The organism is Methylosinus sp. DMC45, assembly GCF_056313885.1.
This window is the reverse complement of the sequence record NZ_JBQUZK010000052.1, coordinates 54,577-135,671: the sequence shown is the minus strand read 5'-3', so window position 1 is coordinate 135,671 and position 81,095 is coordinate 54,577. Positions and strand designations below refer to the sequence as shown.

The 81,095-nt window shown below is 65.3% G+C and carries 81 protein-coding genes and 3 tRNA genes (1 of these 84 running past the window's edge); 43 read left to right on the top strand and 41 right to left on the bottom strand.

Going from position 1 to position 81,095, the window contains the following annotated elements; translation table 11 throughout:
- The first annotated feature begins 411 nt into the window (after positions 1-411).
- The 4 genes from ACT53T_RS17715 (at position 412) to ACT53T_RS17700 (ending at position 4,255) form a co-directional block, all read left to right on the top strand.
- Entirely contained in the window at positions 412-1,026 is a 615-nt protein-coding gene (locus ACT53T_RS17715) for a hypothetical protein (protein ID WP_400767518.1), read from the top strand.
- A gap of 74 nt (positions 1,027-1,100) precedes the next feature.
- The gene (locus ACT53T_RS17710) at positions 1,101-1,466 is read left to right on the top strand and encodes a copper resistance CopC family protein (protein ID WP_476162224.1); all 366 of its coding nucleotides are present in this window, start codon (positions 1,101-1,103) and stop codon (positions 1,464-1,466) included.
- A gap of 94 nt (positions 1,467-1,560) precedes the next feature.
- Entirely contained in the window at positions 1,561-3,504 is a 1,944-nt protein-coding gene (locus ACT53T_RS17705) for a c-type cytochrome (RefSeq protein WP_476162223.1), read from the top strand.
- A 133-nt stretch (positions 3,505-3,637) separates the two neighbouring features.
- Positions 3,638-4,255: a copper chaperone PCu(A)C gene (locus tag ACT53T_RS17700; RefSeq protein ID WP_476162222.1), complete on the top strand. Its 618-nt coding sequence runs from the start codon at positions 3,638-3,640 to the stop codon at positions 4,253-4,255.
- Between the two features lie 43 nt (positions 4,256-4,298).
- On the opposite strand, the gene ACT53T_RS17695 is transcribed toward ACT53T_RS17700, so the two are convergent.
- Together ACT53T_RS17695 and ACT53T_RS17690 are read right to left on the bottom strand one after the other, a co-directional pair.
- A complete protein-coding gene (locus tag ACT53T_RS17695; RefSeq protein WP_026191267.1) occupies positions 4,299-4,538 on the bottom strand; it encodes a hypothetical protein in 240 nt (79 codons plus the stop codon).
- A 168-nt stretch (positions 4,539-4,706) separates the two neighbouring features.
- A complete protein-coding gene (locus tag ACT53T_RS17690; protein WP_476162221.1) occupies positions 4,707-5,930 on the bottom strand; it encodes a glycosyltransferase family 87 protein in 1,224 nt (407 codons plus the stop codon).
- Between the two features lie 177 nt (positions 5,931-6,107).
- Between ACT53T_RS17690 and ACT53T_RS17685 the strand changes: the two genes are divergently transcribed.
- The gene (locus ACT53T_RS17685; protein ID WP_400767525.1) at positions 6,108-7,310 is read left to right on the top strand and encodes a pyridoxal phosphate-dependent aminotransferase; all 1,203 of its coding nucleotides are present in this window, start codon (positions 6,108-6,110) and stop codon (positions 7,308-7,310) included.
- Positions 7,311-7,403: 93 nt separating this feature from the next.
- Positions 7,404-7,661 carry a coiled-coil domain-containing protein gene (locus tag ACT53T_RS17680; protein ID WP_476162220.1) on the top strand — a complete coding sequence of 86 codons (258 nt, stop codon included), beginning with the start codon at positions 7,404-7,406 and terminating at the stop codon, positions 7,659-7,661.
- 7 nt (positions 7,662-7,668) lie between these two features.
- Here the strand turns inward: ACT53T_RS17680 and ACT53T_RS17675 are convergent, their stop codons facing one another.
- From ACT53T_RS17675 to ACT53T_RS17665, 3 genes are all read right to left on the bottom strand, one after another.
- Positions 7,669-8,265: an imm11 family protein gene (locus tag ACT53T_RS17675; RefSeq protein ID WP_476162219.1), complete on the bottom strand. Its 597-nt coding sequence runs from the start codon at positions 8,263-8,265 to the stop codon at positions 7,669-7,671.
- 123 nt (positions 8,266-8,388) lie between these two features.
- Positions 8,389-8,988, bottom strand: a complete 600-nt coding sequence (locus tag ACT53T_RS17670) for a superoxide dismutase (protein ID WP_018265165.1) — start codon at positions 8,986-8,988, stop codon at positions 8,389-8,391.
- A gap of 187 nt (positions 8,989-9,175) precedes the next feature.
- Positions 9,176-9,814: a hypothetical protein gene (locus ACT53T_RS17665; RefSeq protein WP_476162218.1), complete on the bottom strand. Its 639-nt coding sequence runs from the start codon at positions 9,812-9,814 to the stop codon at positions 9,176-9,178.
- Between the two features lie 344 nt (positions 9,815-10,158).
- Here ACT53T_RS17665 and ACT53T_RS17660 point away from each other — a divergent pair, with 344 nt between their 5' ends.
- On the top strand, positions 10,159-10,686 hold the full coding sequence (locus ACT53T_RS17660) for a hypothetical protein (protein ID WP_476162217.1): 528 nt from the start codon (positions 10,159-10,161) through the stop codon (positions 10,684-10,686).
- 8 nt (positions 10,687-10,694) lie between these two features.
- Here the strand turns inward: ACT53T_RS17660 and xth are convergent, their stop codons facing one another.
- The 4 genes from xth to ACT53T_RS17640 all read right to left on the bottom strand — a co-directional run bounded on the left by xth (position 10,695) and on the right by ACT53T_RS17640 (position 15,313).
- A complete protein-coding gene (xth, locus tag ACT53T_RS17655; protein ID WP_476162216.1) occupies positions 10,695-11,495 on the bottom strand; it encodes an exodeoxyribonuclease III in 801 nt (266 codons plus the stop codon).
- 42 nt (positions 11,496-11,537) lie between these two features.
- Positions 11,538-12,617 (bottom strand): YcjF family protein, encoded by a 1,080-nt coding sequence (locus ACT53T_RS17650; RefSeq protein ID WP_400767536.1) that lies wholly within the window; start codon positions 12,615-12,617, stop codon positions 11,538-11,540.
- 144 nt (positions 12,618-12,761) lie between these two features.
- The gene (locus ACT53T_RS17645; protein WP_476162215.1) at positions 12,762-14,123 is read right to left on the bottom strand and encodes a WYL domain-containing protein; all 1,362 of its coding nucleotides are present in this window, start codon (positions 14,121-14,123) and stop codon (positions 12,762-12,764) included.
- A gap of 92 nt (positions 14,124-14,215) precedes the next feature.
- Positions 14,216-15,313: a helix-turn-helix transcriptional regulator gene (locus tag ACT53T_RS17640; protein ID WP_476162214.1), complete on the bottom strand. Its 1,098-nt coding sequence runs from the start codon at positions 15,311-15,313 to the stop codon at positions 14,216-14,218.
- Between the two features lie 161 nt (positions 15,314-15,474).
- Between ACT53T_RS17640 and plsY the strand changes: the two genes are divergently transcribed.
- A complete protein-coding gene (plsY, locus tag ACT53T_RS17635) occupies positions 15,475-16,104 on the top strand; it encodes a glycerol-3-phosphate 1-O-acyltransferase PlsY (RefSeq protein WP_476162213.1) in 630 nt (209 codons plus the stop codon).
- A complete protein-coding gene (gene dprA, locus ACT53T_RS17630; protein WP_476162212.1) occupies positions 16,101-17,345 on the top strand; it encodes a DNA-processing protein DprA in 1,245 nt (414 codons plus the stop codon). Before plsY ends, dprA begins: the two co-directional genes overlap by 4 nt.
- Before the next feature lie 9 nt (positions 17,346-17,354).
- On the opposite strand, the gene ACT53T_RS17625 is transcribed toward dprA, so the two are convergent.
- Positions 17,355-17,570, bottom strand: a complete 216-nt coding sequence (locus tag ACT53T_RS17625) for a hypothetical protein (protein WP_476162211.1) — start codon at positions 17,568-17,570, stop codon at positions 17,355-17,357.
- A gap of 564 nt (positions 17,571-18,134) precedes the next feature.
- On the opposite strand from ACT53T_RS17625, the gene ACT53T_RS17620 reads away from it, so the two are divergent.
- On the top strand, positions 18,135-18,617 hold the full coding sequence (locus ACT53T_RS17620; protein ID WP_476162210.1) for a hypothetical protein: 483 nt from the start codon (positions 18,135-18,137) through the stop codon (positions 18,615-18,617).
- A 10-nt stretch (positions 18,618-18,627) separates the two neighbouring features.
- Here ACT53T_RS17620 and ruvX read toward each other — a convergent pair whose 3' ends face one another.
- The gene (gene ruvX, locus ACT53T_RS17615) at positions 18,628-19,110 is read right to left on the bottom strand and encodes a Holliday junction resolvase RuvX (protein ID WP_018265177.1); all 483 of its coding nucleotides are present in this window, start codon (positions 19,108-19,110) and stop codon (positions 18,628-18,630) included.
- 137 nt (positions 19,111-19,247) lie between these two features.
- Between ruvX and gatC the strand changes: the two genes are divergently transcribed.
- The 5 genes from gatC to ACT53T_RS17590 all read left to right on the top strand — a co-directional run bounded on the left by gatC (position 19,248) and on the right by ACT53T_RS17590 (position 24,093).
- Positions 19,248-19,535: an Asp-tRNA(Asn)/Glu-tRNA(Gln) amidotransferase subunit GatC gene (gene gatC, locus ACT53T_RS17610; protein WP_024880148.1), complete on the top strand. Its 288-nt coding sequence runs from the start codon at positions 19,248-19,250 to the stop codon at positions 19,533-19,535.
- 75 nt (positions 19,536-19,610) lie between these two features.
- Positions 19,611-21,110: an Asp-tRNA(Asn)/Glu-tRNA(Gln) amidotransferase subunit GatA gene (gene gatA, locus ACT53T_RS17605; RefSeq protein WP_476162209.1), complete on the top strand. Its 1,500-nt coding sequence runs from the start codon at positions 19,611-19,613 to the stop codon at positions 21,108-21,110.
- A complete protein-coding gene (locus tag ACT53T_RS17600; RefSeq protein ID WP_026191271.1) occupies positions 21,107-21,448 on the top strand; it encodes a chorismate mutase in 342 nt (113 codons plus the stop codon). Before gatA ends, ACT53T_RS17600 begins: the two co-directional genes overlap by 4 nt.
- 145 nt (positions 21,449-21,593) lie before the next feature.
- Complete coding sequence (gatB, locus tag ACT53T_RS17595; protein WP_036290810.1) at positions 21,594-23,066, top strand: Asp-tRNA(Asn)/Glu-tRNA(Gln) amidotransferase subunit GatB; 1,473 nt, start codon at positions 21,594-21,596, stop codon at positions 23,064-23,066.
- Positions 23,067-23,727: 661 nt separating this feature from the next.
- Positions 23,728-24,093 (top strand): histone, encoded by a 366-nt coding sequence (locus tag ACT53T_RS17590; RefSeq protein ID WP_476162208.1) that lies wholly within the window; start codon positions 23,728-23,730, stop codon positions 24,091-24,093.
- A gap of 197 nt (positions 24,094-24,290) precedes the next feature.
- Here ACT53T_RS17590 and ACT53T_RS17585 read toward each other — a convergent pair whose 3' ends face one another.
- The gene (locus ACT53T_RS17585) at positions 24,291-24,689 is read right to left on the bottom strand and encodes a hypothetical protein (RefSeq protein ID WP_400767561.1); all 399 of its coding nucleotides are present in this window, start codon (positions 24,687-24,689) and stop codon (positions 24,291-24,293) included.
- A 196-nt stretch (positions 24,690-24,885) separates the two neighbouring features.
- Here ACT53T_RS17585 and hemB point away from each other — a divergent pair, with 196 nt between their 5' ends.
- Positions 24,886-25,911 (top strand): porphobilinogen synthase, encoded by a 1,026-nt coding sequence (hemB, locus tag ACT53T_RS17580; RefSeq protein WP_476162207.1) that lies wholly within the window; start codon positions 24,886-24,888, stop codon positions 25,909-25,911.
- Between the two features lie 97 nt (positions 25,912-26,008).
- On the opposite strand, the gene ACT53T_RS17575 is transcribed toward hemB, so the two are convergent.
- Entirely contained in the window at positions 26,009-28,528 is a 2,520-nt protein-coding gene (locus tag ACT53T_RS17575) for a hypothetical protein (RefSeq protein WP_476162206.1), read from the bottom strand.
- Positions 28,529-28,866: 338 nt separating this feature from the next.
- On the opposite strand from ACT53T_RS17575, the gene ACT53T_RS17570 reads away from it, so the two are divergent.
- Entirely contained in the window at positions 28,867-29,190 is a 324-nt protein-coding gene (locus ACT53T_RS17570; protein WP_371212320.1) for a DUF1036 domain-containing protein, read from the top strand.
- A 45-nt stretch (positions 29,191-29,235) separates the two neighbouring features.
- Positions 29,236-30,669, top strand: coding sequence for a pyruvate kinase (gene pyk / locus ACT53T_RS17565; RefSeq protein WP_026191275.1), 1,434 nt, complete (start codon positions 29,236-29,238; stop codon positions 30,667-30,669).
- Positions 30,670-30,693: 24 nt separating this feature from the next.
- Here the strand turns inward: pyk and ACT53T_RS17560 are convergent, their stop codons facing one another.
- Positions 30,694-31,182, bottom strand: a complete 489-nt coding sequence (locus tag ACT53T_RS17560; protein ID WP_476162205.1) for a GNAT family N-acetyltransferase — start codon at positions 31,180-31,182, stop codon at positions 30,694-30,696.
- Positions 31,179-31,976 (bottom strand): inositol monophosphatase family protein, encoded by a 798-nt coding sequence (locus ACT53T_RS17555; protein WP_476162204.1) that lies wholly within the window; start codon positions 31,974-31,976, stop codon positions 31,179-31,181. Before ACT53T_RS17555 ends, ACT53T_RS17560 begins: the two co-directional genes overlap by 4 nt.
- A 226-nt stretch (positions 31,977-32,202) precedes the next feature.
- Between ACT53T_RS17555 and ACT53T_RS17550 the strand changes: the two genes are divergently transcribed.
- Positions 32,203-32,472, top strand: coding sequence for a hypothetical protein (locus tag ACT53T_RS17550; RefSeq protein WP_476162203.1), 270 nt, complete (start codon positions 32,203-32,205; stop codon positions 32,470-32,472).
- Positions 32,473-32,811: 339 nt separating this feature from the next.
- Positions 32,812-33,348 (top strand): protease adaptor protein RcdA, encoded by a 537-nt coding sequence (gene rcdA / locus ACT53T_RS17545; protein ID WP_018265192.1) that lies wholly within the window; start codon positions 32,812-32,814, stop codon positions 33,346-33,348.
- An 81-nt stretch (positions 33,349-33,429) separates the two neighbouring features.
- Here the strand turns inward: rcdA and rpmE are convergent, their stop codons facing one another.
- Positions 33,430-33,660, bottom strand: a complete 231-nt coding sequence (gene rpmE / locus ACT53T_RS17540) for a 50S ribosomal protein L31 (protein ID WP_024880132.1) — start codon at positions 33,658-33,660, stop codon at positions 33,430-33,432.
- Between the two features lie 125 nt (positions 33,661-33,785).
- The gene (gene cpdR / locus ACT53T_RS17535; protein ID WP_018265194.1) at positions 33,786-34,160 is read right to left on the bottom strand and encodes a cell cycle two-component system response regulator CpdR; all 375 of its coding nucleotides are present in this window, start codon (positions 34,158-34,160) and stop codon (positions 33,786-33,788) included.
- Between the two features lie 215 nt (positions 34,161-34,375).
- Here cpdR and ACT53T_RS17530 point away from each other — a divergent pair, with 215 nt between their 5' ends.
- From ACT53T_RS17530 to hrpB, 5 genes are all read left to right on the top strand, one after another.
- Complete coding sequence (locus tag ACT53T_RS17530; RefSeq protein WP_476162225.1) at positions 34,376-35,296, top strand: N-formylglutamate amidohydrolase; 921 nt, start codon at positions 34,376-34,378, stop codon at positions 35,294-35,296.
- A gap of 117 nt (positions 35,297-35,413) precedes the next feature.
- Positions 35,414-36,250: a histidinol-phosphatase gene (gene hisN / locus ACT53T_RS17525; RefSeq protein WP_476162202.1), complete on the top strand. Its 837-nt coding sequence runs from the start codon at positions 35,414-35,416 to the stop codon at positions 36,248-36,250.
- A 13-nt stretch (positions 36,251-36,263) separates the two neighbouring features.
- Entirely contained in the window at positions 36,264-37,166 is a 903-nt protein-coding gene (locus tag ACT53T_RS17520; RefSeq protein ID WP_476162201.1) for a hypothetical protein, read from the top strand.
- Positions 37,167-37,241: 75 nt separating this feature from the next.
- Positions 37,242-37,634, top strand: a complete 393-nt coding sequence (locus tag ACT53T_RS17515; protein ID WP_400767572.1) for a ComEA family DNA-binding protein — start codon at positions 37,242-37,244, stop codon at positions 37,632-37,634.
- Positions 37,635-37,667: 33 nt separating this feature from the next.
- Entirely contained in the window at positions 37,668-40,142 is a 2,475-nt protein-coding gene (gene hrpB, locus ACT53T_RS17510; RefSeq protein ID WP_476162200.1) for an ATP-dependent helicase HrpB, read from the top strand.
- An 11-nt stretch (positions 40,143-40,153) separates the two neighbouring features.
- Here hrpB and ACT53T_RS17505 read toward each other — a convergent pair whose 3' ends face one another.
- Both ACT53T_RS17505 and ACT53T_RS17500 read right to left on the bottom strand, forming a co-directional pair.
- Positions 40,154-40,477: a type II toxin-antitoxin system HicB family antitoxin gene (locus tag ACT53T_RS17505; protein WP_476162199.1), complete on the bottom strand. Its 324-nt coding sequence runs from the start codon at positions 40,475-40,477 to the stop codon at positions 40,154-40,156.
- Positions 40,474-40,728 carry a type II toxin-antitoxin system HicA family toxin gene (locus tag ACT53T_RS17500; RefSeq protein WP_024880126.1) on the bottom strand — a complete coding sequence of 85 codons (255 nt, stop codon included), beginning with the start codon at positions 40,726-40,728 and terminating at the stop codon, positions 40,474-40,476. The genes ACT53T_RS17505 and ACT53T_RS17500 overlap by 4 nt, the downstream gene beginning before the upstream one ends.
- Positions 40,729-40,886: 158 nt before the next feature.
- On the opposite strand from ACT53T_RS17500, the gene ACT53T_RS17495 reads away from it, so the two are divergent.
- The 3 genes from ACT53T_RS17495 (at position 40,887) to ACT53T_RS17485 (ending at position 44,847) form a co-directional block, all read left to right on the top strand.
- Positions 40,887-42,281: an MmgE/PrpD family protein gene (locus tag ACT53T_RS17495; protein WP_476162198.1), complete on the top strand. Its 1,395-nt coding sequence runs from the start codon at positions 40,887-40,889 to the stop codon at positions 42,279-42,281.
- Positions 42,282-42,351: 70 nt separating this feature from the next.
- The gene (locus ACT53T_RS17490) at positions 42,352-43,173 is read left to right on the top strand and encodes a phosphosulfolactate synthase (protein WP_476162197.1); all 822 of its coding nucleotides are present in this window, start codon (positions 42,352-42,354) and stop codon (positions 43,171-43,173) included.
- A 201-nt stretch (positions 43,174-43,374) separates the two neighbouring features.
- Positions 43,375-44,847, top strand: a complete 1,473-nt coding sequence (locus ACT53T_RS17485; protein WP_476162196.1) for a Hint domain-containing protein — start codon at positions 43,375-43,377, stop codon at positions 44,845-44,847.
- 24 nt (positions 44,848-44,871) lie between these two features.
- On the opposite strand, the gene ACT53T_RS17480 is transcribed toward ACT53T_RS17485, so the two are convergent.
- The 3 genes from ACT53T_RS17480 to ACT53T_RS17470 form a co-directional block, all read right to left on the bottom strand.
- The gene (locus ACT53T_RS17480; RefSeq protein WP_476162195.1) at positions 44,872-45,258 is read right to left on the bottom strand and encodes a GtrA family protein; all 387 of its coding nucleotides are present in this window, start codon (positions 45,256-45,258) and stop codon (positions 44,872-44,874) included.
- Positions 45,259-45,324: 66 nt separating this feature from the next.
- Positions 45,325-45,879 (bottom strand): retropepsin-like aspartic protease family protein, encoded by a 555-nt coding sequence (locus tag ACT53T_RS17475; protein ID WP_400767587.1) that lies wholly within the window; start codon positions 45,877-45,879, stop codon positions 45,325-45,327.
- A gap of 103 nt (positions 45,880-45,982) precedes the next feature.
- Entirely contained in the window at positions 45,983-46,639 is a 657-nt protein-coding gene (locus tag ACT53T_RS17470) for a hypothetical protein (RefSeq protein ID WP_476162194.1), read from the bottom strand.
- A 191-nt stretch (positions 46,640-46,830) separates the two neighbouring features.
- Here ACT53T_RS17470 and purE point away from each other — a divergent pair, with 191 nt between their 5' ends.
- Genes purE through ACT53T_RS17450 form a run of 4 tightly spaced genes read left to right on the top strand, consistent with a single transcriptional unit; the run spans position 46,831 to position 48,893 of the window.
- Entirely contained in the window at positions 46,831-47,304 is a 474-nt protein-coding gene (gene purE / locus ACT53T_RS17465) for a 5-(carboxyamino)imidazole ribonucleotide mutase (RefSeq protein WP_043332243.1), read from the top strand.
- Complete coding sequence (locus tag ACT53T_RS17460; RefSeq protein ID WP_476162193.1) at positions 47,301-48,389, top strand: 5-(carboxyamino)imidazole ribonucleotide synthase; 1,089 nt, start codon at positions 47,301-47,303, stop codon at positions 48,387-48,389. The genes purE and ACT53T_RS17460 overlap by 4 nt, the downstream gene beginning before the upstream one ends.
- Before the next feature lie 43 nt (positions 48,390-48,432).
- A complete protein-coding gene (locus ACT53T_RS17455) occupies positions 48,433-48,624 on the top strand; it encodes a DUF4160 domain-containing protein (protein WP_476162192.1) in 192 nt (63 codons plus the stop codon).
- A gap of 23 nt (positions 48,625-48,647) precedes the next feature.
- A complete protein-coding gene (locus ACT53T_RS17450) occupies positions 48,648-48,893 on the top strand; it encodes a DUF2442 domain-containing protein (RefSeq protein ID WP_476162191.1) in 246 nt (81 codons plus the stop codon).
- A gap of 9 nt (positions 48,894-48,902) precedes the next feature.
- Here ACT53T_RS17450 and ACT53T_RS17445 read toward each other — a convergent pair whose 3' ends face one another.
- The 6 genes from ACT53T_RS17445 to ACT53T_RS17420 all read right to left on the bottom strand — a co-directional run bounded on the left by ACT53T_RS17445 (position 48,903) and on the right by ACT53T_RS17420 (position 57,134).
- A complete protein-coding gene (locus tag ACT53T_RS17445) occupies positions 48,903-49,616 on the bottom strand; it encodes an arylesterase (RefSeq protein WP_476162190.1) in 714 nt (237 codons plus the stop codon).
- 127 nt (positions 49,617-49,743) lie between these two features.
- Complete coding sequence (locus ACT53T_RS17440) at positions 49,744-52,200, bottom strand: TonB-dependent receptor (protein ID WP_476162189.1); 2,457 nt, start codon at positions 52,198-52,200, stop codon at positions 49,744-49,746.
- A 433-nt stretch (positions 52,201-52,633) separates the two neighbouring features.
- Positions 52,634-54,646, bottom strand: coding sequence for an acetyl-CoA carboxylase biotin carboxylase subunit (locus ACT53T_RS17435; RefSeq protein ID WP_476162188.1), 2,013 nt, complete (start codon positions 54,644-54,646; stop codon positions 52,634-52,636).
- A gap of 81 nt (positions 54,647-54,727) precedes the next feature.
- Complete coding sequence (locus ACT53T_RS17430; RefSeq protein ID WP_108918566.1) at positions 54,728-55,363, bottom strand: ATP-dependent Clp protease proteolytic subunit; 636 nt, start codon at positions 55,361-55,363, stop codon at positions 54,728-54,730.
- Between the two features lie 245 nt (positions 55,364-55,608).
- On the bottom strand, positions 55,609-56,973 hold the full coding sequence (tig, locus tag ACT53T_RS17425; RefSeq protein WP_476162187.1) for a trigger factor: 1,365 nt from the start codon (positions 56,971-56,973) through the stop codon (positions 55,609-55,611).
- A gap of 76 nt (positions 56,974-57,049) precedes the next feature.
- Positions 57,050-57,134, bottom strand: a tRNA-Leu gene (locus ACT53T_RS17420).
- 293 nt (positions 57,135-57,427) lie between these two features.
- Here ACT53T_RS17420 and ACT53T_RS17415 point away from each other — a divergent pair.
- The 3 genes from ACT53T_RS17415 (at position 57,428) to ACT53T_RS17405 (ending at position 62,302) form a co-directional block, all read left to right on the top strand.
- The gene (locus ACT53T_RS17415) at positions 57,428-58,786 is read left to right on the top strand and encodes a multicopper oxidase family protein (RefSeq protein ID WP_476162186.1); all 1,359 of its coding nucleotides are present in this window, start codon (positions 57,428-57,430) and stop codon (positions 58,784-58,786) included.
- Positions 58,787-59,054: 268 nt separating this feature from the next.
- Positions 59,055-59,954, top strand: a complete 900-nt coding sequence (locus tag ACT53T_RS17410; RefSeq protein WP_476162185.1) for a crotonase/enoyl-CoA hydratase family protein — start codon at positions 59,055-59,057, stop codon at positions 59,952-59,954.
- A gap of 44 nt (positions 59,955-59,998) precedes the next feature.
- The gene (locus ACT53T_RS17405; RefSeq protein ID WP_476162184.1) at positions 59,999-62,302 is read left to right on the top strand and encodes a putative bifunctional diguanylate cyclase/phosphodiesterase; all 2,304 of its coding nucleotides are present in this window, start codon (positions 59,999-60,001) and stop codon (positions 62,300-62,302) included.
- 67 nt (positions 62,303-62,369) lie between these two features.
- Here the strand turns inward: ACT53T_RS17405 and ACT53T_RS17400 are convergent, their stop codons facing one another.
- Positions 62,370-63,122: a Clp protease/crotonase-like domain-containing protein gene (locus ACT53T_RS17400; protein WP_400767600.1), complete on the bottom strand. Its 753-nt coding sequence runs from the start codon at positions 63,120-63,122 to the stop codon at positions 62,370-62,372.
- A gap of 458 nt (positions 63,123-63,580) precedes the next feature.
- Between ACT53T_RS17400 and ACT53T_RS17395 the strand changes: the two genes are divergently transcribed.
- Positions 63,581-64,150: a hypothetical protein gene (locus ACT53T_RS17395; RefSeq protein WP_026191280.1), complete on the top strand. Its 570-nt coding sequence runs from the start codon at positions 63,581-63,583 to the stop codon at positions 64,148-64,150.
- Between the two features lie 50 nt (positions 64,151-64,200).
- Here ACT53T_RS17395 and ACT53T_RS17390 read toward each other — a convergent pair whose 3' ends face one another.
- The gene (locus ACT53T_RS17390; protein WP_400767601.1) at positions 64,201-64,878 is read right to left on the bottom strand and encodes an ABC transporter ATP-binding protein; all 678 of its coding nucleotides are present in this window, start codon (positions 64,876-64,878) and stop codon (positions 64,201-64,203) included.
- Between the two features lie 5 nt (positions 64,879-64,883).
- Positions 64,884-66,185, bottom strand: coding sequence for a lipoprotein-releasing ABC transporter permease subunit (locus ACT53T_RS17385; protein WP_476162183.1), 1,302 nt, complete (start codon positions 66,183-66,185; stop codon positions 64,884-64,886).
- A gap of 235 nt (positions 66,186-66,420) precedes the next feature.
- Between ACT53T_RS17385 and ACT53T_RS17380 the strand changes: the two genes are divergently transcribed.
- Positions 66,421-66,747, top strand: a complete 327-nt coding sequence (locus ACT53T_RS17380) for a GNAT family N-acetyltransferase (protein WP_018265222.1) — start codon at positions 66,421-66,423, stop codon at positions 66,745-66,747.
- Between the two features lie 4 nt (positions 66,748-66,751).
- On the opposite strand, the gene ACT53T_RS17375 is transcribed toward ACT53T_RS17380, so the two are convergent.
- Positions 66,752-68,602: an ABC-F family ATP-binding cassette domain-containing protein gene (locus tag ACT53T_RS17375; protein ID WP_476162182.1), complete on the bottom strand. Its 1,851-nt coding sequence runs from the start codon at positions 68,600-68,602 to the stop codon at positions 66,752-66,754.
- 156 nt (positions 68,603-68,758) lie between these two features.
- On the opposite strand from ACT53T_RS17375, the gene ACT53T_RS17370 reads away from it, so the two are divergent.
- Positions 68,759-68,834, top strand: a tRNA-Glu gene (locus ACT53T_RS17370).
- A 373-nt stretch (positions 68,835-69,207) separates the two neighbouring features.
- Complete coding sequence (locus tag ACT53T_RS17365; protein ID WP_400767607.1) at positions 69,208-69,510, top strand: hypothetical protein; 303 nt, start codon at positions 69,208-69,210, stop codon at positions 69,508-69,510.
- Between the two features lie 199 nt (positions 69,511-69,709).
- On the opposite strand, the gene ACT53T_RS17360 is transcribed toward ACT53T_RS17365, so the two are convergent.
- Together ACT53T_RS17360 and ACT53T_RS17355 are read right to left on the bottom strand one after the other, a co-directional pair.
- Entirely contained in the window at positions 69,710-71,014 is a 1,305-nt protein-coding gene (locus ACT53T_RS17360; protein WP_476162181.1) for a glycosyltransferase family 2 protein, read from the bottom strand.
- Between the two features lie 165 nt (positions 71,015-71,179).
- Positions 71,180-72,328 (bottom strand): HupE/UreJ family protein, encoded by a 1,149-nt coding sequence (locus tag ACT53T_RS17355; protein ID WP_476162180.1) that lies wholly within the window; start codon positions 72,326-72,328, stop codon positions 71,180-71,182.
- A gap of 218 nt (positions 72,329-72,546) precedes the next feature.
- On the opposite strand from ACT53T_RS17355, the gene ACT53T_RS17350 reads away from it, so the two are divergent.
- Positions 72,547-72,966 (top strand): copper resistance CopC family protein, encoded by a 420-nt coding sequence (locus ACT53T_RS17350; protein WP_400767614.1) that lies wholly within the window; start codon positions 72,547-72,549, stop codon positions 72,964-72,966.
- Between the two features lie 40 nt (positions 72,967-73,006).
- Complete coding sequence (locus tag ACT53T_RS17345) at positions 73,007-73,576, top strand: hypothetical protein (protein ID WP_476162179.1); 570 nt, start codon at positions 73,007-73,009, stop codon at positions 73,574-73,576.
- 1 nt (position 73,577) lies between these two features.
- On the opposite strand, the gene ACT53T_RS17340 is transcribed toward ACT53T_RS17345, so the two are convergent.
- The 5 genes from ACT53T_RS17340 to ACT53T_RS17320 all read right to left on the bottom strand — a co-directional run bounded on the left by ACT53T_RS17340 (position 73,578) and on the right by ACT53T_RS17320 (position 77,876).
- Positions 73,578-74,723, bottom strand: coding sequence for a PepSY-associated TM helix domain-containing protein (locus ACT53T_RS17340; protein ID WP_476162178.1), 1,146 nt, complete (start codon positions 74,721-74,723; stop codon positions 73,578-73,580).
- Positions 74,724-75,166: 443 nt separating this feature from the next.
- Entirely contained in the window at positions 75,167-75,385 is a 219-nt protein-coding gene (locus tag ACT53T_RS17335) for a YdcH family protein (protein WP_018265231.1), read from the bottom strand.
- Between the two features lie 121 nt (positions 75,386-75,506).
- Positions 75,507-76,100 (bottom strand): hypothetical protein, encoded by a 594-nt coding sequence (locus ACT53T_RS17330; protein ID WP_476162177.1) that lies wholly within the window; start codon positions 76,098-76,100, stop codon positions 75,507-75,509.
- Between the two features lie 10 nt (positions 76,101-76,110).
- Positions 76,111-77,541, bottom strand: a complete 1,431-nt coding sequence (locus ACT53T_RS17325; RefSeq protein WP_476162176.1) for a protein adenylyltransferase SelO — start codon at positions 77,539-77,541, stop codon at positions 76,111-76,113.
- A gap of 155 nt (positions 77,542-77,696) precedes the next feature.
- Positions 77,697-77,876: a YdcH family protein gene (locus ACT53T_RS17320; RefSeq protein WP_024880096.1), complete on the bottom strand. Its 180-nt coding sequence runs from the start codon at positions 77,874-77,876 to the stop codon at positions 77,697-77,699.
- A gap of 265 nt (positions 77,877-78,141) precedes the next feature.
- Between ACT53T_RS17320 and ACT53T_RS17315 the strand changes: the two genes are divergently transcribed.
- A tRNA-Val gene (locus ACT53T_RS17315) sits at positions 78,142-78,216 on the top strand.
- A gap of 274 nt (positions 78,217-78,490) precedes the next feature.
- Positions 78,491-78,961 (top strand): Ros/MucR family transcriptional regulator, encoded by a 471-nt coding sequence (locus tag ACT53T_RS17310; protein ID WP_476162175.1) that lies wholly within the window; start codon positions 78,491-78,493, stop codon positions 78,959-78,961.
- A gap of 37 nt (positions 78,962-78,998) precedes the next feature.
- Here the strand turns inward: ACT53T_RS17310 and ACT53T_RS17305 are convergent, their stop codons facing one another.
- Entirely contained in the window at positions 78,999-81,023 is a 2,025-nt protein-coding gene (locus ACT53T_RS17305; RefSeq protein ID WP_476162174.1) for a GumC family protein, read from the bottom strand.
- 14 nt (positions 81,024-81,037) lie between these two features.
- Positions 81,038-81,095: the final stretch of a metallophosphoesterase family protein gene (locus ACT53T_RS17300; protein ID WP_476162173.1), read on the bottom strand. 692 nt of this gene lie beyond the right edge of the window; the window shows 58 of its 750 coding nt (coding positions 693-750); its start codon lies off the right edge, out of view — the gene reads right to left on this strand; it ends in the stop codon at positions 81,038-81,040.

Genomic DNA, 81,095 nt, shown 5'->3' with positions numbered 1-81,095 from the left:
TTCGTCGCCGGCGACATGCCCTGATCGAACTCTCTGAAGGCTGAAAATTCCGCCGGCCGGGCCTCGCGCCCGGCCGGCTTCTTTTTGCGGTCTCGATAGATTCGCCGGCCCGCAGCAAGAACGAGGCAATTATATCGGACTGCGACATATGCGGCGTTTGGACGCAGGAGAAATTGTCGCGTCTGCGCCCGAACGCGCATAGAATTTATCCATAGAGTCTCACGCCGGCAGTGGTCCGCAGGAGCGCAGCCACACTGCGGCCGATCGACGAAATAGCGATTTCAAATCGATTCCTTTTTGCACTAAGAAAAATCGGGACAAGCGAGGGCGAGGCGAGCTCGCTCTCTCGAAAGCTCGAAGAAAAAGCGCCGCGGCGACTGTGTGCGCGCGTGGTCGGGAGGAAGGAAGCCGATGATCGTTCGATCCGTGAGACCGTGCCTATTGGCGCTTGCGCTGCTCTTCGCGTCTTTTGCCGCTCCTCCGGCTCGCGCCGGCGGCGACGGCCCGGAAGCGATGGTCATGGACAATATGTGCATGGTCATGTTCGGCTATGACATGATCCACGTCACCGCCTATGAGGCGGAAGGCGCGCGCGAGCAATATTGCGACCATATTCCCTTCGTCGGCCGCGTCATCTTCACTTTCGACATCGCCAATCCCGATTTTCGTGATCTGCCGCTCGAGCTGCGCATCATTCGCGATCCGCTGACGCCGATTTCGGCCAATACGGATCTCGAGCCGCTCACCATCATTCATCTGCCGGCGAAGCTCTATAAGACCGGCACCTTCAACTTCGAGCACAGATTCACTGAAAAGGGCCATTTCATCGGCTATGTGACGCTCACCCGAGCGAATGGCGAGAAAGAGACCCAGCAGTTCAAATTCATGGTCGGTCAGACGCTGTGGTCCTTTGTGCCGCAGGCGCTCGGCGCCGTGCTGATCGCGCTGATGGTCGGCGTCTATTGGCGTCACAGCCACCCCAAGCCGAAGACCGCCGAGCCTGCGGACGCGCTGAAGTCATCGTGACCGCCGCCCGTCTTGAACGGGTGCGGCCGACAGACCAGATCATGATCTGATAATAAATAAGCGGAGGAGCGACGATGAAGGTGAAGTTCGGAGCCGGCCTCGTGGCGGCGTTTCTATGCATGAGCGCCGGAGCGGCGCTCGCGCATTCCTTTCTGGTCGACGCCTCTCCGTCGGCCAAGGATCATGTCGCCGCCTCGCCCAAATTCGTGAAGCTGCGCTTCGGCGGCGGCGTGGAGGCGGCCTATTCGACGATCGCCATCATCGGCGCCGACGGCAAGACCATCGTCGAAGGCGCGAAGGGCGCGCCCGACAAGCCACGCGAGCTGACGCTCGACGCGCCGGATCTCGCGGCGGGCAAATATGTCGTGAAATATCGCGTTCTCTCCTCGGATGGCCACATCGTCGAGGGGAAATACGAGTTCACGGTGGACGCTCACTAAGTCTGGCTCTCGAGCAACTTTAAAAAATAAAGCGGGCGGCGCCGATCGGCGGGGCGCCGCGCCGCGCTCGCGAGCGTAACGGAAGTCGAAATCAATGGAATTGGCGACGCTTCGCTTCGTGGAGAGCGTTCTTTCCGCTCTCGCCGTCGGACTATTGCTGCTGCCCCGCCTCATAGAGGAGGATGGCGCGCGCTTCAAGAAAGTGATCGCGGGCGCCGCGGTCCTGCGCCTGCTGTTCGGCTTCGGCCTCATCGTCGCGACGGCGCGCAACATCATCCCTGCGGGCCGTCCGGTCGATTCCGACGCGCTGCTGCAGTTCATCTCCGGCACGGTGATCGGCAAGGCCTGGGTGGCGACGCAGATTCTCGCGGCGGTTTTCGCCGGGGCGACGCTGGCGCGCTTGTGGGTCTCCAATCTCTGGCTCGATCGCGCGACGCTCGGGCTCGGGCTCGCCGTGCTCGCCGTCGTCTCCGTCACCGGCCATGCGGTGGACGACAGCCTGCCGATCTACACGCAGCTGAGCTTCCCCTTCCATACGCTGGCGGGCCTCACCTGGATCGGCGGCCTGCTCGGCCTCGTCTATTGGATGCTGACAGGCCGCGGCAAGCCGCCGGAGGTCGCTTGGCGACTCGCCGAGCGCTGGTCGCTCGTCGCCAAGGGCGCGATGGTCATCGTGCTGATCAGCGGCCTCATCCTCGCGTGGGAGACGGTCGGCAGCTTCGGCTTCATGCTGGCGACTCCCTATGGCCGTCTGCTCAGCGTCAAGCTGGCGCTGCTCTGCGCCGCTCTGCTGATGGCCCTCTCGCTGGCGCGCTATCTGACGCTCGGCTCCTCGAAGAAGGATTTCGATCTCGGCTGGTATGCGAAAATCGGCGGCTTCGAGGGCGGCTGCGCGCTCGGCCTCTTGTTCATCGCCGGCTGGATCGCCACCATCACGCCGGCGGCGCATGAGAACAATGTCTATTGGCCGCTGCCTTTCCGCGTCACCTATGCCGGCACATGGGGTCTCAAGGTCACGCCCTGGATCGATCCCACCTGGCAATGGGGCGTCGCCGGCGCGGCGCTGGCGGTGGCCGCGGCCTTGGCCTGGCTCGCGCCGGCGCTGGTCGCGGCCGTGGGCTTCACGCCTTTGCCGCAGCTACGCGATTGGCGAAAATATTCGACCTCCGCGCTGGCGCTGGCCGCGGCGATCTGCGGAACCGTCTCGCTCTCAGTGCAGGCCTATCCCGAGACCTACACGGATCCGCCCATCGCTTACACGGCGGCCTCTGTGAAGCGCGGCTTCGAGACCTTCCAGGCCAATTGCATCCCCTGTCACGGCGTGACCGGCGAAGGCAATGGACCCATGGCCAAGGATCTCAAGGTTCCGCCCGCCGATCTCACCGCGCCGCATGTCGCGACGCATACGCTCGGCGATATTTTCCACTGGCTGACCTATGGCGGGCAGAGCGGCGTCATGCCGCCTTTCGCCGACGCCATAGGTGAGGACGAGCGCTGGGATCTCATCAATTTTCTCACGGTTCTGTCCAACTCGAACCAGTCGCGCTTCTTGAGTCCCAAGGGCGTCATTCCTTGGCTGGTCGCGCCCAATTTCGCGCTGGAGGATCCAAAGGGCGAGATCGACGATCTCGAGAAGCTGCGCGGCGTGCCGACGCTCGTCTCCTTCGCGCGGTGCAAGCCGGAGGACGCCGATTTCGCCGATCGCGTCGCGAGCCTGAAGGCCGCGGCCGAGACGGCGAAGGCGATGGGCGCGCATCATGTCGCCGATTATTTCGGCGAATGCCCGGCCGATCCGAACGCGCTGACGCCGAGCCATCCCGACGCCACAGAGCTCACCTATTCGATCATCAACCATTATCTCGACGAGCCGGTCGTCAATGATATCCCGGAGGGGCATTTCCTCATCGATCGCTCCGGCTATGTGAGAGCCCGCTTCCGCCATTTCGGGACCGACGACGGCAATCTCGCTCTGCTGAAGGCGCAGATCGCGCTGACGGCGAAGGAGCCCGTCGTCTACGTCTCCCCGCATCAGCACTGAGCGGGCGAAGAAATGGCGCGCAATTCGTCGCATGGTCGCGATGCGGCGAAACGAGGCCGCTAGAGCCTCGCCGAGAAAAGAGCGACGAATGCAGCCGACGAGCTTTTCGTCGGGCTAGTTAGGGAGAACGCACATGATGATCAAGCGGCGTGATCTGTTGGCGGCGGGCGGCGCTCTATTGGGCGGCGCTGCGTTCGGCGCGTTGACTCCGATGCGCTCGGCGCAGGCTCATGAATATGAGCTCGGCAAGCTGACGATCGAGCATCCCTGGGTGCGCGCGCCCAAGGACGGCGAGACGACGGCGTATTTCTACGCCTTCATCCACAATAAGGGCGGCGCGGACAAGCTCATCGCGGTGAAGTCGCCGAATATCGGCAAGGTGACGCTGCATGCGGACGCCAAGCATACGGTCGCGGAAGGCGGCATCGCCATCGCGGCCGACAAGACGACGACGCTCTCGCCCGAAGGCGCGCATGTCGTGCTCGCCGAGGTGAAGAAGATCAATCCCGTCGGCTGGGGAATCGAGCTCGTTCTCGTCTTCGAGAAGGCGGGCGAGGTGACTGTCGACGCGGCGGTCGATGCGCCCGACGCCAAGCACGCGCATGACGCAGAGGCGATGCAGCGTTGGGAAAAGGCCCATCCAGAAGGCGGCGAGGCCAAGCCGGCCGAGCATGCCGGCCATGACCATGACCACCACGATCACGATCATCACGATCATGATCACCACGAAGAGCCGGCCAAGAAGCCGTAACCGCGCTCGGGGCGGAGCCGCGCCGCGCGCGGCTCCGTGGCCGTCAGTCGACGCCGACCAGCCGGCCGATATAGATATCGCCGGCGTCCGAGGAGATGGCGGGCGTCGGCGGCGAGCTCCGCGGCGCGTTCAGCGGCAGGGCGAAGCCCAGGATGAAGGCAGCGAGCGCCATTGCGGCGACGAGAATGAGTGAAACTCTGAACTGACGACGAGCCGATTCCGGGTCGAAGCTGCGCGTGAAAGCCGGCTCCATACGGTCTTCGAACTTATCCACCAACGACATGACGCACCCTCTCCGGGACGCTCCCCCGAACGTCCGACGCGTCGCGACCGCTCCCACGATCGTTCGGCGAAGAATAAACGGCGGCGCCGCCCAAAAAGTTTCATGCCTCGAGCAATGGGCGCCGATTTTTTTCGCGAAGTGAATTTTTTGTGGTCGTCCGGCCGTCGATCATAGCGATGGGGCGGCGCCCAGGTGGCGAAAACATGCGTCGCGCGAATTTGAGAGAATTATCGCGAACAACGCCGCCATCGTGACCGCGCCGAGAGGCAGCGCCGCCGCCGCCGCGATGGGACGCGCCGCGAGCGGAATGACGAAGGCCGCGGCGAGCGCGCTCTTCATATAAGGACCGAAGCCGCGTTCGAGCCCGCAGGAGACGAGCAGCGCGAGAGCGGGCGCGAGCGCCGTCATATCGTAGTCGAGACAATAGGGCGTCGTGAGGAATGTCGCGACGATCGCCCCTGCGGCCTTGGCGCGATAATCGGCGCCGCTGCGCCACAGCCACACCAGCGCGGCGAGGGTCGTCGTCGTGACCAGAGCCTGCGCCGCATAGGCCGTCCCAATGTCGGCGCCGAGCAGGCGCGCCGCCGCGAAGACGCTCTGGATTTTCGGAAAGCCGGCCGCGCCGCGCTCGACGACGAGATCGCGCGTGACGTCGAGATTTTGCGCGAAGGCGATCCAGCTCTCCGGCCCGAAGACGAGGAGGCTGGCGAGCGTCATCACGAGCAGCGCGGCGGCGGCCGAGGCGAGCGCGCGCCAATATCCGCCGACGATGAGCGCGATCGGCAACGCCAGCGCGAATTGCGGCTTATAGGCGAGCAGCGCGAAAGAGACGCCGGCGAGCGCCGGGCGCTGCGGCAGGGCGAGAAAGCCGAAGCCGAGCAGAGCGGCGGTCAGGAATCCGTTCTGCCCATGGCCGAGATTGACGAGCGTCGCCGGAAAGGCGAGCGCCAGCAGCGCGACGCGCCAGGGCGGCGCGGCGGAGCCGCGCATCAGCGCGAGCACGGCGACGAGATAGAGGGCGAGCGTCGCCATCTGCCAGACAGCGAGCGCCTCGAGATAGGGCAGACGCGCGAGCGCCGCCGCCGGCGCGAGGAAAAAGGGCGGGTAGTGCCAGCCATAGACGTCGCTGTCGGCGCCGAATTCGGCGCGTTGCGCGGCGATGTGGCGCTGCAGATCGAAAGGCGTCTCGGGATGGCCGCGCAAGGTCTCGAGGCCGGCGACCCACACTTGGCTGAAATCCGTGCCCAGCGGATGGCCATTGGCGTCGAAGCGGCCCTGCGCCGTCATCAGAACGGCGGCGATGCATCCAGCCGAGAGCAGCAGCAGCATCAGCGGATAGACGCGCAGACGCTCCGCGTCGAGCCAATCGCCGCTGCGCAGCTTCTCCCACATGTCGCGCTCTCCCTGGGCCCCGGCGCAAGCGGAGCGGGGCGACTCTAGAAGGGAGAGGTTAATCGCTTCGTTTCGACGCGGGCGCGGAGGCGGATTTTCGATTGCCGGGCGCCGCTGCGGCGTCTATCTTCGAGACCGCGATTGTGCAGCGCACACATGCCCAGAGGAGTTCCCCAAATGGCCTTTATCGCCGACGCTTTGTCACGCGTGAAACCTTCCGCCACGATCGCCGTGACGCAGAAGGCGCGTGACCTCAAAGCGCAGGGCAGGGAGGTCATCTCGCTCTCGGTGGGCGAGCCGGACTTCGACACGCCGACGCATATTTGCGACGCCGCCGTCGAGGCGATCCGCCGCGGCGAGACGCGCTATCCGCCGGTGCTCGGCATTCCGCAGCTGCGCGAGGCGGTGGCCAAGAAGTTCAAGCGCGAGAACGGCCTCGACTACAAGGCCTCGGACGTGATCGTCGCCACCGGCGGCAAGCACATTCTCTTCAACGCCTTTCTGGCGACGATCAATCCCGGCGACGAGGTGATCGTCCCGGCGCCCTATTGGGTCAGCTATCCCGAGATGGTCGCCATTTGCGGCGGAACCACCGTCTTCGTCGACACGACGATGGAGCATGGCTTCAAGCTGCAGGCGGCGGACCTCGAGCGCGCCATCACGCCGCGCACCAAATGGCTGGTGCTGAACTCGCCCTCCAACCCGTCCGGTGCCGCCTATACGCATGACGAGCTGAAACAGGTCGCCGAAGTGCTGCTGCGCCATCCGCAGGTGCATATTCTCACCGACGACATCTATGAGCATCTCGTCTATGGCGACTTCAAATTCGCGACCATCGCGCAGGTGGAGCCCGGCCTCTTCGACCGTACGCTGACGATGAACGGCGTCTCCAAAGCCTATGCGATGACCGGCTGGCGCATCGGCTTCGCCGCCGGCCCGGCCGCGCTCATCAAGGCGATGGACATGCTGCAGGGCCAGCAGACCTCGGGCGCCTGCTCTATCGCGCAATGGGCGGCGCTCGCGGCGCTGGAAGGTCCGCAGGACCATCTCGCCGTGTTCCGCAAGGCGTTTCAGGAGCGGCGCGATCTCGTCGTCTCCATGCTCGGTCAGGCGAAATATCTGCAATGCCCCTCGCCCGAGGGCGCCTTCTATGTCTTCCCCTCCTGCAAGGAGGCGATCGGCCGCAAGACGCCGGAGGGCAGGGTGATCGAGAGCGACGTGGATTTCGTCACCGCTCTCTTGGAGGCGGAAGGCGTCGCCGTGGTGCAGGGCTCGGCCTTCGGCACGGGACCGAATTTCCGCGTGTCCTATGCGGCGTCCAATGCGACGCTGGAGGACGCCTGCACGAAGATACAAAGATTCTGCGCGAGCTTGGTCTGACGAGAGAGCGTCGGAGACGACACCCGCCTCGCCACAGAGCGAGAACCGCGCTATTTGTAAGAGACATCTCGTCCTCGCGAGGAGCTTCTTTCTGTGAGCGTCGCATTCGACACGCTGAAATTCGTCGAAAAGCTCGAGGCGGGCGGGTTCACGCATGAGCAGGCGAAAGCGGCTGCCGAAGCCTTCGCCGAGGCGACGAGTCAGGAACTCGCCACCAAGACGGACATATTGGCGGTTCGCTCCGAAATTCGAGAATTGGAGCTACGCATGACCGTGAAGCTCGGCGGTCTGACTATCGTCGCAACCAGCATTATTCTAGCGGCGATACGGTACTTGCCGGGCGCGCATTGATTTGCATTCAGACCTCGTCTGCGACTCCGAGATCGAATTCCCCAAAGCCCGCTTCTTTTATCCGCCTATACAATTCATTGGATATAAATAGACACGAGTGAGTCGTCTGCTTGTCTCGCCAAAGATGAAATTTACGCGCGTTTTGCCGACGAATTTTTAATGGATGGAGTGAGCCTGCACGATAAAGGCAATCGCCGTTATTGAGAGTCGAATATCTTCCTTCCACGATCGCATCGACGAGCCGACAGGTATTGAGAATGTAGCGACTCGGCTCTCGGAGCGTTCCGTCGGCATCATAGATATCGACGGGGAAAAATTGATGCACGCCCGGCTCGAGCGCCTCGATGAGGTCGCGCACCTGGACGCTCAGACAAGGAGCCCCGCCGGAAACGAATGAAATATCGGGATTATGAGGTGAGAAGTCCTCTTCAGGGACATAGTCTGCGCGTAATATTGATTGCGGCTGCGCCTCCGGCCGAATGCGTTCGCCGACCACATTCTGCCATGTCACGAATTTTTGCCCCGTCGCTAATTCTTCACGCACCTCGCACCAAGGATAGGGCGATGGGTGCTGTTCGAGACTTGCGCTGATCACATATGCCACGGCGTTTGCTCCAGGCGATTTCAAACGGCTGGAGCTATGGTCTCGACTTCGTCGGCGAACGCAAGCGGCGATTTGGAAATTTGACGGCGGCGACGCATCGCGCCGCCGCCGTATGAAAACGTCTTACTTCGTCGCGGCCTCGTAGAGCTCCTCGACATATTCCCAATTCACGAGATGCTCGAGGAAGGCCTTGAGGAAGTCGGCGCGGCGGTTGCGGTAGTCGATGTAATAGGCGTGCTCCCACACATCGGCGACCAGCAGCGGCTTGGCGCCGAACACCAGCGGATTCTCGGCGTTCGGGGTCTTGCGCACGGCGAGCTTGCCGTCCTTGATCTCGAGCCACACCCAGCCCGAGCCGAACTGGCCGAGACCCTGGGTCTGGAACTCTTCCTTGAACTTGTCGACCGAGCCGAAGGACTCGACGATCGCCTTCTCGACCTTGGCGGGAATCGCGCCGCCGCCATTGGGCTTCAGCCACTTCCAATATTCGGAGTGGTTGTAGATCTGCGCCACATTGTTGAAGATCGGCACGTTCTTGCCGTAGGAGGCGACGATGACCTCCTCGATCGGCTTGCCCTCGAACTCGGTGCCTTTGATCAGATTATTGGCGTTGGTGACATAGGTCGCATGATGCTTGTCGTGGTGATACTCGAAGGATTCCTTCGACAAATAGGGCTGCAGCGCATCATAAGCGTAGGGAAGGTCGGGAAGGGTGAAGGTCATAATCCTTGCTCCTGACTGGGGTTCGCGAGCGCAGCATTCTCCGCTCGCCTCTACCTAGAACCCGGCAGGGCTCCAAGCAATCTCGCACGGCCGCAGTCTAACAATTTTCGTGCAAAGCTCGGACGACAAGCGCATTCCGGGCGCGAAAAAAACCCGCCCGATCGGATCGGGCGGGTAGGGAAGCCTGCTATTCCGCCTGATGCAGCGCGGCGCCATGCGCCGGCTCCGTCGGCCGCCGCCGCCAGGCGATCAGCCAGAGGCCGGCGGAAAGCCCGAGGAAGCCGATCCCATAGAGAACATATTCGATCGTGTTCCACAGGCTGAGCACGCCGACGCGGAAGGGAAAGCGCGAGCTCCATTCATGCCCGTCGCGATCGGCGACGGTGATGATGGCCACATAATTTCCCGCCTCCTTGAAGTCGTGCTCGAAGGTCATGGTCGCGTTGCGCTGTGTCTTCGGCGCCGCGTAGAATTGCGTCGCCGCCTCCATATCGGCTCCTTCGCCGCCCTCCTTGACGATGCGCACGCCGATGGCGATGTCGCGCACATCCACGGCCGGGGCGGGCGTCGCGGAAGACGGCGCCTGATTCTGCGCCATGTAGGAATCGGGCTGACGACCCAATTCTATGGCGGTCAGCGCGATCACCGTCGGACCCGTCTGGGCGATGTCGTCGCAGAATTCTTCCGGCTCGCCCTTTCGCTGATAGCCGATGAAATGCACTTTCACCGGCCCGACCGTTGTCACGCATTCGTCCTGCTCGAGCTTTACTCCTCCATGAGCGAAAGCACTTCCCGTCACCGCCGAAGCGAGCAGAAAGGTGAGCATAAATAAGCTACGCCTCGAAGAGCGCGTATCCATGGTTTCGACTCCCCTGAATTAGGCGGATCGTCGCCGCTTTCCGTCCGAGAGACGTTTGTCTCTACTTTTGATGTCTGTATTCATATCGTCGAATTCCATGTGGCGTTACGACGCATATATGTTGTTTTCTACGGGCTTGAATATTATGTGCAGGCGCCGGTCGGCGAGGGGCGCCGCGGGCCTCCACAATCGCGCCGGAATTGTCGCGCCGAATGCAGCGCGAAAACCGTCGGAGCGGCGCGCGAGCCGGCGTGCTAACAAGCGTCCGGCGGCGTGATCTTTGTCGCCATGTGAGATCGAAGAGGCGGAACATGCGGAGCGTCTGGTTCTTTCGGCTGACGCGTTGGGGCGTTTTCGGGCTCGGCGCGGCGCTCGCGGCGTGGGGCGTCGCGGCCATGTTCGAGGGCTGGGACAAAATCCAGATCGAGCGCGGCTGGAGCCTGTTCATCGCGGGCGCGGTGGCGCTCTCCGGCGGCGTGGTGACTGTGGCGATCGCCGCCGCTCTGTCGCGTCTCGACCGTGCGCTCGCGACATTCTCTCCGCAGGCGCCGCGCGTCGACGCTCCGGCGCCCGCTCCCGTGATATCGCAGCCGGCCCCAGCGCCGGAGATCGAGCCGCCGCCGGCGATGGCCCCGCCGACCGCCATGGCGCCGCCGCCGGGCTTCGAAGCCTATGCGCCCAAGCGCTATGTCGAGGCGGAGCCGGTCGAGGTCGACCGCTATGAGAATGGCGGCGCGCTTTATGTGATGTTTTCCGACGGCTCGGTCGAGATTCGCGGCGAGGGCCGCGTGCGGCGCTTCGCTTCGCTCTCCGAGCTGCGGGCGCAGGTCAACGCCTGACTCGGCGTTCAGACCGCCAGTGAGATCGTCACCGGCACATGGTCCGAGGGGCGCGTCCAATTGCGCGCCTCGCGCAGCACATGCATCTGCTGCAGCGTTTCGGAGAGCGCCTCGCTCGCCCAAATATGATCGAGCCGGCGGCCGCGGTCGGATTTCTCCCAATCCGAGGCGCGATAGCTCCACCACGTATAGAGCTTCTCCTCCTTGGGCACGAAGCGGCGCATCGCGTCGATCCAGCGTCCCGCGTCGATGACGCGGTCGAGCTTCTCCACCTCGATCGGCGTATGGCTCACCACTTGGAGCAGCGCCTTATGGCTCCAGACGTCCTGCTCCAGCGGCGCGATATTGAGGTCGCCGACCAGCACGACGCGGCCGTCGGTCACACGGTCGCGCGCGATCCATTCGGCCATCTCGTCCAGAAAATCGAGCTTATGGGCGAATTTCGGATTGATCTCGCGATTGGGCTCGTCGCCGCCGGCCGGCACGTAGAAATTATGGATCGTGACCGGCGTTCCGCCATTGGGGACGCCGACCGACACATGGCGCGCGTCGCCTTTCTCGCAGAAATCGCGCGTCTCCAGCAGCTCCAGCGGCTGCTTCGAGACGATGGCGACGCCGTGATAGCCCTTCTGGCCATTGATGGCGAAATGCTCATAGCCGAGCGCGCGAAAATCCGAATAGGGGAATTCGGCGTTGCGGCACTTGGTCTCCTGCAGGCAGATGACGTCCGGCGCATGCTCCTTCAAGAATTGCGCGACGATCGGCATGCGCAGGCGCACGGAATTGATGTTCCAGGTGGTGATCTTCATCCGTTTGTCTTCTCGAGAGGGAAAATCCGCGCCGCCATATCGTCAGCCGCCGCCGCCACGGTCGCCGAACAAGAAAGGCGCCACATCGGCGACGCCGGGAGCTTTTTCGGCGCTGAAGGGCATGGGCCGGCAGACGGCCATAGCCGAGAGGCCGACGCGCGCTGTCAATAGGCCGTTGAGCACGCCCTCGCCGAGCTTGGCGGAGAGCTTGGCGGCGATGCCGTGGCCGACCACCTGCTGCAGCAGCGAATCGCCGATGGCGAGGCCTCCGGTGATGGCGAGATGCGCGCCGACCGAGCGCGCGAGCTTGAAGAAGCCCAGCATTCCCGGCCGGCCGCCATAGATTTCCGCGATGCGGCGCATCAGCCGTATCGCTTGGGCGGCGACGAACAGAACGTCGAGCAGAGCGCGCGGGCTGACCGTGGTGACGATGGAGACGCGCTTGGAGGCGTCGGCGATCTCGCGCCGCGCCTGCGCGTCCAGCGGATGCGCGATATGGCGCTCGGCGAGATCGACGAGATCGCGCCCATCGATGATCTGCTGCGAGAATTCCAGCACCAGCGCCCGCGCGCGGCCGGTCTCGGGGCGATCCTCATAGAGCTTGCACAGCTCCTTCACATGCTCGCGCGCGGCTTTGATGTCGTCGCGAAGCCGCGCCTCGGCGAGGGCGATATGCAGCTTGGCGATGCGATTCTGCCGCGCGATGGCGGCGATCTCCTTGGCCAGCATCGCCGCTGCGGCGACGAGCGCCAGGCCGGCGAGCGCGAGCCCGACAGTTCCGAGCATGGCCGAATGCGCGAAGAGATCCTCGACGAGATTGGTGAGCCACATGCCGGCGGCCAGCGACAGCAGCCCCGCCACGGCCGAGACGAACAATCCGCCCCAGGAGACCAGCACGCTGCGCAGCACGCCGCGCTTCTGCGCGGCCTCGATCGCCTTCTCCTCCTCGACGAAACCGCGCGGGGCGGTCTCGGCCTCGAGCGCGAAGACGTCGATCTGCGCCTCGAAGACGCTGGGCTGGGCTCGTTCCGCCTCCTGCGGCTTCGCGCTCTTGGGGGGGACGATCTGCTCGCCGTCGAGGCGGAAGGCGCGCGGGCGCGGTCTGCGTTCTGGTTCCGTCATCTCTGTCGCTTCGATGGCGCTTTCGCCCCGCAGCTTTCTAGCGCATGGGGGGCGGCTCCGCTCGGGAAAATTGCCGTCCGCGCCGAGCTCTCGACAGAAAACATCGGAGGCGGGGCGTCTCGCCCCGCCGACCGCGCTCTGGTCTCAGGCGGGAGCCCATGCCTGCCGCGCGGCGAGCTTCTCATTGTGCTCGAGGGCGCGCAGCCGCGCCGGGCGATTCTCGAGGCCAGCCCAATAGGCCTCGAACTCCGGGAGCTTCTCCAGCACGCCGAAACGCATGCCGAAGCCGATCATCGAGCCGAGATAGACATCGGCCGCGCTGAAGGCCTCGCCGGCGATATAGCGCCGACCGGCCAGCGCTTTCGCCAGAGTGTCCAGCACGGCGGCGTAGGAGCCGTAGCCGAAGCTCCGCTGCCTTTCCGCGGCCGGGTCCCAGCCGACGGCGTGATTGCTCATCGCCGGCTCCACGCAGCCGGCGGCGAAGAACAGCCAGCGATAATAGGCGCTGCGCTCGGCCGTCGGCGGCGCGAGGCCGGCCTGCGGAAAGGCGTCGGCGAGATAGGCGCAAATGGCCGCGGCTTCCGTCACCACCTTGTCGCCATGGCGGATCGCCGGCACCTTGCCCATAGGGTTGATGGCGAGGAACTCGGGCGATTTGATCGTGGTCCCATAGTCCTGGATCTCGACGGAATAGGGCGTGCCGATCTCCTCGAGCAGCCAATGCACGATCATGCCGCGCGATTGCGGATTGGTGTAGAAAACGATCTTCGACATAGAATCTCCTTTCGCCGTCGGGGACGCGACACGTCCATAAGCCGACACGCTGTCAGATTCTGTCAGCATCGAGCGCCGCCACTCCTTTTGCAGCGTCTGGCGTCGGCGCGGCGGGCGCTCCTCCAGCATTTCCGCCGCCTCTATGCGATCGGCGCGGAAATGGCGAAAATCGCCTCTCAGCTCGCACCAGGCGACGAGCACACGGGCGGATTCGAAAAAGCCGAGCGCCACCGGCCAGACGACGCGCCGCGTGCGCGCGCCCTTGCCGTCGGCGTAGGAGATGGCGAGCTTGCGCTCCTCGCGCAGCGCGCGGCGCAGCAGCTTCAGCTCGGCGACATGCGCGCGCGACCAAGGCGGGCCGACGATCAGCGCGTCGTCCGACGTGCGCGACCGCCCTTGCGGGAGCACGGCGGAAATTTTCGCCATCGCGCTCTGCGCGGCGCGCGAAAGTCCGTCGTCGGTGCGCTGCGCCACCCATTTGGCGCCGAGTTCCAGCGCCTCGATCTCTTCCTCCGAGAACATCAGCGGCGGCATCAGAAAGCCGGGCCGCAGAACATAGCCGACGCCGGGCTCGCCCCCGATCTCCGCGCCCATGGCCTGCAGCGCGGCGATGTCGCGATAGAGCGTGCGCAAGGAGATTCCCGCGGCGCGCGCGAGCTCGGCGCCGCTGACCGGGCGTCTGTGCCCACGCAGGAGCTGCAAGAGTTCGAAGAGGCGGCCGGCGCGCGACATGGCGGCGAAGGTAGAGTGTTTTCGAGCGAAGTGGGAACCGGATCGTGTGAAGAAAGCACGCCGGAACGACTCTATTACGCGGAGCGGCGATCCTATTCCTTCGGCGGACGCGGCGGCTTGAGCTGGCTCGCCAGCAGCGCGACGAGGCTGGACTGCCGGCCGAAGCCGGTCTTGGCGAAGACGCTCTTGAGCTGGCTGCGAACCGTCGCGGGCGTCGTGCCTTGACGGCGGGCGATCTGTTCCGGCGACAGGCCCGAGACGATGCCGCTGGCGACGCAAGCCTCGGCGGCGGTGAGATCGAAGAGGCCGCGGATCACCGCCGCGTCGGGCGCTTGGCGGAGCGCGATGGGCGCGACCACCAGAAGGGCGCAGCCGCCGTCGAAAAGATCGCGCGATTCGCCCGCCATCGGAATGAGATGGACGACCGCCGCCGCGCCGTCGCGGCCGCGGGCGGGAAAGGAGCGCGCGGTCGTGGCCGCAGGGCTCGACACATCGGCGAGCGCGCGCCGCAGCAAGCCATTGGCGGCGGAGTCGGCGAGAGCGACGCGGTCGTCCGGCAGCCAAAGGACATGGGGCGTCATCGTCTCGATGAGCGAATTGGCGGCGAGGGCGCGCCCGCGCGCGTCGAGAGCGGCGGCGGGGAGTCCGATCAGCGCGAGCGCCTCGGTGGCGGCGCGCAGCCGCTCGAGCCGCCAGCGCGCCGCCAGAAAGCCGGCGCGCGCGAGATGCGGACGAAACGCGTCGAGACGCGCGATATCGGCGGGCGCGAAGGCGGGCTGGCCGATGCGTCGGCTGATATGAACCACCACGAAATCCTCTGTCGGCATGGGCATGGCCGTGGCGGCGGCGTGGCCCAAGCCATTGGGCGTTCCCCAATGCGTCATCACCGGATCGGCGAACCACTCCTCCGGCGTGAACACGGTCTCGGCGTCGATGAATCCCGCCCGGTCGGCGGCGAGCAGCCTTATGGGCGCCTCACTGCGCGCGCTGGCCGGCGACCGCAGATAGTCGTCGACGCCGACCATTGCGGGGGAATGGCGCCAGCCGACCCAGGAGTCGCTGCGCCGCGTGAGAATGATTCCGCCGGCGGAGTCCGCCGAGGCGGCGAGCTCGTGCATCGCGCGCGGCCAGAGATCGGGATCGGTGGCGGCGCGATAGATGAGCTCGACGAGGCTTTCGAAATCGATCATGGCCGGGCTCGAATATGAATTTTCGAAATGAGAAAACCAAGCTTGGGCGGACGTCGAAGCAGCTTTCGCGCCAGCGCGAGGCGTCTCGCTTTTCGGCGCCGCTGCGGGCTCGGCTTGCGGCGCGCGTCGGGCTCGACTAGTTTGCGCGCCGCGTTCGGCGAATGGCGCCGGCGGCGCGGCGCGGGTCTTTCTCCTTGGCGTTTTCTTCTTTTCCAGAGCTCGGCGCGCTGGCGGTCGGCTATCTGCTCGGCTCGATCCCCTTCGGCCTTCTGCTGACGCGGCTCGCGGGGACGACCGACATTCGCTCGATCGGCTCCGGCAATATAGGCGCGACCAATGTTCTGCGCACCGGCCGCAAGGATCTCGCCGCCGCCACTCTGCTGCTCGATGCGCTCAAAGGCGTCGCCGCCGCGCTCATCGGCGCGCAGATATCGCCGGACGGCGCCGTCATCGCCGCGGCGGCCGCCTTTGTCGGCCATATAGCGCCCGTCTGGCTGCGCTTTCGCGGCGGCAAGGGCGTCGCGACATTTTTGGGCGCGCTGTTCGGCATCAGCTGGCCGGCGGGCCTCGGCTTCGCGGCGGTGTGGCTGTCGATGGCGGCGCTGTTCCGCTACTCCTCGCTCTCCGCGCTGGCGGCGAGCCTCGCTTCGCCGCTGGTTCTCGCGGCGATGGGGCATGGCCGTGAGGCCATCGTCTTCGCCGCCATGGCGGCGCTGCTGTGGTGGAAGCATCGCGACAATATCCGCCGGCTTCTCTCCGGCAATGAGAGCCGCATCGGGCAGAAGGCATGAGCGCTTCCTCCTCCGCGACGCGATTGACGGAGGAGCAGCTCTTTCATTGGCTGCGGCTCATTCGTTCGGAGAATGTCGGGCCGCGCACCTTTCGCCAGCTCGTCAACAAATTCGGCGGCGCGCAGGCGGCGCTGGAGGCGCTGCCCGATCTGCTCGCGCGCTCCGCCCATGGGCGCATGATCCGCATCGCCGAGCCGGACGACGTGCGCGCCGAGATGGAGCGCTCCGCCAAGCTCGGCATTCGCTTCGTCTCGCTCGGCGACGCCGATTATCCGCAGGCGCTGCGCGCGATAGAGGCGGCGCCGCCGCTGCTGGCGTTGCGCGGCTCGGCGGAAATTCTGTCGCGTCCTTGCGTCGCCATCGTCGGCTCGCGCAACGCTTCTGCAGCGGGGCTCACCTTCGCCGAGCGTCTGGCGCAAGGCCTCGCGCGGGACAATTACGTCATCGTCTCCGGCCTCGCACGCGGCGTCGATTTCTCCGCGCATCGCGCCAGCCTGGCGGCGGGGACCATCGCCGTGCTCGCCGGCGGCCATGCGCGGCCCTATCCCAATGAGCATCGCCCCTTGATCGAGGAGATCATCGCGCGCGGCGGCGCCGTTGTGACGGAAATGCCGCTCGAATGGGAGCCGCGCGGGCGTGATTTTCCACGTCGCAATCGCATCGTCTCGGGCCTGTCGCGCGGCGTCGTGGTGGTGGAGGCGGCGCGCCGTTCCGGCTCGCTCATCACCGCGCGCTTCGCCATGGAGCAGGGCCGCGAGGTGTTCGCCGTCCCCGGCTCGCCGCTCGATCCGCGCGCCGAAGGAACCAATGATCTGCTGCGCCAGGGGGCCACTCTCTGCGCCGGCGCGGAGGATGTCACCCGCGCGCTCGCCGCCGGCGTCGGAAGGCAGGGCGATCTCTTCGGAGAAGGGGAGGGCGCGCCGAAGGACGAGCCCTTCTGGGAAGAGATGGATGATCTCTTCTCGCTGCAGGAGCCGGCGCCGAATTTCACGCATGAGCGCGCCGCTCCCATCGCGCCGCAGCCGGCGAGCGCGCCGATCGTCGCCGCGCCGGAGCGCGAGGCGGAGACGGGCGATCCGGTGGCGCGCGTCATGGCGCTGCTCGGGCCGGCGCCGGTCGCCATCGACGATCTCGTGCGCGCGGCGGGCCTGCCCGCGCGCGAGGTCAACGCCGCGCTGCTGGAGCTCGATCTCGCCGGGCGGCTCGCGCGTCACGGAGCCAATCTCGTCTCCTTGGCGTGATCCGAGGCTCTACGCGCGGCCGCGCTCCTCGACGGCGTGCTCGCGTGATTTCGCCTCGGCCTCGACGCGCGCCAGATTGAGGAAATAGGCGAGCATTGTGAGCTCGGACCGGTCGGCCATCGTCGCCAGCTCGCCCGCCATTTGCGCGATATAGACGGCGAGAGAAGCGGTCGACGCCTCCTGCGCGTTCATCTCGGCGGTCGTTGCTTTTGCGCTCTTCGACATCGGCTCCTCGCATCGGCGCAATGCGTGGCGCCGGCGATTCCAGAGTTCAACCTACGGTCGTAAAATGCCTCTTCGTCGACGGCTTGTCAACGCGACCGCAGCAATGGCGACGCGCTTTTCCCTTTGAAGGCCTCGCTCGGCGGCGGCTGCGGAAGCCCTCGAAATGCCGCTCGATACAACTAAAAGTTTTCATATCGAGGCGGCCATGGCGCGGCGGGAGCGTTAACGGAGGGTTTTTTTTTGACCCTCGATGGTCTGGACGGCCGGTAAGCGCGCCTTAGTTCCCCTTCACCTGGGCCGCGCTTCTCTCAGCGGAGCGACGGCATGTCGGGAATTTTTCAATGAGGCGCGAGTTCAGCGACCGATGAGTTGGGGGACTGATATGTGCGTTGGCTTCTCTTCACCGACCGCGCTCCTCCCTGCGCATCTGGTCGTCTGCGCCGTCGCGTCTGCCGTAACTGAATGCACGTCTGCGCCGGCGCGGATCGCGCCGTGACGAAAGGTTCCGGTCGCCCGCTGCGGGCGGCGGGAAAGGGGGGCGAGAGCCACGAGGAGGCTTGAGTCATGAGCAAGGTTGTGAAGTTGTCTCTGCTGGGCGCCGCTGGCGCCGTGATCGGCATCGCCGCGCCGGGCGTCGCTCTGGCCGGTCCGGTCGGAATGGCGAATGTGGCGTCCGTGTCGCTTCCGGCGGCGACGGACGAGGTCCATTATCGTCGCATTCATGCGGGCCGTTCCGCCCATTATTGCCCGCCGCGCCGCATCGAGCACCGCACGGTCTATGTGCGTCGCATCATCGAGCGTCGCACCGCCTACTATCCGTTGTATGAGCGTCGCACGGCCTATGTCGCGGCTCCGGTGGCGACGGCTGTCGCCGTGCCGGTCGTCGCGGCCAGCTACGCCTATCCCTCCTATGGATATGGCTATGGCTATGGCGGCCCGGGCATCATCGGCGCCGGCGCCGGTCTTCTCGGCGGCGCGCTGAACATCGGCTTCGGCGGCGGCGGCTGGGGCGGCGGTTGGGGCTGGGGACGTCGCGGCTGGTGGTGAGCCGGCTCGTCTAGCCTCCCGTAGCGAGGCGCCCCAGCCTGTCTAGGGCGCCTTGCAGAATATAGGCCGCGGCCATTCGATCCACGACCTCGGCCCGTTTCGCGCGCGAGACGTCCTGCGCCAGCAGCTCTCTGGTGACGGCGGCGGTGGAAAGCCGCTCGTCCCAAAAGGCGTAGGGCGTGCGGCGCATCGCGTCGAAATTGCGCATGAAGGCCCGCGTCGCTTGCGCGCGCGGGCCTTCAGAGCCGTCCATGTTGAGCGGCAGGCCGACGATCAGCGCGGCGATTTCATGCTGCGCGATCAAGGCGGCGAGCCGCTCGGCGTCCTTGGTGAATTTCACGCGGCGGATCGTCTCGAGCGGCGTCGCGAGGCGGCGCTCGACGTCCGACAGCGCGAGTCCCACGGTCTTCGTTCCGACATCGAGCCCGATCAGCCTGCTTTTTTGCGGCAGCAGAGCGGCGAGCTCCTCGAGCGTCTTTTGTCCGGCGGTCATGCCTATTCGCCTAGCACGACGCGCGGCTTTCTGGAAATCCGGCGCGCTCGTTGCATCACGGGCGGACGCGCGCATTGCGCCCTCGAAGCCGCGAGTGGTATAGCGCGCGGGACGAAGTCGGAACGGAGCTCCATAAAATGTCCGTCGATCAGGCGACTGTCCGCCGCATCGCCCATCTCGCGCGCATCGCCGTCGAGGACCAAGAGGTCGAGCGCCTCGGCGCGGAGCTCAACGCAATATTGGATTTCGTCGCCGAGCTTTCGAGCGTCGATGTCGCGGGCGTCGAGCCTTTGACCTCCGTTCTGCCCATGCAAATGAAGAAACGGCAGGACGTCGTCACCGACGGCGGCTTCGCCGACGCCATTCTGGCCAATGCGCCGGAAAAGGACGATCATTATTTCGTCGTGCCCAAGGTCGTGGAATAGACGCCTTCCGCAAAGACGAGCGACGCCTGCCACATGCGGGCCTTTGAATAAGACACGAACGAGCGAAACGCATTCATGTCCGATCCTACGCATTTGTCCCTCGCCGAGGCGCGCGACGCGCTCGCTGCGAAGAAGCTGTCGGCGACGGAGCTGACCAAGGCCCATATAGAGGCGATAGAGAAAGCGCGCGCGCTCAACGCTTTCCTCACCGAGACGCCCGAGCTCGCGCTCGCGGCCGCGCAGGACAGCGACGCGCGCATCGCCCGCGGCGAGGCGCGTCCGCTCGAGGGCCTGCCGCTCGGCATAAAGGATCTCTATTGCACCAAGGGCGTGCGCACCACGGCGGCGAGCCGCATCCTCGACGATTTCACGCCCACTTATGAATCGACCGTCTCCGCCAATCTGTGGCGCGACGGCGCGCTGATGCTGGGCAAGCTCAATCTCGACGAATTCGCCATGGGCTCCTCCAATGAGACCAGCGCCTTCGGCCCGGTCGTCTCGCCCTGGCGGCGCAAGAAGGGCGAGGGGTTCGACGACGCCAAGATCGTTCCCGGCGGCTCGTCGGGCGGCTCCTCCGCCGCCGTCGCGGCGCGTCTCGCGCTCGGCGCGACGGCGACCGACACGGGCGGCTCCATTCGCCAGCCGGCGGCTTTCACCGGCACAGTCGGCATAAAGCCGACCTATGGCCGCTGCTCGCGCTGGGGCATTGTCGCTTTCGCCTCATCGCTCGATCAGGCGGGGCCGATCACGCGCACGGTGCGCGACGCGGCGATCATGCTGCGCTCCATGGCCGGCCATGATCCCAAGGACACGACCAGCGTCGATGCGCCGGTTCCCGATTACGAGGCGGCGATCGGCGCCTCGGTGAAGGGCCGCCGCATTGGAATCCCCAAGGAATATCGCATCGGCGGCGGCGCCGAGATCAATGCGCTGTGGGACCAGGGCGTCGCCTGGCTGCGCGACGCCGGCGCCGAGATCGTCGAGATTTCCCTGCCGCATACGCGTTTCGCGCTGCCGGCCTATTACATCATTGCGCCGGCGGAGGCCTCTTCCAATCTCGCGCGCTATGACGGCGTGCGCTACGGCCTGCGCGAGAAGGGCCGCGACATCGCCGACATGTATGAGAAGACGCGCGCCAAAGGCTTCGGGGCCGAGGTGCGCCGCCGCGTGATGATCGGCGCCTATGTGCTCTCGCACGGCTATTACGACGCTTATTATGTGCGCGCGCAGAAGATCCGCAGCCTCATCAAGCGCGATTTCGACGAGGCTTTCGCGGCCGGCGTCGACGCCGTGCTGACGCCGGCGACGCCTTCCACCGCTTTCGCGCAAGGCGAGAAGGGCGCGGCCGATCCCGTCGAAATGTATCTGAACGACATTTTCACCGTGACGGTGAACATGGCCGGCCTGCCGGGCATTGCGGTGCCGGGCGGACTCGGCGCCGATGGATTGCCGCTCGGCCTGCAGCTCATCGGCCGCCCCTTCGACGAGGCGACCTTGTTCTCGCTCGCCGCCGCGCTGGAGAGCGCGGCGCCGAAGATCGATTTCCCGCAGCCCTGGTGGACAGACGCGAAATGACGCGCAGAGCAGAGGCCGCAAAGCGCGAACCGCGCGACGAAATGTCGGATGTGCGCGCCACCATAGACGCGCTCGACGACGAGCTCGTCGCTCTGCTCGCGCGCCGCCAGCGCCAGATCGAGCGCGCCGCGGCGGTGAAACCCTCGCTCGGCATTCCCGCGCGCGTGCCGGAGCGCGTCGACGAAGTGCTGGCGCGCGTCGCCGCGGCGTCCGAGCGCGAGGGGCTCGAGACCGAGCTGGGCCAAGCGCTGTGGCGCGCGCTGATCGAATGGTCGATCGGCTATGAAGAGCGGCTGATGGGCGATCGCGAGCAAAGCGAGACGCCGTCCGGCGCCTGAACCGTCATTGCTGGGAGCGGAGCGGCTACGACGCGATCGAGGGCCCATCGGTCCCTGGATTGCTTCGCCCTCGGCTCGCAATGACGAGCGTCGATCTTAGATGTAAGCTTCCCTCAACGATAGACACGGTTCGAGGACGAAAGACATGAACACGCGCGAGACGCAGCCGAGCAAGCTCCTCAAAGGCGCGACCGGCGACTGGGAAGTCGTCGTCGGCATGGAGATACACGCCCAGGTGACGAGCAAGGCCAAGCTCTTCTCCGGCGCTTCCGCGGAATATGGCGGCGAGCCCAACAACCATGTCTCGCTCGTCGACGCCGCCATGCCGGGCATGCTGCCGGTCATCAATGAGGAATGCGTCAAGCAGGCCATTCGCACCGGCCTCGGCCTGCAGGCGCAGATCAATCTGCGTTCCGTGTTCGATCGGAAAAATTATTTCTATCCCGATCTGCCGCAGGGCTATCAGATTTCCCAGTACAAGCATCCGATCGTCGGCGAGGGCGAAGTCATCGTCGATGTGACGCCCAGCGAGCGCATCACCGTCGGCATAGAGCGTCTGCATCTCGAGCAGGACGCCGGCAAGTCCATCCATGATCTCTCCGCCACCGAGAGCCATGTGGATTTGAACCGCTCCGGAGTCGCGCTGATGGAGATCGTCTCCAAGCCGGACATTCGCTCGGCGGAGGAGGCGCGCGCCTATGTCTCCAAGCTGCGCACCATTCTGCGCTATATCGGCTCCTGCGACGGCAATATGGAGCAGGGCTCGCTGCGCGCCGACGTGAACGTCTCCGTGCGCAAGCCCGGCGCGCCCTTCGGCACGCGCTGCGAGATCAAGAACGTCAACTCCATCCGCTTCATCGGCCAGGCGGTGGAGGTGGAGGCGCGCCGCCAGATCGGCATTCTCGAGGACGGCGGCGTCATCGCTCAGGAGACGCGCCTCTTCGATCCCGGCAAGGGCGAGACGCGCTCCATGCGCTCCAAGGAGGAGGCGCACGACTACCGCTATTTCCCGGACCCCGATCTGCTGCCGCTGGAATTCGATCAGGCCTATGTCGATGCGCTGAAGGTCGAACTGCCGGAGCTGCCGGATGAGAAGCGCGCGCGCTTCGTCGCCGATTACGGTCTGCCGCCCTATGACGCGGGCGTGCTCGTCGCCGAGCGCGCGAGCGCGGACTTCTTCGAGGAGGCGGCGAAGGGCCGCGACGCCAAGCTCGTCGCCAATTGGGTGATCAACGAGCTGTTCGGCCGCCTCAACAAGGAGGGGCTCGACATTACGCGCTCGCCCGTGTCCGCGCAGGCGATCGGCGCCATTGTCGATCTCATCTCCACCGGCGTCATCTCGGGCAAGATCGGCAAGGATCTGTTCGAGATCGTCTGGCAGGAGGGCGGCGATCCGCGCGAGATCGTCGAGACGCGCGGCTTGAAGCAGGTGACGGACACGGGCGCGATCGAGAAGGCCATCGATGAGATCATCGCCGCCAATCCCGACAAGGTCGCGCAAGCCAAGGCGAAGCCGACCATGCTCGGCTGGTTCGTCGGCCAGGTGATGAAGGCGACCGGCGGCAAAGCCAATCCGCAAGCCGTCAATGACTTGCTGAAGAGCCGTCTCGGCGTCTGAGACGCTTCCGACAGAGCCAAAACTCGAATCACCGGCGGCGTCGATTCGATCGAATCGACGCCGCGTCATGGCCGCAGCGCGGCTATCGCGAGACGCGGCGCGCACGCTGCGCACAATTTTTTTTCACATGGTCGGCAGCGCCGCGAGAGCGCGCGCGACGACATTCGCAGAGGCGGCGCCGGCGTCGTCGCGAGTGCGTCGAGACATGCGACGCGATCGTCTTCGAGCGTCGGCGACAGCGTGAAATGCAAGCGCGAAATCTCTCATCGTCATGCGCGCGGCTACGCGCCGATGCGTTGCGCGCAATTGCGCGCATCTCCTAGTCATTGAAGGAAAACAATAGATTGAATGCTCTCGTCGAGGGTCGCGCAGTCTGCGCCGACATCTCGGCGCGGCGGCGTCCGCGATGCGCGACGCGTCCTTCGAGCGCCGCTGAAATCGCATTCGACACGCGTCTTCCGCGCTGCCTCACGCGTCGTTTTCGACATGCGTTTTTCTGTTCATCGGCGCGCGCATTCGTCGCCGTCGCGCGCTATGCGACATCGCATTCGCGAGCAATTCGTGAAAGCGCCACTTGAACGACTATTTAACCACGTTACGCTATTGCGGCCTATTGTCGGTCATAGCGACATTCCGACGATATGGATCAAGGGGACTGAATATGGCGAAACCAACGACGAAGCGTAAGCCTGCGAAAAAGGCGACCGCGAAGAAGGGTGCTCGTAAGACTGCGACCAAGAAGGCGGCGACCAAGAAGGCCGCGACCAAGAAGGCCACCGCCAAGAAGGCTACGCGCAAGGCCGCTTCGAAGAAGGTCGCCCGCAAGAGCACGCGCAAGACGGCGACGAAGAAGCGCGTTGCGACGAAGAAGCGCGTCGCCACGAAGAAGCGCGTCGCGACGAAGAAGCGCACTGCGACGAAGAAGACCGCGACGAAGAAGGCCGTGCGCAAGGCGCCCGTCAAGCGTCGCGCTCCGCGCAAGGCCAAGGAAACTCCTCCGGCTCCCGAAAGCTCGGAAGCGGTCTGACGAAAGACCCGCGGCCCGAAACGCGTTCGCCATGCGCAGCCGATCCACCTCGCATCGTGAACGCGTTTCGCAGCATTTCTCGCCCGGGCCGGCTCGGCCCGCGCTCCCTGCTTCCGATCGGCTGTCTTGCTCTCGCGCTTTGCCGCCGGCCTCTATGCGAGGTCCGCGGCGGCGAGCGAGACGCCTCCGTCAGGCCGTCAACGGGTGAGGCATCTGGTCGCGAAATCGCGCCAGCTCGTTCCCGCCGTGCGGCCTTCCTGCCTTATCTTCATCCATTGTGTGGCGCATTGGCGCATGCGCTCGCGTGAGGCGCGCGGCAGCGAGGGCGGCGGCGTCGATGTGTCGAGCGGCGGCAGCTCCTGCGGCGTCGCGGGCGGCGTCTCCGCCGGCTGCGGCTGCGGCGCGCGCTGCTCCGGCGGCCGCTTCGGCGGCGCAGGCGCGCGCGGCGCGCGGCGCGCGGCGGCGTGCGGAGGACGATCGCTCGAAGGCTGTGGCTGAGGCGCTGCGACGACAGCGGTCGCGCAGAGCGAGGCGATGATCGCCGCAAACGCGCTCCGCGATGAAGAGAGAGCGCCGGAGTTCACGCGTTCCGCCATCGGCTCCCATTGCTCGTCGCGGGGCGTCCGCGGATGCGAGCGCGGCCTCGGAGGTGACGACGGCTCTAGACCGGAAGGCGGCAGGGCGTCAATGTTGGGACGTTTCGCAGTCTTCCCATTGCGGCGAGCGCCATGCTAGGCACGCTCCGCCGCCGCGCGCGCCTTTCTCGCCGCGGCCGCGCTGGAGGTCGCGCCAATGGATTCTCCCGTAAGCAAGCTCACCGCGGCGTCCGCGCGGCTCGCGCTCACCGCGCGCCCACGCCGCAATCGCAAGAGCGATTGGGCGCGCCGCCTCGTGCGCGAGACGCGGCTCTCCGCCGACGATCTCATCTGGCCGCTGTTTCTGCTCGATGGGGCAGGGCGCTGCGAGCCGATCGCATCCATGCCCGGCGTCTATCGCTATTCGATCGACACGGCGCTGGAGGCGATAGAGGAGGCGGCCTCGCTCGGCGTGCCGGCGGTGGCGCTGTTTCCCAACACTGATCCGGCGTTGCGCGATCCGCATGGCTCGGCCGCGCTCGATCCCGAAAATCTCGTCTGCCTCGCTTGTGGCGCGATCAAGAAGGCGGTTCCGGGCATAGGCATCATCACCGATGTCGCGCTCGACCCTTACACGAGCCATGGTCATGACGGTCTGCTCGTCGGTGATGAGATCGTCAATGACGAGACCGTCGCCGTGCTGACGGCGCAGGCGGTCAATCAGGCGCGCGCCGGCGCCGACGTCATCGCGCCATCAGATATGATGGACGGCCGCATCGGCGCGATCCGCGCCGCGCTCGACGCCGAAGGCTTCGAGAATGTGCAGATCATGAGCTACGCCGCCAAATACGCCTCGGCCTTCTATGGGCCGTTCCGCGACGCCATCGGCACCAATAAGACTCTGCGCGGCGACAAGCGCACCTATCAGATGGACCCCGCCAATAGCGACGAGGCGTTGCGCGAGGTGGCGCTCGATCTCGAGCAGGGCGCCGATATGGTGATGGTCAAGCCGGGCATGCCCTATCTCGACATCGTGCGGCGCGTGGTCGACGCTTTTCATGCGCCGACCTTCGCCTATCAGGTGTCGGGCGAATATGCGATGATCGAGGCCGCCGCCGCCAATGGCTGGCTCGACGGCGAGCGTGCGATGATGGAGAGCCTCACCGCCTTCAAGCGCGCGGGCGCGGCGGGCGTTCTCACCTATTACGCGCCGCGCACCGCCGCCTTGCTGCGCCGCGGCTGAAGCCGCGGGGCCGTCGTCGCGAGGAGCGAAGCGACGAAGCGATCCAGGGGCTACCCTATGGCCCTGGCTCGTTTCGCTTCGCTCGCAACGACAGTCGTCACCATTCGGCTTTCACCAGCGGCAGCTTCTGCTTCAGCCGCGTGATGAGATCGTGCAGGCTCTGGCGATTGGCCTTGTCGCAGAGCTGAGCGTCGAGATCGGCCTGCACCGATTGCGACAGCCACCAGCTCATCGACACTTTCGACATGGACAAGGTCTGGCCCTCGAAGCGCGCGCAGGTCGCGTCGAGCAGCGGATCGTCGCCGCCGTCTGCGACCAGCACGGGCGCGACGCGCACGCCGATCTGGAAGAAGCTCGCCGTCATGTCGCCGGCGTAGCGGTCGGTGTCGGCGTTCATCTCGACGAGGCTGCGCTGCGCGAGCGCCGCCTGCTCGGCCGCATGGCCGGCGCGCGTCGCCAGCAGAGCGTCCACGGGCGCGGCGACGAGGCCGAAAAGATCGGAGACGAAGCTCACTCCCGGCGCGCCCAGCCGCGGCGTGCCGGCCGCGCGCGGCGGCAACGTAGCGTCGGTGAGCGCGCCGACGGGATCGTTCTGCACCCACAGGATCAGTGGCGTGACGCCCTGGCCCTTCAGCGCGCGCGCCACATCGAGCGCAGAGGCGAGGCCGGCATTGTCGAAATAGCCGCCGTCGACGATGCGGTCGCCATGGGAGGCGTCGTCCTTGGCGCGCAGCGTTCCCGCCGGCGAGATCACGGGGAAGCGCGCGCTGAGCAGCGCCGCGGTGGAGAGAAGAATGTCCGGCCCGTCGCGCAGCGCCGCGACATCCTCGGCGCCATGCGCCGCGGCCGGGCACATGTCGCCCTGCGGCGTCTTGCAGGGCGTCGAGATCATCTCGAAGAAATCATAGGCGGCGGGATAGAGCGGCGCGCGTGAATTTGTCCCGGGCGCCGGGCGCGTCGAGATCAGATCGGTTCCAATGATGCGCGTTCCGCTGTCCACCGACGTGCCGTTGAGCAGCAGCAGCGGCGCCCATTTGCCCGCCGGCGTCGCGCGCGCATAGCCGAGGCGGCGGCACATGCCCGTCGCGGCGCCGCTCGCGCAGGGCTCGCCGGTCTGGATCAGCTCGCCGGTCCAATAGTCTTTCTTATAGGCGGGGTTGGTCACGAAGTCGTAATGACGCTCCCAGGATTTCTCGAGCAGAGCGGCGCGATCCTCCATCCAGCTCTCCTCGCCGAAGAAAAATTTGCGCGGCGAGAAATTGTCGCGAAAGCCGAGGCCGACGAAGGCTGGCGAGAGATAATCGCCGGCGACCAGCAATTGCAGGCAATCGCGCCAGCTCTTCGTCGGGTCGCGATGCTCATGCGCGCCGACCCAGACGCGCGCCGTATTGACGCAGGGCGGCGTCGGCGCATCCTTTTCCGCGGCGTCGGCGAGAGCGGCGCGGAAGATCGCCGAGCCGAAGGCGCCGCCGGAGACTCCCGAGAAGGCGAAGATGCGGCGGCCGGGCGAGCCGAGCTGCGGAGCATCGTGGAGATCGCCGTCGCGATCGATCAAATGGCCGATGACCGTGGCCGCCATATAGGCGGCGCGGCTGGCGCCGCCTTCGGCCGCGACGATCAGCGCCGGCGGACATTCCGTCTCGGTGCAGCCATTGGCCGTCTTCCAATTGCGCACCGCCTCGGCGATGTCGATCTGCCGATCCGCCTTCGAGGGCGCGCCGGAAGCCGCGGGCAGGGCGCGCACATCGTCGAGATGCGTGTTCGCCGCCGTTATGCTGGCCGCGAAGAGAATGGCGATCAGCAGCAGCGGGCGGCCGGTCTCATAGCCCTTGCGCACCAGCCAGCTCGCGCCGAGCACGAGGCTGCCGAGCAGAAAGGGCACCAGCACGGCGCGCGGCGCATGGTCGGACAGGAAGAAAGGCCAGATCAGCGCCGAGACGAACACCGCCATGGTGGCGTGCAGCGAGGCATAGGTCAGCCGGCGCAAATCCATGCTCGCGCCGATGAATTTGGCGATGCGCTGGCGCTTGGCCACGAAATAGACGAAAGCGACGGCCGTCGCCGCGTCCAGCGCCAGCAGCGCATAGATCTGGTCGCGCGTCGCCGTCGCCTCGGGAAGAATGGCGGCGTTTTCGATCGAGGCCAGCGCGCCGCGCAGCCCGAGCGCCACGGCGACGAAAGGGATCAGCCCGAGGAGGCGCGGCGTCCATAATATGACATGGCCGAAGCGTCGGCGCACATGGTCGCGGACCGAGCGTATGTCATTGTCGCGCATCTCGACGCGCAGCAGATAGGGGATCATCCAGGCCGAATCGGCGTCCTCGAGCACGCGGCGCGCGCCGTAATGGACCGGGAAGGCCCAGACCAGGAAGACAGAGGCGAAGACGAAGAGCCAATAATGCGCGCCGAAGAGCAGCGCGTCGAAGGAGCGGTCCGCGAACAGATTTTGGGCCTGATCGACGAGGCCGAAGAGGAGAAGCCCGGCGAGGGCGCTGACGACGCTCACGCGGCAGGCCCAGAGAATGCGCAATATCCAGTAGAAATCCGTCTTCCACTGTGGCGCGGGCGCTGTCACCTCCGCGTGAATCTCCGATTTCGTCTCGAGCAATTGCGACATGATGCTCTCCATTGAAAAGGGCGTGCCCGGACCGTCGCGGCCCGGCGGGAAAAGCTGTCTCGAAGTTTACGCTAGGTCACGACAGTGACAAGGCGGCCACGCCCGCGGCCAGATTGCGCGGCGCGAGGCGTCGTCGGGGTGGACAAAGCGGCCGTCCCGTGGTTTGGCTGTGCATCGCCGCTTCGGGCCGAAGGTCCGCGGCGCCGCTCTTCGACCCTCTCGCGACTGTTCCGCCCATGCCCGGCCGCATGACTCGCTTTGTGATTATTTCGTGTTGTCTTTGCGTTATATCCGGCGCTCGAGCGGATTTTCGCCTATGCAACAACACGACGAACAGGGTGAGCGTGTCCTTGGCCTATACGGACGGACGCAATTGGCTGTCGGAAGGGTGGTGGAATTTGCGCGCCTCCGCCTGCGAGACGCTGTTGCGCGGACCGCTCGCGGCGCAGTACTACTACGTATATGCGATGGACGAGCGCGGCGGAGAGTGGAAGGGCAAGGCGTTCATGTGCACGCGCGATCGCGAGTTCCGCATCGATGGGCGAGACGACTGCTTCGCGCGCGGCTTCGACCGCACGGGCTTCTTCGAGATCGACACGGGGCGCGACGCCAAGAACTGGACGGTGCAGCTCACAGATCCGACGCCGTCGTCGACTCAGTGACGAAGACGGCCGCGCGGCTCTGACAAAGAAGGATTGGGCGACAAAATGAGAAGGTTGCGGCGCGTGAAGATCATCGCGACGCTCGGTCCGGCGAGCGTCGAGAAGACCGTCGTGGCCGGCCTGTCCACGGCCGGCGCCGATGTGTTTCGGATCAATATGAGCCACACCGATCATGCCGGGCTCGCCGCCTATGTGCGCATGATCCGCGAGATCGAGGCCGAGACTGGCCGCGCCATCGGCATATTGGTCGATCTGCAGGGGCCGAAGCTCCGCATCGGCGCCTTCGCCGACGGGCCGGTGCATCTGCGCAAGGGCGATCATTTCGTCCTCGACGCCGATCCGACGCCCGGCGACGCCGTCCGCGTGCAGCTCCCGCATCCCGAGATTCTGCAGGCGCTGAAGATCGGCGACGCCATTCTGATCGATGACGGCAAGGTGCGGCTGCATGTGGTCGAGACCTCGGACGACATGGCCCGCGCCGTCGTCGACATCGGCGGCCGCGTGTCCAACCGCAAGGGCGTCAGCCTGCCGGACACGGATATTCCGATCACCTCCATGACGCCCAAGGACCGCGCCGATCTCGACGCGGCGCTGATCGAGGGCGTCGATTGGGTGGCGATCTCCTTCGTGCAGCGCGCCGAGGACGTGCTCGAGGTCAAGCGCGTCGTCGGCCCGCGCGCGCTGGTCATGGCCAAGATCGAGAAGCCGCAGGCCATCGCCCGGCTGGACGAGATCATCGAGCAATCCGATGCGCTGATGGTGGCGCGCGGCGATCTCGGCGTCGAGGTGCCGCTCGAGAAGGTGCCGAGCCTGCAAAAGCGCATCACCCGCGCCGCGCGCCGGCTCGGCAAGCCGGTCGTCGTGGCGACGCAAATGCTGGAATCGATGATTCTGGCCCCGCTTCCCACCCGCGCCGAAGTGTCGGACGTCGCCACCGCCGTCTATGAGGGCGCCGACGCCGTCATGCTCTCCGCGGAGAGCGCCGCCGGCCAGTTCCCGATCGAGGCCGTGGCCACGATGAGCCGCATCGCCGAGGAGGTGGAGACCGACGGCGTCTATCGCTCCATCCTCAACGCCCAGCGCAATGCGCCGCCCAATCCCACCGCCGCCGACGCCATCGCCGTCGCCGCGCGCGACGTCGCCGAGACGCTCGACTCCATGGCTATTTGCGCCTGGACGGCCTCCGGCGCCACGGCGCTGCGCATCGCCCGCGAGCGGCCGCGCCCGCCGATTTTGGCGCTGACGCCCAATCGCGACACGGCGCGCCGGCTGGCGCTGGTCTGGGGCGTCCATGCGCTGGAGACTCAGGACGCGCGCGATGTCGAGGATATGGTCGATCGCGCCAGCGTGAACTCGCTGGGCGAGGGCTTCGCCGCGCCGGGCGACCGCATCATCATCGTCGCCGGCATGCCCTTCGGCTCGCCGGGCGCGACCAATATGGTCCGGCTCGCGCTGGTCGGCGAGAAGAGCGGAGCTTGATGCTCGGCTCGGCCTCCGCGCGGCTCAGGCCGGCGTGGCGGCCGACGACCACTCCATGATAAGCGTCGGCCGGCCCGCGAGGCTCGGCCGGCCTTCTCCGATTCTCACGAATCCTTCACGCTCATAAAAAGCGATCGCGCGTTCATTGTCCTGATTGACGTCGAGCCGCAGCCGCGCGGGCGAGAGGCTGCGCGCCGCCTCGATCAGCGCCTCCGCCGCGCCGGAGCCGAAACGCTCTGGATGCACGCAGAGCTGATCGAGCCAATGCGACGCCGGATCGACGGTCACGAAGCCGACGAGAATCCGCCCGGCGCCTTCGAGCAGCAGCAAAGTGCGCGCGCCGCCATGCTCCAGCTGAACGATATGATTCTTCAGCCAGTCGCGGCGCGCCTCGAAATCGATGTCCGCGTAGGTCCGCCGCCAGGCCGCGACCCAGAGGTCGGTGAGCGCGGCCCAGTCCGAATCGCGGCGCGCGACGATGCGCGGGCCGGTTATCGGGCGGCCGCCTGTCACGCGCGCGCCTTGCGCACTGTGTCGAGCAGGAGGCGATGGATGGTCTCATTGCCGGCGCAGATCGCGCCCTTGGGCAGCATGTCGCCGCCGCCCTCGAGATCGCTGACGAAGCCGCCGGCCTCTCGCACCAGAACAATTCCGGCGGCGATGTCCCAGGGCTTGATGCCGCGCTCCCAATAGGCGTCGTAGCGGCCGGCGGCGACGCCGGCGAGATCGAGCGCGGCGGCCCCCATGCGGCGGATATTGCCGGTCTTGGCCATGACGGCGGTCAGCTCCGTCTGGAACAGCGCGTGGCGGTCTGCCGCGGCGAGCGGGGGGATTCCGCAGGCGATGAGCGAGTCGCCGAGCGACTTGCGCGAGGCGACGCGCATGCGCCGGTTGTTATGATAGGCGCCCTGGCCCTTCTCGGCGACGAACATATCGTCGGTCGCCGGATTATAGACGACGCCGGCGACCAGCTGGCCCTCCCGCTCGAGACCGATGGACACGGCGAAAATCGGGATTCCGTGCAGGAAGTTGGAGGTGCCGTCGAGCGGATCGATATGCCAGGTGTGGGTCTTGTCGCTGCCCTCGACGGCGCCGCCTTCCTCCATGAGAAAGCCATAGCCGGGACGGGCGCGCGACAATTCCTCGAACACGACCTTTTCGGCCCGGCGGTCGGCGGCGGAGACGAAATCGCCAGGGCCCTTTACGGACACCTGCAGATTCTCGACCTCGCCGAAGTCGCGCTTCAGGCTGCGCCCGGCCTTTATGGCGGCGGCAGTCATGACGTTCATCAATGCGGATCGGATCATGGAGTCCTGAAGAATGGCGCGTGTGGGGGGAGGTGGGGCGAGGCCTCAAATGACAGGCCGGCGGCGGGCGCGTCAAGCATTCACTCGCACGCCATCCGCATTCGCCGCGCCCCGGCGTTAACCGGAGATAAACCCTGACAGCGGCGTCCGTCGCGGCCTTCACCGTTTCGAAAGCGCCATTTGGCCAGAGTGAGGCCCTCGGCCCCCGTCTGTTGGAGAGTGTCCCGTGCCGTTCGATCCTGTGGAAATCGTCGAGACGAGAGGCGGCCGGCCCGCCGCGACCCTTCGCCGGAGCGACGCCGCGCCGAAAAACGGTCGCTCGATCGCGCTCCATGGCCGGCCGGCGGCGCCCGATCGCTGGCAATTGCTGCGCGTCGGCCTACTGCTGGCGATCGCCGCGCTCTGCGCCGGCGCTCTGAAGGCGGGCCTCGGCCGCACGGTCGCCGGCGCCGAGCGCACTGCGGGCGTGGAGCTCCAGCGCAACATCCAAGGCTGAGGCTGAGCTGCTCGGCTGGAAGGATATTCCGCGCCGTCGCGGCGGAATTTCGCGTCCTTCTTCGAGCGATGGTTAAAGCAGGCCGATAAAAGGCGACATTTCATTTGCTTAAAGCCGGTCGCTAATGCGTCGCATCGGCATCGGCCGGTCGGGGAGAGGCGGGCGCCGACCCGCACGGAGGCGGCTCGCGAGCCGTGACCTCGGGCGTAATACGTACGGATTCAAAGATTAAGGTTAAGCAAAACCTAATAAGGCGCGCCCCGCAAATTTGCGTTACATAGGTCTCATCGGAACGGCGCGGATCGAGCGCGACGTTCGAGCGTTCGAGAGCGTCGTATGATGGGGCAAGCGTCCGATTCGGTGGAAAGCATTCAGACTCCGGTCTCCTTCGTGGAGAAGCTGGCGGGGTCGGAAGCATTCGGGGCCATGTTTCGCGAGGGCATGGCGCTGGTGGAGGAGGCGGCGGCCTATCTCGACGGCGATGGCCGGGATGACGCCAAATCGCTGCCGCGATCCGAGGCTCTGGCCTATGCGGCCGAGAGCATGCGGCTGACGACGCGGCTGATGCAGATCGCCTCCTGGCTGCTGCTGCAGCGGGCGGTCAATCAGGGCGAGATCACACGCGCGCAGGCCGCCAGCGACAAGCACAAGGTGCGGCTGTCGCAGCAGGAGCTGGCGTCCAATCCAGACGTTTTCGCGCATCTGCCGCAGAAGCTGCGTGACCTTGCCATTCACTCGCTGCGCCTGCAGGCGCGGGTGATGCATCTCGATCAGCTGATCTATGGCTCGGACGCCGGCTATCCGCAGAATAGGGCGGAGAGCCCTGTCGAGGCCCAGCTGCAGAGGCTGCGCAACGCTTTCGCGCCGGGGCTGTGAGACGCTCCGCTTCGTGAGAAGAAACCAAAAAAGCCGCGCTCTCGAGCGCGGCTTTTTTTGGCGCCGGTAAAGACCGAACGCTTACTTCTTGCCGAAGGACAGATTGCCGAAGCGCGAGTTGAAGCGCGACAGGCGGCCGCCACGGTCGAGCAGCTGAGCGGAGCCGCCGGTCCAGGCCGGATGCGTTTTGGGGTCGATGTCGAGGTTGAGCGTGTCGCCCTCGGCGCCCCAGGTCGAGCGCGTGAAATACTCCGATCCGTCGGTCATCACGACCCTGATCGTGTGATAGTCGGGATGGATTTCCTTCTTCATCGTCATTCCTCGAAAAGAGAGCCGCGCCGACGCCGGCGTTTGGCGGCGCTCATAGCGCATGGCGCGCAAAGGAGCAAGGTCGCCCGAGCGGCGCCGCAATTCTAAACCGCGTCGCCCCGCTCCGGTCAGGCGGCGAGCAGGCGCTGCACCTCGTTGACGAGGTCCTTGAGGTGGAAGGGCTTCGAGAGAATTTTCGCCTGCCGCGGGGCCTGATTGTCGGGATTGAGGGCGACCGCCGCAAAGCCCGTGATGAACATCACCTTTATATCGGGATCGAGCTCCGTCGCGCGGCGCGCCAGCTCTATGCCGTCCATCTCCGGCATCACGATATCGGTGAGCAGCAGCTCGAAAGGCTCGACGCGGAGCTGGTCATAGGCGGAGAGGCCGTTGTCGAAGGAGGTGACGGCGAACCCGGCCGTCTGCAGCGCGCGCACCAGAAAGCGGCGCATGTCGGTATCATCCTCCGCCAGCAGGATTTTCGCGGCAATCTTGTCGGTCATATCGCTCCTCGCATGTTCTAGGACATAAGGGCGCAGTTTGGTAAAAATCGGGTGAAAATAAGGACCCGCTCACGCCCGCTCGTGAAATTCTGGCCCTTGTTTCGCATGAACCGAAATTTTCGGGAATATGCGCGCCGAAAGAGTCTATGCTGCCCCTCCGCGATATTCTCTCGAGGGGGCGATAGGAGAGTGAGAGCGATGAGGCGTCGACGATGATGGACGAGGAGCGGGCCGCGAGCCCGACGCCCGCCGATCCCGAGCTCCATGTTCCGTTCGAGCTGGTCGAGCCCGCCGAGCTCTCCTCGCCGCTCGTCTTCTCGTCCCCGCATTCGGGCGACATTTATCCGGCGAGCTTTCTCGCCAGCTCGCGGCTCGACATCGCCAATCTGCGCCGGTCCGAGGATGCGCATGTGCATGAGCTCTTCGCCCTCGCGCCGGCGATCGGCGCGCCGCTGCTCAAGGCGCATTTCCCGCGCGCTTTCCTGGACGTGAATCGCGAGCCCTACGAGCTCGACCCGCGCATGTTCGAGGATGCGTTGCCGGAATTCGCCAACACCCGCTCGCTGCGGGTGGCGGCCGGCCTCGGCACGATTCCCCGCGTCGTCGCCGACGCTCGCGAGATCTATTCCGGCCGGCTGCGCGTCGCCGAGGCGCTGCATCGCATAGAGAGCCTGCACAAGCCCTATCACGCCGCTCTGCGCGGGCTGATGGAGCGCGCGCGCCGCAAGTTCGGCGTCGCCCTGCTGGTCGATTGCCATTCCATGCCCTCCAGCGTCGCCAAGGAGAGCGCGACCGGCCGCGGCGATAAGCGCAAGCCGGATTTCGTGCTCGGCGATCGTTTCGGCGCGAGCTGCTCGGGCGACGTCGTCGAGGCCATCGAGGCGCGGCTGCGCCAATGGGGCTATCATGTGCAGCGCAATCGGCCCTATGCCGGCGGCTATATCACCGAGCATTACGGCAGGCCGGGCGCCGGCTGGCATGCGGTGCAGATCGAAATTTCACGAAATCTCTATATGAACGAGGTCGATCTGCGTCGCAGCGTCGATTTCGATCTGCTGGCCTCCCGGCTCGGCGAGATCGTGCGGCTGCTGACGCAAATCGTCGGCCCGCGCGAGCAGCGCGCCGCGGCCGAGTAAATCCACAGCGTTTCCAGCCGAAGTGGACGCCGGTTCGGCGTTGGAGACGAAACAAAAACCTAGCGTCTCTCCCCGGTTTCATTGAAACAGGGGAGAGACCTAGAGCCCGGAGAGGCAATGACCGCCGTCGATTTCGAGAAATTCGTCGAACGCCTCGCCGACGCCTCCGGCGAGGCGATCCTGCCCTTCTTCCGCACCAGCCTCGCGGCGGAGGACAAGGCCCCGGGCGGCGCCTTCGATCCGGTGACGGAGGCCGATCGCGCCGCCGAGATCGCCATGCGAAGGCTCATAGAGGCGACATTCCCGAGCCATGGAATCATCGGCGAGGAATTCGGCAATCTCCGCGCCGACGCCGAATATGTCTGGGTGCTCGATCCGATCGACGGCACCAAGAGCTTCATCTGCGGCCTGCCGCTATGGGGCACGCTCATCGGGCTCCAGCATCGCGGGCGACCCTGCTATGGGCTGATGCATCAGCCCTTCACGCGTGAGCGCTTCTCCGGCGACGGCGAGGCCGCCTACTGGCGCGGGCCGGCGCGGCATCATCGTGTCGAGCCCAGCTGGAAGGCGCAGCCGCCGGCGCCGACCGAGGAGCGTCGCAAGCTGCAGACGCGCCCCTGCGCGACGCTTGCCGAGGCGACTTTGATGACCACCTCGCCGAGGCTCATCGACGAGCGCCTGCGCGACGATTTTTTCCGAGTCGAGGCGCAGACGCGGCTCTCGCGCTATGGCGGCGACTGCTACGCCTATTGCGCGCTCGCCGCCGGCCATGTGGATTTGGTCATAGAGACCAATCTCAACCCGTACGACATCGTCGCGCTGATCCCGATCGTCGAAGGCGCGGGCGGAATCGTCACCACTTGGGACGGCGGCTCCGCCGCGCAGGGCGGCGCGATCATCGCGGCGGGCGACAAGCGCGTGCATGAGGCGGCGATGCGAATGTTGGTGGTTTAATGGGGAGCCGGTAATGGACCCTAACGACCTTTCTGATGAACAGCTTCTTTTCATCGTGGGGGAAACAGACAAAGAGCTTTTTCTTGCTGGGATGGATATAAAGCAGCGGTATATGGAAGTTCCACAGACTATAATGAAGAGATTTGGCTACATACGATATGTAATAGCTGGATCTATGACCCCAGATATTTTGAAAAGAATTTATGATATTTATTCATCTATTTATAGAAAGCATGATTTAGCTATAGGAGGACATATTGGAGTATTTATGTACAGAGACATATTTGCTCGAATTTCTGTTCCAGAGGGCTTTGGGATGATTGCCATAGAGCCGTTTAAATGCGTGGAGCTGACCCCAATCCAATTGCGAATAATACAGACAGAGCCGGATCAGATAGCATTATTTGTTGATCAATTTATCGATGTATTTGATATACAATGGGGAATAAATGAAATGAGGGTGCCGTTTAACACTATGGAACTCGTCCTCCGCTACATTGATAGAGCTCGTTTACACCTTCATGCTTCTGCCGCTATTGTTACCGGGGGCTACGATTATCGCGGAGCAGTACAAAACGCGCTTCTCGCTGTGGAACTCGCTTTGAAAGCCGCTGTCGCCTCGCAGGGCTTCAACGAAGACGAAATACGGGGAAAGTTTAAGCACTTTCTCTCGGCGCTTGTTGATCAAGTCTCACTTGCTTGGCCATCGTTTGACGCGTCTCGCGTTCACAGAGTGATAGCCTGCCAGCCGCATTACGTTGGCAATCGGTATGACCGTGAGCAGCCGGATCGGCGTACCGTCGGGCACACAATAATGGGAGCGCAGTTCACTGTTGCAGAAGTGGTAAGGCAGATGTCCGATCGTAACCTTCGGGCCGATTTATCCCCGCCGCCCGCGCGTCATTATCCAGCCTAGGTAATCGTTTGTATTTGTTTCGGATTGAAGGTCGCGCCATCTTGAACCTAGAGTGCTACCTTGCGAGGTTTCGTCATGCGGAATATTTTGCGCCTTTGCCTTCTCGCCTTCCTGTCCGTCTTCGCCGCCGCTGCGCTGGCGCAGGCGCCTGCGACCTCCATCGCCAAAGCGGGCAAGAGCGCGCCCGCCAAGCAGCAGCCGGCGACGCCGGCGCAGGACCCTTCCAAAGAATCGCCTTCCAAGGAGCCGCCCGCCAAGGAGGCCGCGCCGAAGCCGGCGGAGCTTCTCGACATAAACTCCGCGAGCAAGGAAGAGCTGGACGCGCTGCCCGGCATAGGCGAGGCGCGCTCCGTGGCGATCATCAAGGGGAGGCCCTATAAGGGCAAGGACGAGCTCTATCAAAAGAACATCCTCCCCAAAGGCGTCTATGAGAAGATCAAGGACAAGATCATCGCCAAGCAGAAGTGAGCGCGCCCCGCGCGTGAGAGCGTGGGCGCATCCTTGATCGCATTCGCCGACCGTCTGCCGATCGACGAGGTTCTGCCGCGCGTGACGGCGGCGCTCGCCGACAAGCGCAATCTCGTCGTCGTGGCGCCGCCCGGCGCCGGCAAGACGACGCGCATTCCGCTCGCTCTGCTGGACGCCGATTGGGCGACGGGCGGCAAGATCATTCTGCTGGAGCCGCGCCGTCTCGCCGCGCGCGCCGCCGCCGCGCGCATGGCCGCGAGCCTGCGCGAATCCGTCGGCGAGACGATCGGCCTGCGCATGCGGCTCGAGTCGAAAATCTCTGCGAAGACGCGCGTGGAGGTCGTCACCGAAGGCGTGTTCGCGCGCATGATCCTCGACGATCCCATGCTCGAGGGCGTCGTCGCCGTGCTCTTCGACGAATTTCACGAGCGCTCGCTCGACGCCGATGTCGGTCTCGCTCTGGCGCTCGACGCGCAAGCGGGGCTGCGCGACGATCTGCGCATCATCGCAATGTCGGCGACTCTCGATGGCGCGCGCGTCGCCGGCCTCATGGGCGGCGCGGAGGTCATCGAGAGCGAAGGCCGCGCCTTTCCTGTGGAGACGCGCTATCTCGGCCGCGACTCCAATGAGCGTCTGGAAGAGGCCGTCGTCCGCGCCGTGACGCGCGCGCTGGCGGAGGAGAAGGGCTCGATCCTGGTTTTCCTGCCGGGGCAGGGTGAGATTCAGCGCGTCGCCAATTTTCTCGGCGAGCGGCGCCTTCCTGCGGATGTCGATATCGCGCCGCTGTTCGGCGCGATGGATCGCAAGGAGCAGGACCTCGCCGTCGCGCCCGCCGCGCCGGGCCGCCGCAAGGTGACGCTCGCCACGTCCATCGCCGAGACCTCGCTGACCATAGAAGGCGTCCGCGTCGTCATCGACAGCGGGCTCTCGCGCGTCGCCGTCTTCGAGCCCGATCTCGGCCTCACGCGGCTCGAGACGGTGCGCGCCGCGCGCGCCAGCGTCGATCAGCGACGGGGCAGGGCGGGGCGCACGGAAGCGGGCGTTTGCTATCGCCTTTGGGACGAGGCCGCGACCGTCTCGCTGCCGGCTTTCGCCGCGCCGGAAATCCTCGCCGCCGATCTCTCCGGCCTCGCGCTCGATCTGCGCTCCTGGGGCCTCGACGATCCGAATAAGCTCGCCTGGCTCGATCCGCCGCCGGCGCCGGCCTGGAAGGAGGCGGTCGCTCTGCTGCGCGCGCTCGGCGCTCTCGATGAGACAGGCGCGCTCACCGCGACCGGCCGCGCGATCCGCTCGCTGCCGCTGGCTCCGCGCCTCGCGCGCATGATCTTGGAAGCCGCCCGCCATGGCGAGGCCGAACGCGCCGCCGATCTCGCTCTGCTGCTCTCCGAGCGCGGGCTCGGGGGAACGTCCAGCGATCTCTCCGATCGCCTCGATCGTTTCCGCTCCGACGGCTCGCGCCGCGCTCGCGACGCGCAGCGGCTTTCGGCGAGCTGGGCGAGCCAAGCGAAAGCCGCCGTCCGGCGAGAGGCGGAAGCCGACCTCTCCGATGGCGCGCTCATTTCCATGGCCTATCCCGATCGCATCGCCAAAGCGCGCGGCGCGGGCGGCGAATTTCTGATGGCCAATGGCCGCGCCGCCGCCACGCCGCCGCATGACGTTCTCGCCAAGGCGTCTTTTCTGGCGATTGCCGAGACTGCCGGCCGCGCCGCGCAGGCGCGCATTCTCGCCGCTTGCGCGCTCTCGGCCGAAGAGGTGGAGCGCATCGCCGCCGATCGCATAGAGACGCGCGACGAAACGATTTTCGACGCGCCGAGCGCGAGCCTGCGGCGACGACGGTTTCGTAGGCTCGGCGCGATCCGTCTCGCCGAGCAGAATCTCTCGGTCGAGGCCAGCGAGGAGAATGCGGCCATTCTCGCGCGCGGCGTCGCCGGCCTCGGCGTCGCGCGTCTGCCTTGGAGCAAGGCGCAGGAGCAATTGCGCGACCGCATCGCCTTTCTGCGCCGCGCCGAGGGCGACGATTGGCCGGACGTCAGCGACGAAGGCCTCGCGCAGAGCGTCGAGGATTGGCTCGCGCCTTTCATCCTCGGCCGCGCCAGCGTCGCCGCCATAACGGCCGATGATCTCGGCGCCGCGCTCTCGGCGCTGCTTCCCTATGAGCTGACGCGGCGGCTCGATCAGGAGGCGCCCGCCTTTTTCGAGACGCCCGCCGGCTCGCGCCATGCGCTCGATTACGCCGCCGCCAATGGGCCGCTCTTATCTGTGCGTGTGCAGGAGCTGTTCGGCCTTTCCACGCATCCGACGCTCGCCAAGGGCCGCGTTCCCTTGACGCTGGAGCTCTTGTCGCCGGCGCATCGGCCCATTCAGACGACGCGCGATTTGCCGGGCTTTTGGGCCGGCTCCTGGGCCGAGGTGAAGCGCGAGATGAAGGGCCGCTATCCGCGCCATCCATGGCCCGACGACCCCGCCGGCGCGGCGCCGACGACGCGGGCGAAGCCGCGAGGGACGTGAATTCGTCCAGCTCAGGCGACGTCCTCGAGCCGGTTGGCGATGAACTGGTTGATGCTCTCGCCGGCCTTGGCCGCTCGTTCCGCTATGCGCCTATGAAGCTCGGGAGCGATGCGCAGCGACAGCGTGCCGGAATAAGGCTTTTCCGGCTCGACGCCGCGCTCCTCGCACCACTCCCGATAATCGGCGATCGTCTCGGCGAAGGCTCGGCGCAGTTCCTCAATGTCCCGGCCGGCGAAATGAAGCGTGGCGCGGGCGTTGACGACGACGCCGTTCATCGACGCGTCGCCCTCTTCGTAGGACACTTCGGCGATATAGCCGTCATGCTTCAGGATCATGGCTTTACTCCCGCGCTCTCGAGGAAGCGGCGAACGGCGGCGACGGCGCCCTTGTCGGTTTCCGGTCTCGGATGCGGGCGGTGGAAAACCGCCTCGGAGCCGGCGAGCGAGAACCGGACGCGAGAGCCGCGCCCCTCGTAACGCTCTGCCCCGAGCGCAATCAGAAGGCTCTCGATCTCCGCCCATCGCAGATCCGGGGGGACGGGACGGGCGTAGATCGCTTCCAAAGTGCGCCGGTGCTTTGCGTTCATGAGCGTCGATACCAGAATATGGTATCGACCGCCAGACGGGCAAGCGGAGGCTCGCGCCGAAGACGCGGGGGCATGGAGCCATGACGGCTTGATTCCGCAAGCCGGGGCGACAGGTACTGCTGCTTGCCAGGCAAAGCGGCCTGCAAGGAATCTCGCCAATGACCGAGGTTCAGACGCTCGCGGAATTCGTCGATCGGGCGCGGCTCGAGGAGATGAGCGAGGCCGCGCTCGGCCAGCTGAAAATCCGCGTTCTCGACACGATCGGCGTCGCCTTGGGCGCGCTCGGCGCGGCGCCGATAGAGGCGATCCGCGAGATGACGCTGGCGCTCGGCGGCGCGCCGATCTCGACGCTCATCGGCGGCGGCAAGACCGCGCCCGATCGCGCCGCCTTCTACAATGGCGCGCTGTCGCGCTATCTCGATTTCATGGACAGCTATCTCGCGCCGGGGGAGACGTGCCATCCGTCCGACAATCTCGGCGCCGTTCTCGCGGCGGCGGAAATGCGTGACGCCAGCGGCGCGGAATTTTTGGCGGCGCTCGCCGTCGCTTATCAGGTGCAGACGCGCTTGAGCGATGCCGCGCCGGTGCGGGCGCGCGGCTTCGACCATACGGTGCAGGGCGCTTATGCCGCCGCCGCCGGCGTCGCCAAGGCGCTGCGTCTTTCGCCCGAACAGATCGCCAACGCCATCGCCATCAGCGGAACCGCGAACAACGCCTTGCGCGTGACGCGCACCGGCGCGCTCTCGCATTGGAAGGGCCTCGCCTATCCCAATACAGCAATGGCGGCGACGCATGCGGCGCTGCTCGCCGCGCATGGGATCACAGGGCCGCGGCAAGTCTTCGAAGGCAATAAGGGCTTTGAGGAGACGATCGCCGGACATTTCGAGATCGACTGGCTGCGTGAGGATTTGGAGAGCGTCACGCGCACGATTCTCAAGAAGCACAATGCCGAGATTCATTCGCAATCGGCGATCGACGCGGCGCTCGACATTCGCGCGCGGCCGGGGTTTTCCGCGGCGGCCGTGCGCGAGGCGCGGCTCGAGACTTTCGCCGTGGCCTTTCAGATCATCGGCGGCGGCGAGGAGGGCGACAAGCGCCTGGTGCGCAATAAGGAGGAGGCCGATCACAGCCTTCCCTATATGCTCGCCGTCGCGCTCATCGACGGCGAGGTGCAGCCGGAACAATATGCGCCGCAGCGCATTCTCGCCGAGGATGCGCAGACGCTGCTACGCAAGGTGACGATCGTCCCTTCGCCGGAGCTGACCGCTCTGTTTCCGAAATTTCTGCCGGCGCGGCTCGCGATCGAGCTCGATGATGGGCGCCTGCTCGCCTGCGCGCGCGACGATTATCACGGCTTCTATACCGATCCCTTCGATTGGGAGGCGGCGCGGCGCAAATTCGATCGCGTCACGCGCGAGAAGACGAGCGAGATCGAACGCGACGCCATCGCCAATGTGATCGAGACGCTCGAGCGGCGGCGCGTCGCGGAGCTGACGGGACTGCTCGGACGCATCGGCGGATCGGCGCAGGGAGAACGACGAATGCGGGCCTGAAGGCTCGCGGCAGGGACCGCGTTGGACCGCGAGCCTTCAGGCTCGCACTCGAGCACGCGAGGTGAACGCCATGGCCGAGACCACATTCTCCTTCATTCCCCGCGCCGCGCGCACGGCCAAGCCGCGCCAGCGCGGGCTCACCGAAATTCGCGGGCCTTATTACAGCGCCTATGGAAAACGCCATCTCGCCGATCTCTTCGAGACCATGGGCGCATGGATCGACGGCGTGAAATATGCCGGCGGCTCCTTCGCGCTGATGCCGCCCGAGGCGGTGCGGAGCTTCAACAAGACCGCGCATGACCATGGCGCCTATATCTCGACCGGCGGCTGGCTCGAGAATGTGATGCGCTTCGGCCCCGACGCCATCGGCCGCTATATCGAGGAAGCGAAATCGCTCGGCTTCGATGTGGTGGAAATATCGGCGGGCTTCGTCAGCCTGCCGACCGACAGCCTGCTGCGGCTGGTGCGCATGGTGAAGAAGGCGGGGCTGAAGGCCAAGCCCGAGGTCGGCATTCAATTCGGCGCCGGCGGCGATACGGCGGCGGCGGAATTGGAGGCGGAGGGAACGCGCGACGTCTCCTGGCTCATCGCGCAGGCCGAGCGCGCGCTCGACGCCGGCGCCGACATCATCATGATCGAGAGCGAAGGGATCACCGAAAATGTGACGCGCTGGCGCACAGATGTCGCGGCGCGCGTGATCGACAAGCTCGGGCTCGAGAAAGTGATGTTCGAGGCCGCCGATCCGCCGGTCTTCGAATGGTACGTCAAGAATTATGGCAATGAGGTCAATCTCTTCGTCGACCACTCGCAAATCGTGCAATTGGAGGCGCTGCGCCAGGGCATATGGGGCACCAAGAGCACATGGGGGCGCATTCAGAACATTGGCGGATGAGGGCGGGATCACGGCGCGACGGAGGCGACGTACGAGCTGCAACGGATTGATCGATTGCAACTTGCGGTTTATCAAAAGATTCAAATCAAGCGTTATTTCGATTATTGAAATTAAATCGAGGTTCAGGTCGAGATCGATATCTCCCATGCTTCTGATTTGAAATTGTTTTTTTCTGTGGTGTTGGTTCGTAAGGTGATCAAGATGGGCACTTCTACAGTAAATTATACAATTCCCGCCAATGCGGCGGATGGAACTCCCAAAATCGACGTCACGCTCAATCTGACATATTCCGATGCCCTGAATACCGACGGCTCGCACACTGTCACGAATGCGAGCGGGACCTATTCCGTGAATGGAACGGTCTACAATGTCACCGGCGTCGTCGATCCGAGCGGATCGACCGAGGGCGCGGACAATCATTTTTGGCCGAGCGGCAATGGCCCGAACGGCGCCTATGTCGACTACAACGGCCTCAATTTCGTGACTAATTATCCCGCCGCCAATGGCAATCAGACCGGCGGAAACGGCAGCTATGTCGGCCCCAATGTCGATCTCTACTATGATCCGCGTCAGCAAGCCTATCTTCAGGACACGGGCGTCCAGAAGAGTCCGCTCGCCGCGACCAATTTCAGCGCGACCGTGACCTGCTTCGTCACCGGCACGCTGATCCGCACGACGCGCGGCGATATCGCCGTCGAGAATTTGCGCATCGGCGATCTCGTCGTTACGTCAGAAGGGCGCGAGCGTCCGATCGTGTGGATCGGCCATCGCAAGATCGACTGCACGGCGCGCGCGACGCCGCGCGACGCTTGGCCGGTGCGCATCGCAGCCGGGGCTTTCGGCGAAAATCGCCCGGCGCGCGATCTCTATGTCTCGCCGGGGCATGGTCTCTGCGTCGATTGCGTCGGCGAGGCGCTGATCCATGCGCAGAGCCTCGTCAATGGCGCGACGATCGCGCGCGTCCCGGTCGAGACGGTCGATTACTGGCATGTCGAGCTCGAGAGCCACGATATTCTGATCGCCGAAAATCTTGCCTCGGAGAGCTACAGCGCGACCGGCGAGCGCGGCTTCTTCCTCGACATCCAAGGCTCGCCGGCGTCGGAGCGGCGTTTCGACTCCGACTTCTGCCGCCCCTTCGCTTCGGCGGCGATGATCGCGGCCGTGCGCGAGCAGCTCATGGCCCGGGCGGAGCGACTGGGCTATCAGCGCGAGCTCGATCCCTGCGTGCGCCTCCTGGTCGATGGAGCGGAGATCTCGCCGATCCGCGCCGAAGGCTCGGCGATATTCTCATTTCCGCATGACGCGCAGGACATTCGGCTGCTTTCGACGAGCTTTGTTCCGGCGGATGACACTGGCCTCTGCGCCGACATGCGCCGTCTCGGCCTCTCTCTGAGCGGCCTGGTGGCGACGGATGGCCGGGAGATCGCGCGAATTTCGCTCGATCATCCGCAGCTCGCCGAATCCTTCCATCCAGAGGAGGCGGGCGAGCATCGCCCCTGGCGCTGGACGCAGGGCGATGGTCTCGCGCTGCCGCGGTCTCTGTTCTCGCAATTGAACGGCGCGCAGATCATGCTGGTCGTCGCCTATAATTGCGACCAGATGCGCGGATGGGCGCCGCCGCCGTCGCGCCGCGGCGTCTGCGCCATAGACGTGGAGCGCCGCGAGGCGGCCTGACGAGAACAGCGCCGGGCGGGCCGCTCACGCCGGCCCGGCGCGGAAGGTCCACAGGCGATTGCCGAGAAAGGACCAGAAGAAGACGATTCCCGTGGTGACGATCTGCGCCGGCAGATAGGGCGCGCCCATGCTCTCCACGAAGAGGCGCATGAAGCCATAGGTGAGGCAGAAGCCGACGAAGGCGACGAGGGCGAAGCGCCATGTCGTCTCCTCATGCGGCCGCACGCTCTCGAAAGTGTGCCGGCGGTTGAGGATGTAGGAGACGACTCCGCCGGAGAGATAGCCGGCGAGCGCGCCGGGCACGGGCGTCCAGGCGGCGAGCTCGACGAGGCCGACGAGCACCGCATAATGGAGCGCTGTCGCAATGACGCCCACCAGGGCGAAGACGGAGAGCTGGCGGGGGAGCGACATGCGCGGACAATCGCATGTTTCCCGCTCCCGCGCGAGAGGGCCGAGCCCGCGGACGAGGCCTGACGCCTACTGACGCAGAACCAGCTTTCCGCTTCCCGCCTCGATATGGGACAGACGCGACAGAAAAGTCATGCCGAGCAGGCTGGCGCCCAGAGCGCTGCGCTCGGCGACATAGGCGTCGACGTCGCGCAGCACGACCTGGCCGAGCCGCGCCTCGCGCAGCTTCACGCGCGCCATGCGGGTGACGCCATTGGCGGTCTGGGCGGGATATTTGAAATCGGCGGGCGCCGGCAGATAGCCGATCGCGGCGGCGTCCTCATAGGACAGCACGACCGTGCTCGCGCCCGTGTCCACCAGCATGCGGATGCGCTGGCCCTCGATCTCGACATTGGCGGAATATTGGCCGAGCCGATCGGCGGCGATGGTCGTCTCGCCGGGCGCGGCGAGCGGGGCCGCCGGCGCGACAGGCGCGAAGCTCCGCATCGGAGCGGCGTAATCGGCCTGCTGGCGGTAGGGCGAGGTCTTGGCCTGCACCTGGGTGAGAATATGAACGAGCGACTGAGATGCGACGAGCGTGATGAACGCCCCGCCAATGGCGGTGCGGAGGATGGAGCTGGACATCGACATGGTCCCTTAATCCCGGCGACACACCGCCGGCCACGGAAGGCAGAGTAGCGAGGGGACCCTGATCAATACTTAAGGCGCGTCCTTAAACTCGGGCGTGTCAGCGCTTTTTGGAGAGGCTGCGCTGCTCCTGGGCGACATTCGGCTCGGGCGCGGGCTCGCGGACGATCGGCGCCGAGCCGAAGCCGGCGCTCACCACATGGACCAGCGCGGTTCGCACATCCCAGCCGTGGTCCGTCAATGTGATGTCGTAGCAGGCGCGCGGCTCGCCTATGTCGGACTTCTTGGCCGCCTTCGCCAGCTCGGCGGCCACTTTCGCCTTGATCTGCGGATTGTCGATGAGCGTCGCGAGGCCGCGATCCTGCAGATGATGATCGGTGCTGAAATCGTCGATCATCGAGGTCGTCGGCCTGTCGAACTCGCAGAGATTGGCCAGTAGGCCGACCTGCAGCAGCCGCAGCGCCATGCGCGGCTCCAGCGCGTTCAAATCGCGGGCGACGCGGCGGCGGTCCTTGGCGTCCAGCCGCTCGAACAGCACGGGCGGCACGCGCTGCTCGATCGCCGCCTCGCCGAAATCCAGCTTGACGCCCGCGATCTCCGCTCCGCGCAGCCCGCCGAAGCGATCCGCGAGAGCCGCGAGGCCGTCGCCGATCGCATTTGCGTTGACGATGGCGAAGCCGATCGCCAGAACGAGGCCGAAAGTTCCGATCAAGCTCTTCAGCGCCGCGAGCGCCTCCTGCACGCCTTTGATATCCATTTCGCCCCCGCAACCGCCCGCAATATTGCGCGATGATAGCGGAGGCCGGCGGGCTCCGCCATTCGGGGCGGCGGCGCGGAGGCGTGCATTCGCTTGCGCCCCGCCGCCGGTTCGGCTAAGGGGCTGTGCTTCATGCACTCCAGCCCGCCGGAAGAGCCGTGGCGCAGTCCAAGAAGCCTGTCGCGATCATCATGGGGTCCCAATCCGATTGGGCCACCATGCGGCATGGCGCCGAGACGCTCGATGCGCTCGGCGTCGGCTATGAGGCGCGCATCATATCCGCCCACCGCACGCCGGACCGGCTCAGCGCCTTCGCCAAAGGCGCCGAGGCGGAGGGATTCGAGGTCATCGTCGCCGGGGCCGGCGGCGCGGCGCATCTGCCCGGCATGACGGCGGCGCATACGACGCTTCCCGTGCTCGGCGTGCCGATCGAGAGCGCCGCGCTCTCCGGCATGGATTCGCTGCTCTCCATCGTGCAGATGCCGGGGGGCGTGCCGGTGGGCACTCTGGCCATCGGCAAGGCTGGCGCGATCAACGCCGCTCTGCTCGCTGCGTCGATTCTCGCCCGCGGCGACGCCGATCTCGACGCGCGCGTGAAGGAATGGCGGCGCCGACAGACGGAGCAGGTCGCCGAGACGCCGAGCGACGATGCGGGAGCCAAATGACCAGTCTACGCCCCGGCTCCACCATTGGAATATTGGGCGGCGGCCAGCTCGCCCGCATGCTGGCCAAGGCCGGCGCGCGGCTCGGCCTGCGCGCCCATGTCTATTCGCCCGTGGCGGATGATCCCGCCTTCGAGGTCTGCGCCGCGCGCACCATCGCCGCTTTCGAGGACGAGACGGCGCTCGCCGGCTTCGCCGCGGCCGTCGATGTGGTGACTTACGAATTCGAGAATGTGCCGTCGCAGACGGCGGCTTTTCTCGAGGCGCATTCGCTGGTGCGGCCCAATCCGCGCGTGCTGGCGTTGACGCAGGACCGGCTCACCGAGAAGAATTTCGTCCGCGGCCTCGGCATCGAGACCGCGCCTTTCGAGAATGTCGAGAGCGCCGACATGCTGGCGGCCGCCGCATCGCGCCTCGGCTCGCCCGCCATTTTGAAGACGCGGCGCTTCGGCTATGACGGCAAGGGCCAGATCATGCTGCGCGAGGGCGCCGATCTTTCCGCCGCTTTCGAGCAGCTCGGCCGCGCGCCTTGCGTCCTCGAGGGCTTCGTGCCCTTCGCGCGCGAGGTCTCCGTGGTGGCGGCGCGCGGCGCGGACGGCGCCTTCCGCGCCTATGACGTCTGCGAGAATGTCCATGAGCATCATATTCTCGCCCTGACCGTCGCGCCGGCGCGGATTTCGCCGCAGACGGGGGCGGCCGCTGTCGAAATGGCCCGCAAGATCGCCGAGGCGTCCGATTATGTCGGCGTGATCGCGGTGGAAATGTTCGTCGTCGAGGAGGCGGGCGGCGAGCGGCTCGTCGTCAATGAGATCGCGCCGCGCGTGCATAATTCCGGCCATTGGACGCTGGACGGCGCCGTGACCTCGCAATTCGAGCAGCATATGCGCGCCGTCGCCGGCTGGCCGCTCGGCGCGACGCGCCGCCATGGCGCGCGCGTCGAGATGCGCAATCTGATCGGCGATGAGGTCGACAAATGGCCGGATCTGCTGGCGGAGGAGGGGGCCTCGCTCCACCTCTACGGCAAGAAGGAGACGCGCCCCGGCCGCAAGATGGGGCATGTGACGCGGGTGTTCGCGGATCGAAATTGATTGTCGGTTTGTCTCGATAATTTTCTGCGAAGGATGACAAGACGTGCCCACGATTTTGCGTATTGGGTCTTTCCGATTCTTCTTCTACAGTTCCGAGAGCGGTGAGCGGCCCCATATCCATGTGGAGAGCAATGGCGGCTCCGCCAAGTTCTGGCTCGATCCGGTGGAGTTGGCGCGGTCTCATGGATTTCGTTCACAAGAGCTTCAACGACTGCGGCTGACAGATCGAGTATAGAAAGACATTCGAGGAGGCGTGGAATGCCTGGCACGGCCGCCAGACTAGATCCAGCTGCCGTCGACCTCGAGATCGACGACGCTACGCTTCGCGTTTTTCTCGCGGACGGGCGGGAAATCGCCGCGCCTCTCGAATGGTTTCCTCTCTTGCGCGACGCAGAACCCGAGCAGCGGCGCAATTGGCGGCTCATCGGTCGAGGCGAAGGCATTCATTGGCCAGATATTGACGAGGATGTCTCCGTCTATAATCTCCTGGGCTTACCGAGCTGACGCTCTGCCTCACCGCGCTTCCGCCACTCTGCGCCGGCCCGCCGCCGCGTCGAGATTGCGCTCCACCAGCGGCGCGATTCCTGCAACGATGCGGGCGACGCCCGCCGCATTGGGATGGATGTGGTCGTCCTGCATCAGCGCCGGATGGCCGAACACGCCGGCGAGAAAGAAGGGATAGAGCGAGGCGCCCCAACGCGCCGCGAGCTTCGGATAGATCTGATCGAAGGTCACATTATAGACGAAGCCGAGCTCTGGCTTGGACAGCATCCCGCCGATGACGATGCGGGTTCCGCGCTTTTTGTAGCCATCGAGAATCCAATCGAGATTGCGCGCCACGACCGGCGGATCGGTCTGCGTCAGCATGTCATTGCCGCCGAGCTCGACGATGACGACGTCGGCGTCATAGTCCTGCGGCGTCGAGGCGAGGCGCGTGGCGGCGTCGGCGGTGGTGTCGCCGGCCATCGAGCCATTGACGACATCGACATTGCGATAGCCGTCGGCGCGCAGGCGGCGCGCCAGCGCCGGGCCGAAGCCATAGCCTTCCGGCACGCCGAGGCCGGAGCTGAGGCTGTCGCCGAGAATGAGCAGCTTGAGCGGAGGAGAAGGCTGCGCCGCCGCCTCTGTCGCGGCGTGCGTGAAGGAGAGCAAGGACAGCGCCGAGGCCAGCGTGATGATGCTGCGGCCACGGCGGCGCTTCGTCGCGTCGAAAGGATAAGCTCGCAAGACGCACCTCGACAATACCAGATGAAATGTCGAGGCGCAGGATAGGCCGCGGCGCGTATGACCGAGGTGAAGAATTCCCGTCGGATTCGACGCGTCGCCAAATCCGCGGGCTTCAACTGTCGCCGCTCTACATGAGCTTGACGCGAAACGCCCCGCCGAAGGTCGCTGGCCAGCGTGTGAGCGAGACTCTCGCAGGATTGGAGGCGGAGCCCGTGTCCCAGGCGGTGTAGGGTCTCTCATCGCCGATATTCTTGGCCCAGAAGCTGAGGCTGTATTTGTCGTCGTCGGTGCGGATGCCGACGCCGACATTCACGATCGCATAGCTCCCCTGCCAATATTGCAGAATGGACCATGGATTGGTCAGCTGCGTCTTGTCCTGCCAGTTGACGTTGAAATAGCCGAAGGCGGTGATCGGCTTGGAGGTCCAGTCGTCGAGGCCGGCGAACTTTCCGAAGCCGCCGAGATCGGCGAACACGGCCCCGAGCGGCTGCTCGTAATTCGCGCCGATGTTGAAGGTCCACATCGGCACGCCCTGCCAGCGCGTGTTGGAGAGCGAGAGATATTGGGGCGCCTTCGGCGTTCCCGACGTCCATTGCCAATCGGTCGGCGGCGCGGCGTCGGGATAGGAAACCCATCGCGCATCGGAGAAGGCCGCGTTGACGCTGATCCACAGCCTGTCGATCGGGCTCCAGCGGCCATCCAGCTCTATTCCCCGCAGACGCGCATGGTCGGCGTTGCCGAGCGACGACACCGAGATCGGCGCGCCGAGCGCGTCGACGCGCGAGGAGTCGACGGTCGTGGTCTGAAAATTGTAGAAGTCGTTCCAATAGAAATTGGCGTTGAGCTGGAGCTTGTTGTCGAGCCAATTCGTCTTGACTCCGAGCTCATAATCCCAGGAGACCTCGGGCTTGGTGAAGAGCGGCGTCCAGGCGCTGAAGATTTTCTGCCCAGTCGCATTGGTCGAATAGGTCGGATTGCCGCTCGTGTTGACGGCGGCCGCCTTCTCGGCGCGACCGACAATTCCATAGAAGAGAATGTTCTCGTCCCATCGATATTGCGGATTGAAGATCGCCGTCACATGGTTGGAGCGCGTGGTCGCGCCGCCGCGGTCCGAAAGTCCGAAACCGCTCGCCGCGATGATCGCCTGATCCTGATCGACGATCGAGACGGTCGGATAATATCGGTTGAGATGGCTCACCGAGCCCTGGCGAATTTCGTAGCTGTTGCGAACGCCGAGGGTGAGCGCCAGCTGCTCGTCATAATGCCAGGTCGCCTGCCCATAGGCGGCGAACTGAATGTCGCGCGCTTTGGTGTACCACCAATCCTGCACGCCGGGCAGCGCTCCAGGCATGTTCAGCCATTTCGCGGCGTCGGAGCCGAACTCGACATGGTGCATCTGGTTGGCGGAGTCGTCGTTGAGGAAATAGAGGCCGGTCGTCCACGCCAGCTCTTGATCCTTCGGCGAGGTCAGACGGAACTCTTGCGACGCCTGACCGACATAAGTGTCCATGCCGTCGCGCCAGAGCTCCAGCAATTGCGTCTCTTCGAAATAGCGCTGCTCGTTTCGGTTGAACCCATAGGCCGAGATCGACGTGAAGATATTTTCGCCGATCCCTATGTTGAGCTCGTTGGTGGCGGTGATGGTTCTCACCGGGTCGACGCCCATGCGCGAGATGGACGGCTTATAGGGGTCCAATGACAGGATCGGCTTGCCGAGCTTCTTCCATACGTTCTGGACCCAGGTCGAGCTCGGGCGCGTGCCATTGGCGTAGACGAGGGTGGTGTCGGCGTAGGGCGCGCTGTTGTAGCCATTATATTCGTGAGACGTGCTGTAATTGAAAATGAGCCGGTCGGAGATATCGTCGCCGACATAGAGAAGCTGCCCGCGGACGCCCCAGCGGTCGGTGTTCTTATATCCGGCGCCGCTCACCTGATCGCGAATCCAGCCGTCGCCCTTGTCCATGAAGAAGCTCACGCGATAGGCGAGCGTGTCGTCGACGATCGGGCCCGTGACCGAGACTTTCTCGATGACGCGGTTGTAATTCGCGAAATTGGTCTCGACCGTCGCTCCTTGGGTGAAGGACGGCAGTCGCGTGTTGATGATCAGATTGCCGACCGCGGCGTTCTTTCCGCCCGCCGTGCCTTGCGGCCCATAGGCGATCTCGAATGATTTGAGATCGAAGAGGTCCATCCACTGGAAGCCCCAATATCTCCAGAAGACATTGTCGACGACATAGCCAGTCGGCGACTCTGTGCCGACGCCGGTGCCGGCGCCGATGCCGACCCATCGCATGGTTTGGCGCGAGGACTGCTGCGTGCCGCCGTTATTGGCGCGATAATTCGGGATCTTCTGCTGCAATTCGTCGGCGCGGTTGATGTTCTCCCGCTCGATGGTCTTCTCTTCGACGACGATGACGGAGCGCGCCTTTTTCTGCGCCTCCAGGACAGGACGCGATGTTTCGCCCCCATTATCCTCCTCGCCGGGGACCACGACATCGCCGACCTGGACATTGACAGAGCCCGGAGCCGGCGCGTCCTGGGCGAAAGACTCGCCTATTCGAGTAGACAGTGTGATTGCCGCCATGGCCAAATAGGCGACGCACGAAGCGCTGGATAGAAGATAAAACCTTGTCTTTGATGCGCCTCGAGGCTCTGAGCGGAACATGGATGAACCTTCTTTGTGTATTAATACTATCGAAAATATAGAGTATTATCCTGATGCGCTTGTCAAGCCGAGCTCGAGGCGAGGCGGCCGGCGAACAGTCGTGAGCACATGGAAAAGCGCATCCGAGCGCGCGCGCCCGCGCTTCGGCGCCGGGCGTTATCGCCCGCGCGTGACGCGTTCGTTCGCTTCGATGCTGGGCTGAGGATGGCGGAGCGAGAGACGGCGTCGGCTCCGCCTCCTTTTGCGGAGCGGAGCCGATCTGGTCGTCATAGGGACATCGCTCGGCGAGCCCCGGCGTTTCTGTCGCAGGGCCGCGAGCCGCGCCCTGGAGCGCTCTCGCGGCGCTAGGGCGCTACTCGGCGAACTCCATGATCACCGCATCGACGGCGAGGCTGTCGCCCGGCTTGGCGGCGATCTTCTTGATCGTCACGTCGCGCTCGGCGCGCAGCACATTCTCCATCTTCATGGCTTCCACCATGCAGAGCGGCTCGCCGGCCTTCACCTCCTGGCCCTCGACGACGTCGACCGTCTTGACGAGGCCGGGCATAGGGCAGAGCAGATGCTTGGAGACGCCGACATTCTTCTTCTTCGGCATCAGCGCGTTGAGCTCGGCCTCGCGCTTGGTGAAGACGCGCGCGTCCACCGCCACGCCCTGGTGCGAGAGCTGGAAGCCGTTGAGGATCGGCCGAATCTGCACATAGATGGCGGCGCCGTCTATGGTCCCCTCGAAGACGGGATCGCCCGGCCGCCAATGCGAGGAGATGCGGCGCGTGCGGCCGTCCTCCTCCTCGAAATGGACGATCAGCGCCTCGCCCTGCGTGTCCAGCGAGACATGGAACGACTGCTCGCCCAGCGCGCAGACGCGCTCGCGCTCGAACTCGAACGGCCGGCCGTGGCCGAGCTGTCCGCTGATCAATCGCTTGCGTTCGTTGCCGATGTGATCGACCAGCGCCGCCACCGTCGCCAACACATGGGCGACCTCGCCATCCGGCTGCGGCGCGGCGAAGCCGCCCGCATATTCCTCCGCGATGAAGCCGGTGGAGAGCTGGCCGGAGCGCCAGCGCTCATGCTGCATCAGCGAGGCGAGGAAGGGGATATTGTGGCGAATGCCGTCGATCACGAAACGATCCAGCGCGCTGCCCTGGGCGTCGATCGCCGCGAGGCGGTCGGGGCCATGGGTGACGAGCTTGGCGATCATCGGATCATAATGGATGGAAATCTCGCGGCCTTCCGCGACGCCCGTGTCGTTGCGCACGGTGATCGCGCCCTCGCGCTTCTCCTCCGGCGGGCGATATTTCACCAGACGGCCGATGGAGGGCAGGAAGTTGCGGGTCGGGTCCTCGGCGTAGATGCGGCTCTCCACCGCCCAGCCGTTGATCGTCACCTTCTCCTGGCGCAGCGACAGAGGCTCGCCGGCGGCGACGCGAATCATCTGCTCGACGAGATCGATGCCGGTGATGAGCTCCGTGACCGGATGCTCCACCTGCAGGCGAGTGTTCATCTCGAGGAAGTAGAAGCTCTTGTCCTGGCCGGCGACGAATTCCACCGTACCGGCGGAGTCGTAATCCACCGCCTTGGCGAGCGCGACGGCCTGCGCGCCCATCGCCGCGCGGGTCTCCTCGTCGAGGAGCGGCGAGGGGGCTTCCTCGATCACCTTCTGATTGCGGCGCTGAATGGAGCACTCGCGTTCGTTGAGGTGAATGACATTGCCATGCTTGTCGCCCAGCACCTGAATCTCGATATGGCGCGGGTTGACGATGAATTTCTCGATGAAGACGCGATCGTCGCCGAAGGAGGAGGCGGCCTCGGAACGGGCGCGATTGAAGCCCTCGACCACTTCCTCTGCCTTGAAGGCGACGCGCATGCCCTTGCCGCCGCCGCCGGCGGAGGCCTTCAGCATGACCGGATAGCCGATCTCATTGGCGATGCGGACCGCCTCTTCGCCGTCCTGAATGACGCCGAGATAGCCGGGAACGACATTCACCTTGGCGGCGGAGGCGAATTTCTTCGACTCGATCTTATCGCCCATCGCCTCGATCGCGCGGGGATTGGGGCCGATGAAGACGATTCCGGCCTCCGCCAGCGCAGTGGCGAAAGCGGCGCGCTCGGAGAGAAAGCCATAGCCCGGATGGACGGCCTCGGCGCCGGTCTCCTTGCAGGCCGCGACGATCTTGTCGATGAGCAGATAGGATTGCGCGGCAGGGGGCGGGCCGAGATGAATGGCCTCGTCGGCCATTTCGACATGAAGCGCGTCAGCGTCGGCGTCTGAATAGACTGCGACCGTCTTTATGCCCATGCGGCGGGCGGTCTTGATGATGCGGCAAGCGATCTCGCCACGATTGGCGATCAGAATTTTACGAAACATGCGCGCCCCGATACATGCGGAACGGCGCGCCTGCCTATCTCGACCAGCGAGAAAAGCGGGCGCGCCGGGATTTGATCTCGCTCAGGCCTTGGCCTCTGCCGGATCGTCGGGATGGTTGATCTCCACCCGGTCGACGATGCCGAACTCCTTGGCCTCCTCGGCGGACATGAAGTGATCGCGATCGAGCGTCTGCTCGATCGTGTCATAGTCCCTGCCGGTGTGCTTGACGTAGATTTCGTTGAGGCGCCGCTTGATCTTCATAATATCCTCCGCATGGCGGAGGATATCCGAGGCCTGGCCCTGGAAGCCGCCCGACGGCTGATGGACCATGATGCGGGCGTTGGGCAGAGCGATGCGGTTGCCGGCCTCGCCGGCGCAGAGCAGCAGCGAGCCCATGGAGGCCGCCTGGCCGATGCAGAGCGTCGCCACCTTGGGCTTGATGTATTGCATCGTGTCGTAGATGGCGAGACCGGAGGTCACGACGCCGCCCGGCGAGTTGATGTAGAGAAAAATCTCGCGCTTGGGATTTTCCGCCTCGAGGAAGAGGAGCTGAGCGATGATGACCGAGGCCATATGGTCCTCGACCTGACCGGTCAGAAAGATGATTCGCTCGCGCAGCAGGCGCGAATAGATATCGAAGCCGCGCTCTCCGCGGCTCGTGTTCTCGATCACCTGGGGGATCAGATATTGGTTGTAGACGTCGATCGGATCACGCATCTGTTTTGCGCCTTTTTTAGATTTGACTGGCCTGCGACCGAGGCTCCGCGCAGCGGGGCTCTGCGCTCCCGGCTTCGCGGCGGCCTCTTCGACCCGCCGTCTTTCCCCCACATGGAGTGAAAGCCACGAGCCAGCTTTTGGCTCGTTGGTAGCATATTGCGGCAAGCCGTCCAGACAGAAACCGCAAAAGGGGCGAGCGGAAACCCCGGGGCCGCCCTTAATCGGCCCCGGGTCGGCGCGCCGGATCAGGCCGCGGGCTGGGCCAGATCGTCGTCTTCCTCGGCGGCGAGCAGCTCTTCCTTGGTCACGGTCTTGTCGGTGACGCTGATCTTGGCGACCAGATGGTCGACGACCCGCTCCTCATAGAGGGGGGCGCGAATCTGGGCGAGCGCCTGGGGATTATTGCGGTAATAGTCCCAAACCTGCTTTTCGCGGCCCGGGAAGGCGCGCACGCGCTCGACCAGCGCGTCGGTCACGTCCTTGTCCTCGACGGTGACGCCGGCGCCCTGGCCGATCTCCGCCAGCACCAGGCCGAGACGCACGCGGCGCTCGGCGATCTTGCGATATTCCTCGCGCGCCGCCTCTTCCGTCGTGTTCTCGTCCTCGAAGCTCTTGCCGGAGCGCTTGCGCTCGGCCTCGAGCTGGTTCCAGATCGTGTCGAACTCCTGGGCGACGAGGCCCTCGGGCAGCTCGAAGCTGTATTTCTTGTCCAGAGCGTCGAGAAGCGAGCGCTTCAGCTTGGCGCGCGAGGCCTTGGCGTAATCCGCCTCGAGATTGCCGCGCACGGCGAAGGTCAGCTCGGCGAGCGATTCGAAGCCGTATTTGGTGGCGAAAGCGTCGTCGATCGGCAGCTCCTTCGGGCCGGCGACCGCCTTGACGGTCACGTCGAACTCGGCGTCGCGGCCGGCGAGCGTCGGCACGCCGTAATCCTCGGGGAACTTCACCTTGACGACGCGCTGCTCGTCCTTGGCGGCGCCCTCGAGCTGCTCCTCGAAGCCGGGGATGAAAGAGCCCGAGCCGAGCACGAGATTGACATCGCCGCCCGTTCCGCCCTCGAAGGGCTCGCCGTCGAGCTTGCCGGCGAAGTCTATGGTGACGCGGTCGCCCTTGGCGGCGGCGCCTTCCTTATCCTCATATTCGCGGATGCGGTCGGCGAGATCGGAGATCGCCTTCTGGACCTCTTCCTCCGAGACCTCGGCGATGGGACGCTCGATGGCGATGTCGTCGAAGCCGCCGAGCTCGATCGCCGGCAGCACCTCGAAGGCGACGGAATAGGAGAAGTCGCCCTCAGCCTCCAGCGCCTTCTCGACCTCGGCCTGATCGGTCGGGAAGTCGAGGCGCGGCTCCATGGCGACGCGCAGGCTATTGTCCTCGACAATCTTGCGATTGGCCTCGTTGACGGCCTCCTGCAGGACCTCGCTCATTATGCCTTTGCCGTAGATCTTCTTGAGATAGGAGATGGGCGCCTTGCCGGGGCGGAAGCCCTTGATCTGCGCCTTGCCGCGCAGCTCGACGAGCTGCGACTCGAGCTTGGCGGCGAGGTCGCCGGCCGGAAGCACCACTTTGAACTCGTGTTTCAAGCCCTGCGACAGGGTCTGCGTCACCTGCATGTCGTTTTCGCCTTCTCGAATCTCGACCAGTCCGGCGTGCGCCGGGAAAATATCTCTGCCGCCGGCGCGCGTCGGATGGTGCGGGCGGAGGGAGTCGAACCCCCACGACTTGCGTCACCGGAACCTAAATCCGGCGCGTCTACCAGTTCCGCCACGCCCGCGCCCCGACGCGCAAACGCCCGACGAGCCGCCGGCTCGCGGGCGAAACGCCAAAGGACCGAAGCCACGAGCCAACCGGCGTCGAAACGTCGCGGCGACAATCGAAACGCCGGCTTCGAAACGCCAGCGTCGACGCGCGAACGCCGCCGCGCGCCGGCTCGGGCGGGGGGCTCTATAGCACGACGCGCCGCCGGCGCTAAAGAAAATGTCACCTGTGGGGATGTAGGTTCGCGCCCTGTTGAAAGCCGCGCTCCGCTCGGGCCATATGCGGCGGCGAGGAGAAACCGGAGCCATCATGCCGTTCAACTGCTCACGCCGCGCTTTTGTGCGCGGAGTCGCTGCGACCCTCGTCTCTCTCGACGCCCGCGCCGAGCCGCCGGCCGCCGGCCCCAAAACGCTGACGGCGCGCAAAGGGACGGCGAATCTGCTGCCAGAGGCGGCCCATGCGACCGAGATTTGGGGATTCGAGGGGAAGGCTCCGGGGCCGCTGCTGCGCTACGCCCTGGGCGACGAGCTGGCGGTCGGCCTCGCCAATGGCCTCGAGAAGCCGCTCTCCATCCATTGGCACGGAATGCGCGGCGACAACGCCATGGACGGCGTCGCGCCGCTGACCCAGGCGGAGGTCGCGCCCGGCGGGCGATTCGACTATCGCCGCAAATTGGTCGACGCCGGTCTCTTCTGCTATCGGCCCTCTGTTTTCGGGGCGACGCCGGAACTCTGCGGCCGCGGGCTGAAGGGCCTCGTCGTCGTCGACGAGCCCAAGCCGCTGGAGGCCGACGCCGATCTTCTGCTCGTGCTCGACGATTGGCGGCTGGACAAGAATGGCGCGATCGAAGTCGATTTCGCCTCGCCGGCCGCGGCCGCCGGGGCAGGGCGCATCGGAACGCTGGTGGCGGTGGACGGCGCCCCGGCTCCGGCGCGCCGCGATTTCGCGCCGGGCGCGCGCATTCGCCTGCGCCTCGCCAATCTCGCCAATGCGCGAATCATGTTCGTCGGCTTCGACAATATTCAGCCCTTCGTCGTCGCGGTGGACAGCCAGCCCTGCGACGCCTTCGAGCCCGTGCGCCGCACCATTCCCGCCGCGCCCGGCGCCCGATTCGAATTGCTGTTCGATCTGCCGCGGGCCGAGAACGCCGCCGCAAAGCTGATTCTGCGCGGCATGGACGGCGAGCCCGACCGCGAGCTGGCGATCTTCACCACCCGCGGCGCCAAGGCGGCGTCGCGCCCGCCGATCGCATCGGCGGCGCAAAACCCCCTTTTGCCCATAGAGATAAAGCTGCAGGCGGCCAAGAAGGTCGATCTCACATTGGAGCCGCCCGCCGCTCCCGGCGCGCCTTGGCGCATCAATGGCGCGCCGAGCAAGTCCTATGGCGGGCCGCCTCTGTTCCAGGTGAAGCGCGGCGCGCCGGTGACGCTCGGCTTCGTCAATCGTTCCGATGTCGTCGCCGTGATGCATGTCCACGGACATTGCGTGCGGCTTCTGCACGACCTCGACGATGGCTGGGAGCCCTATTGGCGCAATGGCGTCGTGGTGCCGCCGGGCAAGACCAAGCATGTCGCCTTCGTCGCCGACAGCCCCGGCAAATGGGCCGTGCATGACGATATCCTCGAGCACGAGGCCGCGGGGCTCGCGGCGTGGTTCGAGGTGAAGTGACGGCGGCGGCGCGCGATTCTGGCTCGCAGTTGCGCGCTGCGGCGGCTGCGTGCAATATTCGCGAGATTTGTCGTCGTACGACATGACCCGATCAGCGCGCGCCGTTGCATGAGACTCTCGGCGGTCCGGGTAACTCTACGATAACCGAGGTCGAATAATAGTATGTAATCGCATCGATTTCGGGCTAGTTTTGCGACATGGGCTCCAGCCGGGGCGCGCTGACATCGACTTGCGAGATCGACTTGTGGCATCGACTCCCGGAGTGGCCATGGCGACGGTAGCCTTGGAGCATAAGCTTCAAAAACCGAATGAATTTCCTGATTGGGAATTCCAGAATCTCGAAGTCGCCTACGACGTCGAGAGCCGTTCGGTATGGATGAACTATAAGGTCGGCGCTCCGCATCATTATAGTCTCGCCATGCTGCTGGAGGCGGTCGAGATGCGCGAATCGCTGAAGGCGCTCGCGCGGTCGCCCTATGCCGAGCGCTGGCCGATCCGTTATTTCGTCATGAACTCGAACAAGCAGGGCGTGTTCAGCCTGGGCGGCGATCTGGCGACGTTTTCGTCCTCGGTCCGCAATCGGGACAGGGACAGCCTGCTGACTTACGCTCATGTCTGCATCGATGTGATGTTTGGCCTCACTTCAGCGTTCGGCCTGCCGCTCATCACTGTCTCGACTGTCCGAGGCCAATGCTTCGGCGGAGGCTTCGAGGGGGCTATGGCGACCGATTTCCTGATCGCCGAGGAGAGCGCCAAGCTCGGCGTTCCAGAGGTCGCCTTCAACACTTTTCCTGGCATGGGCGCCGTCACCTTTCTCAAGCGCCGCTTGGGCGTGGCGCTCGCGGAGCAGATCATCGCAACGGGCGCCGCCCATTCGGGATCGAAGATGCACGATCTCGGCGTCGTCGACGTGCTGGCTCCCGATGGCCGTCTGCGCGAAACTGCGCTCGAATGGATGTGCGAGGGCGGCGAGGAGCGTTGGGAGCGGCGGCGCGCGCTCGCCGATTTGCGTCGCAATTGCTTTCCGATCACGCGCGAGGAGCTGCTGCGCGTCGTCGAGCTGTGGGTGGATTGCTCGTTTTCGATCGGCGAGCCCGACTTGCGTCATATGGAGAGGCTGGTCGCCGCTCAAGGGCGGCTTTCTGGCCAACGGCCGAGATCGGCGTGACAATGCTGCGCCGGCCGGCGGCAGCGAACTGGAAAGACCGTTCCATGTCGTCGAACGTCAATGCGAGCGACATCGAGGATAGCGAGATCCGCGAGGAGATTTATCGCGATCTCGTCGAGACGCTGTTCGGCACGCCCGGATCCTTCGCCGCTGGACTCGTCGGCGGGATGATCGCGCCGCTGAGCGCTTGGATGATGACGCGGCACGACGTCTATCTCCTCCTGACGGCGGTGATGGCCTGCTTCGCCGCCTATCGTCTCTACGTGCTCTATGCCCACACCATGACGCCGCTCGAGGAGCGCCGGCGCGACGCGCGAAAATGGGAAATCCGCTATGCGGTCGGCGGCGTCGGCTTCATGACCGCGGTTGGTTTCAGCGTCGCGATCCTCTTCTCGGAGCATCACGACGAGATCGGCGGCTATTACGGCATCGTCATCATGATGAGCGGCGTCGGCATGCTCGCCGGACGCAATGCGGGAAGCCCCAGAATCGTCTATGCGCAAATGCTGGGTCTCTGCACGCCGCTGACTGTCGCTGCGCTGCTGCATGACGATCTGCGCTATTGGGGCCTCGCCTCCATATTCGTTCTCGTCATGGTCTCGTTGCGCTCGACGACGAAATTCCTGCATGGAAATCTCGAATCGGCGCTGCGCAACGGCCGTGACGCCAACATACAGCGCCGGCGCTTCAAATCGGCGCTGAACAGCATGAGCCATGGGCTCTGCATGGGCAAATGCGACAAGAGGCTGACTGTCGTCAATCGCCGCCTGCTCGAGTTTTTCGAGATAGACGAGGAGGGCGCGCCGACGACTCTCGCGGCGCTGGCGCGGCGGATCGCCGAAAAAGCTGCTATGCCGGAGTCCGACTGGCGCAGTTTCGCCGAGCAATGGGAGTCCCATTCCGCGCTGCCGCGCACCAGCATGTTCTCCCGCGAGATCGGCGATCGCATCTTCGATTTTCGCTGCGAGCCGGCCGACAATGGGGCCTTCGTCACCGTCGTCGAGGATGTGACCGAGCAGAGACGCGCGGCGCGCGAGATCGAGCGGATCGCGCATTTCGACACTTTGACCAGCCTCGCCAATCGGTTCCAGTTCCAGCAGCGGCTGGAGCGCGATCTGCGGCACATTCGCAAGCGCGGGCTCAGTCTCGCGCTTTTGTGCATCGACCTCGATCAGTTCAAGGAGGTCAATGACACGCTCGGACATACGATCGGCGACCGGCTTCTCTGCGCGGTCGCCGAGCGCCTGCGCGAATGCGTGCGCTCGGTCGATATGGTGGCGCGCTTCGGCGGCGACGAGTTCTGCATATTGATGCATCCGACGATCGAGACTCCGCCGGCCGACGCGCTGGCGCGCCGCGTCATCGAGGCGATCGGCCGTCCCTATGTGGTCGAGGGGCACACGATCGTCATCGGCGCCAGCGTCGGCCTCTGCATCGCGCCGCGGGACGCGGTCTCTGTCGAGGGGCTGCTGAAATGCGGCGATCTCGCAATGTATCATTCCAAGGCCGCCGGCCGCCGGCAGGCCATATGGTTCGAGACGTCGATGGAGGATGCGCTGGTCAGCAAGCGGCGCATCGAGCGCGAGCTGCGTGAGGCGCTCAGGACCGAGACGCTCGAGGTTCATTACCAGCCCATCTACGACGCGCGCGACCAATCCATCTCGACTTGCGAGGCGCTGACGCGCTGGCGCCATCCGCAATTGGGCTATGTGCCGCCTTCCTCCTTCATCCCGATCGCCGAAGAGACGGGGATGATCGTCGAGCTGGGCGAATGGGTGCTGCGCCGCGCCTGCCGCGACGCGCATCTGTGGCCTTCGGCGGCGCGGGTCGCCGTGAACTTCTCCTCGCGGCAGTTTCAGCAGCCGGACATGATCGATCGGGTGCGCAGCGCGCTCGACGCCGCGGGGCTGGAGCCGAGCCGGCTCGAGATCGAGATCACCGAATCGACGCTCATGCAGGACACGGAGGACGCCGCCGCCAAGATCGCCGGCCTGCGCGCGATCGGCGTGCGCCTGTCGCTCGATGATTTCGGAACCGGCTTCAGCAGCCTCGGCTATCTAAATCGTTTTCCCGTCGACAAGGTGAAGCTCGATCGCAGCTTCGTCTCGGAGCTCAGCGTCTCCAGCAAAACGCAGGCGATCGTCGGCGCGGTGTCGCTGCTGACCGCCGAGCTCGGCATAGATCTCGTCGCGGAGGGCGTCGAGACGCATGAGCAGCGCGCCTTGCTGCTCGCGAAGAATGTGCACCTGATGCAGGGCTTTCTCTACAGCATGGCGAAGCCGCAGGCGGAGCTGGCGCAGATGTTTTCCGGCGTCGCGCGCGGCGGCAAGCTGAAGGTCGTCGCCTGAGAGAAGCGCCCGACGCCCACCTTCCGCGGGCGTCGGGTGAAATTTCGTCTCGCGATATAATGCCGTTTCAGACCCGCCGGCTCGCGGCGGGGGCCGTCTCCACCCGGCGCACCGGCGGGGCGCTGATGCGCTGCGCGCGGAACATGCTGTAGGAGGCGTTGTAGCGGCGCCCGCATTGCCGCACATAGCTCTCCGCGCCCAGCAGGCCTTCGCCATTCTCGACGATATGCTTGACGAGGCAGAGCTCCTGCATCTGCTCGGCGGTGAGGATCTCGCCATTCTCCATCAGCCGCTCGGCTTTCACGAAGCCGAGCTTTTGCGCAAGCGCGCCATAGACGCCGATGGCCGAGGCGAGATCGGCCTCGAAGCAGAAGCGCGCATGGCGGTCGGCCACCATCATGGAGCAGGAGAGGGCGAAGTCGAGATCCGCTCCGTTCAGATAGGTCCTCGCCCATGCGATCGATATGACCGGCGCGTCGAGAATGAGCCGCGCGGTCGCGGACGCCAGCTCGTCGAAGCCTTCCGCGGCGACGGCCGTGGAATCGTCGCAGTGCGCGAAGTCGAAAACCAGATATTTGAGACCGGGCAGATGGCCTTCCGAAATTTTGCGCAGCAACAAGGTCAGGCCGTCGATGCTGTCGCGATCGAAACCGCAGGCGAGCTTGCTCACCAGGATCGTATCCAGATCATCCATGCGATGGATCTCCAGCGACGAACGCTGACGGATGAAATCCAGCGGATCCGAAAAGTCGGAAGGGGAAACATAAGTCTCAGCGGCGACAGCGGAGGTGATGTCGTTCTTCGAAACTACCGCATTCATGTTTCGTCTCCTATCTCGAATGGTTTCACAATTCTTACCGAGTTACTTAAATTTTTAAAGAAATTTCGGCCGCGTCTTCGCTCATGGTTAATTCCCGCAACAAAATTTACGTACGTAATCTCCCGATTCAGGCCGGCTGGACGGGTTGCGACTTTTTGCCGCTGGCGGATTTTGAAGGTCTGGAGCTGACCGCCCGAAAGTGTGGAAGCCAGCGGCGGAGCACGAGCTGTGGGCGATCGGGGCCTCATTCGCCAGCGGGCGAGGGCCGCGGCATTTCCGCGCCGGCTCGTTTGCGGGCGAAAACTTCGTCCCTATGTCGATAGGAGTGTGTGCTAAAAGCCGGGAGCGGAGATCGGCCCGGGAGGCCGAGTCGCATCGCGGTCATCGACGCCACGGTCGGCGAGAGTGCTGCAGCCGCTCATGAGAAGCGGCGACAAACATGGATAGGGAGAGAAAAGATGAATCTTCGACTTCTGGTCGCTCTTGCCATGGCGACGGCCGGACTGGTCGGCGAGGCCCATGCGCATGGCGGCGTGAGCTCCGACACCGGCCAGTGCATCATGAAGATCGGCCCCGACACGATGAACTTCACCGGCTATCAGCCGCTGAAGTCGCGCGAGATTTTCTGCGACGACATTCCCGATGTCGGCCCGACGATCATCGTGCTGGACGCGGTGCAGGACGAGCTGCGCGACATGGCGCTGGAGATCCGCATTCTCCGCAATGTCGGCCAGAGCGACGACAATGAGAATCTCGAGCAGAATACCGAGGTTTATCTGCCGCCGAAGAAATACCGCACCGGCACGCTCAACTTCGAATATAATTTCACCAAGAAGGGCAACTTCATCGGTCTCGTGAAGGCGAAGGCCGACGATGGACGCGAATATGTCTCGCGGTTCCCCTTCGCGGTCGGCACGACAGAGGACAAGAACACCATTATCGCCGTGTTCTTCGCCGCGCTCGGCCTCGTCGGCTTCGGCCTCTGGTATAAGAACAGCTTCATCGACAAGAAAAAGAAGTCGGCCTGATCTTTTTGGTCATGAATGCTCCGGCCGGGCGTGCGTCCGGCCGGAACGCGTCAGGCGAGCTCGACGAGACGGCCGTCGCTGAGCGTGACGCGGCGATCCATCTGAGCGGCGAGATCGAGATTATGCGTCGCCACCAGCGCGGCGAGGCCGGTGTTGCGCGCCAGCGTCATCAATGTCGCGAAGACATGCTCCGCGGTGCGCGGATCGAGATTGCCCGTCGGCTCGTCGGCGAGCAGAACATGCGGCGCATTGGCGACCGCGCGAGCGATGGCGACGCGCTGCTGCTCGCCGCCCGACAGCTGCGACGGCAAATGCCGCGCCCGGGCTCCGAGCCGCAGATAATCGAGCAATTCCGCAGCGCGCCGCTCCGCCTCGCGGCGATCCAGCCCGTTGATCGCCTGCGGCAGCGCGACATTCTCGAGCGCGGTGAACTCCGGCAGCAGATGGTGGAACTGATAGACGAAGCCGATCGTCGAGCGGCGCAGGCTGGTGCGCTCATTGTCGCTCATGTCGGAGGTCGCCAGCCCGGCGATGAGCACCTCGCCGTCGTCGGCGCGCTCCAGCAGGCCGGCGATATGCAGCAGAGTGGATTTGCCGGCGCCCGAAGGCGCGATCAGCGCCACTGTCTCGCCGGCCGCGAGCGTGAGATCGGCGCCGATGAGAATGTCCAGACGCCCGTCGCCTTCGCGATAATGGCGGGCGACGCCGGAAAGCTCGAGAACTGTCATGGGCCTCACTCGTGGCGCAGGGCGTCGATCGGATCGAGGCTCGCCGCTTTCCAGGCTGGATAGATGGAGGCGAGAATGGCGAGCGCGAGCGTCATGACGACGACGAGCGCCACCTCTCGCGGCTCGACGATAGAGGGCAGGCGCGACAGAAAATAAAGCTCCGCCGGAAACAGATTGGCGTGCATGAGCTTGTTGAGCAGCAGCCGGATCGCGTCGAGGTTCTTGGCGAGCGTCAGGCCCAGCAGAAAGCCGGCGATGTCGCCGACGACGCCGATCGACGCGCCGATGATGAGGAAGATGCGCAGCACCGCGCCGCGCGTCGCGCCCATGGTGCGCAGAATGGCGATGTCCGAGGATTTGTCCTTCACCAGCATGGTGAGGCCGGAGATGATGTTGAGCGCCGCCACCAGCACGATCAGCGTCAATATGATGAACATCACATTGCTCTCGACCTGCAGCGTGTCGAAGAAGGTCTTGTTGCGCTGCCGCCAGTCGGTGAGCATCATCGGCCGATCGATATTGGCGTCTATGTCGGCGCGGAACTTGTCCACGGCGTCCGGCGCGTCGAGAAAGACCTCGATCACCGTCGCCTCATTCTCGTGATTGAAGAACAATTGCGACTCGGCGAAGGGCATGTAGACGAAGACGCGGTCGTATTCCGACATGCCGATCTGGAAGATCGCCGTCACCGGATAGGCTTTTATGCGTGGCGCCACGCCGAAGGGCGTCGATGCGCCCTTGGCGATGAGAATGCTGATATTGTCGCCGACGCGCACGCCGAGCGACTCGGCGAGGCGCTGGCCGATGGCGACGCCGCCGGCGCTGTCGAAGCCCTGGAAGGTCCCGTCCTTCACATTGCCGGCGAGGCCCGGCAGACGCAGAATGTCCTGCTCGCGTATGCCGCGCACCAGCGCGCCCGACTGCCCATAGGGGGAGGAGACGCCGGCCGCGCCCTCCACCATGGGGGCGACGAGCTTGACGCCCGGCAGGCGCTGCAGCCGCGCCGTGACCTCGGCCCAATCGTTGAGCGGCCGCTCGGCCGCCTGGACGAAAGCGTGGCCGTCAATGCCGACGATCTTGTCCATCAGCTCGCGGTGAAAGCCGTTCATCACCGACATCACGACGATGAGCGTCGCCACGCCCAGCATGATGCCGAGAAAGGAGAAGCCGGCGATCACCGAGACGAAGCCATTGGCGCGCCGCGTCCGCACATAGCGGAAGGCGACCATCCATTCGAAGGGCGCGAAGGCGCGCAAGCGCGGCGGCGGCTCGGCCTCGACCACGGTAGACAAAGTAGATTCGCTCATTTCGGCATTGTGCCCATCCGCTCGAGCCTTTCAAGCGCGCCACAGAAATGGGCGTTTCTCATGTGAGAGAGGCGAATCGAAGGCGAGGGCGTGGGCCGTCGCCGGCGTGGCGGAAAACCGACAGCGAGGCGAGAGCCGAGCCCGCCGAGGCCAGAAAAATTAACGTCTGGCCCTTAATTTGCTGCACTGCATTCACCACCTCGACATCGGCGGTGGGCAATCGAGGAGACGAGAAATGGGTTCGATCGCCCAGCTGAAGAGCGCGCCGCGCAAGGCGCATGGCGCTGTCCACGACAATGTCGAGCTCGATCGTTTCGAGCTCGATCTCGAAGACGGAACGGCCGTCGCCTATTACCGCATGGCGCCCGGCGCCATCGTCTTCACCCATACAGAGACGCCGCCGGCGCTGCGCGGCAAAGGCGCCGCCACGGAGCTGATCCGCGGCGCGCTGCAATGGGCGCGGGCGCGTGGGCTGAAGGTCGTTCCCGAATGCTCCTTCGTGGCCGATTATATCGCGCGCCACCAGGAATTCGCCGATCTGGTCCTGCGCAAATCGGCCTGAATCCCTACCCCTCGTCCGAGAGCGAGAGCCATTGATCTTCCGCCTCGGCGAGCGCCGAGGCGAGATCGGCGCGCTGCTGGGCGAGGCGATTGGCCTCCTGCGGATTGCGCGAAAACGCGCTCGGATCGGCGAGCGCGGCGTCGACGCGCGCCAATAGCTCGGCCAGCTTTTTCATGCGCTCTTCCGCCGCCGCCAGCTTGCGGCGTGACTGGCCGGCGTCGCGCTTGCCTTTGACCGGGCGAGGGGCCTCGCGCGGCTCCTCCTCCTTGCGCTGCTCACGGGCGTCGCCATTGGCGCGCGCCAGAACGTAACGCGCATATTCGTCGACATCGCCGTCGAAGGCCTTCACCGTGCCGCCTTCGACCAGCCATAGGCGATCGGCGCAGGCTTCCAGAAGATAGCGGTCATGGGAGACCAGCACGATCGCGCCCTCATGGGCGTTGATCGCCTCGACCAGCGCGGCGCGGCTGTCGATGTCGAGATGGTTGGTCGGCTCGTCGAGGATGAGCAGATGCGGCCCATAAAAGGAGGCGACTCCGAGCAGCAGCCGCGCCTTCTCGCCGCCGGAGAGGCGCTCCACCTTGGTGTCCGCCCGCGCGCCGGAAAAGCCGGTCTGCGCCGCCCGCGCGCGAATGCGCGCCTCGGGCGCGCCGGGCATCAGCGCGGCGAAGACGGAGTAGGGCGAGTCCTTCTCGTTCAGATCGTCGACCTGATGCTGCGCGAAAAATCCCGCCTCCAGCTTGGCGGCGCGCACCATATTGCCGCTCTTGGGCTCGAGCCGCCCCGCCAGCAGCTTGGCGAAGGTCGATTTGCCGTTTCCGTTGGAGCCCAGCAATCCGATGCGATCATCGTTCGAGAGGCTGAGCGAGAGGCGCGACAGCACGGTGCGCTCGCCATAGCCGACGCTCACATTCTCGAAAGCGACGATCGGCGGCGACAGCGGCTTTTCCGGCGAGGGCAGATAGATCGGCAGCACCTCGTCGTCGACGACCGCCGTGGCCGGTCCCAGCTTCGCCAGCATTTTGAGGCGCGACTGCGCCTGACGCGCCTTGGTCGCCTTGGCGCGGAAGCGATCGACGAAGGCCTGCAGCTCGCGGCGACGCTCCTCCTGCTTTTTGCCGGCTTTGGCGGCGAGCGCGCGCGCCTCCAGCCGCTGCGACTCGAAGGAGCTGTAATTGCCCTTGTAGATCGTCAGCTTGCCGCGCTCGAGATGCAGAATATGCGTCGCGACCGCATCGAGCAGATCGCGGTCATGGCTGATGACGACGACATTGGCCGGATAATGCGCGAGATAATCGACGAGCCAGAGCGTGCCTTCGAGATCGAGATAATTGGTCGGCTCGTCGAGCAGCAGCAGCTCCGGCTGCGAGAACAGCACCGCGGCGAGGGCGACGCGCATGCGCCAGCCGCCCGAAAATTCCGAGAGCGGGCGCCGCTGCGCCTCCGCGTCGAAGCCGAGGCCGGAGAGAATCGCCGCCGCCCGCGCCGGCGCCGCATGGGCGTCTATATCGACGAGGCGCGTCTGGATCTCGGCGATCTCATGCGGGTCGGTCTCGGTCTCGGCGCGCTCCAGCAGGGTCGCGCGCTCCGTGTCGGCGGCCAGCACGAAATCGACGAGCGCCGTCGGCCCGCCGGGAGCCTCCTGCTCGACGCGGCCGATCTTCAGCCTGGCGGGGAGGGAGATGGTTCCGCTCTCGCCGGCGATCTCGCCGCAGATGATTCGGAAGAGCGTCGTCTTGCCCGCGCCATTGCGGCCGACGAAGCCCGCGCGCGTCCGCGGCGGCACGAAGACCGAGGCCTTGTCGAAGAGCAGCCTCTCGCCGAGCCTGTAAGTGAGATCGTCTATGGAGAGCATGGCCTCGCCTCTAGGGCCTTTGCCGGCGATGTGCAACGTCGGCGCCGCCGAAGCCTCGCGCTCGGCCTGTGAGAAGGCCGTCTTGACGCTTGTCAGCCCGAGCGCAGCCCTCTATATCTGCGCCCGCTTCGCGCCGCCTTCCGGTCGGCGCAGCCCGCGCCCATCGTCTAGAGGCCTAGGACGTCGCCCTTTCACGGCGAAAACACGGGTTCGATTCCCGTTGGGCGCGCCAATAATTTCAACGCCTTAAGGTCGGTGGCGGCGAACTCGTCGAATATCCGTCGAGTATATGCCCGCGAACGGCTGCGCACGTCCGCGCGCTCCGCCCTCACTTCCTGTCCAGCCTTCGGCCTGACGTCCATCGGCCGCGCGCCACACGCTGCGCATCGGAATCGACCGGCGAGGTCCGAGACATAGATCGAGCCCGGCAGCTCCGAGACGTCGATAATATGCCGCTGGCTGCAGGCGCACTCTCCTCGAGCCTGAAGCGTCAGCGCGCGACTCCACGTAATCGGCGCAATTCGATCCGAAGCTTGGCCTGGGCTGAGAAGCGAAGCCGGAATAGCCCTAAGGCGACGGCTCGCAGAGAGTGGAAGGTTGTTGCAATGATTGCTCTCGCGAATGGACAGCTGCCGCGGAAGGTCTTGATTCTCATAGTCACGCTCGTCACTGCGCTGTCTCTCTCGGGCTGTTACACTCCCGGACAACGCGCCACAGGCGGCGCGATCATCGGCGGACTCGGTGGCGCGGGCATCGGCGCTCTGGCGTCTGGAGGCCTTGCCGGCCCTACGCTCGCTGGCGCGGCAGTCGGGGCGGCAGGAGGCGCGATCATCGGCGCTGTCACCGCGCCCCGGCGTTACGGTTGGCGTCGCCACGCTCACCGGCATCGCCACTATCGCTATTACTGATGCGTCTATCGTCGAGCCGTCCGAGCCGACATAGAGCCAAATGCAAAAACGCCCCGCGCTTACATCCGGCGTCGGGGCGTCTCGCTGTTGCGTCTGGTTCCGGGAAACCTTCGGCTTGCTCACAGAATAGGCGGTCGAGTTCTGTGATGCAAGCGTGGGCGCCGAGTCTCGCGCGTCGCCGCTCTCGGCGATGCGCTCCTCAGTAATGCCAGAGCTGATCGCCGATTTTGCTCAGTCCCGGGAGACTGAGCAAGCGTCCGAAGGTCAGACAAAACTCGGCAATAGGCCTCACCCAGGCGCGCGGGGCGCGTCTCTTCGCGCCGATATGGCGCTTGCGGGCGCGCGTCACGCGTCTCGACAACTCGGCGAACGCGTCCGCGCCGAGGCTGGCGCGAATTCGATCCGCCTGCGCCGCCAATCGCGTCTCGATATAGCGCGAGAGGCTCTCGTTTTCCCGAAAGTCGGGGTGAACGATGTGGGATTTCTGCAGGCAGATCAGCGCGCTGACATAGCGGTCCACGCCGAGGCGATCGGTCAGCGCGCCGACATCGTCGATCAGCCGATCGACGACTGCGCGCCAGGCGAAATATTCCGCCTTGAACGCCTTTGTCGGATCGGCGTTGTGAACGCCGCAGAGCTCGGCGTGGCCGGCGAATCCATTGCCGCCGTGAATGCGATAGATGGTCAGCGGGGCGTCGATGAGCGCGACGCCGCTGAGCAGTCGCACGCCTTTGTTGAGATAAGTGTCGCCATGGAGCCGGAGCGGCATAGAGCCGCCTCCGCCGAGCAGCAAGGTCAGCGCGTCACGCCGGAAGCAATTGCCCGAGGTCGGCGCATAGACCCAATCGCCCCACTCATGCGCGTCGATGAAATGCACGCGGGCGCTCACATCGTCCAGCGGCGCATGCGCGAAGGGCCAGAGATCGCCGCAAAGATGGAAGGGGCGCAGGCGCTCCTTGCGGACGCCGCGCCCAGAGGCGATGAAGTCGCCGAACGCGCTCCAGGAGGTTCGGACGACGCCCTCATTGGTGGATTGCAGCATGTCCGAGGAGGTGAAGCCGACCGCTGTCCGCAGCGAGAAATGCACGAAGATATGCGTCTCCACGAAATTGGGGAGGAGCATGTCGTCGGCGTCGAGAAACACCACATAAGCGCCGGAGCTGGCGGCGAAGCCGGTATGGAAGGCGGCCGTCTGGCCGAGGTTTTCGGCATGCGCGACGATCGCGACTTGCGGATGGCGAGCGCGAATGGCGCGAAGGACGAGATCGCTCTCGTCTGTCGAGGCGTCGTCGACGATGATGCATTCGATGCGCGGATAGGTTTGCGTGAGCGCCGAATTGAGCGCCTCGAGCAGGAAGCGGCCGTAATTGTAATTGGTGATGACGACGCTCACGAGCGGCAGCTCATAGGCGAGCCGGCCGCCGAAAGCGCGGCCAGGATTCGGCTTGACGAAATCTACGTCCTTATCGTCGGCCTCTCGAAATTGGGTGAAATTTTCTAGCATAATCGGCTCTACTGTCCAAAAACGCTTCACCGCCCGCGCTCGCGCGGAATGAATTCCATCGCGGCAAGCGCTGTCACGACAAGCCGTTACGTAACGCTATATACGTAGATGTCCCTATTGAAAAGGGCGCGCGTTGCAATTCATGCGCGCATTGGTCGCGGGGCCTCAGCCGACGCCGAAAATGCGCTCGGCCAGCCAATAGGCGCCGAAGCAGGCGATGACGGCGGAGACGGCGCGCACGAGGCGCGGATCGCGCAGCCCATGGGTGAAAAATCGGTCGATCGCCAAAAGCAGCGGCAGCGCGACCAGCACCACGCCGATCTGCCCCGCCTCGACGCCGAGATTGAAGCTCGCCAGCGCCGGCACCAGGGCGCGCTGCGGCACGCCGATCTCGATGAGCCCGCTCGCAAAGCCGAATCCATGGATGAAGCCGAAGACGAAAGTGTCGCGCCAGCGGCCTTCCACCTTGCAGGTGAAGAAATTCTCGACCGCGACATAAATGATCGACAGCGCGATCGCGATCTCCACCCAGCGGCTCGGCAGATCGACGAGGCCGAGCGCCGCCAGCGACAGCGTCACCGAATGCGAGACGGTGAAGGCGGTCACCAGCTTCACGACCGGCAAGACGCGCGTCGCCCACAGCATCACCGCGATGAGGAAGCACAAATGATCGTAGCCGGTCATTATGTGCTCGATCCCGGCGGCGAAGAATTTCGGCGCCAGCTGCCAGGGCGTCAGCAGCGGCTTGGAGAGATCGATCGGCGCGTCGCCGGGGAAGACCATCGCCTCGCCGGGCGCCGGCTCCGCGCCGAGACGCTGCGCCTCGGTGAGGCGCTCGTCGGCGTCGCGCTCGCCTATGCCGACGAGATGCTTCGCGCGGCGTCCCTGCGCCTCCAGCAGCCGATAGGGATCGTAGAAGATCTGTCCCGCGACGGCGCTGCACTCGAGGCGCAGCACGACCTTGGAATCGCGCGGATTGGCGGGGTCCGAGCCCACCGAGACGATCTCGCTCGGGCAGGTTTCGCCAGCCTCGTTCCGCAGGGCGACGCGGCTCTGGATGAATTTGCCGATCATCGCCTCGATCACGCCGGGCTCGGTCAGATCGACATCGGCGGCGCTCGGCTTGCTCTCGGCGAACATGCGCTCGATATCGGCGCCGAGAAAGCCGACGTCGAGGCGATAGCGGCCGCCTCCTTCCGGCACGATGCGGCTGCTGGAAATGTCCGCCGTATGCGCTCGCGCGGCAGCCCCGCCGCCGAGAAGGACGAGAATGGCGAGGAGCAGGGCGAAGGGCGAAGGCGTTATTCTCATCATCTCTCCTTCGCCATCGTCTCTCTTGACGCTTCGTGACACGGCGACGTATGCAAGAAGCTGAAATAGTGCATATCAGCCCGGCCGAGACAAGGCCGAAGCGGATAGGGCCGAGGCGGGCCGGCGCGCTCGCTGCGTCGCACAATCGGTGGCGGCGCGAGCGCCTTGCTCACGCCCGAGAGGGCGCTTAGCATCACGGGACGCACGACAAAACGGAAACCATGAACCTTCCCGCCGCCGCTCCTCATCGCGCTTCTCGTCGAACCGCCGTCGCGCCGCGCTGCGCCGCGCTTCTCCTGCTCGGCCTCGCTGTCTGTCTCGCCTCGCCGCGCGCATGGGCTCACGCCATCGTCGTGCGCACTTCGCCGGCGCAGGATGGCGTCGCGCCCGGAAACATCGGCAAGGTCGATGTCTGGTATGACGCCGGCATAAGGGACGCTTTCGCGGCGCTGGCGGTGATCGCCGCCTCCGGCGAGCGGGTCGACAAGCGCGACGCCGCGATCGATCGCGCCGATCCGGCCCATGTCTCGGTCGGCGTCAATCCGCTCGGCCCGGGCAAATATACGGTCCGCTACCGCGCGCTATCTGCCGACGGCCATCTCGTCAGCGGCGCCTGGGAGTTCGAGGTGCGGCCGCAATAGCGCCGATCGAGCGCAGCTTAAGGGAAAGGAAGCCGCCGCGATGAGTCCCAACGGCCGGATGAATCTGTTGTTGTTCCTCGCCGTCGTGGCGATCGCCGCCGGCAATGCGGCCGCTTTCACCTATTCGCTCTGGGGGCCGTCCTTCAGCCTCTATTGGAATGATTTTCTGGACGCGCATCTCTATCGGCCGGCGGTCAAGGCGGGCGATCGCACGATGGCCAACTGCCTCAAGGTCAGCGATTTCTATTCGGCGCGGCTGACCACCTATTTCCTCGGGGATTCGGACAGCAGCGCCGGCGGCCCCACCACCGACCTCAGCAAATATGACGAATATTGCGATCGTGTGCCGGGCACCGGCAAGGTGATCTTCTCCGTCACGCTGATGGAGAAGGATGTGCGGAGCCAATCCGTCGCGCTCGCCTTCTACAAGAGCGACGCCAAAGGCGGCCTCGAGCTATTGACCTCTGTCCCTTCGAAGCCGCATCCGGCCGGCTTCGTGACCTTGGAATCCTCGGTCGATCACAAGGGCAAATATCTCCTCGAGCTCGCTTTCGGCGAAGGCAAGGGCGAGGAGGACAAGATCGCCATGCCGATCTCTGTCGGTCAGTGATCTATTTACGCCGAGCGCGGCGTTTCTGCCGCCACCGCAGGAACCCGGTCACATAGAGGGCGAGCGGCGCGAGCCCGGTCAGCGCGACCAGCGCGCGGCCGGGAAGGCCGAAAGCCTCGCCGCAATGCAGCGGGAACAGCCATTCGAGCAGCCTCTCGCCCGCGGTGAAATCGTCGCGGTCCTGAATCTGCAGCACGCTTCCGCTGTAACGATCGACGCCGACATTGCGGAATGTCTTGGCGCGGTTGGGCTCGCTTTCCGACTGCTTGCCGACGACATAGACGCCATCGTCGCCGCTCGGCAGCAGAATCCAATGCAGCCGACCTTCCGGGAAAATCCTGTCCGCGCTGGCGACGGCTGCATCGAGACCGATGGGCGCGCGGCCGTCGATCGGCGTCGATCGTCCAAAGTCCGGCTCGGGCCGCACGGGCGAGATCAGCGTCGCCAGCGAATGCGTGGCCGGCTTGAAGATCATCGCGATTCCGGTGGCGAGCGTCGCCAGCAGCAGAATGGCGAAATAGGCGCTGACGCTGCGATGCGCGTCATAGACGATGCGCTCGCGGCTCGCGCCCCATTTGATCGTCAGCCCCATCCGCCAATCGCCATTGCGCGGCAGCCAGAGAGAGAGTCCGAGCATGATCGAGACGAAGAGCGCAATTCCGAGACAGCCGATGAGATAGGCGTTGTTCACGCCGAGCAGCAGCGTCCAATGAAAGGCCATGACGATCTGCACGAACGGCTGCGCGAAAACATCGTCGCCATGCGCGAGCAAGCGGTCGCCGGTCACTTCGGCGCGGTAGGGATCGACGAAAATCTGTCGGAACGAGCTGTCGAGATCGTCGGTCTCGATCATATAGGCGATGACCGCCGCAGCTTTCGCATGACGCGGCAGAGTGATGCGCTCGGGGCGGCTCTCCGCCGGCATGGCCGCGGTCGCCGCCGCGAGAATTTCGTCGAGCGGACGCATGACGGCCGGCGTCGGCGGCTCGACGCGCATGAGCGGAGCGTTCAGCCATTCGTCGATATCCTCGCGAAAGGCGAGCAGGCCGCCGCTGAGCCCGATGAGGACGAAAACCGCGCCGGCGAAAAGGCCGATGTAGCGATGGACCGCCAGAAATATTTTGCGGCCCCGCTCGTTACGACCCATGATGCGCGCCTCCGATCCGCCGAAAGATCGAGATGTCGCTCGTGCTCGGCGTCGCCGCGCAGAGGGGAGCCTCTTCCGCCTTGCGTGTCAACGGCGGTGGAGCGGCGGAGATTTCAAAAAGAAAATCGCCCGCCGGCGGCGGGAGGTTTTGGCCGTCCGGCGCTAAACGTGTAATATAGGATGATTGAAGCCTCGGGCGGCGCAAATGCTGTCCGAGTCGGGAACCTGCTGCGCTGTTCCGCCGCATCTCGGCATATTGTATCTCTCTAGGACAGGCATAGGCTCGCCAAAATTGAAAAAAGAACGGCGGAGGACCGTATGGGGAGCGCCCAGGATAGCAAGGAAACCGTAAGGCTCGTGGCGGTCCTCGCGATCGTCGCCATTGTCTCGCTCGCCGTGGCGGTCGGCCTCCGAATGTGGAAGTAGCGCCGCTTTCGCCCGCATCAGGCGATGATGTCGGGCGTGAGCTGATCCTCTAGAAACGCCAGGCGATCGCGCAGCAGCAATTTTCGTTTCTTCAGCCGCTGAATTTGCAGCTGGTCCACGGCGCCGACCGCGAGAAGGGCGTCGATCGCATCCTCGAGGTCCTTGTGCTCGAGCCTCAGCCGCTCGACTTCTTGCCGGATCGCATCGCGTTCGGCTTCGTTCAGCTCATCCACCATTCGCCAACCTGCCCGAGCGCCGCTCGGCGGCGAGTCGTGACGCGAGGATTATCGCCTCGCATCATGTTCATCTTCAAGTCCTAATGAGAAGGCGGCGACGCCTTCCCGCGAATCTTCCGTCTCAATCGACCGCGATCGACTTGTCCAGCTCCACGCAGGCGGCCGGATCGACGCGCTCCAGCTCGAAGACGCGGTTCTGGCGCGTCAGCTCCAGATAGACGGATTTCTTCTTCTGGTCCGGGCCGCGCCAGCCGCTCACGCCCTCGTCCAGGTAGAGCGTGACCGAAGCGCCATCCTCGGCGAGATCGATGGGAAATTCGCCGCCTTCCTCGGCCGATCCGCCGAGGCCGCCGCGCGCCATGCATCGGGCGGCGGCGTCCTTGCGGAAGGAGCGGACGAGGCGGGCGCCGGAGACGTCGCGATTGGCCTCCTCGCTCCAAACGCAGCCGCCGACGACATAGAAGGGCTTGCCATGGCCCTTGTGGCGAAGCTCGATGCGCAGATCGCGCGCGTCCTCCGGCGTCGTGGCGAGCTCGCGCTGCAGCGACAGCCGCACGGAGACGACGGTCTGGCCGGGATGCGCGCGCAGATGCGCTTCGTCATAGCGACGGAAGAAGCAGGCCCCGCTCGGCGGGACTTTGTCGATCAGCAGATTTTTGGCGGCGGCGGCGCTCGAAAGAGCGAGAAACAGAGAGACGCATAGCGAGCGCTTCATTTTCCGAATGTCATCCCCCGGCAGACGCCGGCGCATAGGCTTCGCGCATCGAAGCGATCTGCGCGACCTTGTCGGCGAGCGCGCTCCAATCGTCGCGCTCCGCGATATGCGCCCAGATCGATTCGACCTCTTCGATCAGCATAGTGCAGGGGACGGGGCGACGAAAATAGGGATGGTCGAGATTGGCGGCGGGCGATGTCTCATGCGCGGCGAGCGCCGCGCGCAGCCCTTGGAATTCCGGCGCGTCATAGGCGGCGGCCTCCGGGCTCGCGGCGGCGCGCTCGCGGCTCGCCATGCCGCCGCGCCAATCGAAGAAGGTCTGCTCGAAAGGCGCCTGCGTCTTGCCGAGAAATTCCAGCAATCCTTTGGCGAGCGCGGCGTCCTGCTCGGGATCGTCCGCCGGCAGCAGGCCGAGGCGGTCGAGCAGAGCGAGCTGGAACTCGCGCTGGATGACGGCCTGAAAGCCGCCGAGAATCTGCTCGGCGCGCTGCAGCCCGACATGCGGCAGAATGGTCTCCGCGAGGCGCGTGAGATTCCAGCCGAGCGCGCCCGGCTGACGGCCGAAGGAATAGAGCCCGCTGTCGTCGAAATAGGCCGCGGTGAATTGCGGATCATAGCGCGGCGCGAAGCGCCACGGCCCATAGTCGAAGCTCTCGCCGGTGATGTTGATATTGTCCGAGTTGAGCACGCCATGGACGAAGCCTGCGGCCATATAGCGCGCCCCGAGCCGCGCCACCCGCGCCACGACGCGCTCCAGAAAAGCGCCGGCGCGGCTTTCCTCGCCGGCCAGCTCGGGAAAATAATTGGCGACGCAATAGTCGATGAGCCGTCCGAGCGCTTCGCTATCGTCGAGATGGGCGAGGCGCTGAAACGTGCCGATGCGAATATGCGAATGGGAGAGCCGCACCAGCACGCTGGAGCGCGTCGGCGAGGGCTCGTCGCCGCGATAGAGCGGCTCGCCGGTCTCGATCAGGCTGAAGCTCTTGGAGGTGTCGACGCCCTGCGCCTCCAGCATCTCCGTGGCGAGAATCTCGCGCACGCCGCCCTTCAGCGTGAGCTTGCCGTCGCCCTGGCGCGACCAGGGCGTGCGGCCCGAGCCCTTTGTGCCGAGATCGAGCAGGCGTCCGTCCCCGGCGTCGCGCAGCTGCGTGAACAGAAAGCCGCGGCCGTCGCCTATGTCGGGATTATAGGTGCGGAACTGATGGCCGTGATAGCGCAGCGCCAGCGGCTGCGGAAAGCCGCCGGGCAGCGGCTCGAAACGGCCGAGATGGGCGATCCATTCCTCTTCCGTCAGCGTGTCCAGGCCGACGCGCGCCGCCCAGCGCTGATTGCGATAGCGCAATATGTGCTGCGGAAAGCGCGCGGGCTCCACAGGGTCGAAGAAGCCGTCGCCGAGCGTGGCGTGGAGGGTCTCGGCGCGATAGCGCGGGGAAGGGGGCATGGGGATTCTCGGCTCTCGCTATGGCAGAAAATTCTGCGACCATAGACGCCGCGAAGCAAGCCGGGCGCCCGCATCGGCCTGGGCGCCGTCCCCCGCCACAAAAAAAGGCGGAGAGCAGCTCTCCGCCTCGACGCTAGACCTCTATCGCAATCTGCTCAGTGCAGGCTGACGCCCTGCCGCAGCTTGTTGATCTCGTCCTTGAGCTGAAGCTTTTTGCGCTTCAATTCGTGGAGCTTCGAATCGTCGTATCGGGGATGGTGCTGAACCTGATCGATCTCTTTCTTGAGCGCCTGATGGCGGCGTTCGAGCTCGACGAGATGGGTCTGTAGCGACATACGGCGCCTCCTTTGGTTGATGACAGAAGGACGACGTCAGTGTGACATGAATTCCAAGGCCCGCAAGAGGCGAAGATGTCTCAGGCAAATGAATTATTTCGTCCAAAGCCGCTGTTCGCGGAAGGAAATCTTAATGCTTGGCGAGCTGGGGCCGGGGTTTTGCGACAGAGCGTGGAAACTGTCGAAGGGCGCTTGCGCCTCGGCCCGACTGCCATTATACGGGCGTCACTCGCGCTGGACGGAGCAAGCATCCGAACGGCGCCGGGGGCGCGTAGCTCAGCGGGAGAGCACTACGTTGACATCGTAGGGGTCACAGGTTCAATCCCTGTCGCGCCCACCATTCTGATCCACCCTACGCACGATCTGTTCCGCCGCCCGATGACGAAAACACATCGGGCGATTTTTTTTGTCGGTCGCGTGGCGTCTCCTTCGTTGCGTGGCTGCGCCGCGGCGATATTCGGCGGAGTTTCTATTTCAATTCGACGTTCCGCGGCCTATATCATCGAAATTGAGCTTGTTACTGAGGCCGAATCTCTCGACGCGGGAAGTCGCCGATTGCAATCGACTTCGATATCGGCTCCAATCGATAAGATTCGACCGCGGAGGAAAAAGCCATGTCCGAAGCCGAAGACAAAGCGCTCGTCGCGCAGATACTCTCTTCCTATCTTTCGAATAATACTGTTGCGCCTCTCGATCTTCCCTCTGTCATCGCGGCCGTGAAAAAAGCCTTCGGCGGCGGCGACGCCGAGACGACGAATGCAACGGAGGGCGAGGCCAAGCAGTGGCGGCCTGCCGTTCCTGTGAAGAAATCCGTCACGGCGGATGCGATTTCTTGCCTTTGTTGTGGCGAGCCGTTCAAATCCTTGAAGCGTCATCTTCAGGCCGAGCACAAGCTGACGCCGGAGGAGTATCGCGCCGCCTTCGATCTGAAGAGCGATTATCCGATCGTCGCGCCCAATTACGCCGCGCAGCGCTCGGCTCTGGCCAAATCGCTGGGTCTCGGCCGCAAGCCGTCGGCGAAAGGCGCCGCCGCTGCGAAGAAGCGCGGCGCGCCGGCGCGCGGCAGAGCCGCCGCCGAGGCCTGACAGAAGCCGCGCCGCGGAGCTCGCTCGTCGGCGCGTCTCACTCGATATGATAGGCGTCGAAGGCGCCTCCGCCCGCATAGGGCGAATAGGCGTAGGGGCCGTATTTGCGCGCCTTCGCCTCGCTCACCAGATTGAGCGCGACTCCCGCAATTCTGCCGCGATCGGGAAGCCGCTCGATCGCATGGGCGACCGTCTCGCGCGCCGTCGTGGCCCAGCGAATCACGACGATTGTCTTATCGACGAGGCCAGCGACGACGATCGGATCGACGACAGGGCCGAGCGGCGGCGTGTCGACGATGACGAGATCGAAGCTTCCGCGCAGCGCGGCCAGGAGCGTTTTCATCTTCTCGGAGGCGAGAAGATCGGCGGGAGCCTGTATCTCCCCGCCGGCCGGAAGAACCCACAGCCCCCGCGTCTCGTCGAAGAAGATCGCGGCGATCGGGCTCGCGGAGCCGATGAGCAGCTCGACGAGGCCGGGCCTCTCCTCGGCGCGGAAGAGCTTCGACGCGGCGCGGCGGCGCAGATCGGCGTCGATCAGCAGCGTGCGCAGGCCCGATTGCGCGGCGGAGGCGGCGAGCGCCGCGGCGATCGTCGTCGTTCCTTCGCCGGGGACGGCGGAGGCGAGCTGAATCAGCCTGGGCGGATCGTCCACATCGCTCATGGCGATGGCGCTGCGCAGCGCCCGGAGCGCCTCGCTGGCGCGCGACAGGGGTTTTGCGCGCACGAGATCGACGAGGGCGGGGTCGCTCGATGCGATTTTGGGAATGGAGCCGAGCAGGGGCAGGGCGAGCGTCGTCTCGATCTGCGCGATCGTCGTGAATCCCGTATCCTTCAATTCGCAGGCATAGGCGGCGCCGAGCCCGAGGATCGCGCCGAGCGCCAGCGCGATCAGCAGGGTCTGCTCGGCGTCGGGCCAGGACGGGGCGCTCGGCGCGAGCGCCGGCGATATGATTCGCGCGTCGCGCGGCTCGAATTTGGCTTGCTCCTCCACCAGGCGCGCGCGGCGCATCGTCTCGTCGAGCAGCTTGCGATCGGCGGCGGCGGCGCGCTCCAGCTCGTTTCGCCGCGCCAGCCGCTCCTTGCCGCGCGCCTCGGATGCGGAAATCTCGCGCAGCGCGGCCTCGGCGGCCTCGCTGCTTTTTTCCGCCAGCTCCAGCTCCTGGCGCGCGCCGGCCGCGAGGCGGCGTCGCTCGGCGCCCATGGCGCGCTGGACATCGGCGATCTCGGCGCGCAGCGCGATCACAGAAGGATGCGCCGCCGTATAGCGGGCGCGCAGCTCCGCCTCGCGACGGGAGAGCTGGTCGGCGCGCTGGCGAAGCTCGTCGAGCGCTCCGCCGAGGCTGGGCTGCCGCCCGAGCTCTATTTGGGCCTTTCGTTCGGTCGCCTCCGCGCGCGCCTCCGCCGCGCGCTGCGCGATGGCGGACTTCTGCTCCGCTGGCGTGGAGGGGCCGGCGGCGGCGCGAAATTGCGCCAGCGCCTCCTCGGAGGCGCGCGATTGGCGTTGCAGCGCGACGAGCTGCTCGGCGAGCCAGGCGGAGGCGCGCCGCGCCGCCTCGAGCCGCGTGTCCAGCCTGTCGACCACGAAGGCGTCGGCGATCGCATCGGCGAGCCGCGCCGCTTTCGTCGGATCGGTCGCGGTGACGGCGATTTTTATCACCGGCGAATAGCGCAGCTGGGCGACGGAGAGGGCGTTGCGCAAACGGTCGAGCGCGGCGGCGCCGAATTCGGGATCGTCGGCGAGCCTCTCCCGCTCCACGACGCGCCGCAGCAGCGCGGCCGATCTTATGACGGCGATGTCGCTCTTCATCGTCTGCCGATTGATCGGCGCATGGGCCAAGATCGCATCGGCGCCGATCGAGCGATTCGGCCGCATCTCGATCAGCAATTGCGCGGAGGCCGTGTAGCGCGGCGTCGCCATGGTCAGGAACGCCGCGCCGGCGAGGAGCGCGAGACATATCGCGCCGAGCAGCGGCGGCCAGCGCCGGCGGAGGAATTGCGCCGCGGCGCGGAGCTTGCGGCTGCGCGCATCGAGCCAGAACGCCGTCCTCGCGCGCTCGCGCATCGCTCGCGGCGCGGTCAGAAGCGGTCCGCGAACAGCATGCGGCGGCTGTCGCCCTCGAGCACGACGGCGGTG

What these genes read in the sequence shown, in the direction of transcription:
- ACT53T_RS17715 (WP_400767518.1), top strand. Translation starts at nt 412, where the DNA reads ATGATCGTTCGATCCGTGAGACCGTGCCTATTGGCGCTTGCGCTGCTC.
- ACT53T_RS17710 (WP_476162224.1), top strand. Translation starts at nt 1,101, where the DNA reads ATGAAGGTGAAGTTCGGAGCCGGCCTCGTGGCGGCGTTTCTATGCATG.
- ACT53T_RS17705 (WP_476162223.1), top strand. Translation starts at nt 1,561, where the DNA reads ATGGAATTGGCGACGCTTCGCTTCGTGGAGAGCGTTCTTTCCGCTCTC.
- ACT53T_RS17700 (WP_476162222.1), top strand. Translation starts at nt 3,638, where the DNA reads ATGATGATCAAGCGGCGTGATCTGTTGGCGGCGGGCGGCGCTCTATTG.
- ACT53T_RS17695 (WP_026191267.1), bottom strand. Translation starts at nt 4,538, where the DNA reads ATGTCGTTGGTGGATAAGTTCGAAGACCGTATGGAGCCGGCTTTCACG.
- ACT53T_RS17690 (WP_476162221.1), bottom strand. Translation starts at nt 5,930, where the DNA reads ATGTGGGAGAAGCTGCGCAGCGGCGATTGGCTCGACGCGGAGCGTCTG.
- ACT53T_RS17685 (WP_400767525.1), top strand. Translation starts at nt 6,108, where the DNA reads ATGGCCTTTATCGCCGACGCTTTGTCACGCGTGAAACCTTCCGCCACG.
- ACT53T_RS17670 (WP_018265165.1), bottom strand. Translation starts at nt 8,988, where the DNA reads ATGACCTTCACCCTTCCCGACCTTCCCTACGCTTATGATGCGCTGCAG.
- ACT53T_RS17665 (WP_476162218.1), bottom strand. Translation starts at nt 9,814, where the DNA reads ATGCTCACCTTTCTGCTCGCTTCGGCGGTGACGGGAAGTGCTTTCGCT.
- ACT53T_RS17660 (WP_476162217.1), top strand. Translation starts at nt 10,159, where the DNA reads ATGCGGAGCGTCTGGTTCTTTCGGCTGACGCGTTGGGGCGTTTTCGGG.
- xth (WP_476162216.1), bottom strand. Translation starts at nt 11,495, where the DNA reads ATGAAGATCACCACCTGGAACATCAATTCCGTGCGCCTGCGCATGCCG.
- ACT53T_RS17650 (WP_400767536.1), bottom strand. Translation starts at nt 12,617, where the DNA reads ATGACGGAACCAGAACGCAGACCGCGCCCGCGCGCCTTCCGCCTCGAC.
- ACT53T_RS17645 (WP_476162215.1), bottom strand. Translation starts at nt 14,123, where the DNA reads ATGTCGCGCGCCGGCCGCCTCTTCGAACTCTTGCAGCTCCTGCGTGGG.
- ACT53T_RS17640 (WP_476162214.1), bottom strand. Translation starts at nt 15,313, where the DNA reads ATGATCGATTTCGAAAGCCTCGTCGAGCTCATCTATCGCGCCGCCACC.
- plsY (WP_476162213.1), top strand. Translation starts at nt 15,475, where the DNA reads ATGGCGCCGGCGGCGCGGCGCGGGTCTTTCTCCTTGGCGTTTTCTTCT.
- dprA (WP_476162212.1), top strand. Translation starts at nt 16,101, where the DNA reads ATGAGCGCTTCCTCCTCCGCGACGCGATTGACGGAGGAGCAGCTCTTT.
- ACT53T_RS17625 (WP_476162211.1), bottom strand. Translation starts at nt 17,570, where the DNA reads ATGTCGAAGAGCGCAAAAGCAACGACCGCCGAGATGAACGCGCAGGAG.
- ACT53T_RS17620 (WP_476162210.1), top strand. Translation starts at nt 18,135, where the DNA reads ATGAGCAAGGTTGTGAAGTTGTCTCTGCTGGGCGCCGCTGGCGCCGTG.
- ruvX (WP_018265177.1), bottom strand. Translation starts at nt 19,110, where the DNA reads ATGACCGCCGGACAAAAGACGCTCGAGGAGCTCGCCGCTCTGCTGCCG.
- gatC (WP_024880148.1), top strand. Translation starts at nt 19,248, where the DNA reads ATGTCCGTCGATCAGGCGACTGTCCGCCGCATCGCCCATCTCGCGCGC.
- gatA (WP_476162209.1), top strand. Translation starts at nt 19,611, where the DNA reads ATGTCCGATCCTACGCATTTGTCCCTCGCCGAGGCGCGCGACGCGCTC.
- ACT53T_RS17600 (WP_026191271.1), top strand. Translation starts at nt 21,107, where the DNA reads ATGACGCGCAGAGCAGAGGCCGCAAAGCGCGAACCGCGCGACGAAATG.
- gatB (WP_036290810.1), top strand. Translation starts at nt 21,594, where the DNA reads ATGAACACGCGCGAGACGCAGCCGAGCAAGCTCCTCAAAGGCGCGACC.
- ACT53T_RS17590 (WP_476162208.1), top strand. Translation starts at nt 23,728, where the DNA reads ATGGCGAAACCAACGACGAAGCGTAAGCCTGCGAAAAAGGCGACCGCG.
- ACT53T_RS17585 (WP_400767561.1), bottom strand. Translation starts at nt 24,689, where the DNA reads ATGGCGGAACGCGTGAACTCCGGCGCTCTCTCTTCATCGCGGAGCGCG.
- hemB (WP_476162207.1), top strand. Translation starts at nt 24,886, where the DNA reads ATGGATTCTCCCGTAAGCAAGCTCACCGCGGCGTCCGCGCGGCTCGCG.
- ACT53T_RS17575 (WP_476162206.1), bottom strand. Translation starts at nt 28,528, where the DNA reads ATGTCGCAATTGCTCGAGACGAAATCGGAGATTCACGCGGAGGTGACA.
- pyk (WP_026191275.1), top strand. Translation starts at nt 29,236, where the DNA reads ATGAGAAGGTTGCGGCGCGTGAAGATCATCGCGACGCTCGGTCCGGCG.
- ACT53T_RS17555 (WP_476162204.1), bottom strand. Translation starts at nt 31,976, where the DNA reads ATGATCCGATCCGCATTGATGAACGTCATGACTGCCGCCGCCATAAAG.
- rcdA (WP_018265192.1), top strand. Translation starts at nt 32,812, where the DNA reads ATGGGGCAAGCGTCCGATTCGGTGGAAAGCATTCAGACTCCGGTCTCC.
- rpmE (WP_024880132.1), bottom strand. Translation starts at nt 33,660, where the DNA reads ATGAAGAAGGAAATCCATCCCGACTATCACACGATCAGGGTCGTGATG.
- cpdR (WP_018265194.1), bottom strand. Translation starts at nt 34,160, where the DNA reads ATGACCGACAAGATTGCCGCGAAAATCCTGCTGGCGGAGGATGATACC.
- ACT53T_RS17530 (WP_476162225.1), top strand. Translation starts at nt 34,376, where the DNA reads ATGGACGAGGAGCGGGCCGCGAGCCCGACGCCCGCCGATCCCGAGCTC.
- hisN (WP_476162202.1), top strand. Translation starts at nt 35,414, where the DNA reads ATGACCGCCGTCGATTTCGAGAAATTCGTCGAACGCCTCGCCGACGCC.
- ACT53T_RS17520 (WP_476162201.1), top strand. Translation starts at nt 36,264, where the DNA reads ATGGACCCTAACGACCTTTCTGATGAACAGCTTCTTTTCATCGTGGGG.
- ACT53T_RS17515 (WP_400767572.1), top strand. Translation starts at nt 37,242, where the DNA reads ATGCGGAATATTTTGCGCCTTTGCCTTCTCGCCTTCCTGTCCGTCTTC.
- ACT53T_RS17505 (WP_476162199.1), bottom strand. Translation starts at nt 40,477, where the DNA reads ATGATCCTGAAGCATGACGGCTATATCGCCGAAGTGTCCTACGAAGAG.
- ACT53T_RS17500 (WP_024880126.1), bottom strand. Translation starts at nt 40,728, where the DNA reads ATGAACGCAAAGCACCGGCGCACTTTGGAAGCGATCTACGCCCGTCCC.
- ACT53T_RS17495 (WP_476162198.1), top strand. Translation starts at nt 40,887, where the DNA reads ATGACCGAGGTTCAGACGCTCGCGGAATTCGTCGATCGGGCGCGGCTC.
- ACT53T_RS17490 (WP_476162197.1), top strand. Translation starts at nt 42,352, where the DNA reads ATGGCCGAGACCACATTCTCCTTCATTCCCCGCGCCGCGCGCACGGCC.
- ACT53T_RS17485 (WP_476162196.1), top strand. Translation starts at nt 43,375, where the DNA reads ATGGGCACTTCTACAGTAAATTATACAATTCCCGCCAATGCGGCGGAT.
- ACT53T_RS17480 (WP_476162195.1), bottom strand. Translation starts at nt 45,258, where the DNA reads ATGTCGCTCCCCCGCCAGCTCTCCGTCTTCGCCCTGGTGGGCGTCATT.
- ACT53T_RS17475 (WP_400767587.1), bottom strand. Translation starts at nt 45,879, where the DNA reads ATGTCCAGCTCCATCCTCCGCACCGCCATTGGCGGGGCGTTCATCACG.
- ACT53T_RS17470 (WP_476162194.1), bottom strand. Translation starts at nt 46,639, where the DNA reads ATGGATATCAAAGGCGTGCAGGAGGCGCTCGCGGCGCTGAAGAGCTTG.
- purE (WP_043332243.1), top strand. Translation starts at nt 46,831, where the DNA reads ATGGGGTCCCAATCCGATTGGGCCACCATGCGGCATGGCGCCGAGACG.
- ACT53T_RS17460 (WP_476162193.1), top strand. Translation starts at nt 47,301, where the DNA reads ATGACCAGTCTACGCCCCGGCTCCACCATTGGAATATTGGGCGGCGGC.
- ACT53T_RS17450 (WP_476162191.1), top strand. Translation starts at nt 48,648, where the DNA reads ATGCCTGGCACGGCCGCCAGACTAGATCCAGCTGCCGTCGACCTCGAG.
- ACT53T_RS17440 (WP_476162189.1), bottom strand. Translation starts at nt 52,200, where the DNA reads ATGGCGGCAATCACACTGTCTACTCGAATAGGCGAGTCTTTCGCCCAG.
- ACT53T_RS17435 (WP_476162188.1), bottom strand. Translation starts at nt 54,646, where the DNA reads ATGTTTCGTAAAATTCTGATCGCCAATCGTGGCGAGATCGCTTGCCGC.
- ACT53T_RS17430 (WP_108918566.1), bottom strand. Translation starts at nt 55,363, where the DNA reads ATGCGTGATCCGATCGACGTCTACAACCAATATCTGATCCCCCAGGTG.
- tig (WP_476162187.1), bottom strand. Translation starts at nt 56,973, where the DNA reads ATGCAGGTGACGCAGACCCTGTCGCAGGGCTTGAAACACGAGTTCAAA.
- ACT53T_RS17415 (WP_476162186.1), top strand. Translation starts at nt 57,428, where the DNA reads ATGCCGTTCAACTGCTCACGCCGCGCTTTTGTGCGCGGAGTCGCTGCG.
- ACT53T_RS17410 (WP_476162185.1), top strand. Translation starts at nt 59,055, where the DNA reads ATGGCGACGGTAGCCTTGGAGCATAAGCTTCAAAAACCGAATGAATTT.
- ACT53T_RS17405 (WP_476162184.1), top strand. Translation starts at nt 59,999, where the DNA reads ATGTCGTCGAACGTCAATGCGAGCGACATCGAGGATAGCGAGATCCGC.
- ACT53T_RS17400 (WP_400767600.1), bottom strand. Translation starts at nt 63,122, where the DNA reads ATGAATGCGGTAGTTTCGAAGAACGACATCACCTCCGCTGTCGCCGCT.
- ACT53T_RS17395 (WP_026191280.1), top strand. Translation starts at nt 63,581, where the DNA reads ATGAATCTTCGACTTCTGGTCGCTCTTGCCATGGCGACGGCCGGACTG.
- ACT53T_RS17390 (WP_400767601.1), bottom strand. Translation starts at nt 64,878, where the DNA reads ATGACAGTTCTCGAGCTTTCCGGCGTCGCCCGCCATTATCGCGAAGGC.
- ACT53T_RS17385 (WP_476162183.1), bottom strand. Translation starts at nt 66,185, where the DNA reads ATGAGCGAATCTACTTTGTCTACCGTGGTCGAGGCCGAGCCGCCGCCG.
- ACT53T_RS17380 (WP_018265222.1), top strand. Translation starts at nt 66,421, where the DNA reads ATGGGTTCGATCGCCCAGCTGAAGAGCGCGCCGCGCAAGGCGCATGGC.
- ACT53T_RS17375 (WP_476162182.1), bottom strand. Translation starts at nt 68,602, where the DNA reads ATGCTCTCCATAGACGATCTCACTTACAGGCTCGGCGAGAGGCTGCTC.
- ACT53T_RS17365 (WP_400767607.1), top strand. Translation starts at nt 69,208, where the DNA reads ATGATTGCTCTCGCGAATGGACAGCTGCCGCGGAAGGTCTTGATTCTC.
- ACT53T_RS17360 (WP_476162181.1), bottom strand. Translation starts at nt 71,014, where the DNA reads ATGCTAGAAAATTTCACCCAATTTCGAGAGGCCGACGATAAGGACGTA.
- ACT53T_RS17355 (WP_476162180.1), bottom strand. Translation starts at nt 72,328, where the DNA reads ATGATGAGAATAACGCCTTCGCCCTTCGCCCTGCTCCTCGCCATTCTC.
- ACT53T_RS17350 (WP_400767614.1), top strand. Translation starts at nt 72,547, where the DNA reads ATGAACCTTCCCGCCGCCGCTCCTCATCGCGCTTCTCGTCGAACCGCC.
- ACT53T_RS17345 (WP_476162179.1), top strand. Translation starts at nt 73,007, where the DNA reads ATGAGTCCCAACGGCCGGATGAATCTGTTGTTGTTCCTCGCCGTCGTG.
- ACT53T_RS17340 (WP_476162178.1), bottom strand. Translation starts at nt 74,723, where the DNA reads ATGGGTCGTAACGAGCGGGGCCGCAAAATATTTCTGGCGGTCCATCGC.
- ACT53T_RS17335 (WP_018265231.1), bottom strand. Translation starts at nt 75,385, where the DNA reads ATGGTGGATGAGCTGAACGAAGCCGAACGCGATGCGATCCGGCAAGAA.
- ACT53T_RS17330 (WP_476162177.1), bottom strand. Translation starts at nt 76,100, where the DNA reads ATGAAGCGCTCGCTATGCGTCTCTCTGTTTCTCGCTCTTTCGAGCGCC.
- ACT53T_RS17325 (WP_476162176.1), bottom strand. Translation starts at nt 77,541, where the DNA reads ATGCCCCCTTCCCCGCGCTATCGCGCCGAGACCCTCCACGCCACGCTC.
- ACT53T_RS17320 (WP_024880096.1), bottom strand. Translation starts at nt 77,876, where the DNA reads ATGTCGCTACAGACCCATCTCGTCGAGCTCGAACGCCGCCATCAGGCG.
- ACT53T_RS17310 (WP_476162175.1), top strand. Translation starts at nt 78,491, where the DNA reads ATGTCCGAAGCCGAAGACAAAGCGCTCGTCGCGCAGATACTCTCTTCC.
- ACT53T_RS17305 (WP_476162174.1), bottom strand. Translation starts at nt 81,023, where the DNA reads ATGCGCGAGCGCGCGAGGACGGCGTTCTGGCTCGATGCGCGCAGCCGC.